The organism is Streptomyces sp. NPDC086549, from assembly GCF_044746205.1.
Classification (GTDB): Bacteria; Actinomycetota; Actinomycetes; order Streptomycetales; family Streptomycetaceae; genus Streptomyces.
Genome location: NZ_JBIVBS010000001.1, coordinates 55,332 through 168,817 on the forward strand (window position 1 = coordinate 55,332; position 113,486 = coordinate 168,817).

At 70.8% G+C, this 113,486-nt stretch carries 100 protein-coding genes and 2 pseudogenes (2 of these 102 cut by a window edge); 43 read left to right on the top strand and 59 right to left on the bottom strand.

The features are described 5' to 3' along the window. The 3 genes in view from sufD to ACIPSA_RS00290 are tightly spaced (at most 59 nt apart) and all read right to left on the bottom strand, a layout consistent with a single transcriptional unit that may run on beyond the window. On the bottom strand, positions 1-1,022 hold the 5' portion of the coding sequence (gene sufD / locus ACIPSA_RS00280; RefSeq protein WP_402626866.1) for a Fe-S cluster assembly protein SufD. 199 nt of this gene lie to the left of the window's left edge; only the first 1,022 of its 1,221 coding nucleotides appear in the window; it begins with the start codon at positions 1,020-1,022; the stop codon falls past the left edge of the window. A gap of 59 nt (positions 1,023-1,081) precedes the next feature. Beyond that, entirely contained in the window at positions 1,082-2,503 is a 1,422-nt protein-coding gene (gene sufB, locus ACIPSA_RS00285; RefSeq protein ID WP_386574061.1) for a Fe-S cluster assembly protein SufB, read from the bottom strand. Next, a complete protein-coding gene (locus ACIPSA_RS00290) occupies positions 2,500-3,234 on the bottom strand; it encodes a helix-turn-helix transcriptional regulator (protein ID WP_402626869.1) in 735 nt (244 codons plus the stop codon). Before ACIPSA_RS00290 ends, sufB begins: the two co-directional genes overlap by 4 nt. Positions 3,235-3,395: 161 nt before the next feature. On the opposite strand from ACIPSA_RS00290, the gene ACIPSA_RS00295 reads away from it, so the two are divergent. The 4 genes from ACIPSA_RS00295 (at position 3,396) to ACIPSA_RS00310 (ending at position 7,200) form a co-directional block, all read left to right on the top strand. Next, the gene (locus ACIPSA_RS00295; RefSeq protein WP_402626872.1) at positions 3,396-4,211 is read left to right on the top strand and encodes an aminoglycoside N(3)-acetyltransferase; all 816 of its coding nucleotides are present in this window, start codon (positions 3,396-3,398) and stop codon (positions 4,209-4,211) included. 31 nt (positions 4,212-4,242) lie between these two features. Beyond that, positions 4,243-5,166: an ABC transporter ATP-binding protein gene (locus ACIPSA_RS00300; protein ID WP_402626874.1), complete on the top strand. Its 924-nt coding sequence runs from the start codon at positions 4,243-4,245 to the stop codon at positions 5,164-5,166. Positions 5,167-5,400: 234 nt separating this feature from the next. Continuing rightward, the gene (locus ACIPSA_RS00305; RefSeq protein ID WP_402629379.1) at positions 5,401-6,117 is read left to right on the top strand and encodes an ABC transporter permease; all 717 of its coding nucleotides are present in this window, start codon (positions 5,401-5,403) and stop codon (positions 6,115-6,117) included. A 72-nt stretch (positions 6,118-6,189) separates the two neighbouring features. After that, positions 6,190-7,200 (top strand): heme A synthase, encoded by a 1,011-nt coding sequence (locus ACIPSA_RS00310; protein WP_402626876.1) that lies wholly within the window; start codon positions 6,190-6,192, stop codon positions 7,198-7,200. An 85-nt stretch (positions 7,201-7,285) separates the two neighbouring features. Here the strand turns inward: ACIPSA_RS00310 and ACIPSA_RS00315 are convergent, their stop codons facing one another. The 3 genes from ACIPSA_RS00315 to ACIPSA_RS00325 all read right to left on the bottom strand — a co-directional run bounded on the left by ACIPSA_RS00315 (position 7,286) and on the right by ACIPSA_RS00325 (position 9,892). After that, complete coding sequence (locus tag ACIPSA_RS00315; RefSeq protein WP_402626879.1) at positions 7,286-8,392, bottom strand: amidohydrolase family protein; 1,107 nt, start codon at positions 8,390-8,392, stop codon at positions 7,286-7,288. Between the two features lie 79 nt (positions 8,393-8,471). Then, the gene (locus ACIPSA_RS00320; RefSeq protein WP_402626882.1) at positions 8,472-8,804 is read right to left on the bottom strand and encodes a hypothetical protein; all 333 of its coding nucleotides are present in this window, start codon (positions 8,802-8,804) and stop codon (positions 8,472-8,474) included. Between the two features lie 119 nt (positions 8,805-8,923). Then, positions 8,924-9,892, bottom strand: a complete 969-nt coding sequence (locus ACIPSA_RS00325) for a heme o synthase (RefSeq protein ID WP_402626885.1) — start codon at positions 9,890-9,892, stop codon at positions 8,924-8,926. A gap of 372 nt (positions 9,893-10,264) precedes the next feature. Here ACIPSA_RS00325 and tkt point away from each other — a divergent pair, with 372 nt between their 5' ends. Genes tkt through pgl form a run of 5 tightly spaced genes read left to right on the top strand, consistent with a single transcriptional unit; the run spans position 10,265 to position 16,848 of the window. After that, complete coding sequence (gene tkt, locus ACIPSA_RS00330) at positions 10,265-12,352, top strand: transketolase (RefSeq protein WP_402626888.1); 2,088 nt, start codon at positions 10,265-10,267, stop codon at positions 12,350-12,352. Between the two features lie 33 nt (positions 12,353-12,385). After that, positions 12,386-13,504, top strand: coding sequence for a transaldolase (gene tal, locus ACIPSA_RS00335; RefSeq protein WP_402626891.1), 1,119 nt, complete (start codon positions 12,386-12,388; stop codon positions 13,502-13,504). Positions 13,505-13,508: 4 nt separating this feature from the next. Then, positions 13,509-15,032 carry a glucose-6-phosphate dehydrogenase gene (gene zwf, locus ACIPSA_RS00340; RefSeq protein WP_402626894.1) on the top strand — a complete coding sequence of 508 codons (1,524 nt, stop codon included), beginning with the start codon at positions 13,509-13,511 and terminating at the stop codon, positions 15,030-15,032. Next, on the top strand, positions 15,029-16,069 hold the full coding sequence (opcA, locus tag ACIPSA_RS00345; protein ID WP_402626896.1) for a glucose-6-phosphate dehydrogenase assembly protein OpcA: 1,041 nt from the start codon (positions 15,029-15,031) through the stop codon (positions 16,067-16,069). The genes zwf and opcA overlap by 4 nt, the downstream gene beginning before the upstream one ends. Beyond that, positions 16,066-16,848 (top strand): 6-phosphogluconolactonase, encoded by a 783-nt coding sequence (gene pgl, locus ACIPSA_RS00350; protein ID WP_402626898.1) that lies wholly within the window; start codon positions 16,066-16,068, stop codon positions 16,846-16,848. The genes opcA and pgl overlap by 4 nt, the downstream gene beginning before the upstream one ends. Positions 16,849-16,911: 63 nt before the next feature. On the opposite strand, the gene ACIPSA_RS00355 is transcribed toward pgl, so the two are convergent. The 6 genes from ACIPSA_RS00355 to ACIPSA_RS00380 all read right to left on the bottom strand — a co-directional run bounded on the left by ACIPSA_RS00355 (position 16,912) and on the right by ACIPSA_RS00380 (position 28,632). Beyond that, a complete protein-coding gene (locus tag ACIPSA_RS00355) occupies positions 16,912-21,759 on the bottom strand; it encodes a DUF3320 domain-containing protein (RefSeq protein ID WP_402626901.1) in 4,848 nt (1,615 codons plus the stop codon). Between the two features lie 164 nt (positions 21,760-21,923). Beyond that, complete coding sequence (locus ACIPSA_RS00360; protein WP_402629382.1) at positions 21,924-22,763, bottom strand: carbohydrate ABC transporter permease; 840 nt, start codon at positions 22,761-22,763, stop codon at positions 21,924-21,926. Between the two features lie 20 nt (positions 22,764-22,783). Then, on the bottom strand, positions 22,784-24,145 hold the full coding sequence (locus ACIPSA_RS00365) for an ABC transporter permease subunit (protein WP_402626904.1): 1,362 nt from the start codon (positions 24,143-24,145) through the stop codon (positions 22,784-22,786). Between the two features lie 6 nt (positions 24,146-24,151). Beyond that, positions 24,152-25,480 (bottom strand): ABC transporter substrate-binding protein, encoded by a 1,329-nt coding sequence (locus tag ACIPSA_RS00370; protein WP_402626906.1) that lies wholly within the window; start codon positions 25,478-25,480, stop codon positions 24,152-24,154. Positions 25,481-25,542: 62 nt separating this feature from the next. Further along, a complete protein-coding gene (locus ACIPSA_RS00375) occupies positions 25,543-27,186 on the bottom strand; it encodes a glycoside hydrolase family 13 protein (RefSeq protein WP_402626909.1) in 1,644 nt (547 codons plus the stop codon). 174 nt (positions 27,187-27,360) lie between these two features. Continuing rightward, positions 27,361-28,632 (bottom strand): ABC transporter substrate-binding protein, encoded by a 1,272-nt coding sequence (locus ACIPSA_RS00380; protein ID WP_402626911.1) that lies wholly within the window; start codon positions 28,630-28,632, stop codon positions 27,361-27,363. 140 nt (positions 28,633-28,772) lie between these two features. On the opposite strand from ACIPSA_RS00380, the gene ACIPSA_RS00385 reads away from it, so the two are divergent. From ACIPSA_RS00385 to ACIPSA_RS00395, 3 genes are all read left to right on the top strand, one after another. Next, the gene (locus ACIPSA_RS00385) at positions 28,773-29,288 is read left to right on the top strand and encodes a PadR family transcriptional regulator (RefSeq protein WP_402626914.1); all 516 of its coding nucleotides are present in this window, start codon (positions 28,773-28,775) and stop codon (positions 29,286-29,288) included. Then, positions 29,285-30,037, top strand: coding sequence for an ABC transporter ATP-binding protein (locus tag ACIPSA_RS00390; RefSeq protein ID WP_402626916.1), 753 nt, complete (start codon positions 29,285-29,287; stop codon positions 30,035-30,037). Before ACIPSA_RS00385 ends, ACIPSA_RS00390 begins: the two co-directional genes overlap by 4 nt. Positions 30,038-30,137: 100 nt before the next feature. Next, complete coding sequence (locus ACIPSA_RS00395; protein WP_402626918.1) at positions 30,138-32,420, top strand: FtsX-like permease family protein; 2,283 nt, start codon at positions 30,138-30,140, stop codon at positions 32,418-32,420. Between the two features lie 342 nt (positions 32,421-32,762). Here ACIPSA_RS00395 and pgi read toward each other — a convergent pair whose 3' ends face one another. From pgi to uvrC, 12 genes are all read right to left on the bottom strand, one after another. Continuing rightward, entirely contained in the window at positions 32,763-34,418 is a 1,656-nt protein-coding gene (gene pgi / locus ACIPSA_RS00400; RefSeq protein ID WP_402626921.1) for a glucose-6-phosphate isomerase, read from the bottom strand. A 75-nt stretch (positions 34,419-34,493) separates the two neighbouring features. Beyond that, positions 34,494-35,762 carry an MFS transporter gene (locus ACIPSA_RS00405; RefSeq protein ID WP_402626924.1) on the bottom strand — a complete coding sequence of 423 codons (1,269 nt, stop codon included), beginning with the start codon at positions 35,760-35,762 and terminating at the stop codon, positions 34,494-34,496. 121 nt (positions 35,763-35,883) lie between these two features. Beyond that, a complete protein-coding gene (locus ACIPSA_RS00410) occupies positions 35,884-36,171 on the bottom strand; it encodes an RNA polymerase-binding protein RbpA (RefSeq protein WP_007448238.1) in 288 nt (95 codons plus the stop codon). Positions 36,172-36,446: 275 nt separating this feature from the next. Continuing rightward, entirely contained in the window at positions 36,447-36,683 is a 237-nt protein-coding gene (gene secG / locus ACIPSA_RS00415; RefSeq protein ID WP_384460683.1) for a preprotein translocase subunit SecG, read from the bottom strand. A gap of 108 nt (positions 36,684-36,791) precedes the next feature. Continuing rightward, positions 36,792-37,568 (bottom strand): triose-phosphate isomerase, encoded by a 777-nt coding sequence (gene tpiA / locus ACIPSA_RS00420; protein WP_402626927.1) that lies wholly within the window; start codon positions 37,566-37,568, stop codon positions 36,792-36,794. A 5-nt stretch (positions 37,569-37,573) separates the two neighbouring features. Next, entirely contained in the window at positions 37,574-38,785 is a 1,212-nt protein-coding gene (locus tag ACIPSA_RS00425; protein ID WP_402626929.1) for a phosphoglycerate kinase, read from the bottom strand. Positions 38,786-38,930: 145 nt separating this feature from the next. Beyond that, positions 38,931-39,938, bottom strand: a complete 1,008-nt coding sequence (gap, locus tag ACIPSA_RS00430) for a type I glyceraldehyde-3-phosphate dehydrogenase (protein ID WP_402626931.1) — start codon at positions 39,936-39,938, stop codon at positions 38,931-38,933. A gap of 251 nt (positions 39,939-40,189) precedes the next feature. Next, positions 40,190-43,144 carry a M14 family zinc carboxypeptidase gene (locus ACIPSA_RS00435; protein WP_402626932.1) on the bottom strand — a complete coding sequence of 985 codons (2,955 nt, stop codon included), beginning with the start codon at positions 43,142-43,144 and terminating at the stop codon, positions 40,190-40,192. 151 nt (positions 43,145-43,295) lie between these two features. Continuing rightward, entirely contained in the window at positions 43,296-44,285 is a 990-nt protein-coding gene (whiA, locus tag ACIPSA_RS00440) for a DNA-binding protein WhiA (protein WP_030642347.1), read from the bottom strand. Beyond that, positions 44,276-45,343 carry a uridine diphosphate-N-acetylglucosamine-binding protein YvcK gene (gene yvcK / locus ACIPSA_RS00445; protein WP_402626934.1) on the bottom strand — a complete coding sequence of 356 codons (1,068 nt, stop codon included), beginning with the start codon at positions 45,341-45,343 and terminating at the stop codon, positions 44,276-44,278. Before yvcK ends, whiA begins: the two co-directional genes overlap by 10 nt. Continuing rightward, a complete protein-coding gene (rapZ, locus tag ACIPSA_RS00450) occupies positions 45,340-46,341 on the bottom strand; it encodes an RNase adapter RapZ (protein WP_402626936.1) in 1,002 nt (333 codons plus the stop codon). Before rapZ ends, yvcK begins: the two co-directional genes overlap by 4 nt. Then, positions 46,338-48,425, bottom strand: a complete 2,088-nt coding sequence (gene uvrC, locus ACIPSA_RS00455; protein ID WP_402626939.1) for an excinuclease ABC subunit UvrC — start codon at positions 48,423-48,425, stop codon at positions 46,338-46,340. Before uvrC ends, rapZ begins: the two co-directional genes overlap by 4 nt. A gap of 475 nt (positions 48,426-48,900) precedes the next feature. Here uvrC and ACIPSA_RS00460 point away from each other — a divergent pair, with 475 nt between their 5' ends. Further along, a complete protein-coding gene (locus tag ACIPSA_RS00460) occupies positions 48,901-49,848 on the top strand; it encodes a hypothetical protein (RefSeq protein WP_402626941.1) in 948 nt (315 codons plus the stop codon). 25 nt (positions 49,849-49,873) lie between these two features. Here the strand turns inward: ACIPSA_RS00460 and ACIPSA_RS00465 are convergent, their stop codons facing one another. Next, positions 49,874-50,302 (bottom strand): Rieske (2Fe-2S) protein, encoded by a 429-nt coding sequence (locus ACIPSA_RS00465; protein ID WP_402626943.1) that lies wholly within the window; start codon positions 50,300-50,302, stop codon positions 49,874-49,876. A gap of 181 nt (positions 50,303-50,483) precedes the next feature. Between ACIPSA_RS00465 and ACIPSA_RS00470 the strand changes: the two genes are divergently transcribed. Together ACIPSA_RS00470 and ACIPSA_RS00475 are read left to right on the top strand one after the other, a co-directional pair. After that, positions 50,484-51,554, top strand: coding sequence for a LacI family DNA-binding transcriptional regulator (locus ACIPSA_RS00470; RefSeq protein WP_402626946.1), 1,071 nt, complete (start codon positions 50,484-50,486; stop codon positions 51,552-51,554). Beyond that, entirely contained in the window at positions 51,551-52,462 is a 912-nt protein-coding gene (locus tag ACIPSA_RS00475; protein ID WP_402626948.1) for a carbohydrate kinase, read from the top strand. Before ACIPSA_RS00470 ends, ACIPSA_RS00475 begins: the two co-directional genes overlap by 4 nt. A 181-nt stretch (positions 52,463-52,643) precedes the next feature. On the opposite strand, the gene uvrA is transcribed toward ACIPSA_RS00475, so the two are convergent. Then, positions 52,644-55,682, bottom strand: a complete 3,039-nt coding sequence (gene uvrA, locus ACIPSA_RS00480; RefSeq protein ID WP_402626951.1) for an excinuclease ABC subunit UvrA — start codon at positions 55,680-55,682, stop codon at positions 52,644-52,646. 222 nt (positions 55,683-55,904) lie between these two features. Between uvrA and ACIPSA_RS00485 the strand changes: the two genes are divergently transcribed. The 5 genes from ACIPSA_RS00485 (at position 55,905) to ACIPSA_RS00505 (ending at position 60,288) form a co-directional block, all read left to right on the top strand. After that, entirely contained in the window at positions 55,905-56,594 is a 690-nt protein-coding gene (locus tag ACIPSA_RS00485; protein WP_402626954.1) for a maleylpyruvate isomerase family mycothiol-dependent enzyme, read from the top strand. A 48-nt stretch (positions 56,595-56,642) separates the two neighbouring features. Continuing rightward, positions 56,643-57,299 (top strand): MBL fold metallo-hydrolase, encoded by a 657-nt coding sequence (locus tag ACIPSA_RS00490; RefSeq protein ID WP_402626956.1) that lies wholly within the window; start codon positions 56,643-56,645, stop codon positions 57,297-57,299. 396 nt (positions 57,300-57,695) lie between these two features. After that, entirely contained in the window at positions 57,696-58,580 is an 885-nt protein-coding gene (locus ACIPSA_RS00495) for an ABC transporter substrate-binding protein (protein WP_402626959.1), read from the top strand. Then, entirely contained in the window at positions 58,577-59,518 is a 942-nt protein-coding gene (locus ACIPSA_RS00500) for an amino acid ABC transporter permease (RefSeq protein ID WP_402626962.1), read from the top strand. Before ACIPSA_RS00495 ends, ACIPSA_RS00500 begins: the two co-directional genes overlap by 4 nt. Further along, positions 59,515-60,288 carry an amino acid ABC transporter ATP-binding protein gene (locus tag ACIPSA_RS00505; RefSeq protein ID WP_402626965.1) on the top strand — a complete coding sequence of 258 codons (774 nt, stop codon included), beginning with the start codon at positions 59,515-59,517 and terminating at the stop codon, positions 60,286-60,288. Before ACIPSA_RS00500 ends, ACIPSA_RS00505 begins: the two co-directional genes overlap by 4 nt. Positions 60,289-60,318: 30 nt before the next feature. Here the strand turns inward: ACIPSA_RS00505 and aroQ are convergent, their stop codons facing one another. Beyond that, entirely contained in the window at positions 60,319-60,792 is a 474-nt protein-coding gene (gene aroQ / locus ACIPSA_RS00510) for a type II 3-dehydroquinate dehydratase (RefSeq protein WP_402626968.1), read from the bottom strand. 98 nt (positions 60,793-60,890) lie between these two features. Here aroQ and ACIPSA_RS00515 point away from each other — a divergent pair, with 98 nt between their 5' ends. Further along, positions 60,891-61,937, top strand: a complete 1,047-nt coding sequence (locus ACIPSA_RS00515; RefSeq protein WP_402626971.1) for a S66 peptidase family protein — start codon at positions 60,891-60,893, stop codon at positions 61,935-61,937. A gap of 105 nt (positions 61,938-62,042) precedes the next feature. Beyond that, complete coding sequence (locus ACIPSA_RS00520) at positions 62,043-63,314, top strand: MFS transporter (protein ID WP_402629386.1); 1,272 nt, start codon at positions 62,043-62,045, stop codon at positions 63,312-63,314. A 33-nt stretch (positions 63,315-63,347) separates the two neighbouring features. Here ACIPSA_RS00520 and ACIPSA_RS00525 read toward each other — a convergent pair whose 3' ends face one another. From ACIPSA_RS00525 to ACIPSA_RS00555, 7 genes are all read right to left on the bottom strand, one after another. Continuing rightward, positions 63,348-64,448, bottom strand: coding sequence for a calcium:proton antiporter (locus tag ACIPSA_RS00525; RefSeq protein ID WP_402626973.1), 1,101 nt, complete (start codon positions 64,446-64,448; stop codon positions 63,348-63,350). A gap of 110 nt (positions 64,449-64,558) precedes the next feature. Continuing rightward, positions 64,559-64,861 (bottom strand): hypothetical protein, encoded by a 303-nt coding sequence (locus ACIPSA_RS00530; RefSeq protein ID WP_402626976.1) that lies wholly within the window; start codon positions 64,859-64,861, stop codon positions 64,559-64,561. A gap of 130 nt (positions 64,862-64,991) precedes the next feature. After that, positions 64,992-65,993 (bottom strand): TerC family protein, encoded by a 1,002-nt coding sequence (locus ACIPSA_RS00535; protein ID WP_402626979.1) that lies wholly within the window; start codon positions 65,991-65,993, stop codon positions 64,992-64,994. 234 nt (positions 65,994-66,227) lie between these two features. Further along, the gene (locus ACIPSA_RS00540; RefSeq protein ID WP_402626982.1) at positions 66,228-68,291 is read right to left on the bottom strand and encodes a TerD family protein; all 2,064 of its coding nucleotides are present in this window, start codon (positions 68,289-68,291) and stop codon (positions 66,228-66,230) included. A gap of 59 nt (positions 68,292-68,350) precedes the next feature. After that, on the bottom strand, positions 68,351-68,929 hold the full coding sequence (locus ACIPSA_RS00545) for a TerD family protein (RefSeq protein WP_402626985.1): 579 nt from the start codon (positions 68,927-68,929) through the stop codon (positions 68,351-68,353). 156 nt (positions 68,930-69,085) lie between these two features. Beyond that, entirely contained in the window at positions 69,086-71,233 is a 2,148-nt protein-coding gene (uvrB, locus tag ACIPSA_RS00550; RefSeq protein ID WP_402626987.1) for an excinuclease ABC subunit UvrB, read from the bottom strand. Positions 71,234-71,273: 40 nt separating this feature from the next. Further along, a complete protein-coding gene (locus ACIPSA_RS00555) occupies positions 71,274-72,152 on the bottom strand; it encodes an MHYT domain-containing protein (protein WP_402626990.1) in 879 nt (292 codons plus the stop codon). A 278-nt stretch (positions 72,153-72,430) separates the two neighbouring features. Between ACIPSA_RS00555 and ACIPSA_RS00560 the strand changes: the two genes are divergently transcribed. Continuing rightward, positions 72,431-73,303: a glycerophosphodiester phosphodiesterase gene (locus ACIPSA_RS00560; RefSeq protein WP_402626993.1), complete on the top strand. Its 873-nt coding sequence runs from the start codon at positions 72,431-72,433 to the stop codon at positions 73,301-73,303. Positions 73,304-73,369: 66 nt separating this feature from the next. Then, positions 73,370-73,924 carry a methylated-DNA--[protein]-cysteine S-methyltransferase gene (locus ACIPSA_RS00565; RefSeq protein ID WP_402626996.1) on the top strand — a complete coding sequence of 185 codons (555 nt, stop codon included), beginning with the start codon at positions 73,370-73,372 and terminating at the stop codon, positions 73,922-73,924. Positions 73,925-73,941: 17 nt separating this feature from the next. Here ACIPSA_RS00565 and ACIPSA_RS00570 read toward each other — a convergent pair whose 3' ends face one another. Beyond that, positions 73,942-74,370, bottom strand: coding sequence for a VOC family protein (locus tag ACIPSA_RS00570; protein WP_402626999.1), 429 nt, complete (start codon positions 74,368-74,370; stop codon positions 73,942-73,944). Positions 74,371-74,469: 99 nt separating this feature from the next. Between ACIPSA_RS00570 and ACIPSA_RS00575 the strand changes: the two genes are divergently transcribed. Together ACIPSA_RS00575 and ACIPSA_RS00580 are read left to right on the top strand one after the other, a co-directional pair. Further along, positions 74,470-75,378, top strand: coding sequence for a pseudouridine-5'-phosphate glycosidase (locus ACIPSA_RS00575; RefSeq protein WP_402627002.1), 909 nt, complete (start codon positions 74,470-74,472; stop codon positions 75,376-75,378). After that, positions 75,375-76,289 carry a carbohydrate kinase family protein gene (locus ACIPSA_RS00580; protein ID WP_402627005.1) on the top strand — a complete coding sequence of 305 codons (915 nt, stop codon included), beginning with the start codon at positions 75,375-75,377 and terminating at the stop codon, positions 76,287-76,289. Before ACIPSA_RS00575 ends, ACIPSA_RS00580 begins: the two co-directional genes overlap by 4 nt. 48 nt (positions 76,290-76,337) lie before the next feature. Here ACIPSA_RS00580 and ACIPSA_RS00585 read toward each other — a convergent pair whose 3' ends face one another. Continuing rightward, positions 76,338-77,132, bottom strand: coding sequence for a methyltransferase (locus ACIPSA_RS00585; protein ID WP_402627007.1), 795 nt, complete (start codon positions 77,130-77,132; stop codon positions 76,338-76,340). Positions 77,133-77,346: 214 nt separating this feature from the next. Here ACIPSA_RS00585 and ACIPSA_RS00590 point away from each other — a divergent pair, with 214 nt between their 5' ends. Next, on the top strand, positions 77,347-78,474 hold the full coding sequence (locus tag ACIPSA_RS00590) for a magnesium and cobalt transport protein CorA (RefSeq protein WP_402627008.1): 1,128 nt from the start codon (positions 77,347-77,349) through the stop codon (positions 78,472-78,474). A gap of 34 nt (positions 78,475-78,508) precedes the next feature. On the opposite strand, the gene ACIPSA_RS00595 is transcribed toward ACIPSA_RS00590, so the two are convergent. The 3 genes from ACIPSA_RS00595 to ACIPSA_RS00605 form a co-directional block, all read right to left on the bottom strand. Beyond that, the gene (locus tag ACIPSA_RS00595) at positions 78,509-78,943 is read right to left on the bottom strand and encodes a CBS domain-containing protein (RefSeq protein ID WP_402627011.1); all 435 of its coding nucleotides are present in this window, start codon (positions 78,941-78,943) and stop codon (positions 78,509-78,511) included. A 97-nt stretch (positions 78,944-79,040) separates the two neighbouring features. Further along, a complete protein-coding gene (locus ACIPSA_RS00600; protein ID WP_402627014.1) occupies positions 79,041-79,454 on the bottom strand; it encodes a PPOX class F420-dependent oxidoreductase in 414 nt (137 codons plus the stop codon). A 78-nt stretch (positions 79,455-79,532) separates the two neighbouring features. Then, the gene (locus ACIPSA_RS00605) at positions 79,533-80,174 is read right to left on the bottom strand and encodes a uridine kinase (protein ID WP_402627017.1); all 642 of its coding nucleotides are present in this window, start codon (positions 80,172-80,174) and stop codon (positions 79,533-79,535) included. A gap of 112 nt (positions 80,175-80,286) precedes the next feature. Between ACIPSA_RS00605 and ACIPSA_RS00610 the strand changes: the two genes are divergently transcribed. The 3 genes from ACIPSA_RS00610 to ACIPSA_RS00620 all read left to right on the top strand — a co-directional run bounded on the left by ACIPSA_RS00610 (position 80,287) and on the right by ACIPSA_RS00620 (position 83,366). Next, positions 80,287-80,982, top strand: a complete 696-nt coding sequence (locus ACIPSA_RS00610) for a DUF2293 domain-containing protein (protein WP_402627019.1) — start codon at positions 80,287-80,289, stop codon at positions 80,980-80,982. A 217-nt stretch (positions 80,983-81,199) separates the two neighbouring features. Further along, a complete protein-coding gene (locus ACIPSA_RS00615; RefSeq protein WP_402627021.1) occupies positions 81,200-81,679 on the top strand; it encodes a DUF1772 domain-containing protein in 480 nt (159 codons plus the stop codon). A 199-nt stretch (positions 81,680-81,878) separates the two neighbouring features. Continuing rightward, positions 81,879-83,366: a glutamate synthase subunit beta gene (locus ACIPSA_RS00620; RefSeq protein WP_402627024.1), complete on the top strand. Its 1,488-nt coding sequence runs from the start codon at positions 81,879-81,881 to the stop codon at positions 83,364-83,366. 40 nt (positions 83,367-83,406) lie between these two features. Here ACIPSA_RS00620 and ACIPSA_RS00625 read toward each other — a convergent pair whose 3' ends face one another. Beyond that, positions 83,407-83,919 carry a carboxymuconolactone decarboxylase family protein gene (locus ACIPSA_RS00625; protein WP_402627026.1) on the bottom strand — a complete coding sequence of 171 codons (513 nt, stop codon included), beginning with the start codon at positions 83,917-83,919 and terminating at the stop codon, positions 83,407-83,409. Positions 83,920-83,966: 47 nt separating this feature from the next. On the opposite strand from ACIPSA_RS00625, the gene ACIPSA_RS00630 reads away from it, so the two are divergent. Continuing rightward, on the top strand, positions 83,967-85,388 hold the full coding sequence (locus ACIPSA_RS00630; RefSeq protein WP_402627028.1) for a PLP-dependent aminotransferase family protein: 1,422 nt from the start codon (positions 83,967-83,969) through the stop codon (positions 85,386-85,388). A 211-nt stretch (positions 85,389-85,599) separates the two neighbouring features. Here the strand turns inward: ACIPSA_RS00630 and ACIPSA_RS00635 are convergent, their stop codons facing one another. The 3 genes from ACIPSA_RS00635 to ACIPSA_RS00645 all read right to left on the bottom strand — a co-directional run bounded on the left by ACIPSA_RS00635 (position 85,600) and on the right by ACIPSA_RS00645 (position 87,646). Continuing rightward, positions 85,600-86,412: an SAM-dependent methyltransferase gene (locus ACIPSA_RS00635; protein WP_402627030.1), complete on the bottom strand. Its 813-nt coding sequence runs from the start codon at positions 86,410-86,412 to the stop codon at positions 85,600-85,602. 97 nt (positions 86,413-86,509) lie between these two features. Beyond that, the gene (locus tag ACIPSA_RS00640; protein WP_402627033.1) at positions 86,510-86,785 is read right to left on the bottom strand and encodes a DUF397 domain-containing protein; all 276 of its coding nucleotides are present in this window, start codon (positions 86,783-86,785) and stop codon (positions 86,510-86,512) included. Then, positions 86,786-87,646 (bottom strand): helix-turn-helix transcriptional regulator, encoded by an 861-nt coding sequence (locus tag ACIPSA_RS00645; RefSeq protein WP_402627036.1) that lies wholly within the window; start codon positions 87,644-87,646, stop codon positions 86,786-86,788. It abuts the gene before it with no gap. A gap of 201 nt (positions 87,647-87,847) precedes the next feature. Here ACIPSA_RS00645 and ACIPSA_RS00650 point away from each other — a divergent pair, with 201 nt between their 5' ends. From ACIPSA_RS00650 to ACIPSA_RS00660, 3 genes are all read left to right on the top strand, one after another. Next, positions 87,848-88,528 carry an ATP-binding protein gene (locus ACIPSA_RS00650; RefSeq protein ID WP_402627038.1) on the top strand — a complete coding sequence of 227 codons (681 nt, stop codon included), beginning with the start codon at positions 87,848-87,850 and terminating at the stop codon, positions 88,526-88,528. Positions 88,529-88,572: 44 nt separating this feature from the next. After that, a complete protein-coding gene (locus tag ACIPSA_RS00655; protein WP_402629389.1) occupies positions 88,573-88,953 on the top strand; it encodes a hypothetical protein in 381 nt (126 codons plus the stop codon). A gap of 261 nt (positions 88,954-89,214) precedes the next feature. Next, the gene (locus tag ACIPSA_RS00660) at positions 89,215-91,077 is read left to right on the top strand and encodes an ABC transporter ATP-binding protein (RefSeq protein WP_402629392.1); all 1,863 of its coding nucleotides are present in this window, start codon (positions 89,215-89,217) and stop codon (positions 91,075-91,077) included. A gap of 28 nt (positions 91,078-91,105) precedes the next feature. On the opposite strand, the gene ACIPSA_RS00665 is transcribed toward ACIPSA_RS00660, so the two are convergent. The 3 genes and pseudogenes from ACIPSA_RS00665 to ACIPSA_RS00675 all read right to left on the bottom strand — a co-directional run. Continuing rightward, a complete protein-coding gene (locus ACIPSA_RS00665; protein WP_402627041.1) occupies positions 91,106-91,282 on the bottom strand; it encodes a hypothetical protein in 177 nt (58 codons plus the stop codon). 164 nt (positions 91,283-91,446) lie between these two features. Then, positions 91,447-92,613 (bottom strand): cytochrome P450, encoded by a 1,167-nt coding sequence (locus tag ACIPSA_RS00670; protein ID WP_402627044.1) that lies wholly within the window; start codon positions 92,611-92,613, stop codon positions 91,447-91,449. A gap of 131 nt (positions 92,614-92,744) precedes the next feature. Then, positions 92,745-92,987 (bottom strand): annotated as a pseudogene (locus ACIPSA_RS00675) (amidohydrolase); the annotation flags it as partial. 141 nt (positions 92,988-93,128) lie between these two features. Here ACIPSA_RS00675 and ACIPSA_RS00680 point away from each other — a divergent pair. Then, positions 93,129-94,079 carry an endonuclease/exonuclease/phosphatase family protein gene (locus ACIPSA_RS00680; RefSeq protein ID WP_402627048.1) on the top strand — a complete coding sequence of 317 codons (951 nt, stop codon included), beginning with the start codon at positions 93,129-93,131 and terminating at the stop codon, positions 94,077-94,079. Here the strand turns inward: ACIPSA_RS00680 and ACIPSA_RS00685 are convergent. The 5 genes from ACIPSA_RS00685 to ACIPSA_RS00705 form a co-directional block, all read right to left on the bottom strand. Continuing rightward, on the bottom strand, positions 94,076-95,947 hold the full coding sequence (locus tag ACIPSA_RS00685; RefSeq protein ID WP_402627051.1) for an FUSC family protein: 1,872 nt from the start codon (positions 95,945-95,947) through the stop codon (positions 94,076-94,078). The genes ACIPSA_RS00680 and ACIPSA_RS00685 overlap by 4 nt on opposite strands. A 565-nt stretch (positions 95,948-96,512) precedes the next feature. Further along, a complete protein-coding gene (locus tag ACIPSA_RS00690) occupies positions 96,513-97,244 on the bottom strand; it encodes a hypothetical protein (protein WP_402627054.1) in 732 nt (243 codons plus the stop codon). A 41-nt stretch (positions 97,245-97,285) separates the two neighbouring features. Next, entirely contained in the window at positions 97,286-98,062 is a 777-nt protein-coding gene (locus ACIPSA_RS00695; RefSeq protein WP_402627057.1) for a nucleotidyltransferase domain-containing protein, read from the bottom strand. Positions 98,063-98,220: 158 nt separating this feature from the next. Beyond that, a complete protein-coding gene (locus ACIPSA_RS00700; protein ID WP_402627059.1) occupies positions 98,221-98,403 on the bottom strand; it encodes a DUF397 domain-containing protein in 183 nt (60 codons plus the stop codon). Beyond that, positions 98,400-99,242, bottom strand: coding sequence for a helix-turn-helix domain-containing protein (locus tag ACIPSA_RS00705; RefSeq protein ID WP_402627061.1), 843 nt, complete (start codon positions 99,240-99,242; stop codon positions 98,400-98,402). The genes ACIPSA_RS00700 and ACIPSA_RS00705 overlap by 4 nt, the downstream gene beginning before the upstream one ends. 197 nt (positions 99,243-99,439) lie before the next feature. Here ACIPSA_RS00705 and ACIPSA_RS00710 point away from each other — a divergent pair, with 197 nt between their 5' ends. Both ACIPSA_RS00710 and ACIPSA_RS00715 read left to right on the top strand, forming a co-directional pair. After that, complete coding sequence (locus tag ACIPSA_RS00710) at positions 99,440-99,859, top strand: ATP-binding protein (RefSeq protein ID WP_402629395.1); 420 nt, start codon at positions 99,440-99,442, stop codon at positions 99,857-99,859. A 61-nt stretch (positions 99,860-99,920) separates the two neighbouring features. Beyond that, complete coding sequence (locus ACIPSA_RS00715) at positions 99,921-100,877, top strand: expansin EXLX1 family cellulose-binding protein (RefSeq protein ID WP_402627064.1); 957 nt, start codon at positions 99,921-99,923, stop codon at positions 100,875-100,877. 120 nt (positions 100,878-100,997) lie between these two features. Here ACIPSA_RS00715 and ACIPSA_RS00720 read toward each other — a convergent pair whose 3' ends face one another. Further along, positions 100,998-101,522, bottom strand: a complete 525-nt coding sequence (locus ACIPSA_RS00720) for a hypothetical protein (protein ID WP_402627067.1) — start codon at positions 101,520-101,522, stop codon at positions 100,998-101,000. A 236-nt stretch (positions 101,523-101,758) separates the two neighbouring features. Between ACIPSA_RS00720 and ACIPSA_RS00725 the strand changes: the two genes are divergently transcribed. Then, complete coding sequence (locus tag ACIPSA_RS00725) at positions 101,759-102,172, top strand: RidA family protein (RefSeq protein ID WP_402627069.1); 414 nt, start codon at positions 101,759-101,761, stop codon at positions 102,170-102,172. Further along, positions 102,169-102,633, top strand: coding sequence for a GNAT family N-acetyltransferase (locus ACIPSA_RS00730; RefSeq protein WP_402627072.1), 465 nt, complete (start codon positions 102,169-102,171; stop codon positions 102,631-102,633). Before ACIPSA_RS00725 ends, ACIPSA_RS00730 begins: the two co-directional genes overlap by 4 nt. Before the next feature lie 67 nt (positions 102,634-102,700). Here ACIPSA_RS00730 and pip read toward each other — a convergent pair whose 3' ends face one another. Both pip and ACIPSA_RS00740 read right to left on the bottom strand, forming a co-directional pair. Further along, complete coding sequence (gene pip, locus ACIPSA_RS00735; protein WP_402627075.1) at positions 102,701-103,663, bottom strand: prolyl aminopeptidase; 963 nt, start codon at positions 103,661-103,663, stop codon at positions 102,701-102,703. A gap of 37 nt (positions 103,664-103,700) precedes the next feature. Further along, positions 103,701-104,423, bottom strand: a complete 723-nt coding sequence (locus ACIPSA_RS00740) for a uracil-DNA glycosylase (protein WP_402627078.1) — start codon at positions 104,421-104,423, stop codon at positions 103,701-103,703. Positions 104,424-104,707: 284 nt separating this feature from the next. Between ACIPSA_RS00740 and ACIPSA_RS00745 the strand changes: the two genes are divergently transcribed. Beyond that, positions 104,708-105,223 (top strand): RNA-binding S4 domain-containing protein, encoded by a 516-nt coding sequence (locus ACIPSA_RS00745; RefSeq protein ID WP_402629398.1) that lies wholly within the window; start codon positions 104,708-104,710, stop codon positions 105,221-105,223. Between the two features lie 134 nt (positions 105,224-105,357). On the opposite strand, the gene ACIPSA_RS00750 is transcribed toward ACIPSA_RS00745, so the two are convergent. Then, complete coding sequence (locus ACIPSA_RS00750) at positions 105,358-106,050, bottom strand: class I SAM-dependent methyltransferase (protein WP_402627081.1); 693 nt, start codon at positions 106,048-106,050, stop codon at positions 105,358-105,360. Between the two features lie 172 nt (positions 106,051-106,222). Between ACIPSA_RS00750 and ACIPSA_RS00755 the strand changes: the two are divergent. Further along, positions 106,223-106,483: pseudogene (locus ACIPSA_RS00755) on the top strand (DUF6343 family protein); the annotation flags it as partial. A gap of 93 nt (positions 106,484-106,576) precedes the next feature. Here the strand turns inward: ACIPSA_RS00755 and ACIPSA_RS00760 are convergent. The 4 genes from ACIPSA_RS00760 to rpsA all read right to left on the bottom strand — a co-directional run bounded on the left by ACIPSA_RS00760 (position 106,577) and on the right by rpsA (position 110,365). Beyond that, positions 106,577-106,957 carry a tetratricopeptide repeat protein gene (locus tag ACIPSA_RS00760; RefSeq protein ID WP_402627084.1) on the bottom strand — a complete coding sequence of 127 codons (381 nt, stop codon included), beginning with the start codon at positions 106,955-106,957 and terminating at the stop codon, positions 106,577-106,579. A gap of 50 nt (positions 106,958-107,007) precedes the next feature. Next, entirely contained in the window at positions 107,008-107,607 is a 600-nt protein-coding gene (gene coaE, locus ACIPSA_RS00765; protein ID WP_402627087.1) for a dephospho-CoA kinase, read from the bottom strand. Between the two features lie 51 nt (positions 107,608-107,658). Next, the gene (locus tag ACIPSA_RS00770) at positions 107,659-108,597 is read right to left on the bottom strand and encodes a PAC2 family protein (protein ID WP_402627090.1); all 939 of its coding nucleotides are present in this window, start codon (positions 108,595-108,597) and stop codon (positions 107,659-107,661) included. A gap of 277 nt (positions 108,598-108,874) precedes the next feature. Next, positions 108,875-110,365, bottom strand: a complete 1,491-nt coding sequence (rpsA, locus tag ACIPSA_RS00775; RefSeq protein WP_402627092.1) for a 30S ribosomal protein S1 — start codon at positions 110,363-110,365, stop codon at positions 108,875-108,877. A gap of 228 nt (positions 110,366-110,593) precedes the next feature. Here rpsA and ACIPSA_RS00780 point away from each other — a divergent pair, with 228 nt between their 5' ends. Both ACIPSA_RS00780 and hrpB read left to right on the top strand, forming a co-directional pair. Beyond that, positions 110,594-111,544, top strand: a complete 951-nt coding sequence (locus ACIPSA_RS00780) for a class I SAM-dependent methyltransferase (RefSeq protein ID WP_402627094.1) — start codon at positions 110,594-110,596, stop codon at positions 111,542-111,544. Positions 111,545-111,602: 58 nt separating this feature from the next. Continuing rightward, positions 111,603-113,486 carry the 5' portion of an ATP-dependent helicase HrpB gene (gene hrpB / locus ACIPSA_RS00785; protein ID WP_402627097.1) on the top strand. The gene runs 645 nt beyond the window's last position, so 1,884 of the gene's 2,529 nt are visible here — the first part of the coding sequence; the start codon lies at positions 111,603-111,605; its stop codon lies beyond the right edge, outside the window.

Below are 113,486 nucleotides of genomic sequence, written 5' to 3' on the forward strand. Positions count from 1 at the left end.
GCGCCGACGATCTCGCCGGTCTCGATCTCCAGGTTCGGCACCGAGTCGACGCGGGCGCCGTCGGTGAGCACCAGGTTGCGGTTCATCTCGTAGGTGTCCGTGCCCTCGGCGCTGGCCTCGATCAGCACGTCACCGATCCACACCGCGTGCGCCGCGTCGCCCTGGAGCGCGCCCTTGTAGACGACGTTGGACTTGCAGTGCGGGGTGTTGTGGGTGACCAGGAGGCGGTGCTCCTGGTGCTGCCCGGCGTCGGTGAAGTACAGCCCGAGCAGCTCGGCCTCGCCGCCGGTACCCGCGTAGGTGACGCGCGGGTGCAGACGGACCAGGTCACCGCCGAAGGTCACGACGACCGACTTGAAGGACGCGTCCCGCCCGATCAGGGCGTTGTGCTGGGCCACGTGCACGGCCTTGTCGTCCCAGTCCTGGACGGAGACGACGGTCAGCTTGGCGCCGTCGCCCAGGATGTAGTCGACGTTGGCGGCGAGCACCGCGTCACCGGAGTGGTCGATGACGACGACGGCCTCGGCGAAAGCACCCAGCTCGATGACCTGGTGGCCGTAGGCGACCCCGCCCTGGCCGTGCACGGCGATGCGGATCGGCTCGGTGAGCACCGTCTCCTTGGCGACGGTGACCACGCCCGCGTGCTCGAACGCCGAGTACGCCTGGGCGGCCACGCGGTCCACCGGGATACCCGCCTTGCCGATGCGCGCGTCGTCGCGGCCGACGGTCTCGACGGTGACGCCCTCGGGGGCCTCGACGGCGACCTTCACGCCCTCGCCGTTCGCGACGGCGCTGCCGTCGTGCAGCCCGCGCAGCCGCTCCAGCGGCGTGAACCGCCACTCCTCCTCCCGGCCGTGCGGGACCGGGAAGTCCGCCACGTCGAAGGACGGGGGCGCGCTCATGCGCGTGGCGACGGTCGACTCGGCGGCCACCGCGATCTGGCCCGCGGTGGTCGAGCCCAGCGGTGGGGGTCCCCCCGCTCGAACGGAGTTGAGAGTGGGGGAGTTCTGAGCCTCAGCCATGGCTGTCGTAATGCTCGCTTTCTTGCGTAAGTGGCTTGATGGGGACTGCGGCTCGGGGATTAACCGACCGCGCCTTCCATCTGCAGCTCGATCAGCCGGTTGAGCTCCAGCGCGTACTCCATCGGCAGTTCCTTGGCGATCGGCTCGACGAAGCCGCGCACGATCATCGCCATCGCCTCGAACTCGGTCAGACCGCGGCTCATCAGGTAGAAGAGCTGGTCCTCGGAGACCTTGGAGACGGTCGCCTCGTGGCCCATGGACACGTCGTCCTCGCGGACGTCCACGTAGGGGTACGTGTCGGAGCGGGAGATGGTGTCGACCAGCAGCGCGTCGCACAGCACGTTCGACTTCGAGCCGTGGGCGCCCTCGCCGATCTCGACCAGGCCGCGGTACGAGGTACGGCCGCCGCCGCGCGCCACCGACTTGGAGACGATGTTGGACGAGGTGTTCGGCGCCATGTGGACCATCTTGGAACCGGCGTCCTGGTGCTGGCCCTCGCCCGCGAAGGCGATGGAGAGGGTCTCGCCCTTGGCGTGCTCGCCCATCAGGTAGACGGCCGGGTACTTCATCGTCACCTTGGAGCCGATGTTGCCGTCGATCCACTCCATGGTCGCGCCCTCGTAGGCGACGGCGCGCTTGGTGACCAGGTTGTAGACGTTGTTCGACCAGTTCTGGATGGTCGTGTAGCGGCAGCGGGCGTTCTTCTTGACGATGATCTCGACCACGGCGCTGTGCAGCGAGTCCGACTTGTAGATCGGGGCCGTGCAGCCCTCGACGTAGTGCACGTAGGCACCCTCGTCGACGATGATCAGGGTCCGCTCGAACTGGCCCATGTTCTCCGTGTTGATGCGGAAGTAGGCCTGGAGCGGGATCTCCACGTGGACGCCCGGCGGGACGTAGATGAAGGAGCCACCGGACCACACGGCGGTGTTCAGGGAGGCGAACTTGTTGTCACCGACCGGGATGACGGTGCCGAAGTACTCCTTGAAGAGCTCCGGGTGCTCCTTCAGCGCGGTGTCGGTGTCGAGGAAGATGACGCCCTGCTCCTCCAGGTCCTCGCGGATCTGGTGGTAGACGACCTCCGACTCGTACTGGGCCGCGACACCGGCCACGAGGCGCTGCTTCTCCGCCTCGGGGATGCCGAGCTTGTCGTACGTGTTCTTGATGTCCTCGGGCAGGTCCTCCCAGGACTCCGCCTGCTTCTCCGTGGAGCGCACGAAGTACTTGATGTTGTCGAAGTCGATGCCCGACAGGTCCGAGCCCCAGTTCGGCATGGGCTTCTTCTCGAAGAGGCGCAGGCCCTTGAGGCGGAGCTTGGTCATCCACTCCGGCTCGGACTTCTTCGCCGAGATGTCCCGGACCACGTCCTCGTTCAGACCACGCTTCGCAGAGGCGCCGGCCTCGTCGGAGTCGGCCCAGCCGTATTCGTACTTGCCCAGACCCTCGAGTTCGGGGTGGGCAGTCTCCGTGGGGAGAGTCATGCGGGGTTCCTCCCGGCCGTGCTTGCAGATGCGTCAGGTGAAATCTTGGGGATGAACGTCGTGCAGACGCCGTCGCCGTGGGCGATGGTCGCCAGTCGCTGGACGTGCGTTCCGAGCAGCTCGGCGAAGATCTCCGTCTCCGCCTCACACAGCTGGGGGAACTGCTCCGCGACGTGGGCGACCGGGCAGTGGTGCTGGCACAGCTGCTCGCCGACCGGTGCGCTGCGCGCCGTAGCAGCGTACCCGTCGACGCTCAAGGCCTTGGCCAGCGCTTCGGCGCGCTTGTCGGGGGTGACGCTCTCGATCGCCTTGCGGTACGCGCTCGCCTGCGCGGCGATCCGCGCACGGGCGAAAGCGGCGACCGCCTCCTGGCCGCCCTCCTGCTCGGCGATCCAGCGGAGCGCGTCCGTGGCGAGCGTGTCGTACGACTGGTCGAAGGCGTCACGTCCGCAGTCGGTGAGCGCGAAGACCTTGGCGGGACGGCCTCGCGTGCGCGCGCCGTACACGCGCTGCTCGCGCGCCTCCACGACGTCGTCGGCGACCAGCGCGTCCAGGTGGCGCCGTACGGCCGCCTGGGTCAGGCCCAGTCGTCCGGCGAGCTCGGCGACGGTCGACGGGCCGTGGTCCAGGATGGACCGCGCGACACGGTTGCGCGTCGAGCGCTCACCGGTCGCGAGCTCCTCGTGAGGGGCCCCCGAGGGGGTCTCCCGAACCTCGCCGACGTTTTTCACAACGCCATTGTTGCGTAATTCCTCAGAGCCTGACAAGCCGCACCCGTCCGTACGGACGGTGCCCTGCATCACTTAGGCATACCTAATCCGACCTGCGGAAACGATCTTCGGGCGGCCAAATCGGTGGCACCGGCCGGGCTCTTCGGGAACACTCCCGAACCATGCCCATCCCCGCTCCGACCGGCCCTCTTGTCACCCGCGACACACTCTCCGCGCAGCTGCGCGCGCTGGGTGTCGGGAGCGGCGAGACCCTGCTGGTCCACTCCTCGCTCAGCGCACTCGGCTGGGTCTGCGGCGGCCCCGTCGCCGTGGTCCAGGGACTGCTCGACGCCCTCGGCCCGGACGGCACCCTGGTCGTCCCCACCCAGTCCGGCGACCTGTCCGACCCGGCCCTGTGGGGGAACCCGCCGGTACCCCGGGAATGGTGGGAGCGGATCAGGGCGAGCATGCCCGAGTACGACCCGTCGGTCACCCCTTCGCGCGGGGTGGGCGTGATCCCGGAGACCGTGCGCACCTGGCCGGGCGCCCTGCGCAGCGCCCACCCGCAGACCTCGTTCGCGGCCCTCGGCCGGCACGCGGCGGAGATCGTCGAGGGCCATGCCCCCGACTGCCGGCTCGGCGAGCGCAGCCCCCTGGCCCGCCTGGAGGAGCGGGGCGCCCGGGTGCTGATGCTCGGCGCGGGCTACGACGCGTGCACCAGCTTCCACCTGGCCGAGTACCGCATACCCGCGCCGCTCGTCGCGGTGGGCCGGCCGGCTCCCGGAGGCGGCTGGGAGGTGGTGACCGAGGTGTCGATCACCTCGGAGCGGTTCGACGAGCTCGGCCACGACTTCGAACGGGACCGGCCCGTGGTCCGCGGGACGGCGGGGGCGGCCGAGGTACGGCTGTTCCCCGTGGCGGACGCGGTCGCCTACGCGGAGAGGTGGCTGCCGCTGCACCGTCCCCGTGCGGAGGAGTTCCTGCACCCGCCCGTCTGAGTGACGGCACGCCTACCTAGACTCTGGTCCCATGCGAAGTGAGCCCGTGGTCCAGGTCCAGGCCCTGGTGAAGCGGTACGGCCCGAAGACCGCGGTGAACGGCCTAGACCTGGTGGCCCAGGCGGGAGTGACCGCCGTACTCGGTCCCAACGGGGCGGGAAAGACGACCACGGTCGAGACCTGCGAGGGGTACCGGAAGCCGGACTCCGGCACGGTGCGCGTCCTGGGCCTCGACCCCGTCGGACAGACCGAGGAGCTGCGGCCCCGTATCGGCGTGATGCTCCAGTCCGGCGGCGTCTACTCGGGCGCGCGGGCGGACGAGATGCTGCGGCACGTGGCCAGACTGCACGCGCATCCGCTGGACGTCGACGCGCTGATCGAACGGCTCGGGCTCGGCAGCTGCGGCCGGACGTCGTACCGGCGCCTGTCCGGCGGACAGCAGCAGCGGCTGGCGCTGGCCATGGCCGTGGTGGGGCGCCCGGAGCTGGTCTTCCTGGACGAGCCGACGGCCGGCCTCGACCCGCAGGCCCGCCGGGCCACCTGGGACCTGGTGCGCGACCTGCGCACCGACGGCGTCTCCGTGATCCTCACGACCCACTACATGGACGAGGCCGAGCAGCTCGCCGACGACGTCGCGATCATCGACGCGGGCCAGGTGATCGCCCAGGGCTCCCCCGAGGAGCTGTGCCGCGGCGGCGCCGAGAACACCCTGCGCTTCACCGGCCGTCCCGGCCTCGACGTCAGCTCGCTGCTCAAGGCACTCCCCGCCGACTGCACGGCCGCCGAGCTGACGCCGGGCTCGTACCGGGTGGTCGGCAAGGTCGACCCGCAGCTGCTCGCGACGGTGACCTCGTGGTGCGCCCAGCACGGGGTGATGCCGGACCGGATCTCGGTCGAGCGGCACACACTCGAAGACGTCTTTCTGGAGCTCACGGGCAAGGAGTTGCGCTCATGATTGCGGCCGGCACACATCTCGGCCGGGGGTCCGGGGGTTGCCCCCCGGGAAGACACAGCCTGGAGCTCACGGGCAAGGAGTTGCGCTCATGATTGCGGCCGGCACACATCTCGGCCGGGGGTCCGGGGGTTGCCCCCCGGGAAGACACAGCCTGGAGCTCACCGGCAAGGAGCTGCGCTCGTGACCACCGCGGGTACCTACACCCCCAAGCCCGGCGCGGCGCCCCTGCCCCGCATGATCGCGGCGCAGGCGGGGCTGGAGACGAGGATGCTGCTGCGCAACGGCGAGCAGCTGCTGCTGACGGTCGTGATCCCGACGCTGCTGCTCGCGCTCTTCGGCTCCGTGGACATCGTCGACACCGGCGCCGGCAAGGCCGTCGACTTCCTCACCCCCGGCATCCTCGCCCTCGCCGTGATGTCGACCGCCTTCACGGGCCAGGCCATCGCGACCGGCTTCGAGCGCCGCTACGGCGTGCTGAAGCGGTTGGCCTCGTCCCCGTTGCCCCGCTGGGGCCTGATGGCCGCGAAGACGGCGTCCGTGCTGGTCACGGAGGTCCTCCAGGTGATCCTGCTGACGGTGATCGCCTTCGCGCTGGGCTGGTCGCCGCACGGCAACCCCCTCGCCGTCCTGCTCCTGCTGGTCCTCGGCACGGCGGCCTTCTCCGGACTCGGCCTGCTGATGGCGGGCACGCTTAAGGCGGAGGCCACGCTCGCGGCCGCCAACCTGGTGTTCCTGCTGCTGCTCGTCGGCGGCGGGGTGATCGTCCCGCTGGACAAGTTCCCGTCCGGCGTCCAGGACGTGCTGGGTCTGCTGCCGATCTCGGCGCTGTCGGACGGACTGCGGGACGTGCTGCAGCACGGGGCCGGAATGCCCTGGGGCGACCTGGGGATCCTGGCCGTGTGGGCGGTCGTGGGACTGGCGGCGGCAGGGAAGCTCTTCCGCTGGGAGTGACCCGCGTAGGGGTGCCCCTCGTGGACGCGTACGGGTGCCCCTCGTGAAAGCATGCACAAGCGGCGGCCTACCATGGTGCACGTGCCAAAGCTGACCCGCGCCGACGCCGAAGCGGCCCTGCGCAACCCGCTCGCCTTCATCGCCGAACGCTGGACCCCGACCCCTCGGACGGTCCAGCGGGCGGCCCTCGCCGCACTCGTCATGGCGGTGATCCTCGTGGTCACCGGCGGTGCCGTACGGCTGACCGGCTCGGGCCTGGGCTGCCCGACCTGGCCCACCTGCACCGACGACTCGCTGACCACCACCAGCGCGATGGGCTTCCACGGCGCCATAGAGTTCGGCAACCGCATGCTGACGTACGTGCTGTGCGCGGCCGTCGGCTGGGCGATCATCGCCGCGCGCTCCCAGAAGCCGCGGCGGCGCAGCCTGACCCGGCTCGGGTGGGCACAGTTCTGGGTGGTCATGGGCAACGCGGTGCTCGGCGGGATCGTGGTCCTGGTCGGTCTCAACCCGTACACGGTCGCGGCCCACTTCCTGCTCACGTCCGGGCTCATCACCGTCGCCACGGTGATGTGGCAGCGCACCCGGGAGGGTGACGGGGCGCCGCGTCCGCTGGTCGGCAAGGCGGTCCAGCAGCTGGTGTGGTTCCTCGTCGCCGCGTCCGTCCTGCTCATCGCGGTCGGCACGGTGGTGACCGGCGCCGGTCCGCACGCGGGTGACTCCAGCGAGGTCGAGCGGATCCCGATCGACTGGGAGACGGTCTCCAAGCTGCACGCCGTGCTCGCGTGGATCGTGGTGACGCTGACCTTCGCGCTGTGGTTCGTCCTGAAGGCGGTGGACGCGCCCAAGGGGCCGCTGAACCGGACACGCGAGCTGTTCGTCGTACTGCTGGCCCAGGGCGTGATCGGCTATGTCCAGTACTTCACCCACCTGCCCGAGGCCCTGGTCGCCGTACACATGCTCGGCTCCGCCGTGATGTGGATCTGGGTGCTCCGGGTGCTGCTGTCGCTGCGGGAGCGTCCCGACCTGGTGGCGGACCTGCCCGGCCCCACGGCTCAGGCGCAGGTCGGCACGCGCGCGTGAGTCGGCGCGGCACCGGCCGAGGGCATGCGGCCGCGATGAGGTCCGGGGCGCTGCCGTTCTCCTGACGGGCCCCGGTCCGTACAGCTCACCCGAGCCCGTAGACCCGCCGCGCGTTCCCCTCCGCGATCAGCCGGGCCACCCGTTGTGCGTCCGTCAGCGACCACGCGCCCTCGGCGACCCAGGCGCCCAGCACCCGGCGGAGGGACTCGCGGAACAGGTGTGCGCCGACGACGTGCAGTTCGGGCAGCCCGTGGGCGCCGCTGGAGAAGAGGATCTTGCCGAAGGGGGCCAGCTCCAGGATCTCGGCGAGGACCGTCGCCGCGCGGGCGCCGGTGCGCACGAGGGCGGCGCCCGAGTCGGCGAAGACGTGCGGGAAGACGCCGGCCAGGTGGGCGGCGTGGCGGTGGTAGGGGTAGCCGTGCAGCAGGACCAGGTCCGTGCCCAGGCCCGCGGTGGCCCGTACGAAGTCCGTCAGCAGAACCGGGTCCGTACGGTCGATGCGCGCCCCCGGCTCCCCCAGCCCGGCATGCAGCTGGAGCGGGAGGCCCGAGGCGACGGCGATCCACAGCAGGTGCCGTAGCAGCACCGGGTCGGTCAGTTCGCCACCGACCCGGCGCCCGGCCAGCCAGCGGCCCGCCGCGCCCCGTACCTCCCCCGGTCCGGGCGGCTCCGGCGCCAGCGCGAGACCGTGCCGTACGCCCGCCACGGAGGTGAAGGCGACGGCGCTCGCGGCGGCCCCGTGCACGGACTCGGCGAGGTTGGCGAGGAACGACTCGACAGTCCCGGAGGTGTCGGCGACCTGCTCGGCGAGGAGTTCCAGCCGCACGATCTCGCGGGCTTCGGCGGCACCGGCGGAGGCCATCTCGGCAGGGCCCGTGAGGTCGCCGGGCAGCCCGGCGTCGACCAGATAGGTCGTGATCCCGCTGCCGCGCAGCAGACGGCGGCCCGCTTCCAGTACGCCGATTTCACGACGCCGTGCGAGATAACGGGCGGGTGGACAGTGCGGCTCCAGGCCGAGCAGCGGCGGACACCAGCGGCGCACGGCGAAACCCGTCTGGGTGTCGAAGAGCGTGGTACCGGGGGCTGGTGGCCCCTCGGTCCGGGCGAGCTGGGCCTCGAACGTGCCAAGACCCAGCTCCGTCCTCAGTACGCCGTGGCAGTACTGGTCCACCAGGGACGGCGTTTCGATCATCCGGGCTCCCCGTGTGACTGGACCTCGTCCTCTCTCAGGTCCTAACGGGTGAACCGGGTGTCAGGTGTTGCTCCGAGATTCAGCTGTTGCTCGGACCGCCGACCTGGATGCCCGCCATCCGCTTCCACTCGTACGGGCCCGTCGTCACCTTGGCGGCGAACTCGCCGTCGAACGCCTCGTGGACGGTGATCCCGGCCTTCTCCACCGCCTTCTCGGCGATCGCGTAGCTGGGCGCCACCAGGTCGCCCCAGCCGCCGTCCTCGCCGACGAGCACGATCCGGGCGCCGCGCTCGCCGATGTACGCCACCTGGCCCTCGGCCCCGCCGTGCGCCTTGGAGAAGGCGCTGATCTGCTGGGCAAGGCGCGCCGCCTTGCGCTCGGCCTTCGGGTCAACCTGCTGCGTGTCTGCCATGGTCAGGATGCTACCGACGAGTAGCTCAAACGGCGACGGGCGGGGTGCGTGGCCTTGACCACGGACCCCGCCCGTACGACGTACAGGACGTATGAACGTATAGGACGTACGAGAGGCTCTTACCGCAGGAACGGATCGACCGCCACCGCCACGAACAGCAGCGACACATAGGTGATGGACCAGTGGAACAGCCGCATCTCCTTCAGCTTCACGCCCGTCGCCTCCGCCTTCGCGCGGTTCTGCAGCGCGTGCGCCTCCCGCAGCCACCAGCCGCCCGCCGCCAGCGCGACCAGCGTGTAGAACCAGCCCGTGTAGCCGAGCGGGGTCAGCAGCAGCGAGACGCCGACCATCACCCAGCTGTAGATGACGATCTGCTTGGCGACGACCTTGTTGGAGGCGACGACCGGGAGCATCGGCACGCCCACGCGCGCGTAGTCGTCCTTCACCTTCATGGACAGCGGCCAGTAGTGCGGCGGCGTCCAGAAGAACATCACCAGGAACAGGATGACCGGCGCCCACGACATGGAGTTCGTGACGGACGACCAGCCGATCAGCACCGGCAGGCAGCCGGCGATGCCGCCCCACACGATGTTCTGCGAGGTACGCCGTTTGAGGATCATCGTGTAGACGACGACGTAGAAGAGGAGCGCTCCGAGGGCCAGCCAGGCGGACAGCCAGTTGACGGTGAACCCGAACAGCAGCGTCGAGACGACGGCCAGCGTGATGCCGAAGGCGAGGCACTCGCGCGGGCTGACCATGCCGGTGACCAGCGGGCGCTGCGACGTACGGTCCATCAGCGCGTCGATGTCGCGGTCGATGTACATGTTCAGCGCGTTGGCGCCGCCCGCGGAGAGGTAGCCGCCGATACACGTCAGCAGCACCAGGCCGAGGTCCGGCACGCCCTGCTGCGCCAGGAACATCACCGGAACGGTGGTGATCAGCAGCAGCTCGATGATCCGCGGCTTGGTCAGAGCCACGAAAGCCTTGACACGGGCCCCGAACGGCCGGTGGCTCGGGCTCTGGCTCGCACCGAGCACCCCCGCTGGACGGGATTCGACGGCCGTCACGCACACCCCTGACAGAGACATCCCAGCGAGCCCCTCCGTGTGAACTGACGGTAAAGGCTCGCGCGTACCACGCCACTGTAGACGTTGCCCAGACCCTGACATTCGCGGGGGTGGGGTCGTGTGGGGTCGTGTTGGAGGGCATGCCGTCCGAGGAGCCCTACGGCTCGATTGAGCAGTCAGATGAGCGGCTCCGTATTCATGTGCCGAATGCGATCCGGAGTGGTCGGGAGGCGAATCGCCGCAAGGCCCGGCAGTCTGGAATGACTCGAAAAAACGCACGTCTTTACGGGGGTAGGCTCAGCAAAGGCCGGTGGGCACCCAGTGCACCGGCAGCCGGTGGGCGCGTGCCCGGAAGACCGGCGACCGACATGTGGAGAGGAGCCCTGACTCAGGGTGAGCACCAAGCCGACCACCACAGACCTCGAGTGGACCGAGCTGGACCAGCGGGCCGTGGACACCGCCCGGGTCCTGGCCGCAGATGCCGTACAGAAGGTCGGCAACGGCCATCCCGGTACGGCGATGAGCCTGGCTCCGGCCGCCTACACCCTCTTCCAGAAGGTGATGCGGCACGACCCGGCCGACCCCGAGTGGGTCGGGCGCGACCGTTTCGTGCTGTCCGCCGGCCACTCGTCCCTGACCCTCTACACGCAGCTCTACCTGGCCGGTTTCGGTCTGGAGCTGGACGACCTGAAGTCCTTCCGCACCTGGGGCTCGAAGACCCCGGGCCACCCGGAGTACGGGCACACCAAGGGCGTCGAGACGACGACCGGTCCGCTCGGTCAGGGTGTCGCCAACGGGGTGGGCATGGCCATGGCCGCCCGTTACGAGCGCGGCCTGTTCGACCCGGCCGCCCCTCAGGGTGAATCCCCCTTCGACCACTTCGTGTACGTCATCGCGGGTGACGGCTGCCTCCAGGAGGGCATCTCCGCCGAGGCGTCCTCGCTCGCGGGCCACCAGAAGCTCGGCAACCTGATCATGCTGTGGGACGACAACCACATCTCGATCGAGGGCGACACCGAGACGGCCGTCTCCGAGGACACCGTCAAGCGGTACGAGGCGTACGGCTGGCACGTGCAGCGGATCGCCCCGAAGCCGGACGGCGACCTCGACCCGCACGCCATCTACAACGCGATCGAGGCCGCGAAGAAGGTGACGGACAAGCCGTCCTTCATCGCGATGCGCTCGATCATCGCCTGGCCCGCCCCGAACGCGCAGAACACCGAGGCCGCCCACGGCTCGGCGCTCGGCGACGACGAGGTCGCGGCCACCAAGCGCGTCCTCGGCTTCGACCCGGAGCAGACCTTCGAGGTCGCCGACGAGGTCATCGCCCACACCCGCGAGGCCCTCGACCGGGGTGCCCAGGCGAAGGCCGAGTGGGAGAAGTCCTTCCAGCTCTGGCGCGACAGCAACGCCGAGCGCGCCACCGAGTTCGACCGCATCAGCAAGGGCGAACTGCCCACCGGCTGGGAGGAGAAGCTCCCGGTCTTCGAGCCGGGCAAGGGCATCGCCACCCGCGCGGCCTCCGGCAAGGTGCTGCAGGCGCTGGGCGCGGTCGTCCCCGAGCTGTGGGGCGGCTCCGCCGACCTCGCCGGGTCGAACAACACCACGATCGACAAGGACAGCTCGTTCCTTCCGGCGGACAACCCGCTGACGGAGGCGAACCCGTACGGCCGCACGATCCACTTCGGCATCCGCGAGCACTCCATGGGCGCGGAGATGAACGGCATCGCGCTGCACGGGAACACCCGTATCTACGGCGGTACGTTCCTCGTCTTCTCCGACTACATGCGCAACGCGGTGCGTCTGTCGGCCCTGATGCACCTGCCGGTGACGTACGTGTGGACCCACGACTCCATCGGCCTCGGCGAGGACGGCCCGACCCACCAGCCGGTCGAGCACCTGGCCTCGCTGCGCGCGATCCCCGGTCTGAACATCGTCCGTCCGGCGGACGCCAACGAGACCGCTATCGCCTGGCGCGAGATCCTCGGCCGCTACACCAAGGAGTTCGGCAAGGGCGCCCCGCACGGCCTCGCGCTGACCCGTCAGGGTGTGCCGGTGTACGAGCCCAACGACGACGCCGCGCGCGGCGGTTACGTCCTCTTCGAGGCCGAGGGTGGTGAACCGCAGGTCATCCTGATCGCCACCGGTTCCGAGGTGCACGTCGCCGTCGAGGCGCGTGAGCAGCTCCAGGCGGACGGGGTCCCGACGCGGGTCGTGTCCATGCCGTCCGTGGAGTGGTTCGAGGAGCAGGACCAGGGGTACCGGGACTCCGTCCTTCCGCCGTCCGTGAAGGCGCGGGTCGCGGTGGAGGCGGGCATCGGCCTCACCTGGCACAAGTACGTCGGGGACGCCGGCCGCATCGTTTCCCTGGAGCACTTCGGTGCTTCGGCCGACGGCAAGGTCCTCTTCCGGGAGTTCGGCTTCACTGCCGAGAACGTGGCCGCCAAGGCCCGGGAATCCCTCGCCGCCGCCCAGCGCTGACGCTCATATACGACACGTAGGAGATGTAATTCCATGACAGACGCACTGAAGCGCCTCTCCGAGGAAGGCGTCGCGATCTGGCTGGACGACCTGTCGCGCAAGCGGATCACGTCCGGCAACCTTGCCGAGCTGATCGACCAGCAGCACGTCGTGGGCGTCACCACCAACCCGACGATCTTCCAGAAGGCAATCTCTTCGGGCGACGGTTACGAGCAGCAGGTGGCGGACCTCGCCGCCCGCAAGGTCACCGTCGACGAGGCGATCCGCATGATCACCACGGCGGACGTCCGCGACGCCGCCGACATCCTGCGCCCCGTGTTCGACGCCTCCGGCGGCCGGGACGGGCGCGTGTCGATCGAGGTCGACCCGCGTCTGGCGCACAACACGAAGGCGACGATCGCCGAGGCCAAGCAGCTGGCCTGGCTGGTCGACCGCCCCAACACGCTCATCAAGATCCCGGCCACCAAGGCGGGTCTGCCGGCGATCACCGAGGTCATCGGCCTCGGCATCAGCGTCAACGTCACGCTGATCTTCTCGCTGGAGCGCTACCGCGAGGTCATGGCCGCCTACCTGGCCGGTCTGGAGAAGGCGAAGGAGCGTGGCCTCGACATCTCGCTGATCCGTTCGGTGGCGTCCTTCTTCGTGTCCCGTGTGGACACCGAGATCGACAAGCGGCTCGACGCCCTGGGCACCCCTGAGGCCAAGGCGCTGCGCGGCAAGGCCGCCATCGCCAACGCGCGTCTCGCCTACGAGGCCTACGAGGAGGTCTTCTCCTCCGACCGCTGGAGCGCGCTGGAGAACGCGGGCGCCAACAAGCAGCGTCCGCTGTGGGCCTCGACCGGTGTGAAGGACCCGGCGTACAAGGACACCATGTACGTCGACGACCTGGTCGCACCGAACACGGTGAACACCATGCCGGAGGCCACCCTGGACGCCGTCGCCGACCACGGTGACATCCGCGGCAACACCATCGCCGGCACCTACGAGCAGGCCCGTGCGGAGATCGACGCCGTCGAGAAGCTCGGGATCTCGTACGACGACGTGGTCCAGGTACTGGAGGACGAGGGCGTCGAGAAGTTCGAGGCGTCCTGGAACGACCTGCTGAAGTCGACCGAGGCCGTACTGGAGCGCCTCGCCCCCTCGGAGGGCTGAAACCTTGTCGAGCAGCAACCCGCTGCGTGACCCCGCAGACCGACGGCTCCCGCGTATCGCGGGGCCGTCGGGCCTGGTCATCTTCGGCGTCACGGGCGATTTGTCACGTAAAAAGCTGATGCCCGCGGTGTACGACCTCGCGAACCGTGGTCTGCTTCCGCCGGGTTTTTCGCTGGTGGGCTTCGCCCGCCGCGAGTGGGCGAACGAGGACTTCGCGCAGGAGGTCCACGACGCCGTCAAGGAGCACGCCCGTACGCCGTTCCGCGAGGAGGTCTGGCAGCAGCTCATCCAGGGGATGCGCTTCGTCCAGGGCACCTTCGACGACGACGACGCTTTCGAGCGGCTGCGTGCCACGATCGACGAGCTGGACAAGGCACAGGGCACGGGCGGCAACTTCGCCTTCTACCTGTCCGTGCCGCCGCGCTCCTTCCCGGTGGTCATCCAGCAGCTGAAGAAGCACGGCCTGACCGACCAGGAGGGCGGTTCCTGGCGGCGCGCGGTCATCGAGAAGCCGTTCGGCCACGACCTGAAGTCGGCCGAGGAGCTGAACAAGGTCGTGCACGAGGTGTTCGAGCCGGACCAGGTGTTCCGGATCGACCACTACCTCGGCAAGGAGACCGTCCAGAACATCCTGGCGCTGCGCTTCGCCAACCAGATGTTCGAACCGATCTGGAACCGGTCCTTCGTGGACCACGTGCAGATCACCATGGCCGAGGACATCGGCGTCGGCGGCCGGGCCGGCTACTACGACGGCATCGGCGCCGCCCGGGACGTCATCCAGAACCACCTGCTCCAGCTCATGGCCCTCACGGCCATGGAGGAGCCCGCCTCCTTCGACGCGGACGCGCTGGCCGCGGAGAAGGAGAAGGTGCTCGGCGCGGTACGGCTGCCGAAGGACCTGGGCGCGCACACCGTACGCGGGCAGTACGCGGCGGGCTGGCAGGGCGGCGAGAAGGTCATCGGCTACCTGCAGGAAGACGGGATCGACCCCAAGTCGAAGACCGACACCTACGCGGCGATCCGGGTGGGGATCGACAACCGCCGCTGGGCGGGCGTCCCCTTCTACCTGCGCACCGGCAAGCGCCTGGGCCGCCGGGTCACCGAGATCGCGGTCGTCTTCCAGCGGGCCCCGCACTCCCCCTTCGACCACACGGCGACGGAGGAGCTGGGCCAGAACGCGGTCGTCATCCGCGTCCAGCCCGACGAGGGCATCACGGTCCGCTTCGGCTCCAAGGTGCCGGGCACCTCGATGGAGATCCGGGACGTGTCCATGGACTTCGCCTACGGCGAGTCGTTCACGGAGTCCAGCCCGGAGGCGTACGAGCGCCTGATCCTGGACGTGCTGCTCGGTGACGCCAACCTCTTCCCGCGCACGGAGGAGGTCGAGCTCTCCTGGAAGATCCTCGACCCGATCGAGGAGCACTGGGACAAGCACGGCAAGCCCGCGCAGTATCCGTCGGGCACCTGGGGTCCCGCGGAGGCCGACGAGATGCTCGCACGAGACGGACGGAGCTGGCGCCGGCCATGAAGATAGACCTCACGGACACCACGGCCAGCAAGATCAACAAGGCGCTGGTGCAGGGCCGCCGGGCCATCGGTACACCCGCCGTCGGCATGGTGCTGACCCTGGTCATCGTCACCGACGAGGAGAACGCGTACGACGCGCTGAAGGCCGCCAGCGACGCCTCGCACGAGCACCCCTCGCGCACGCTCGTGGTCATCAAGCGGGTCTCGCGCTCCCCCCGCGACCGCACGTCCTCGCGGCTGGACGCCGAGGTGCGGGTGGGCGCGGACGCGGGCTCCGGCGAGACGGTGGTGCTGCGGCTGTACGGCGAGGTCTCCGACCACGCCGACTCGGTCGTCCTGCCGCTGCTGCTGCCGGACGCCCCGGTGGTCGTCTGGTGGCCGGTGAACGCCCCGCTCGACCCGGCCCAGGACCCGCTGGGCGCCCTCGCCCAGCGCCGGGTCACCGACACCTACGCGGCCGAGCAGCCGGTGCGGGAGCTGTCCGCCCGCGCCGACGCCTACACGCCCGGCGACACGGACCTGTCCTGGACCCGCATCACGCCCTGGCGCTCGATGCTGGCCGCGGCACTGGACCAGGTCGTGTGCGAGGTGAAGGCCGTCGAGGTGGAGGGCGAGGAGTTCAACCCGAGCTGCGAGCTGCTCGCGATGTGGCTGGCGGACCGGCTGGACGTGCCCGTCAGGCGGTCGCTGTCCGCCGGCCCCGGCCTCACCGCGGTCCGCCTGGACACCAGCGGCGGTCCGATCGCCCTGGACCGCGCGGACGGCTCGCTGGCCACGCTGTCCATCGAGGGCCAGCCCGACCGCGCGGTGGCGCTCAAGCGGCGTGACACGGCCGAGCTGATCGCGGAGGAGCTGCGCCGGCTCGACCCGGACGACACGTACGCCTCGGCGCTGCGGTACGGGGTGGACCGGCTGAACGCGGTGCCGGAGCAGGTGCCCGCCGCTCCGCCCGCGAAGGAGGCCGCCGCGGCGCCGCCGGAGCAGACGGCCGCCAAGAAGGCCACGCCTTCGGCTCTTGCGAAGAAGGCGGCGAAGTGAGCACCCCGCAGCTGGTCGTGCACCGCGACAAGGAACTGATGGCGCAGGCCGCCGCGGCCCGGCTGATCACCAAGATCGTGGACGCGCAGTCCTCGCGCGGCTTCGCCTCCGTGGTGCTCACCGGCGGCCGCAACGGCAACGGCCTGCTGGCCGCCCTGGCTGCCGCCCCCGCCCGCGACGCCATCGACTGGAGCCGCCTCGACATCTGGTGGGGCGACGAGCGCTTCCTCCCCGAGGGGGACCCGGAGCGCAACGTCACCCAGGCCCGTGAGGCGCTGCTGGGCGCGGTGCCGCTGGACCCGAAGCGCGTGCACGCCATGCCCGCGTCGGACGGTCCGTACGGCGCCGACGTGGAGGCGGCGGCGGCCGGTTACGCCGAGGAACTGGCCCGGGCGGCCGGTCCCGAGAACCACGGCTCGGTGCCCACGTTCGACGTCCTGCTCCTGGGCGTCGGCCCGGACACGCACGTGGCCTCGCTCTTCCCGGAACTGCCCGCGGTACGGGAGACGGACCGCACGGTGGTCGGCGTCCACGGCGCCCCCAAGCCCCCGCCGACCCGGGTCACCCTCACCCTTCCGGCGATCCGGTCGGCCCGTGAGGTGTGGCTCCTCGCGGCCGGCGAGGACAAGGCGAACGCCGCGGCGATGGCCCTGTCGGGCGCGGGCGAGATCCAGGCCCCGGCGGCGGGTGCGTACGGCAGACAGCGCACCCTGTGGCTGCTGGACGCGGCGGCGGCCTCGCAGCTGCCCCGGTCGCTGTATCCGCCGGCTTCACCGTGACCGAGGGGTGGGGGCGGCGGGGGTGTCTTTCCTCCGCCGCCCCTGCCCTCCCGGCCCGGTCCCTCAGCGGACCGCGCCCACTCGTTCGGGTCCGCCCTCCAGCCTTCCCTGCCGGTGCAGCTCCGCGATGTCCGCTGCCAGGCAGTCACGGATGTCCTTGCCCGTGCGACGCCACCCGAAGAACTCGCACGCCTGCTTGATCAGCTCATCCTCGGACATACCCGGGCACTCCGCGGCCAGCTCGCACAACGCCACGTAGCGCTCCGGCGGAGCGATGTGTATCACCTTGCGCGGCGTCTCACCGTCCAGCGGATGCCGCGCCCGCAACCCGCTGCGTCCCTCCGTGTCGAAGAAGGCGCCGTCCGAGGAGACGAGACCCGAGCGGACCAGGGCATGCGCCACCTCCCGCACGTTGTCCCTGATGCGGTTGCCCGCCCGGCCGACACCCCAGGCCTCGCGGGCCCGCTGCACCAGCAGGTCCTCGTGGATGGGCCCCTCGGCCTCGATGACGCGTGCCAGCAGCTTGCGCAGCGCCGGCCGAGCCTCCGGCGTGTGCAGTTCGTGGCGTGGGCTGACCACGACCGAGCCGGGCCGGTACGGAGCGCTCCACTCCCGTTTCGCGTCGGTGTCGACCGGTACCCGCTCGTACTTCGAGTCTGCCGGTTCCGGAGAACGGGGAGCAGGCAGCGGCACCGTGGCCGGCGGCGCCGGGGCCGTGGCGGTGAGAGGTCCCCGGGCGACGGCCTGCTCGACCGCCTCCCGCAGCCGGAGCTCCGCCGCAGCGCGGCCTCGGTACCAGTCGGTGCCCCAGATGCGGTACAGACGCCAGCCCAGCCCGTTCAAGACCTGCTCGCGCAGCCGGTCGCGGTCACGGGCGGCCTTGGAGGAGTGGTACATGGCACCATCGCACTCGATGCCGAGGGCGTACGCGCCGGACAGCTCCGGATGGCGCACTCCGAGGTCGATGCGGTAGCCGGCGACGCCGACCTGGGGCTGGACCTGGTAGCCCCAGCTTCGAAGGACCGCCAGGACCGACTCCTCGAACGGGCTGTCCGGCTCGGCGTCGGCCTGGACGACGTCCCGGGCCAGAACCGAAGGTCCGCTCTCGGCGTATTCGAGGTAGCGCTTCAGGTACTGCACACTCTCATTGGCGCTGTCGGCCAGACTCGTACCGCGGAACGACGCGACGACCTCCATGCGGTAACGGGCCCGGGTCACGGCCACGTTGAGGCGGCGCCAGCCACCGCCCTTGTTGATGGGGCCGAAGTTCAGCCCCACCTTTCCGTGCTCGTCGGGACCGTAGCCCACGGACATGATCATCACGTCACGCTCGTCGCCCTGTACCGATTCCAGGTTCTTGACGAAGAAGCCGTCGAGACGGTCCTCGGTGAAGCAGTGGTCGAGATCGGGGCGTGCCAGCCTCGCTTGCTGCACGGCCTGGTCGATCGCCGCGGCCTGGGCCTGGGAGAGTGCGACGACTCCGAGGGTCTTGCCCGGGCGGGTGTCGAAGTGGTGGAAGACGCGCCGGGCCACGAAGTCCGCCTCGGTGCGGTTGTCCCGGCGTCCCCCTCGGTCGTAGACGCCGTCGGCCTTGAGGAAGGCGACGCCCACATCGTTGCCCTCGTCGAGGGCACCTGGAAAGGTCACCATCGAGTTGTCGTAGAACTCATGGTTGCTGAAGGTGATCAGGTTCTCGTGACGGCTGCGGTAGTGCCAGCGCAGCGGCAGTTCCCGCATGGCGCCGGCCTTGCAGGCGTGCAGCAGGGATTCGAAGGAGTCCGGGACGTCCTGCGCGTACTCGTCGGAGTCGTCCTCGACCGAGGCGTCGAAGAAGGAGGTCGGCGGCAGCTGCTTGTCGTCACCCGCGACGACGAGCGTGCGCCCCCGGTAGATGCAGTTGACCGCGTCGCTGGGACGAACCTGGGAGGCCTCGTCGAAGACGACCACGTCGAACTGGAAGTCCGCGGGCAGAAACTGGCTGACCGTCAGCGGGCTCATCATGAAGCACGGCTTGATCGCCTGCACGACCTCGCGGGTCCTGCCGAGCAGTTCACGCACGGGCATGTGACGGGTCTTCTTCTCCGCCTCCCGGACGATCACCGCGCCGGCGCCGCCCGCGAACCGCCGCGGACGTCGCTTGTTGCAGGCCTCGATGACCGCGCCGCCCGCGGCCGCGATCAGTCGGCGGTCGGCCTCCTGGAAGTCGGCCACGCGCGCGTCGAGGGCGTCGGAACGCGTGCTGCGCAGGCGTTCGTCCGTGGCGAGGATGCCGTCCGCCCAGGCACGCAGCAGGGCCTGCTCGACGACGTCGGGCAGTTGGTGCGGATCGATGCCCCGCTCGGCCGCGCTTGCGACGACGGTGTCCGCTCCGTGCCGGGCGAGCACGCCGAGCCCGTCGAGGTACTCGTGCCACTCGTCCGGGCCCTGCGGGTCGGCGAGCAGGATGTCGATCGACTGCTGGGCCTGGTCGAAGGAGCTCAGCAGGGACGGCGAGAGCTGGGTGCGGCGGGCCGTGTCGAACAGGTCGAGCAGGGCGGCCACGGAGCGGGTCCAGCGGTCGGCACGGCTGGTGGCGGCCGCGCACCACGTACCGAGCGAGCGCCGGATGTTCTCCGCGAGCAGAGCCGGGAGTCGGTCGTCTTCGGCGTCGTCGGCGAGGCGGTCGGCGAGTGGTTCGCACCGTTCGGCGTCCCTGCTCACCTCGGCGATGCGGTCGGCCGTGGACAAGACCCGGTCGAGATCCGCGAACGCTTCCTGGGTTCGCGGGGTGTACCGGCCCAGCAGGGCGGTGTGCCGGTCGGCCAGGCGGGTGACTTCGGCGGCGGCGCTGTGCCATGCCAGCGCCTGTTCCAGCCTGCCCGCCAGCGACTTGTCCCAGGCACCGGTGCGGGTCAGCTCTGCCACGCGCCGGCGGTCGGCCTTGTACTGGGAGGAGAAGCGAGCCATCACTCCCCGGTGCTGGTCGGCAAAGCGCCCGACCAGGTCAGGCAGTTCCGCGCAGGTGACGACCTGCTCACCGAAGACGTCCCCGGCGGCGGCGCGGGCAGCGGTCTCGGCGTCCAGCGCTCCGCGTAGCTCCGCGGCCGCGGCGTGCGCCCGGCCCAGGACGTCGGCGTCGAACCATCCTCGCGGAGGACGGTGCTCAGCCGTCGTCAGATCGGCGAGCTCGCACAGGCCGAACGCGGCATCGGCCCGATCCGCCTTCGGCATGCCGAACAGGTCGGCGAGCTGTGCGACCTGAGCGGTGACGTCCTCCGGCAGGACCCCGTCGGACAGGACCCCGTCGGACGGGGCCTCCTCGTCCGGGAGACCCGCCCGGAGGGAGCGCACGGTCTGCTGGACTTCCCGAACGGATCGGGGTTCGTCCTGGGTGCCGGCGAAGGGGCGGCGGCCTGTCGCCTTCAGCAGGGCATCGAGGGCGCCGGCGGCCTCGGACACCACCTGATGCGCGGAGGTGCCGACCAGGCCGCGCCAGGGGAAGGCATCGCCCTCGGCCGCCGGGCGCCAGGCACGGGCGACCGCCTGAGAGGCGGCGGCGAGTTCCTGCAGGCCACCCGCGGTCAGCGTGCGGACGACCTTGGCGTTCTCGGCAGCGAGCGGCAGGTTGGGGATGCTGGACTGTTCCAGCAGCACGAGGCGTCCGAGGACGTCGTGCAGGGTGCGCTGGAGCGGCTCCCGGGTCTGGTTCATGGCGGCGGCGTAGGCGGAGAGCTCTACGCGCAGCTGCCGGGCCCGCTCAAGCTCGTGCTCGGCGGCTCCGGTGACACGGGCCTCGGTGGTCAGCACCCGGGCGAGTTCGGTGGCGACCGCCTTCTTGCTCGTGTCACCGCTGTGCAACGCCATGACGGAGTCTCCCAGTCCCACTCCGCGAAGCCGGTTGCGTACGACGTCGAGCGCCGCGGCCTTCTCGCTGACGAACAGCACGCTGCGGCCGGCGTGCATGAGCGCGGCGATCATGTTGGTGATGGTCTGGCTCTTGCCCGTGCCGGGCGGTCCGCTCATCACGAACGAGCGGTTGTCGAGGGCGGCGGCGATGCACTGCCGCTGCGAGGCGTCGGCGTCGAGGACCAGAGGCGTCCGCTCGGGCAGCTGGACCTCGTCGATACGGTCGAGCTCCGGGGGTTCGAAGGCGATCAGGTCGTCGGGCAGGCCCGCGTCGGGGCCGAGGGCGACGGCCCGCACCAGCGGATGGCCGAGGATCCGGTCCTCGTTCTGCTGAAGGTCCTGGTACATCGCCTCACGGTGGGAGGCGAACAGGCCCAGCACCACCCGCTCGTGCACGGACCAGTTCTGCAGACCGGCCGCGACCGAGTGGGCGGCGGCGAGCACCGCGGGCAGGTCACCGACGTCGGTGGCGGTGACGGGACTCCATTCGACACCGAGCCGCTCCAGTTTCACCGCGAGTGCCGGATTGTGGATGCGGTCCTGGTCGCCGGCCAGGTGGAGGCGCCAGTGGCGTTGACTGTCCCTGCGCAGTTCGACCGGGACCAGGATCAGTGGTGCGGAGCTGCTCTCATGGGCATCGGCCTCGCGCCAGTCGAGCATGCCGACACCGAGCCACAGCACCCACAGGCCGTAGTCGTTGTACATCTGGCCGGACTTCTGGCGCAGCTGGTACAGCGAGCTGTCCAGCGTCGCCTGGGTGACCTTCTGAGTGACCAGCCCGGGACGGGTCCGCCCACCGACGGATCCGGTCCCCTCGTCATCCGCCTTCCCCAGGCCCACGCCCTCCACGACCGGCGCGAACTCCCAGCCCCTGGCCAGGTCCGAGAGGAGAGCGCCGGCGCCGGGCGAGGTTATCTCCAGAGTCGCCGTTCTGGTGTGACGGAAGTTCAGCAGCCGATTGCGCCCGCCCATGTCCAGCAGGGAGTTGCGCCAACCGTCGAGGACGGCCTTCAGCTGATGGGCCATGCGGTGGATACCTCCTGAGCGGAACGCACAAGGGTGTCCCATGTCACAGACCCCCCTGGAGGTACCTCCCTATCAGCTCGCATCTCCTGACGCACCAGAGATCAACGACACGGTATGTATTTGTTGTGAAGGATTCGAACAAATGGTGGAGGATGGATGCCCGGTCACTTGACCGACCCCGCCATCACCCCTTGCACGAAATGCCGCTGGAACGCGAAGAACACCGCCACCGGCACGATCAGTGACAGGAACGCGCCGGGTGCCAGGACATCGATGTTGCTGCCGAACTGCCGTATCTGGGACTGGAGTTCCACCGTCAGCGGCTGCGCGGAACTGTCGGCGAAGAGCAGGGCCACCAGCATGTCGTTCCAGACCCACAGGAACTGGAAGATGGCCAGGCTGGCGATCGCGGGACGCCCCACCGGCAGGACCAGGCGCGTGAAGATCCGCCATTCGCTGCCGCCGTCCATGCGCGCCGCCTCCAGCATCTCCTTCGGCATCTCGGCGAAGTAGTTGCGCAGCAGGAACACCGCGAAGGGAAGGCCGTAGGCGACGTGGAAGAGCACGACGCCGGGGATCGTGCCGAACAGGCCCAGTTGTCCGAAGAGTTTGGCGACGGGCAGCAGGCCGATCTGGACCGGCACCACCAACAGCGCCACCACCAGGAGGAACAGCGGCTCGCGGCCGGGGAAGTCCAGCCATGCGAAGGCGTATCCGGCGAGCGCCGCGATGACGACGACGAGGGTCGTCGCCGGCACCGAGATCAGCACCGTGTTCCAGAACGCCTGCGTCATGCCGGAGTTCTTCAGCAGGGCCGAGTAGTTGTCGAAGGACAGCCGGCCGGGGCTCGCCAGGGCCGTCCACCAGCCTCCCTCGGCCGTGTCCTGCGTCGACCGCAGCGAGGACACGAACAGCCCCGCCAGCGGAGTCAGCCAGACCAGGCCGATCACCACGAGGAACGCCTGGACGAGACCGTTGCCCAGGCCGCGCCTGACCGTGTTCATCGCCGTGTTCATCGCCGCGCTCATCGCTGACTCCTTCGGAAACGGCGGACGTTGATGACCATCGCGGGGATCACCAGGAGCAGGAGCAGCACGCCGAGGGCACTGCCCAGGCCCTGGTTGTTGCCGCCGCCGAAGGACACCAGCCACATCTGGGTCGCGAGGACGGTCGCGTCCTCCTGCACCGGGCCGGGCGCGATGATGTAGACGAGGTCGAAGACCTTCATCACGTTGATGACGAGGGTCACGAAGACGACCGTCAGCACGGGGGCGAGCAGCGGGACCGTGATCCTGCGGAAGATCTGCCACTCGTTCGCGCCGTCCATCCGGGCCGCCTCCAGCGCGTCCCGTGGGAGGGCCGCGAGGCCCGCGCCGATCAGGACCATCGCGAAGCCGGTCCAGATCCACAGGTACGCCCCGATGATCGCCGGTGTGACGAGTGCCGGCCCGAGCCAGGAGATGCCCTGGTAGGGCGGCGCGAAGTTGGAGGCGGGCAGCTTCACGGTGTACGAGCCCGCGTGGAGCCCGGTGAAGCGGAAGGAGCCGTCGGACGCGGTGGTCGTGCTCGCGACGGACCGTCCGTCGCGTGTCGCCTCGACCTTCATGCCGGGCAGCCCGTTCTCCTTCGGGTCGACCCTGCCCTGCTTCCCTCCTCCGCCGGGCGTGAAGTCCAGGTAGACGACGCCGCGCAGTTCGTCGGCGGCGGCCTTTCGTCCCGCGGCCGGGTAGGCGGGCGAGGCGCTCGCGGGCAGGTCCCCGGGCAGCACGCCGACCAGTCCGAGGGCCACCGAGTCACCCGGGGACAGGTCGGCGCCTGTCAGGTAGGAGCCGTCCCGGCCCCGGGTGAGTCCTTGTCCGTCGCGCGCCCGCGCCGTCGGGTAGGCCGACGTGCCCTCAAAGGCGTCGTGCACCGAGACCACGGCGGCGTTCAGGACGCCCTTGTTCGGGTCCTCGTCGTAGGCGAGGCGGAAGATGATGCCGGCGGCGAGGAAGGAGACCGCCATCGGCATGAACAGCAGCAGCTTGAACGCGGTGGCCCAGCGGACCTTCTCCACCAGGACGGCCAGGATCAGGCCGAGGCCGGTCAGCAGGGCCGGGGCGACGACGACCCAGATGGCGGTGTTGCGGATGGCCTTGAGCGTCGCCGGGTCGCGGAACATCTCGGTGTAGTTGTCGCCGCCCACGAAGCGCGTGCCGGAGGCGTCGAAGAAGCTGCGTCCGACGGAGAACAGCACGGGGTAGACGACCAGCGCTCCGAGCAGGAGCAGGGCGGGGAAGACGAAGAGCAGGGCGACGATCCGGCCCCGCCGCCGGGCGCGACGCCTGCGGGTCGCACCGGCGGCGGGCGGGCTCGCCTCTTTGTGTACGAGCGTGGTGGCGGTCATCGCAGGTCAGTCCTGGTAGGCCTTGGCCGCCGCGGACTCCAGCTCCGCCGCTGTTCCCTTGGGGTCGGACGGGTCGCGCAGGAAGTCCTGGAGCAGCTTCCACTCGCCCGCGCCCTTGGTGCCGCCGAAGGCCGCGGGCGCCTGGTCGGACATGTCGAAGCGGACCGAATCGCCCGCCGCGATCAGGGACTTGGCGGTCGCGCGGGTGACGTCGTCGCCGTAGGAGGCGAGGTCGAGCTTCTTGTTCGGGGACAGGAAGCCGCCGGCCTTCGCCCAGACGGCCGCGGCCTCCGGGGTCGTGAGGTACTCCAGGAGCTTCATGCCGGCCTTGGCGTTCTTGGCGTCCTTCAGTACGACGGCCGCGTCACCACCGCTGACCACGGGCGCCGTACCGCCGTCGACCGCCGGGAACGGGAAGAAGTCCGCGTCCTTGCCGATCACCTTGCCGAACTGGTCGTGCGCCACACCGGCGACGAAGTCGCCCTCGTAGACCATGCCGGCCTCGGGCTTGGGCCCGAAGACCTTCTCCACCGAGCCGGGGAAGTCGGTGTTGAGGGCCTCCTTCTGGCCGCCCGCGATCAGCTGCTTGTCCTTGAACAGCTTGCCGAGCGTGGTGAGCGCCTTGACCACGCTCGGGTCGGTCCACTTCAGCTTGTGGGCGGCGAGGGCGTCGTACTTCTCGGGTCCGGCCTGGGACAGGTAGACGTTCTCGAACCAGTCGGTGAGCGTCCAGCCGTCCTGCCCGGCGACGGAGAAGGCGGCGAGGCCGGAGTCGGAGACGGTGTGGCCGGCCTTCAGCATCTCGACGTAGGTCGTCGGCGGCTTCACGCCCGCCTGGGTGAGCGCGCCGGGGCTGTACCAGACCGTCGACTTGTGGGCGGCCTTGAAGTAGAGGCCGTACAGGGTGCCGTCCACGCTGCCGTACTTCTTCCACACGGGCGCGAAGTCGGCGTCGACGGTCTGTTCGGCGGTCGAGGACAGCGGCTTCAGCCAGCCCTTCTTCGCGAACTGCTGGAGCACGCCGACCTGCGGGACCATCACGACGTCGGGGGCGTTGCCGCCCTCGATCTTGCTGCCGACGACGGTGGACACGTTGTCGCCGGTGGACACGAACTGCGTCTTGGCGCCCGTCTTCGCGCTGAACGCGTCGAGCACCTTCTGGAAGTTCTTCTGCTCGCTGCCGGACCAGACTCCGGCCACGGTGACCGTCTGGCCGCTGAGCGCCTTGTCGCCGCCGCCCGCGGAGACCGGGCCGCTGCCGCCGCAGGCGGTCGCGCCGAGCGCCAGGACGAGGGCGGTGCAGCCGGTGAGCAGGGTGGTACGTCGTCGCATCATCGTTGATGTCCCTTCAGAGGGTGGGGAACTGACGAAGGTGGAGCGTGTGGGGCGAAGAGGGATCAGAGATCGGTGCCGTCGCTGATCCACCAGGCGGCCGTGGAGCCGGGGAGCACCCCGGCCGGGCAGGGACCGCTGGACAGCAGGGGTGTGCCGGAGACCGGCGCGGGCATGGGCGCCGTACCGAAGTTGACGGCGCAGACGAGGTCGTCGCCGCGGACGAAGGCGAGGACGCCGGGCGGGGTGTCCAGCCAGCGCAGGGCGCCTTCGCCCAACTGGTCCAGTGACGCGCGCAGTTGGAGGCCGTCGCGGTACAGGTGCCAGAAGGAGCGGGTGTCGGCGAGGGCGCGGTCGGTGGCGTACTCGGCGAAGTACGACGGCTGCGGCAGCCACGGCTTGGCGCCCTCGACTCCGGAGGTGAAGCCGAACGGGGAGGCCTGCCCGGACCAGGGCAGCGGCACCCGACAGCCGTCGCGGATGCGGGCGCGGCTGCCGGTGCGGCGGAAGATCGGGTCGGTGAGCACGTCGTCGGGCAGGTCGACGACCTCGGGCAGGCCCAGTTCCTCGCCCTGGTAGATGTACGCGGCTCCGGGCAGCGCCAGCATGAGCAGCGCTGCGGCGCGGGCGCGGGCGGCGCCCGCGCCGCCCGCGGTGGCGGGTTCGCCGTAGCGGGTGACGGTGCGGACCTGGTCGTGGTTGTTCAGGACCCAGGTGACCGTCGAGCCCGTGCCGGCTATGTCCTGCATGGCCTCGGAGATGACCTTGCGGAAGGCGTCGGCGTCCCAGGGGGCGCCGAGCAGGTCGAAGAAGAAGGCCTGGTGGAGCTCGTCGGGGCGGACGTACTCGGCGTGTTCGCGGGCCGTGGGGACCGAGACCTCGCCGACCAGCAGTCGCTCGTGGCCGTCGCGCGCCGTGTACTCCTCGCACACCGCGCGCCAGTGCCGCCACACCTCGTGCACCTCGGGCTGGTTCCAGGCGAGGGGGTTGACCGAGTCGCGGGTGCGGGCGTCGGCCTCGGGGTCCGGGGAGTCGGGCAGGTCGGGGTGCTTGAAGAGACCGGCGGCCACGTCGATACGGAAGCCGTCGACGCCCCGGTCCAGCCAGAAGCGCAGGACGCGGTCGAACTCGGCGGTGACCTCGGGGTCGCGCCAGTTCCAGTCGGGCTGTTCCGGCGTGAACATGTGCAGGTACCACTGGCCGGGGCGGCCGTCCGCCTCCGTCACCCGGGTCCAGGCCGGGCCGCCGAACATGGCGTGCCAGTTGTTGGGCGGTTCGGCGCCGTCCGGGCCGCGGCCGTCGGCGAAGTGGAAGCGGGCGCGGGCCGGGCTGCCGGGTGCGGCGGCGAGCGCCTCGCGGAACCACGGGTGCTCGCTGGAGCAGTGGTTGGGGACGATGTCCAGGAGCACCTTGATGCCGAGCCGCCGGGCGGCCGCCACCAGCAGGTCGAACTCGGCGAGGTCGCCGAAGAGCGGGTCGACGTCGCAGTAGTCGGCGACGTCGTAGCCGTGGTCGTGCTGGGGCGAGGGGTAGAAGGGGCTCAGCCAGATCCCGTCGACACCGAGCTTCTTGAGGTACGGCAGTCCGGCCCTGACCCCGGCCAGATCGCCGATGCCGTCGCCGGTGCTGTCCAGGAAGCTGCGGACGTACACCTGGTAGATCACTGCGTCGCGCCACCAGTGGTGGGTGCGGATGCGCTGAAGACTCACCCCGTCGGCCTGTCTGTGCGTGCTTACGGTTATGCATGCATGTTAAGTAGGCGTGTCGCGAGGGTGTCAACGAAGAGGCAGAAGCTACCGCAGAGTTAGCCTTTTATATGCACATTTATCAGGGCACCCAGAAGCAAGATGAGACCCTGGCGTTACTTAACAAGTAACTAGCGACTATCGCCGGGAGATGGCGGCCAGCTCCCGCGCCAGCCGTCGCACAGCGCTCTCGGGCGTCTCCCGCCCGGTCAGCGCGTCCTGCACGACGGCCTGCACCACCAGGCTGACCTGGTCGTAGCGCGGGCTCTTGGGGCGAGGGGCGGCCGTGCGCAGGGCCGCGCGCAGGGTCGGCAGGTACGGGAAGCGCCGTACCAGTTCGGGGTCGTCGTAGAGCGAGGCGCGGACGGGCGGCAGCGCGCCGCGCGTGAGGACCTGGCGCTGGACGCGCTCACCGGTCAGGTACGCGATGAGCCGCGCGGCCGAGTCGGGGTGCCGCGCGTGCGTGTTGACGGCCAGGTCGGAGCCGCCGAGGACACTCCTGCCGGGGCCGTCCGGCCCGGGCAGCGGTACGGCGCCGATCTTGCCGGCCACCTTGGAGCCCTTGGCCGAGGCGGCGACGTACGCGTAGGGCCAGTTGCGCAGGAAGAGCAGCCGGCCGTCCTGGAAGGCCTGCTTGGACTCCTCCTCCTTGTACGTCAGCGCCTGCCGCGGGATCCAGCCCTCGCGCACCCCGCGCGCGAGGAAGCCGATGCCCTCGCGGGCCGCGTCGGAGTTCACGGTGACCCGGGTGCCCTCGTCGCCGAGGATCGTGCCGCCCGCCGAGTACACGGCCTCGGCCGCGTTGACGGTGAGGCCCTCGTACGGCAGGAACTGGCCCGCGTAGCCGTCGAGCCCGTACTTCGGCGCGATGGTCTTCGCGTCCCGCTCCAGCTCGGCCCAGGTGCGCGGCGGCGGCACGCCCTCCTTGGCCAGGATGTCCTTGCGGTACAGGAGCAGCCCGGCGTTGGTGACGTACGGGACGGCATACAGCTGCCCGTCGTATCTGGCGGTGTCGACGACCGGATCCAGGAACGTCTTCAGCGGGAACCGGTCGGGCGGCAGCGGGCGGATCCAGCCGGCCGCCGCGAACTCGGAGGTCCAGTTGACGTCGATGTTGAGGACGTCGAAGCGGCTGCGGTCGCCGCCGCGCAGGTCGGTGGTCATCTGCGCGTGGGTCTCGTCGGCCGAGTCCGGGAGCTCGACGAGCGTGACCTTCTCGGCGGGGTGGGTGCGGTTCCAGCCGTCCAGGACCGGGGCGAGATAGCCGGTGAGATCCCCGGCGGTGGCCAGGGTGAGCGGGCCGCGTCCGCCGCCGCGTGCCCCGCCGGTGTGCGTGCCGGAGGCGACGTAACCGGACATGACCACGGCGACGACGAGGAGGCCCCTACCGGCGGCGTGGATCCACCGCATAGGTTCCTCCTTGCACACCCGGCACCGGGCACCCTCGCCCGGGTCAGATGCCATGTATACCTGTTAGGTATGGGCGATACTAGGGCTTGGGACACATCAGGCCCGGCACACAGTACGAGACCGCGAGGAGGACTGCACGAGTGCGCCTGCCCCTCCTGGCACTCCTCGCGCGCGGCCCCGCCCACGGCTACGAGCTGAAGCAGGACCTTGAGCAACTGCTGGGCTCCGCGTACCCTCAGCCGAACGTCGGCCAGATCTACGTCACCCTCGGCCGCCTGGAGAAGTCCGGACTGATCGAGGGCGAGGACGTCGAGCAGTCCAGCCGGCCCAACAAGAAGGTGTACCGCCTCACCGAGGCCGGGCGTGAGGCGCTGCACGTCTGGTTCGAGGAGCCCGAGGACGAGCCGCGGGTACGGGACGAGTTCTTCATGAAGCTCGCCCTCGCCCCGCAGACCGGTCTCGCCGACCAGATCGCCCTCATCAACAAACAGCGGCGCCAGTACCTCAACACCATGCGCAACCTGTCGAAACTGGCCGCGGCCGAGAACCGGGACAACCGCATCTCCCACCTGCTGATCGAGGGCGCCATGCTGCATCTGCAGGCCGACCTCGACTGGCTGGAGCGGTGCCAGGAGGAACTGGAGGAGCTGGAATGAGCGACAGCGGCACCGCTCCTCTGCTGCGTGCCGAGGGGCTGACCAAGACCCACCACGGCGAGGGCGCGCCCGCGCACGCGGTGCGCGGCGTCGATCTGCGCGTGACGCGGGGCGAGTTCGTGGCCGTCACCGGACCGTCGGGGGCCGGGAAGTCCACGCTGCTGCACCTGCTCGGCGGGCTGCAGCGGCCGGACGCCGGCAGCATCTGGCTGGACGGCGAGTGCACCGACTCCTACAACGAGGCGCGCTGGGCGGTGGAGCGCAGGAAGCGCATCGGGATCGTCTTCCAGTTCTTCAACCTGGTCTCCAACCTGTCGGTCGCCGACAACGTCGAACTGCCGGCCCTGCTCGCCGGTGTCCCGCCCAGGCGGGCGCGGACCGAGCGGGAGGAACTGCTGGCGGAGCTGGGCCTGGAGGGCAAGGAGCGCAGCATGCCGGGTGAGCTGTCCGGCGGTGAGCAGCAGCGGGTCGCGCTGGCCCGGGCCCTGGTCAACCATCCTCCGCTGCTGCTGGCGGACGAGCCCGCGGGCAGCCTCGACAGCAGGGGCACCCGTGAGGTCATGCGACTGCTGTCCCGCTTCCACGGGCGCGGGCAGAGCATCGTACTAGTCACCCACGACGCCCGCCTGGCCAGCGCCGCGGACCGGGTGATCAGCTTCTTCGACGGCCGGATCGCCGACGACGCCGAACTGGGCGGGACGCCGTCCCGCAGGTCGGGGATATCGGGTGTGCTGGAGCTGAGGGACTGATCCGCGGTGCACGACCACTCTGTGTACGACCACTCGGCGTACGACCACTCGGCGTACGACCATCCACTCATCCACTGCCGCGAGCCGAGGGGCTGAGCCGGTGCGGGCCACCTTGCGCTGGGCGCACTCCGATCTGCGCACGCACCGCGGCGAGGCGCTGTTCATGGTGCTCGCCACCGCCGGCATCGTCGCCTCGCTGCTGCTGGCCACGGCGCTGTTCGGGTACGCGACCAACCCCTGGCAGCGGATCTTCAACCAGGCCCGTGGCGCCCACGTGTGGATCCACGCCGTACCCACCGCCGACACGGACCGGCTCGCCCGGCTGGACGGCGTCCAGACCGTCGCCGGTCCCTATCCCACCGAGTCCGTCACCGTGTCCTCGCGCGGCACCCGCGCCTCCGTCGAGCTGCGCTCCACCCCCCGGCAGCCCGACGTGGACCGGCCGCTGCTCACCTCCGGTCACTGGCTGCGGACCTCGGACCCGGGCGGGGTGGTGCTGGAGACCAGGCTCGCCCGGGCCCTGCTGGCCGAGCCGGGGGACACGCTGACCCTGCCCGGCACGGCCCGGACCCTGACGGTCGTGGGCATCGCCGACAGCCCCGAACCCCGCTACAGCCCGGGGGAACAGCCGGGGCTCGTCTGGGCCCCGCCCGCCGCCCTGCGCGATCCGGGCGGCCAGGTCGTCGGGCTGCGCCTGACCGACCCCGACGACACGGACTACGCCGTCCAGCGGGCGGTCACGGTGCTGGGCGCCGGTGCGGTCGACGAGGTCTCCACCTGGCAGCAGGCACGTGCCGAGGCCCAGGGCGACAGCCGGCTCCTCGGCCAGGTGCTGGGACTGTTCGGGCTGGGCGCGCTGGCCGCCGCCGGGTTCGCGGTGCACGGCGCGATCGGCACCCGCATCCGGGGCCATCTGCGGGACATCTCGGTACTCAAGGCGATCGGCCTCACGCCCGGCCAGGTCGTGCGGATCTTCCTGCTCCAGCACGTCGTGTACGCCGTCGTCGGCGCCCTGGCCGCGGGGGCGTTCATCCAGGGCCTGGGCCGCCTGATCCCGGGGCGGCTCGGTGACGCGGTGGGCGTGTGGCAGGGCCTGCCGGGACACGCCGTCGCCCTGTTCGTGGTGCCCGTGGGCGCGGTGCTGTTCATCGGCCTGACCACCGGGCTGGCGGCCTGGCGGGCCGGCCGGGTGCCTCCGGTACCGGTCCCACGGCCCGCGCCCCAGTCCGGCGGGCGGCTGACGGGCGTGGCCCGGCGGGCCTTCGGGCTGCGGCTGCCGCCCGCGGTGGTGCTGGGCTGCCACAAGGTGTTCACCGGCCGCCGCCGGTCGCTGGCCACGGTGGGTCGGCTGGCGCTGCCGCTGCTGCTGATCGTGGTGGCGCTGAGCGCGTGGACCACCATCGACCGGTTCCACCGCAGCCCGGAGCGGCTGGGTCTGCCCGCGGCGCTCACCGTACGGACGGACGCCGGCCTGAGCGACGCGGACGCCCGCGCGCTGCTCACCGCGGACCCCCGGGTCGCCGCCGCCTACCCGGGGGTCGAGGTGCCCGCCCTGGTCCCCGGCCAGACCGCCACGATCGCCCTGCGGGGCCTCGGCACGCACCGGGACCCCTACCCGTACGCCCTCGCCGAGGGCCGCCCCGCGACCGGTCCGGACGAGGCGGTGGCCGGGCAGGGGCTGCTCGACCTGCTGGACGTGCGCGTCGGCGACTGGGTGCGGATGACCGTGGGCGACCGGCCGCAGATCCTGCACATCGTGGGCCGCTGCATCGAGCCGGAGAACGCCGGCCGGGTCGTGTCGACCTCCCTGGACACCCTCCGCGAGAACGATCCGCAGCTGACCCCGACCCTGTACCAGCTGCGGCTGCGCGCGGGCGCCGACCAGCACCGGGTGGCGGCCGCGCTGGCCACGGCGGGCCACGGGCATCTGGACGTGCACGCCGTGCCGAACCCGGCCGACGGGCTGTCCCCGCTGCGCGGAGTCGTCGCCGGGCTGATCGCCGTGCTCGCCCTGATCGGCGTCGTCGAACTGCTCACCGCGATCGGCGGGACCGTCCGTGAGAGCGAGCGGGACCTGCTGGCGCTCAAGGCGATCGGCATGTCCCCACGGCAGATCACCGCGATCACGGTGACGGCGACGAGCTGTACGGCCCTGGCCGCGGTCCTCCTCGCCACGTCGCTGGGGCTGCCGCTGGCGCGCCGGCTGATCGACGCCCAGGGCAGCTCCAGCGGCATCGGCGCCGGAATCGCCCAGTCCCCCTCCCCCGCCCTGCTGACCGCCCTGGGCGCGGCGGCGGTACTGGGAGCCGCCGCGCTCTCCGCCCTCCCCGCGGCCAGGGCAGCCCACCGCCGCCTGGCGGACACCCTGAGCGCGGTGGCCTGACAACACGGGTCGACCGCGAACACCGGCCTCCTCGCCGGGACGCCGCCCCGGGGCACCACCCGATCGACCCCAGGCCGACGCCCGCGGGCACCGGCACCGGGATCACCCGACCCCTTCCCCGGCCGACCGACCGCACAAGGCACGACAGCCGCACCGAAGGCCACCGCACTCTCCACCCCGCCCACGGCTGCCAGACAACGCGGGGCGGCCGCGAACGCGGGGCTGCTCCGCACCTCGCCGGAGCCGCCCCGGGCGCGTCGGCTGATCGACGCCCGGGGCAGATCCGGGGGCATCGGCGCCGGGATCGTGCAGTCCCCCCTCCCGCGGCCCGCCGACCGCAGGTCAGCCGCGGCCGCGCAGCTCCCGGTACTTGGCGACCAGGACCTTGGTGGACTCGTCCAGGCCCTCGACCTCGGCTCCCTCGGTGAGGGCTGGTTCGACGCGCTTGGCGAGGACCTTGCCGAGTTCGACGCCCCACTGGTCGAAGGAGTCGATGTTCCAGACCGCGCCCTGGACGAAGACCTTGTGTTCGTAGAGGGCGACGAGCTGACCGAGAACGGACGGAGTCAGCTCGCGGGCGAGGATCGTCGTGGTCGGCCGGTTGCCCTTGAAGGTCTTGTGCGGCACCAGCTCCTCGGGTACCCCCTCGGCCCGGACCTCGTCGGCGGTCTTGCCGAAGGCGAGGGCCTGGGTCTGGGCGAAGAAGTTGGCCATGAGCAGGTCGTGCTGGGCCTTGAGCTCACCGCCGAGCTCGGCGACCGGCTCGGCGAAGCCGATGAAGTCCGCCGGGATGAGCTTCGTGCCCTGGTGGATGAGCTGGTAGTAGGCGTGCTGCCCATTCGTGCCCGGCGTGCCCCAGACGACCGGTCCGGTCTGCCAGTCGACCTCCTGCCCGTCCCGCGCCACGTGCTTGCCGTTGGACTCCATGTCCAGCTGCTGCAAGTAGGCGGTGAACTTGGACAGGTAGTGGCTGTAGGGCAGGACGGCGTGCGACTGGGCGTCGTGGAAGTTGTCGTACCAGATGCCCAACAGGCCGAGCAGGAGCGGCACGTTGGACTCGGCCGGCGCGGTCCTGAAGTGCTCGTCGACCAGGTGGAAGCCGTCGAGCATCTCGCGGAACCGGTCCGGGCCGACGGCGACCATCAGGGAGAGGCCGATCGCGGAGTCGTAGGAGTAGCGGCCGCCGACCCAGTCCCAGAACTCGAACATGTTGGCCGTGTCGATGCCGAAGTCCGCCACCTTCTCGGCGTTCGTCGACAGGGCCACGAAGTGCTTGGCGACGGCGTCCTGACCGGCCTTCAGCTCGGTGAGCAGCCAGTTGCGGGCGGAGGTCGCGTTGGTGATCGTCTCGATGGTGGTGAAGGTCTTGGAGGCGATGATGAACAGCGTCTCCGCCGCGTCCAGGTCACGGGTGGCCTCGTGCAGGTCGGCGCCGTCCACGTTCGACACGAAGCGGACCGTGAGGTCGCGGTCGGTGAAGCTGCGCAGCACCTCGTAGGCCATCGCCGGGCCCAGGTCGGAGCCGCCGATGCCGATGTTGATCACGTTCTTGATGCGCTTGCCGGTGTGCCCGGTCCAGGCGCCGGAGCGGACACGCTCGGCGAAGTCGCTCATCTTGTCGAGCACGGCGTGCACCGCAGGGACGACGTTCTCCCCGTCGACCTCGATCACCGCGTCGCGCGGGGCGCGCAGCGCGGTGTGCAGGACCGCGCGGTTCTCGGTCGTGTTGATCTTCTCCCCGCGGAACATGGCGTCCCGGAGGCCGAAGACGTCGGTCGCGGCGGCCAGCTCGCGCAGCAGCCGCAGCGTCTCGTCGTTGACCAGGTGCTTCGAATAGTCGATGTAGAGGTCACCGACCTGGAGCGTGTACCCGGCGCCGCGCCCGGGATCGGCGGCGAACAGGTCCCGCAGATGGGTGTCGCCGAGCTGTTCCCGGTGCTTGGCCAGAGCGGTCCACTCGGGCGTCTGGTTGAGCCTGGTACGGCCGTCTGCGTTCATTTCGGACTTCAGCCTTCTTTCCTGCAACCTGTCCTGCTGCGTACCTTGCCCCGCTGCCGGTCCCAACCTAGTTGATCAGCGGGTGACGTGAGCTGTCGCGGCGCCGTCCTCCGGGGCAACAACAGGTACGTCGGGCTTGCCCGCCGGTATCAACGAGGTGACCGCCAGGGCGAACAGCCCGGCCGCGAGCAGGGCCGGGCCGTTCAGCCCGTACAGGCGGGCCACGACTCCGCCGAGGAGGGCGCCGAGCGGGGCGCCGGAGGTGGAGGCCGTGCGGAAGGCGGAGGCGATACGGCCCACCATCGGCTCCGGGCTGCGCTGCTGCATCAGCGTGACCTGGTTGACGTTCCACACCATGTTCATCGCGCCGAGCAGCAGCATGCCGGCCAGGAGCGCGGTCAGGTGCCGGACGCCGCCGATCAGCAGCAGCGACGCGGTCTGCACGGTCCCGCCGAGCAGGAGGGCGCGCACCCGTCCGGTGCGGCGGGCCAGGCGCTGGGCGAGGAAGCCGCCGACGATGCTCCCCGCGGAGTACGTCGTCATGGCCGCGGCGAATCCCGCGTTCCCCGCGTGGAGCCAGCGGGTCACGTGCAGCACCAGTGTGGCGATGAGGGCGCCCATGCCGATGTTGCACAGCAGCGTGGCCACGCAGACCGCTCGCAGGGCGCGGTCGCGCCACAGGGCGCGCAGGCCGGCCCCGATCTCGGCCCGCAGGGTGCTTCCGGCGGGGCGGGGCTCGCGCTGCGGCGGCCGTATCCGCAGGGACGCCACCAGCGCGGCGGCGGCCAGATAGGTGCCCGCGTCGGCCACGAACGGCATGAACGCGCCCGCCGCCAGCAGCAGGGGCACGAACGGGCCGGCCAGCAGACCGCCCGCGAGCTGCTGGCCGGTCATCAGCCGGGCGTTGGCTCCGCCCAGGGTCTCGCGCGGCACCAGTGCGGGCAGCAGGGCCGTGGAGGCGTTGTCGAAAAGCGTCTGGAGAGTGGTCAGCGTGAAGGCGAGCGTGAGCAGCAACGGCATCGAGGCGTGGCCGAGTCCCACGGCGAGCGCGAATCCGGCGACGAGCAGCCCCCGTGCGGTGTCCACGGCCCACATCGCCCGGCGCTGGTCCACCCGGTCGGCCACGGCCCCGCCGAGCAGCCCGAACAGCAGCCAGGGGACATAGCCGCAGACAGTCACCGAGGCGATGGCCAGGGGCTCGTCGGTGAGGCTCACGGCGAGCAGCGGCAGCGCTGACGTCCGTAACGCGTCGCCGAAGCGCGAGACCACGGCGGCCGTCCACAGCCGCCCGAATCCCCCGCGCCACGCGGGCGCGCTCCCGCCCGCCGCTGTGCCCTCCGTCATCGCTCCCCCTCACGATTCGCCGATGCACAAACCGTAAAGGGCGCCACTGACAACGCGTCGGGCTCAGCCGCGCGAGACGGCTGCGGCCAAGCGCCCACGGGCACCCGGCCGGTCACAACTCCTAGATCTCGCCGCGCAGTTTGGCGAGCGCCTCGGCGAGGATCGCCTCGCCGTCCGCGTCGCTGCGCCGCTCCCGTACGTACGCGAGGTGCGTCTTGTACGGCTCGGTGCGCGGCGGGTCCGGCGGGTTGTCCCGGTCCTGACCGGCCGGGAAGCCGCAGCGCGGGCAGTCCCAGGTCTCGGGAACCTGCGCGTCGCTGGCGAAGCTGGGCTGCGTCTCATGCCCGTTGGAGCACCAGAAGGAGATGCGCAGACGCGGCGCGGACTCGCCGCGCTCGGCCTCGCCCATCGGCCCCGCCCCGACCCGGCTTCCTCGGATCGCGTTGCCACTTGCCACGGTGTAACTCCCTGCGTGATGGTGCCGCGAAGCGAGTCGGCGTTTCGCTTCGTTGCGAGCGCCTCAGTCTACGTAAGGCCCAACGCGCGTCCAGTGCTTGGAGTTACAACCCCCATACCTAGACGCAAGCCCCATGATAGGCCGCGCCCAGGAGCGCGTACCGAACATGGGGCCTTACGTATGGAATGTGCGTGCTTGTGAGAAGCTGATCAGCTGCTCGTCGACGCTCAGCTGCTCGACTTCATCAGCAGGCCGAGGACGACGATGCACGCGAACCACAGCAGACCGACCACGATGGTGATCCGGTCGAGGTTGCGCTCGGCGACCGAGGAGCCGCCGACGGACGACTGCATGCCGCCACCGAACATGTCGGAGAGACCGCCGCCCTTGCCCTTGTGCATCAGCACCAGCAGCATCATCAGCAGGCTGAAGACGATCAGGGCGATCGAGAACCCCAAAACCACGGCTGGACCAACTTCCTCGGATTCGGATGGACTGCGGGGGCCGGCAGACATCTACCAGCCCCCGCAAGGGTACGACGAATCGCCGTTACCGCATACTCACAGGTCGCGTCACTGGTCGCGGAAGCGCACGATCTTGACGAACTCGTCCGCGTCCAGCGAGGCCCCGCCGACCAGGGCGCCGTCGATGTCCGCCTGGGCCATGATCTCGGCCACGTTTCCGGCCTTCACGGAGCCGCCGTACTGGATGCGGACCTTGTCGGCCAGCTCCTGCGTGTACAGCTCGGCGATCTTGCCACGGATGGCGGCGCAGACCTCCTGGGCGTCCTCGGCGCCGCAGACCTTGCCGGTGCCGATGGCCCAGACGGGCTCGTAGGCGATCACGACGGTCTCGGCCTGCTCGGCCGGGAGGTCCTTCAGACCGCCCTCGACCTGGGTGAGGGTGTGGGAGACGTGGTTGCCCGCCTCGCGGATCTCCAGCTCCTCGCCGACGCACATGATCGGGGTCAGGCCGTGCTTGTAGGCGGCCTTGACCTTGGCGTTCACGACCTCGTCGGTCTCGTCGTGGTACTGGCGGCGCTCGGAGTGCCCGACGGCCACGAAGGTGCACTTCAGCTTGGCCAGCATCGGGCCCGAGATCTCGCCCGTGTACGCGCCGGAGTCGTGCGCCGAGAGGTCCTGGGCACCGTACTTGATCTTGAGCTTGTCGCCGTCGACCAGGGTCTGCACGGAGCGCAGGTCGGTGAAGGGCGGCAGGACGGCGACCTCGACGGCCTCGTAGTCCTTGTCGGCCAGGGCGAAGGCGAGCTTCTGGACGTGCGCGATGGCCTCGAGGTGGTTGAGGTTCATCTTCCAGTTGCCCGCCATCAGCGGCGTGCGCGTGCTCATGTAGGTCAGTCCTCCAGTGCGGCGAGGCCGGGGAGCGTCTTGCCCTCGAGGTATTCGAGGGAGGCGCCGCCACCGGTCGAGATGTGGCCGAATGCGTTCTCGTCGAAGCCGAGCGTACGCACGGCCGCGGCGGAGTCGCCGCCACCGACGACGCTGAAGCCGTCGGATTCCACGAGGGCCTGGGCGACCGCCTTGGTGCCCTCGGCGTAGTCGGGGTGCTCGAAGACGCCCATGGGGCCGTTCCAGAAGACGGTCGCGGCGTCGGCGAGCTTCGAGGCGTACAGCGCTCGGGTCTTCGGGCCGATGTCCAGGCCCTCCTGGTCGGCGGGGATCTTGTCCGCGTCGACCACGGTGTTCTCGGTCGGAGCCTTGGCCTTCAGGTCCGGGAACTCCCGGGAGACCACGACGTCCACGGGGAGCAGCAGCTCGACGCCCTGCTTCTCCGCGCGCTCCATGTACTCCGTGACGACCGGGACCTGGTCCTCCTGAAGGAGGGAGATGCCGACCTCGTAGCCCTTGGCCTTGAGGAAGGTGTAGGCCATGCCGCCGCCGATGAGGAGGCGGTCGGCCTTGCCGAGCAACTCGTCGATGACGGCGAGCTTGTCGGAGACCTTGGCGCCGCCGAGCGCGACGACGTAGGGGCGCTTGACGTCCTCGGTGAGCTTCTTCAGGACGCCGACCTCGGTGGCGATGAGGTAGCCGGCGTAGTGCGGCAGGCGGGCCGGGAGGTCGTACACGGAGGCGTGCCCCCGGTGCACGGCGCCGAAGCCGTCGCCGACGTAGACGTCCGCGAGGGCCGCCAGCTGGTCGGCGAACTCGCCGCGCTCGCTGTCGTCCTTGGAGGTCTCGCCGGCGTTGAAGCGCAGGTTCTCGATGACCGCGACCTGGCCGGGCTGCAGGCCGTTCACGGCGTCGTGGGCGGCAGGGCCGACGGTGTCCTGGGCGAACGCGACCGGGGCGCCGAGGAGTTCACCTAGCCGCTCGGCGGCGGGCAGCAGCGAGAAGGCCAGGTCCGGGGCGCCCTTGGGGCGGCCCAGGTGCGAGGCGACGACCACCTTGGCGTCCGCGTCGGCGAGGGCCTTGACGGTGGGCAGTACGGCGCGGATGCGGCCGTCGTCGGTGATCACGCCGTCGGCGAGCGGCACGTTGAGGTCGGCGCGGACGAAGACCCGCTTGCCGGCCACGCCTTCCGCGAGAAGTTCGTCGATGGTCTTCATGAGGGGACTCCTGAGGAGGGCTCTTGATCGTACGAGGGCTGATCGACCGTACATAGGGGGTCGATCCGCACGTGCGTCAGGGCTCGGGCAGCGCGACGGTGCGCTGCCCGAGCCCTGCTGTCACATCAGGTGCCTGCTCTGCCGATCAGAGCTGGTTGCCGACGAAGACCGTCAGGTCGACGAGGCGGTTGGAGTAGCCCCACTCGTTGTCGTACCAACCGATGACCTTCACGTTCTTGCCCTCCTGGACCATGGTCAGGGAGGAGTCGAAGGTGCAGGACGCCGGGGCGTTGACGATGTCGGAGGAGACGATCGGGTCCTCGGTGTACTCGAGGATGCCCTTCAGCTCGCCCTCCGCGGCCTTCTGGAAGGCGGCGTTGATCTCTTCCTTGGTGACCTCGCGGCCGAGCTCGAGGACGAGGTCGGTGACCGAGCCGGTGGGGACTGGGACGCGCATCGCGATGCCGTCCAGCTTGCCCTTGAGCTGCGGGAGCACCAGGGCGGTGGCCTTGGCGGCACCGGTGGTGGTCGGGATGATGTTCTCGGCGGCGGCACGGGCGCGGCGCAGGTCCTTGTGCGGGAAGTCCAGGATGCGCTGGTCGTTCGTGTACGCGTGCACCGTGGTCATCAGGCCCTTGACGATGCCGAAGTTCTCGTCGAGGACCTTCGCCATCGGCGCCACACAGTTGGTGGTGCAGGAGGCGTTGGAGATGACGTGGTGGTTCGCCGGGTCGTACTTGTCCTGGTTGACGCCCATCACGATGGTGATGTCCTCGCCGGAGGCCGGAGCCGAGATGAGGACCTTCTTGGCGCCGCCGGCGATGTGCTTCGCGGCGTCGTCCTTCTTCGTGAAGATGCCGGTGGACTCGATGACGATGTCGACGCCCAGCTCACCCCACGGAATGTCGGCGGGGTTGCGCTCGGACAGCACCTTGATGGTGTGGCCGTCGACGGTGATGGTGTCGGCGGTGTGCGACACCTCCTGCTTCAGACGACCCAGGATGGTGTCGTACTTCAGCAGGTGGGCAGTGGTCGCGGTGTCACCCAGGTCGTTGACAGCCACGATCTCGATGTCTGCACCCTGCTCCAGCAGTGCGCGGAAGTAGTTGCGACCGATACGACCGAAGCCGTTGATGCCTACGCGGATCGTCACGAACCGATCTCCTCGTTGGTACGCCGGCCATGCGGTGCCGGCGAGCTGTATTTGGGATGTCCCCGACCACCCCCGACCCTACCTCCCTGAGGCACCCGAGGTGACATCCAGATGCCTCATACGCGGCAGGGCGGTCCGTACCCGCCAGTAGGGGTACGGACCGCCATTCTTCGGGGGGTTGATCGCCCCGCTATTTCATGAAATGACAGTGCCTCTTGGCGGCGTTGTCACTCGTTCGTGAGCGGGTCGGCTCACTTGTCGAGTGACGCGAGCGCCTTCTTGACCAGTGCCGTCCGGTCGGCCGCCGCGGGAACCTGCTCCAGGCCGAAGCCCAGCAGCACGGTGTCGTCCGTGGTGACCGCTCCGTACGTCTTGAACAGGGCTCCGGTGCGCGTCCAGTCCTTCAGGACCGCCGGACTGCCCGCGGGCGGTCCGGCCACGCTCCAGGCACCCAGGGACGACTCGAAGCCCTCGGTCTCCTTCGCCGTGCCGCCGACCACGAGCGAGGCGTCGTCGGCGAGGACGCCGTGACCGCCGGTGCCGGGGTCGGTGATGTAGCTGATCGAGACCTCGACGGACTTCCCTGCGTAGGCGCTCAGGTCGAAGCTCACCTGCTGCCAGCCGCTGGAGCTGCCGGTGAGGCTGTTCCAGGAGCCGGTGGTGCCGGTCGCCGTGCACGCGTTGTCCGTGAGCGTCAGGTAGTGCTTGAGCCACGGGTGCTCGCCGATCAGGAACCCGGCCCCGCAGTCCGCCGGCACGGTGGTCCTGGTGGCCCCGGCCGTCTCCGGGAGGGTCGTCCAGTCGTCGGCGCCCACGGTGTGCGCCTCGACCACCGCGTGGTCGTAGCCGGGCTCGGTGTCCCACAGCAGCCGGGTGCTCAGGGACGGCTTGTCGGCCGCGCTCACGCCGGTGAGGTCGATGGTGCGGGTGAGTCGCTTGTAGGCGTCGTCGGTGTGGACCGCGGCGGCCATGGAGGAGCCCGTGTACGGGCCGTACGGGTTGACGGTCCCGGCGAACTGGCCCGCGCCCTTGGCGGCGAACTGGGGGTACTTGTCCGCCGGCAGCTCGTCGGAGGTGACGCTGTAGGTGCCGGCCTTGTCGAGCGCGTTGCCGGGAACGTCGCCGAGGGCGCCGGTGAAGCCGTCGAGGTTGCCCGAGCCGGTGAAGCCGGTGGCTCCAGGAGTCGACGTGCGCGAGTAGGCGCCCAGGTAGTACTGGCTGAAGTCGTCCGACGGGGTGCCGTCGGCGAGGTTCACGGTGCCGCCGGCGAGTTCACCGGCCTCGATCAGCTTGCCGCCCTCGTTGAGGTAGGCCCGCAGCTGGAGCTGGGTGGCGTTGCCGGGGCCGTTCGTGCCCGAGTAGTGGGCGACGGTCCTGAAGTGCTTCAGCACGCCGAGCGCGTCGGGCGCGCCCTGCGTGGCGACGTCCCAGACGATCGCCTGACGGCCGTTCGCCCTCAGCGCGTCCACGTACTTCTGGGCCTGCGTGGCGGCCGCGCCCTCCTCGGCGACGACGAGGGTGTCCGCCTCGGGCCGCTCGGCGACGGTGTAGGTGAAGTGCGGGCTGGAGACCTTCTTGCCCTTGCCGGTCTCACCGGTGAACCACACCTCGACCTTGTCGCCCGGCTTGCCGCCTCGGACCTTGGCCCGGTACTCGTCGAAGTAGAGGTTGTCCCGGCCTCCGTAGGTCTTGCCGCCCTTCCAGGGCCTGAGCCTCTGGTCCCGCGTACGGCCGCCGTCGACACGGTACTTGAGCTCCTTGTCGCGCACGGACTTCCGTACGACGACCGAGACCTGCTGGTCGGCGCCGCGCGCGTACGACGTGGAGAACGTCGCCGGGGTGAAGTCGGCGGCGCTCAGACCGACCGAGGAGACCGGCTGGTCGGGGTGGGCTGCGGTCTCGGCGACGGAGAGCGCGAACGGGATGTTCTTCTGGAACTCCTGCTGGATCAGCTTCTCGTCGTCGGGGAAGTTGAAGACCGACTGGCAGTCGGAGGCCTTCCAGGCGTCGTTCGGGTCGAGGTTCGACGCGGTCTGGCAGGTCGACATCTCGGGGGTGAACATCGCCATGCCGTTGACGTTGGACGCGTGGCCGTCCGCCTCGCCGTTGGTGGTGTAGAGCTCCGAGGAGACCTGCGGGTGGTAGCCCGGGACCGCGGAGTTGTCGGGGGTGCCGGCGAGTGCCTTGTAGAGGACGTCGTCCGGGGTCGGGGTGGCCACCTGCCAGCCGACGCCGTAGAGGAGCAGTTCGGCGGCCGAGTGGTAGTTGATGCCGTAGGTGAAGCCGATGCGCTTCTCGAAGTTGTCCAGCGCCCGCGTCTCGGGCTCGGAGCCGGGGCTCGCGCCGCGGTAGGTCTGGCTGGTGGGGTTGGGGGACGAACCCTCGTCGTCGTAGCCCCACTTGTAGGCGAAGTTGCGGTTGAGGTCGACGCCGTCGCCGGTGGAGATGACGCCGTCGCCGTTGACGTCCCGCAGGTTCTTGCGCCACAGGCGGGTGTCGGAGTTCCGGAAGGTGTAGTCGTAGCCGTCGGGGTTGGCCGAGAGGACGAACCACAGCTCGGTCGAATCGACGATCTTCTTGATGCGCTTGTCCGTCTTGTAGTTGTCCAGGTAGTAGTGCATCAGCCGCCGGGTCATCTCCGGCGTGATCCACTCGCGCGCGTGCTGGTTGGACATGTACAGCACGGAGGGCTTCGAACCGTCCTTCGACTTCTTCGCGTTCCTGGTCAGTTTGAGCGCGAGGATGTCCTGGCCGTCGATGGTCTTGCCGATGGACTCGACCTTGGTGAGGCCGGGGTTGGCCTGGCCGGTCCTGACGATCTCTTCCTTGAGTCCGCCGCTGCCGCTGTACGGGCGGAACACGCCCTGCGCGGCGTCCGCGACGCGCTTCTCCGCCGTGGCCGACAGAGTGTGCTCGGTGAGGTCGACGCCCTGCTTCTCAAGTTTCTCGGCCTGCTTGTCGGTGAGGTAGACCTCGACGGCGGTCCTGCCGCTTCCGGTCACCTGCTCGCCCAGTTCGTGGCCGTCCTGGCCCGCCTTGAGCAGCAGGGGTATCTGCTTCTGGGTGACTTCGGCGCGGAAGACCTTGATCTCGTCGGGGTCGGACTTGCCGGAACTTCCGTTCTGCGCCTGGGCGATGGGTGCGAGGCTGGCTCCGCCGATCAGGAGCGCGCCGACAGCGAGGATCGATCTCGCTCTGTGTCTCATGAACCCCCCTAGCGGGTGTCCGCCGCAGTGGCGAACAGGTTGCCAGGCTCATGTCAGTCCTTGATCGAGTCAAGAGCGCCTCAAGGTCACACGAACGCCGGTGCCGATGTCCCAAAAGGACATCGGCACCGGCGAGTTGGCAGGCCTTCGGTCAGCCGGCCAGGTTGTCGGCCAGCTCCTCGGAGAGGTTGGCCTCGGTCCCCGGGATGCCCAGGTCGGAGGCGCGCTTGTCGGCCATCGCCAGCAGTCGGCGGATACGGCCCGCGACGGCGTCCTTGGTGAGCGGCGGGTCGGCGAGGGCGCCCAGCTCTTCCAGGGAGGCCTGCTTGTGCTCCATGCGCAGCCGGCCGGCGGCCGCGAGGTGCTCGGGAACCTCGTCGCCGAGGATCTCCAGGGCGCGCTGGACACGGGCACCGGCGGCGACGGCCGCGCGCGCGGAGCGGCGCAGATTGGCGTCGTCGAAGTTGGCGAGCCGGTTGGCCGTGGCGCGGACCTCGCGCCGCATCCGGCGCTCCTCCCAGGCCAGCACGGACTCGTGCGCGCCGAGGCGGGTCAGCAGGGCGCCGATCGCGTCACCGTCACGGACGACGACCCGGTCCACGCCACGCACCTCGCGGGCCTTGGCGGCGATCGACAGCCGACGCGCGGCGCCGACCAGGGCGAGCGCGGCCTCAGGGCCCGGGCAGGTCACCTCCAGGGAGGAGGAGCGACCGGGCTCGGTCAGTGAGCCGTGCGCCAGGAAGGCCCCGCGCCAGGCCGCCTCCGCGTCACAGGTGGCCCCGGAGACCACCTGCGGGGGCAGGCCCCGGATCGGGCGCCCACGGCCGTCCACGAGCCCCGTCTGCCGGGCCAGCTGGTCGCCGCCCGCGACGACACGCACCACGTACCGCGAGCCGCGGCGCAGTCCCCCGGGCGCCATCACGATCAGCTCGGAGCTGTGGCCGAAGATCTCCAGGATGTCCCGCTTGAGGCGGCGGGCGGCCATCGCGGTGTCCAGCTCCGCCTCGATCACGATGCGCCCGCTCACCAGGTGAAGGCCGCCGGCGAACCGCAGGATGGCCGAGACCTCCGCCTTCCTGCAGCAGGTCCGGGTGACGGGGAGCCGGGAGATCTCGTCCTTCACCGCTGCCGTCATCGCCATGGGCCGATCCTTCCATGCATCCGAAAAATACGGTCGTACGCGGCGGCCAACAGCTCCGGGTCGTGCCGGGGAGAACCGTCCGTCCGGGCCACCGTCGCCAGCTCGACCGCGGCTCCGAGCCGCTCGGCGGCTTCGATGAGCGAGTCGCGGTCGGGCACGGCGGCCTCGTCGGCCAGCACCACGTCCAGGGCGAGTTTAGGGGCGTGTCGCCCCAAAACCTCCAAATGACGCTGCGGGGAGAAACCTTCGGTTTCTCCGGGCTGCGGAGCGAGGTTCAGCGAGAGTACCCGGCGTCCCTTCGTCTCCATGAGGGCGTCCAGCAGTTCGGGGACGAGCAGGTGCGGGATGACCGAGGAGAACCAGGAGCCGGGGCCGAGCACCACCCAGTCCGCGTCCAGGACTGCCTCGACGGCCTCGGGGACGGCGGGCGGGTCGTGCGGCACCAGGTGCACGGACTGCACCTCACCGGGCGTGAGGGCGACCGTCGCCTGGCCGCGCACGGTGTCCACATCCTCCGGCCGGGCCGGGTCGTGCCCCTTGACCAGGGCCTGGAGCTCCAGCGGCACCGCGGACATGGGCAGCACGCGCCCGTGCGCGCCGAGCAGCTTGCCGACCAGGTCGAGGGCCTGGACGTGGTCGCCGAGCTGTTCCCACAGCGCGACGATCAGCAGGTTGCCGACCGCGTGGTCGTGCAGGTCGCCCTGGGAGGTGAAGCGGTGCTGGATGACCCGGGCCCAGGTCTGGCCCCAGTCGTCGTCGCCGCACAGCGCGGCCAGGGCCTTGCGCAGGTCGCCGGGCGGAAGTACGCCCAGTTCGTCGCGCAGGCGCCCGCTGGAGCCGCCGTCGTCGGCCACGGTCACGACGGCGGTGAGGTCACCGGTGATCCGGCGCAGCGCGGCAAGCGAGGCGGACAGGCCCATGCCGCCGCCGAGGGCGACCACCTTGGGCTGGGCGCCGCGGCGGCGCGGCCGTGCGCCGCGCGCCTCGGCGGGGCGGCCCGCGCGTGCCTCGGGCACCATCCGGCGCAGCCTGCCCAGCCGCGGAGTGCGTTGCGTCATTCCCGTCCCATGTCCCGGTGTACGACCACCGTCTCCACGCCCTCGGCCGCGAGCCGCGCGGCCAGCTTCTCCGACATGGCGACCGAACGGTGCTTGCCGCCGGTGCAGCCGATCGCGATGGTCACATAGCGCTTGCCCTCGCGCCGGTATCCGGCCGCGATGAGGCGCAGCAGCTCGGCGTACCTGTCGAGGAACTCCTTGGCGCCGGGCTGGTTGAAGACGTACGCGGCCACCTCCTCGTTGAGGCCGGTGTACGGGCGCAGCTCCGGGACCCAGTGCGGGTTGGGCAGGAAGCGCATGTCCGCGACCAGGTCGGCGTCGACCGGGAGGCCGTACTTGAAGCCGAAGGACATCACGGTGGCCCGCAGCTCGGGCTCCTCCTCCCCGGCGAACTGGGCGTCCATCTTGGCGCGCAGCTCGTGCACGTTGAGGCTGGAGGTGTCGATCACCAGGTCGGCGTCGCCGCGCAGCTCGCGCAGCAGCTCGCGCTCGGCGGCGATGCCGTCGACGATGCGGCCGTCGCCCTGCAGGGGGTGCGGACGGCGCACGGACTCGAAGCGCCGCACCAGGGCCTCGTCGGAGGACTCCAGGAAGACGATGCGCCGGGTGACGGCCCTGGAGTCGAGGTCGGCGAGGGATTCGCGCAGGTTGTCGAAGAAACGGCGGCCGCGCACGTCGACGACGACCGCGATCCGCGCCACATTGCCCTGGGACCGCGCGCCCAGCTCCACCATGGTGGGAATGAGCGCGGGCGGAAGGTTGTCGACGACGAACCAGCCGAGGTCCTCCAGACACTTGGCGGCCGTCGACCGGCCCGCTCCGGACATGCCGGAGATGATCACCAGCTCGGGGATGGCCGCCTCGGGGACCCCGGCCGATGTGACGTCCGTACTCACCTGTGCTCCGTTTTCCTGGACCGCTTCCTGCGGCTGACCTTGGCCCGCCTCCTGGTGGGTCTGATCTCGCTCCGCTGCGTGCTGGGCGTCGTGCTCGGTCATGTCTCCTGCCCCCGTCGTTCGTCCGGGGCGCCCGCGGTCACGGGCTCCCCCGAGGAATCCGCCGTCGCTGCGGGTTCCTCGTCATCAATGATCTCTCCAGTCGCCGTGTTCACGGCGGGTGCGGCCGGGGCCGCCTGAGCGAGGGCCGCTGCGATGGTCTCGGCCGTCTTGCGGCCTATGCCGGGCACTTCCTGGATCTGCTCGATTGTGGCCGACCGCAGCTTCTTCACCGAGCCGAAATGTTTGATCAGCGTCTGTTTGCGGGTCTCGCCGAGGCCCGGCACGTCGTCCAGCGGGCCGGCCCGGAAGCGCTTGGCGCGCTTGGTCCGCTGATAGGTGATCGCGAAGCGGTGCGCCTCGTCGCGGACGCGTTGGAGCAGGTAGAGGCCCTCGCTGGTGCGGGGCAGGACGACCGGGTCGTCGTCGTGCGGCAGCCAGACCTCCTCCAGGCGCTTGGCGAGGCCGCAGACGGCGATGTCGTCGATGCCCAGCTCGTCCAGGGCCCGCTTCGCGGCCGCGACCTGCGGCTGACCGCCGTCCACGACCACGAGCTGGGGCGGGTAGGCGAACTTCTTGGGACGGCCGTCGTCGTCCTTGAGGCCGTTGCCCCCGAGACCGTCGCCCTCGGCGCCGTCCTCCACCCATTCGCCCGTCCTCTCCTTCTCGACGAGGTAGCGCCGGAAGCGGCGGCTGATCACCTCGTGCATGGAGCGGACGTCGTCCTGGCCCTCGCCGTGCCAGATCTGCGTGTCTCCGACACGACCCTTGATCTGGAAGCGGCGGTACTCGCTCTTGCGCTGCAGCCCGTCCTCGAAGACGACCATGGAGGCCACGACGTCGTCGCCCTGGAGGTGCGAGATGTCGTAGCACTCGATGCGGAGGGGGGCGCTGTCCAGGCCGAGGGCGTCCGCGATCTCCTCCAGGGCACGCGAGCGTGTGGTGAGGTCGGAGGCGCGCTTGGTCTTGTGCAGGGCGAGTGCCTGCTGGGCGTTGCGCTCGACCGTCTCCATCAGGGCCCGCTTGTCGCCGCGCTGCGGGATGCGCAGTGAGACATTCGAACCGCGGCGCCCGGTCAGCCACTCCTGGACCGGCTCGACCGGGTCGGGCAGCGCCGGGACGAGGACCTCTTTGGGGACGGCGTCCCCGGTCTCCTCGCCGTAGAGCTGCTGGAGGGCGTGCTCGACGAGGGCGGCGGTGGTGATCTCCTCGACCTTGTCGGTCACCCAGCCCCGCTGACCGCGGACGCGCCCGCCGCGCACGTGGAAGATCTGGACGGCCGCCTCCAGCTCGTCCTCGGCGACGGCGACGAGGTCGGCGTCGGTCGCGTCGGCGAGCACGACCGCGTTCTTCTCCATCGCCTTCTTCAGAGCCTCGATGTCGTCGCGCAGGCGGGCGGCCCGCTCGTACTCCATCTCCTCGGCCGCCTCCATCATCTGCTTCTCCAGACGACGAAGGTACGTGCCCGTCCGGCCGGCCATGAAGTCACAGAACTCCTCGGCCAGTTCCCGGTGCTCCTCGGCGGAGATCCGTTCCACGCAGGGCGCCGAGCACTTGCCGATGTAGCCGAGCAGACAGGGACGCCCGGTGCGGCCGGCGTTCTTGAAGACACCAGCCGAGCACGTACGCACGGGAAACACCCGAAGCAGCAGATCGACCGTGTCCCGGATCGCCCAGGCGTGTCCGTACGGCCCGAAGTACCTGACGCCCTTCTTCTTGTGACCGCGCATCACCTGCACGCGCGGGAACTCCTCGTTCATCGTCACCGCGAGGTACGGGTAGCTCTTGTCGTCGCGGTACTTGACATTGAACCGGGGGTCGTACTCCTTGATCCAGGAGTACTCCAGCTGCAGCGCCTCGACCTCCGTCGACACGACGGTCCACTCCACGGACGTGGCCGTGGTCACCATCGTCCGGGTGCGCGGGTGGAGGTTCGCCAGGTCCTGGAAGTAGTTCGCCAGGCGCTGGCGCAGGCTTTTCGCCTTTCCGACGTAGATCACCCGGCGGTGCTCGTCACGGAACCTGTACACCCCGGGGGAGTCCGGGATCTGTCCCGGCTTGGGACGGTAGCTGGAGGGGTCGGCCATGTCTCACACCCTACTGGCGAGGGGTGACAGTCCGGCGGGGCTGTGGACAACGCCCCGGGCGGTCGCCAGGTCACCGCTTGCCGACGTGCCGCCGCGCTGTGTGAACGGCGACCGCGGCGGGGACGAGCCGGGGCCCGCCGCGATCACCCTGTTCGAGCGCAGCCGAGGGTTTGGGCGAGCGCGCTCCCGGCGCGCCGGGCAGGCGGGACTTTCGAGCAGCCCTGCGCCGGAGGAACCGGCTCGGGCCCGCCGCGACTGGGTCGCGGCTCGGCCAGGTGTGCCGCGCGGCTGGACAGGAGGTGTTGTCGGGGCTTGGTCAACACGCTTCAATGCGGGGGAACTCGGGGCAGTGAACGACGGCGTCCGGATACGGCGTACGGATGTGCAGGCGCCCCGGCGCCGACGGGGTGGCCCCGGAAACCCGCGCGAACGGTCTGACCAGCCGTAGTGAACATTCACAGAAAGGCCCCTGTGCATGCCGCACGCCACACAGCACGCGGACGTCGCCACCGCGGAACTGGACACGGCCCTGCGGGGCGGCCCCTTCCATGTCGCCCTGCGCGCAGCGATCGCCGCCCGCGGACTGCCGCTCCAGCGCGTGCAGCACCACCTCTCGCGCCACGGGGTCAAGGTGGGCGTGACGAGCCTGAGCTACTGGCAGCAGGGCGCCCGCCGCCCGCAGCGCCCCGAGTCGTTGCGGGCCGTGCGGGCGCTGGAGGAGATCCTGCAGCTGCCCGACGAGTCGCTGATCCGGCTGCTGGCCGAGGCAGACGAGCGCCCGGCCGTGCAACGCCCGGCGGCCCGCTCGTACCGGTCTCTGATCGAGGCCTCGGACGTCCTGGACCGGCTCCTGGCCGAGCTGGGCTGGTCCCTCGACGGCGGGCTGCACACCCTCGGGCACCACGAGCGCGTACGGATCGGGGCGCGCCGTGAGCTGGCGGGCCGCGAGTCGCAGCACATCGTGCGGGCCCACCGGGACGGCGTCGACCGCTTCGTGGCCGTCCACCACGGCGACCCTGGCTGCGCGCCGGAGCGTATGGCGGTGCACGCCCTGGAGAACTGCCGCACCGGACGCGTCCGCCTGGATCACGAAACCGGCATGCTCGTCGCCGAGCTGCTCTTCGGTACCCGGCTGCGGTCCGGCGACACCTTCCTCTTCCGGTACGGCATCGATGACGGCACGGCCGGGGGGTCACGCGAATACGTCCGCGGTTTCGGCTTCCCCGGCGGCCAGTACGCGCTCCAGGTGCGGTTCGACCCGAACGCGCTGCCGGTGCGCTGCCACCGGTTCGCCCAGCACTCGCCGGCCGCCCCGCGCAGCGGCCGGCACGAGCTGCCCCTGAGCGGGCTGCACCGCTCGGTGCACCTGGTCGAGCCGCGGGTCCGGCCGGGGATTGTGGGAATCGGCTGGGACTGGGACTGAACGGGTCTCCCCCTGCGCCTGCCGATCAGGCGCCGGGCCCCGCGATGATCTTCCCGTTCGCGGCCTTGACCGGCAGCTCGGCCAACGGCTCCGTGGCAGGGGCCTGGACCACCTTTCCGGTGACGGCATCGAACTCACTGCCGTGGCACGGGCAGACCAGGGTCGTCCCCTGGAGCTTGTTGATGGGGCACCCCGCGTGCGTGCAGATCGTGCTGTACGCCTTGAGTGTGTCGGCCTCGTCCCGGCTGACCACCACGTTGTGGTCCCGGTACAGCTTCGCGCTCCCCTTGGCGACGTCGCTCTCGGCCCCGAGCTCGACCGGCGCGGTCGGCGTCGCGTCGGTGGTGACGCCGCCTCCGATCGCCGAGCAGGCGGTGAGACCGAGGCCGGCCAGCGGAGTGACGGCGGCTCCTCGCAGGACGGTACGGCGGCTCGCCGAGGATCGGCCGGGCATCAGGATCTCCACTGGTCGGGGATGGTGCAGGCCGACGATACCTGGACAGATCCGCTCGCCTCATGGTGGGTACGGGTGGGGCCGGTCAGGGTCGTAAACGTTTGCGCAAGCGTTTACGTCTGCCGTTGGATGGGATACCTTCCCGGCCATGAGGCCCACCGCGGCCCGGGGAGGAAACACGATGCCCACCATGGCCGACGTCGCACGGAGCGCCGGAGTCTCCGTGGCGACCGTCTCCCACGTGCTGAACGGCACGCGTCCGGTACTGCCCCACACCCGTCAGGCGGTGCTGGACGCGATCGACCAGCTCGGCTACACGCCCAACACCCTCGCCCGCTCCCTGGTGACCTCCCGCACCCGCTCCATCGGGCTCGCGGTGTCGGCGATCAGCAATCCCTACTTCACGGAGATCCTCCAGGGCGTCGAGGCCGCCGCCCTGGAGCACGGCTACAGCCTGCTCATCGCCGACCCGCACGACGACCCCGGGCACGAACGCAAGGTCGTCCAGCTGCTCCACGAGCGACGGGTGGACGGCATGATCGTCGCCCCCTCCGCGGACCCGCGCGAGCTCGTCGCCTACCTGGGCCGCCACGCCGTGCCGACCGTGTTCCTCGACCGGGTGATCGACACCCACGCCGGCGACGCCGACAGCGCCCCGCGCTTCGACCAGGTCTGCGCCGAGAACACCGGACCGATGACCCGGCTCGTCACCCATCTCGCCGCACTGGGCCACCGCCGGATCGGCCTGGTCGCCGGCCTGCCCGGGCTCAGCACCACCGGCGAACGGATCACCGGCTACCGGCACGGCCTCGCCGCCGCCGGACTGGCCCACGACGAAGGCCTCGTGGTCCCCGGCAACTCCGAGTCGGCGCGCGCCCAGCAGGCCACCGCGGCCCTGTTGTCCCTCGGCGCCCCGCCCACGGCGCTGATCACCGCCAACAACGCGATGACCATCGGCACCCTGCGTGCCCTGCGCGAACGCGGCCTGACCGTGCCCGACGACATCGCCCTGTGCTGCTTCGACGACTTCGCCTGGGCGGACCTGTTCTCGCCCCGGCTCACCGCGATCGCCCAGCCCAGCAGGGAGATCGGCGCGCAGGCCGTGCGGGTACTGCTGGACCGACTGGCCGCACCCGACCGGCCCGCCCGGACGGTGCGGCTGCCCTGCGCCTTCGTCCACCGCACCTCGTGCGGCTGCCCCGAACGGCCCGCACGGGCCGCCGACCTGCCCAGGAAAGGAACCGACTCGTGATCGTCGTCGCCGGTGAGGCACTGATCGACCTCGTACCGCAGGGCACGGGTGCCCTCGCGGGCCTGCAGCCGGCGCTCGGCGGCGGCCCGTACAACACGGCCGTGGCCCTCGGCCGTCTCGGCTCCCCCACCGCCTTCTGCTCCCGCACCTCGCACGACGCCTTTGGCGAGGCCCTGCTCGACGGGCTGCGGCGGGCGGGCGTGGATGTCTCGGGTGTCCAGCGCGGCACGGAGCCGACCACCCTCGCGGTCGCCACCATCGACGGGAACGGCTCGGCCGCCTACTCCTTCTACGTCGAGGGCACCGCCGACCGTCTGTTCACGGCCCCCGCCGACCTCCCCGCCGCTGCACGCGCGGTGTCCTTCGGTACCTGCTCGCTCGTCCTGGAACCGGGGGCGAGCGCCTATGAGGAACTGATGCGGACCTCGGCCGCACGGGGTCTCTTCACCGCGCTCGACCCGAACATCCGGGCGGGCCTGATCCCCGACGCGGACGCATACCGGGCACGCTTCAAGAGCTGGCTGCCTTCGGTGACGCTGCTGAAGGTCTCCGAGGAGGACGCCGAGTGGCTGGGCGGCACCCCCCGCGAGTGGCTGGCCGAGGGACCTTCGGCCGTCGTGCTCACCCGGGGCGCCGACGGACTGACCGCCTTCACCCGGGACGGCGCGGAGCACTCCGTGCCGGGCGAGAAGGTCGAGGTCGTCGACACGATCGGCGCCGGCGACACGGTGAACGCGGCCCTGCTGCACGGCCTGTCCACGCAGGACGCCCTCTCCCCCGAGGCGATCGCCGGCCTGGGCGCCGACGGCTGGACACGGCTGCTGCGGTTCGCGGCGCGCGCGGCGGCGGTGACCTGCTCACGGGCGGGGGCGGAACCGCCGTTCGCCGCTGAACTGGGGGACTTCTAGCGGTACTTGCAACGCTGATGCTGTTGTCAAGGTTCAGCTGGCCGCTCGGTTCGTGGGACCTGTCGGACCGCAGGGCCAGGGTGGCTGATGGTGGAACGAGCGGTGCCCCGCGGGGAGTTCCCGCGGGGAGTTCCCGCGGGGCACCGTTTTTTGAGGACTTGTCAGGATGTGGCGACCCAGCTCACGCCTTGCGTGCCCGCGTCGTCTTCTTCGCGGGTGCCGCCTTCTTCGTGACCCCGGCGGCCTTCGTGGTCGCCGTGTTGTTGGTGGCCTTGGCAGTCCTGACCGTGGCCGTCTTCTTCGCCGTCGCGCCGGCCGCGACCGTCTTCTTCGTGGCCGTCTTGCGCGGGGCCGGCACCGAGGCCGCGTCGCTGATCCGGTCGGCGCCGAGGATCTCGCGCAGGAACTTGCCGGTGTGGCTGGCCGGAACCCCGGCGACCTCCTCCGGCGTGCCCTCGGCGACGACGAGCCCGCCGCCGGCGCCGCCCTCCGGCCCCATGTCGACGACCCAGTCAGCGGTCTTGATCACGTCGAGGTTGTGCTCGATGACGATGACCGTGTTGCCCTTGTCAACCAGGCCGGACAGGACCTTCAGCAGCTTGCTGATGTCCTCGAAGTGCAGACCGGTGGTCGGCTCGTCCAGGACGTAGACCGTGCGGCCGGTGGAGCGCTTCTGCAGCTCGCTGGCGAGCTTGACGCGCTGCGCCTCACCACCGGACAGGGTGGTCGCGGACTGCCCGAGCCTGACGTAGCCGAGGCCGACGTCCTTCAGCGTGTTGAGGTGGCGGGCGATCGCGGGGACGGCCTCGAAGAACTCCGTCGCCTCCTCGATCGGCATGTTCAGGACGTCGGCGATGGACTTGCCCTTGTAGTGGACGTCCAGGGTCTCCCGGTTGTACCGGGCGCCGTGGCAGACCTCGCACGGGACGTACACGTCCGGGAGGAAGTTCATCTCGATCTTGATCGTGCCGTCGCCCGCGCAGTTCTCGCAGCGACCGCCCTTGACGTTGAAGGAGAAACGGCCGGGCAGATAGCCGCGGACCTTCGCCTCGGTCGTCTCGGCGAAGAGCTTGCGGACGTGGTCGAAGACGCCGGTGTACGTCGCCGGGTTGGACCGCGGGGTGCGGCCGATGGGCGACTGGTCGACGTGCACGACCTTGTCGACGAGGTCGTCGCCGTCCACCCGTGTGTGCCGCCCGGGGACGTTCCTCGCGCCGTTCAGCTCGCGGGCCAGGTGCGTGTACAGGATGTCGTTGACCAGCGTCGACTTGCCGGAGCCGGACACGCCCGTGACGGCCGTGAACACGCCCAGCGGGAACGACACGTCGATGTCCTGCAGGTTGTTCTCGCGGGCGCCGTGCACGGTGAGCCGACGGGACGGGTCGTGCGGGCGCCGGATACCGGGCAGCGGGATCGACTTCTTGCCGGACAGATACTGACCGGTCTCCGACTCGGCGTTGGCCAGCAGTTCCTTCAGGGAGCCGCTGTGCACGACCTTGCCGCCGTGCTCACCCGCGCCGGGGCCGATGTCGACGACCCAGTCGGCGACCTTGATGGTGTCCTCGTCGTGCTCGACGACGATGAGCGTGTTGCCCATGTCGCGCAGCCGGACCAGGGTCTCGATCAGCCGGTGGTTGTCGCGCTGGTGCAGACCGATGGACGGCTCGTCCAGGACGTACAGGACGCCGACCAGGCCGGAGCCAATCTGCGTGGCCAGGCGGATGCGCTGGGCCTCGCCGCCGGAGAGGGTGCCCGCCGCGCGGTTCAGCGAGAGGTAGTCCAGGCCGACGTCGACCAGGAACCGCAGCCGCTCGTTGACCTCCTTCAGTACCCGCTCGGCGATCTTCTTGTCGCGGGCGTTGAGCTTCAGCTCGCCCAGGAAGTCCGCGCAGTCGCTGATGGACATGGCGGAGACCTCGGCGATCGACTTCTCCATGATCGTGACGGCGAGGACGATCGGCTTCAGACGCGTGCCCTCACAGGTGGGGCAGGGCACCTCGCGCATGTAGCCCTCGAAGCGCTCACGGCTGGCGTCGCTCTCGGCCTCGCCGTGCCGACGCTTGACGAAGGGGACGGCGCCCTCGAAGGGCGTGGTGTACACGCGCTCGCGTCCGTACCTGTTGCGGTAGCGGACCTCGATCTGCGTCTTGTGGCCGTAGAGAAGGGCCTTCTTGGCGCGCTGCGGCAGACCGGCGAAGGGGATGTCCGTGCGGAAGCCCAGCGCGTCCGCGAGGGCTCCGATCAGGCGGCCGAAGTAGTCCTTGGTGTGCCCGTGCGACCAGGGGTGGATGGCGCCCTCGTCGAGGGACTTGTCCTCGTCCGGGACGATCAGTTCCGGGTCGACCTCCATGCGCGTGCCGATGCCCGTGCACTCGGGGCAGGCGCCGAAGGGCGAGTTGAAGGAGAAGGAGCGGGGCTCCAGCTCCTCGAAGGACAGGTCGTCGTACGGGCAGTACAGGTGCTCCGAGTACATGCGCTCGCGCTCGGGGTCGTCCTCGGGGAGGTCGACGAAGTCCAGCACGACCATGCCGCCGGACAGGCCGAGGGCGGTCTCCACGGAGTCGGTGAGGCGGCGCTTGGCGGAGTCCTTCACCGTCAGGCGGTCGACGACCACCTCGATGGTGTGCTTCTCCTGCTTCTTCAGGGTGGGCGGTTCGGAGAGCTGGATGGTCTGGCCGTCCACGCGTGCGCGGCTGTAGCCCTTGGTCTGGAGGTCGGCGAACAGGTCGACGAACTCTCCCTTGCGCTCGCGCACCAAGGGCGACAGCACCTGGAAGCGGCTCCCCTCCGGCAGCTCCAGAACCCTGTCGACGATGGCCTGCGGCGACTGGCGCGAGATGGGGCGGCCGCACTCGGGACAGTGCGGCTTGCCGATGCGCGCGAAGAGCAGACGCAGGTAGTCGTAGACCTCGGTGATCGTGCCGACCGTCGAGCGCGGGTTGCGCGAGGTCGACTTCTGGTCGATGGAGACAGCCGGGGAGAGGCCCTCGATGAAGTCCACGTCCGGCTTGTCCATCTGGCCGAGGAACTGGCGGGCGTACGAGGAGAGCGACTCCACGTAGCGCCGCTGGCCCTCGGCGAAGATCGTGTCGAACGCCAGCGAGGACTTGCCCGACCCAGACAGGCCCGTGAAAACGATGAGCGAGTCGCGCGGCAGGTCGAGCGAGACATTCTTCAGATTGTGCTCGCGCGCGCCACGGACGATGAGACGGTCGGCCACGCCGGTCCGCACCTTTCTTGAGAGAAGTGACAGGGGCGGGGCCCCCGTCCTCTTCAGACTAGGGGGAGCCACTGACAACGCCGGTCGGATTCCCGGTGGCATAACAATCCCCGGCCATCCAGCATGCCCGACGCCGCACACGACCATATAGCACGCACATTCGATTTGCGGGCCCGGTCCGCCACCTTCACCCGAAGGAGTGGCGGAGCTAGGGTCGGCCCCATGATTGATCACGAGCGTGACCTGGCGTCTGTACGTGACGCGACCGAACGACTCCTCGCCGCAGCCGCCGCACTGGACAACGCGTCCGTCGCCGAGTCGTCACGGCTGCCCGGCTGGACCCGCGGCCATGTCCTCGCTCACCTCGCCCGCAACGCGGACGCGCTCGTGAACGCCCTGGAGGGGCGTCCGATGTACGACTCCGCGGAGGCCAGGGACGCCGACATCGAACGGGACGCCCCGCGCGCCCTCGACGTCCAGCTCGCCGATCTGCGCGAGAGTGGCGCCCGCTTCCAGGCGGCGGGGGCAGCGCCCGCGGACTGGTCGCGCACCCTGGAGCTGCGCAACGGGGTCACCGACTCCGCGTCCCGGGTGCCGTTCCGGCGCTGGGCCGAGGTCGAGCTGCACCATGTGGACCTCGGGATCGGGTACGAGATGGAGAATCTTCCGGCCGAGTTCACGGAGCGGGAGATCGACTTCCTCGCACAGCGCTTCGGCGGGCACCAGGACGTGCCGTCGACCGGCCTGGTAGCCGACGGCGGGCGAACCTGGACCACGGGCGGCGGCGCGTCCGGTGGCCCGATCTCGGTGGAGGGAACGGCCGCCGATCTGCTCGGCTGGCTCGCCGGCCGCCGCGACGGGTCCGGGCTGAGGGTGAAGGGCGGCGCGCTGCCGGCGCTTCCTCCGCTGTAGTACATGGACGCACCCCTCGGGCCGCTCCCCCGCTATAGGCTGATCACCATGACGTACAGCGGTGAGGTGACGGTCGGCGGACCGGCCGACGTGCACGAGCTCAAAGACCTGATGATCACCAAGATCGCGGTCGGTCCGATGGACAACAACGCCTATCTGCTGCGCTGCCGGGCCACGGACGAGCAGCTCCTGATCGACGCCGCCAACGAGGCGGAGATGCTGCTCGGCATGATCGGTGACGACGGCATCGCGTCCGTCGTCACCACGCACCAGCACGGTGACCACTGGCAGGCGCTCGCCGAGGTCGTGGCGGCCACGCGCGCGCGTACATACGCGGGGCGGGACGACGCCGCCGGCATCCCGGTGCCGACCGACGTTCTGGTGGACGACGGCGACGTGATCCGGGTGGGGCGTGTGGAGCTCACCGCGCGCCATCTGGTCGGGCACACGCCGGGGTCGATCGCGCTGGTCTACGACGACCCGCACGGTCACCCACACGTCTTCACCGGAGACTGCCTGTTCCCGGGCGGCGTGGGCAACACACGCAAGGATCCGAAGGCGTTCGCCAGTCTGATCCACGACGTCGAGACGAAGATCTTCGACGTGCTGCCGGACGAGACCTGGGTCTACCCGGGCCACGGCAACGACACCACGTTGGGCGCCGAGCGACCGCATCTTCCGGAGTGGCACGCGCGCGGGTGGTGAGCGCGAGCGTTTGAGCCCCGGCCGGGTTCGAGGACACCGCGCCGGGAGCTTCTCGGTCACGTGGGGCGCGAACGAAGGGCCCGCAGTCCTCGCGTGCGCCCGGCGTGGACTCCGTACGCGCGCCCCGTGTGAACTTTTCGCACGCGCCGGTGACCCGCGTGCGCTCCCGAGGCACGTTGGTGCGCGGTCAACTGGAGGCAGCCCCGCACAGGATGACGGCTCCTGAGCGGTATGGGCCGCCGGTCTTCCGATCCCCGCCCTCGGCCGGCGGCCCAGGCGAGCACGGCACAGAGATGCTCTGAGGGACGTTCACACAGCTGCAACACCTGTTCCCACTATGCGGACAATTACCGCCTTGACCTCGACAAACGCGGTATTCGCTGTCACTCTCCCGCCATGCACCTTGCCCCTCGCGCGCTGCATCGCGCCGTCGCCGCCGCCACCCTTGCCCTGCTCGCCACAGCTGTCGGCTGCGCTCCGCAGCCGGAGGAGAAGGCGTCCGCTACTCCGTCCGGGTCGGCCGGAACCACTTGCGCCAAGGGCGAGTTGGCCACGAAGACGTCGGGCAAGCTGACGATCGCCACCGACGAGCCGGCGTACGAGCCCTGGTTCAAGGACGACAAGCCGGCCAACGGCGAGGGCTTCGAGTCGGCGGTCGCGTACGCCGTGGCGAAGCAGCTCGGCTACGACAAGAGCGCCGTCGTGTGGCAGAGCGTTCCGTTCAACAAGGCCTTCGCTCCCGGCGAGAAGACCTTCGACTTCGACATCAACCAGGTGTCCATCAGTGCAGAGCGCAAAAAGGCCGTGGACTTCTCGTCCGGCTACTACGACGTGCGCCAGGCCGTCATCGCGCTGAAGGGCACCAAGGCCGCGAAGGCGACGAGCATCGCGGACCTGAAGGGCCTCAAGCTGGGCGCCCAGGTCGGCACCACCAGCCTCGACTACATCGACGACGTGGTGAAGCCGGAGCAGCAGGCGGCCGTGTACGCCAAGAACGACCAGGCGAAGTCCGCGCTGAAGAACGGTCAGGTCGACGCGATCGTCACCGACCTGCCGACCGCCTTCTACATCACGGCGGCCGAGGTGACGAACGCCAGCATCGTCGGGCAGTTCGAGAACCAGGGCGGCACCGCCGAGCAGTTCGGGCTCGTGCTCGACAAGGGCAGCGCGCTCACGTCGTGCGTGACCGGCGCCGTCGACGCCCTGCGCAAGGACGGCACCCTGGCGAAGATCGAGAAGCAGTGGCTCTCCGACGCCGTCGGCGCCCCGGTGCTCAAGTGACGGTCACTAAGGACGAGTCCGGCCGGGAGGGCGCGGACGACAAGGGTGACATGTCCGACGGCGGCGAGGACGGCATGCCCGGCACGGGCGACGGTTACGTCCCGTCGCGGCGGCGGCTCGACCGCGAGCGCTACAAGCGCACCCGGACCCGTCGCGCCACGGCGATCGCGGCGCTCTCGACCCTGGTCACGGCTGCCTTCCTCTATCTGATCGTCGTCGACGCGCCGGGCTGGCCGCGCACCAAGGAGACGTTCTTCAACGGGCAGTACGCGCGCGAGGCGTTCCCCAAGGTCCTGGAGGGCCTGTGGCTGAACGTCCGGCTGCTGTTCGTCTGCGGTGCCGCCGTGCTGGTCCTCGGGATGCTGATCGCCATCGCGCGCACGCTCCGCGGGCCGGTGTTCTTCCCGCTGCGAGTGCTCGCGGCCGCGTACACCGACTTCTTCCGCGGGCTGCCCCTCATCATCAATCTGATGATCGTGGTGCTGGGTGTCCCGGCGCTGCGGCTGCAGGGCGTGACCGTCGACCCGGTGCTGCTCGGCGGTACGGCTCTGACGCTGACCTACTCGGCGTACGTGGCCGAGGTGTTCCGCGCCGGCATCGAGTCGGTGCACCCCTCGCAGCGCGCCGCCGCCCGCTCGCTCGGCCTCACCAACCGGCAGGCCCTGCGCCACGTCGTCCTGCCCCAGGCGGTGCGCCGCCAGGTGCCGCCGCTGCTCAACGACCTGGTGTCGCTGCAGAAGGACACCGGGCTCGTGTCGATCGGCGGCGCGATCGACGCCGTACGGGCAGCGGACATCATCGTGGGCCGCAGCCTCAACTACACGCCGTACATCGTCGCGGGACTGGTGTTCGTGGCGCTGACCATCCCGATGACCCGCTTCACGGACTGGGTGACGGCCAGGATGGACCGGCAACGGGCCCAGGGAGGATCGATATGAGCGACGCCCCCGGCATCCCCGGCGGCTCCCCCGTGCTGCGGATGGAGTCCGTCCGCAAGACCTTCGGCGACTCGGTCGTGCTGCGGGACGTCGACCTGGAGGTCGCCCCGCACACGGTGACCGCGCTGATCGGCGCTTCCGGCTCCGGCAAGTCCACACTGCTGCGCTGCGTCAATCTCCTGGAGGAGATCGACGACGGCGCGATCTGGCTGGACGGCGAGGAGATCACCGACCCCCGTGTCGACCAGGACGCGGTGCGCCGCCGTATCGGCGTGGTCTTCCAGGCGTACAACCTCTTTCCGCACATGACCGTGCTGGAGAACATCACGCTCGCCCCGCGCCGGGTGCACGGCGTGCCGCGCGAGGAGGCGGAGGAGCGCGCCGCGGGGCTCCTGGAGCGGCTCGGGCTCGGCGGCAAGGCGGGTGCCTACCCGGACCGGCTGAGCGGCGGCCAGCAGCAGCGCGTGGCGATCGTCCGCGCCCTGGCGGTACGCCCCCGGCTGCTGCTGCTCGACGAGATCACCGCCGCCCTCGACCCCGAGCTGGTGGGTGAAGTACTCGCCGTGGTCCGCGACCTGAAGGACGACGGCATGACGATGGTGCTGGCGACGCACGAGATGGGCTTCGCGCGGGATGTCGCCGACCAGGTTTGTTTCCTGGACGGAGGGGTCGTGCTGGAGCGCGGAACCGCCGAGCAGGTCTTCGGCGACCCGCAGCAGGAGCGCACGCGGCGCTTCTTGCGGCGGATCGTGGAGGCGGGGCGGCTCTAGGCCCCGCGCCGCCATCCGACTCGACGAGCGCTAGGCGTCGGCCTGTGCGGCCCCCACCAGCGCCGCCACCCGCTCCACACCGAACACGTACCCCTGCACGCCGCACCCCGCGATCACGCCGTCGGCACGCAGGGAGACGTACGAGTGGTGCCGGAACGACTCACGCTGGTGGATGTTGGAGATGTGGACCTCGAGGACCGGCATGCCGTCGCACGTGTTCAGTGCGTCCAGAATCGCGACCGAGGTGTGCGAGTAGGCGCCGGGGTTGATGACGATCCCGCAGTGGTTGAGCCGCGCCTCGTGGATCCAGTCGACCAACTCACCCTCGTGGTTGGACTGCCGGAAGTCCACCGTGCCGCCGTGCGCGGCCGCCGCCTTGGCACACATCGCCTCGACGTCGGCGAGCGTGTCCTTGCCGTAGATCTCCGGCTGACGCTGGCCGAGCAGATTGAGGTTGGGCCCGTTGAGGATCATGATCGGGGCGTTGGCCAGGGTGCGGGGCACGGTTCCTCCGGTCCTTTCGGGGGCGGTCCGTCGGGGACCGCCGCTCGGACCCGGTTTATCACGGTGAAGAAGCTGGGCGAGAGCCGTACCCTCCCCGCATGATCACGCCCTCGTACCCTCCCAAGCCCTCGCCCGGCGACCGCATAGCCGTCATCTCGCCCTCGGCCGGTCTGCCGGAGCTCTTCCCGCGCCCCTACGAACTGGGCCTGGAGCGGCTGCGGAAGGACTTCGGTCTCGAACCGGTCGAGTACCCGACGACCCGCAGGATGGGCGCGACGCCGCAGGAGCGGGCCGACGACATCCACGCGGCCTTCGCCGACCCGGACATCAAGGCGGTGATCGCCTCGATCGGCGGTGACGACCAGCTCACGGTGCTTCCGCTGCTGGACCGGGAGTTGATCAGGGCGAACCCGAAGCCGTTCTTCGGGATGAGCGACAACACGAACCTGCTCGTCTACCTGCGCAACACCGGAATCGTCGGCTATCACGGGGCAACGGTGATGTGCGAGCTGGGCCGTCCCGGCGCCATGCACCCGCAGACCGCCGAGTCCCTCAGGGCGGCGCTGTTCACCTCCGGCGAGTACGAACTCCGGCCCGCCGAGCGCTGGAACGACGTCAATCGCGACTGGGCCGACCCGGCCACCTTCGACTCGGAGCCGGACACCCGGCCCGGCACCGGCTGGACCTGGCTGAACGCCGACCGGGTGGTCGAGGGGCGCAGCTGGGGCGGAAACCTGGAGATCCTCGGATGGCTGCTGATGGCCGACCGCGAGATCTCGCACGACCTCTCCGAGTACGACGGCGGAGTCCTGTTCCTGGAGACCTCGGAGGAGCTGCCGAGCGGCGCGGAGGTCTTCAGGACCCTGCGCAACTTCGGCGAGCGCGGCCTGCTGCGGCGGTTCTCCGCGCTGCTGATGGCCCGTCCCAAGACCTGGTCCCTCGAGCGGCCCAACCGGCCGGAGGAGGCAACGCGTTACGCGACGGAACAGCGTGAGGCCGTACAGCGCGCGCTGAAGACGTATGCGCCCGACATGCCGGCCGTCTTCGACGTGGACTTCGGCCACACGGATCCCCAGATCGTCATCCCCTACGGAGGCACGGTCCGCGTCGACGGTCCCGCCCGGCGCATCACCGTCACCTACTGAAGCACCGAGTGACCCACGCCTCACCTCCGCACGCCCCCGTAACCCGGGATCACTGTGGGTAGTTGACGCGGCATGGACGATGTACGCACCGTAAGGGCCCCCTCCATGCTGCGGCTGGCGGTCGCCTCGCTCGTCGGGACCGCGATCGAGTTCTACGACTTCTTCGTCTACGGGACGGCGGCGGCACTCGTCCTGGGGCCACTGTTCTTCCCGACGTTCTCGCCGCTGGCGGGGACGCTGGCGGCCTTCGGGACGTTCGGTGTGGGGTTCGTGGCCCGGCCGCTGGGCTCGGCGCTGTTCGGGCACATCGGGGACCGGCACGGGCGGCGGCCCGTGCTCGTCGTCTCGCTGCTGCTGACCGGCGCCTCGACGGTCGCGGTCGGGTGCGTGCCGACGTACGACTCGATCGGTGTCACCGCTCCCCTGCTGCTGCTCGTCCTGCGCTTTCTGCAGGGGCTGGGGCTCGGTGGGGAGTGGGGCGGGGCGGTGCTGCTGACCTCGGAACACGCGCCCGCCGAGCGACGAGCGCTGTGGTCGAGCTTTCCCCAGGTCGGGCCCGCCGTCGGCTTCGTGCTCGCCAACGGCGTGATGCTGGCGCTGTCGGCGACGCTGTCCGACGCGCAGTTCGCGCAGTGGGGATGGCGCGTGCCGTTCTGGGTGGCCGGGGTGCTGGCCGTGGCCGGACTGTGGCTGCGCTCGTCGCTCGCCGAAAGTCCGCAGTTTCTCGAGATCGAGGACCACGCGCGCGTGCCGCTGGCGGACGTCGTACGGCACCACTGGCGGCTGGTCCTGCTGACGGCAGGGGCGCTCGCGGTCGGCTACGCGGTGTTCTACGCGGTGACGACCTGGGCCCTGGCGTATGGGACCGAGCGGCTCGGAGTGAGCCGTACCGTCATGCTGACCTGCATCATGGCCGCCGTCGTGGTGAAGGGTGCGCTCACGCCCCTGATGGCGCTGCTCGGCGACCGCTACGGACGGCGGCCGCTGTGCCTGGCGGGGTGCACGGCCATCGTCCTGTGGATGTTCCCGATGGTCGCGCTGCTGGCGACGGCCGAACCACTGCTGATGTTCCTGGGCTTCCTGGGGGCGCTGATCGCGTTCATCGCCATGTTCGCGGTGATCGCCGCGTATCTGCCGGAGCTGTACGAGCCGCGGGTGCGCTGCACCGGAGCCGCGGTGGGCTACAACCTCGGCGGGGTCCTCGGCGGCGCGCTCACACCGATCGTGGCGACCGCGCTCGCGGAGCACGGAGGACGCGTTCCCTGGGGAGTGGGCGCGTATCTGACGGGCATCGCCCTGCTCAGTCTCGGGTGCTTCGCGCTGCTGCCGGAGACCCGTCCGGCGCCGGTGGTGGCGGTGGAGCATGTCGCCGGGTGACGGGTGGTACGGCGGATCCGTGCGCCACGCCCGTTACGGGTTGACGGCCAGTTCCAGATAGGCGGCGAACACCACCAGGTGCACGCCTCCCTGAAGCGGCGTGGCGCGCCCCGGTACGACCGTCAGGGAGCTCACCACAATCGTCAGGGCGAGCAGCAGCATGCCCGTGGCGCCGAGCCCGAGGATCAGCGGCCCGGAGAGCCAGACGGAGGCGAGGGCGACGGCGGGGATGGTCAGGCCGATGCTGGCCATCGCCGAGCCGAGCGCGAGGTTGAGGCTGGTCTGCACCCGATCGCGGCCGGCCGAACGCAGCGCGGCAATCGTCTCCGGGAGCAGCACGAGCAGTGCGATGATCACGCCGACGACGGCCTGGTTCAGACCGGCGGCCTGCACGCCCGACTCGATGGTGGGCGAGACGCCCTTGGCGAGGCCGACCACGCCGATCAGGGCGAGGCCCAGCATGCCGAGGCTGATCCAGGCGGCGCGTGCTGACGGAGCCTGGGCGTGGTCGTCCGCGGTGATCACCTCGCCCTGCCGGGTGATGGGCAGAAAGTAGTCCCGGTGCCGCACGGTCTGGGTGGCCACGAACAGGCCGTACAGGATCAGCGAGGACAGTGCGGCGAAGGTCAGCTGAACACCGGAGAACTCCGGGCCCGGCTTGCTGGTGGTGAAGGTCGGCAGGACCAGGCTCAGCGTGGCCAGGGTCGCCACGGTCGCGAGGGCGGCACCAGTGCCCTCGGGGTTGAAGACGGCGGTGCCGTGACGGAGCGAGGCGACGAGGAGGCACAGGCCGACGATGCCGTTGCAGGTGATCATCACGGCCGCGAAGACCGTGTCCCGGGCCAGCGTCGCGCTCTTGGCACCTCCGTCGGCCATGAGGGTGACGATCAGGGCGACCTCGATGACCGTGACGGCGATGGCGAGGACCAGGGAGCCGAAGGGCTCGCCGACACGGTGGGCCACCACCTCGGCGTGGTGCACGGCGGCCAGGACGGAACCGGCGAGCACCACGGTGACGAGCGCGACAACCGCGCCGGGGAGATCGCGCCCCCAGGTGAAGAGGAGCAGGACGACCGCGAACACCGGCACGAGGAACGTCCACTGTGTGGTGAGCGACCTGAGCCTAGTGATCATGCAGCGATGGTGACAGAGGCGTACAGGGTTCGCATTCTGCTCCTTTCAGGGTGCCGGAGGCCCGGCGCCGGCGCGGCGCGGGCCCCCGGTGGTTCGGCTCTCGGGCCTGCTCACCCGAAGTCGTTCATGTCCACGACGTCGCAGTCGGTGAAGGACGGCGGCCGGGTGCACAGGGCGGTCATCTGCTCGGCGAACTTGCTCGTCTCGGGGTCACTGCTGTTGCGCATGGCCTCCTCGTGCGAGTTGAACTCGATCACCGCGAGATAGCGGCCCGGCCGGCTCCTGTCCGCGAGGACCAGACGGCGCGTGGGACCGTTCTCGCGGCCAGCGAAGCGCTTTTCCATGTCCTCGGACAGGGCCCGCATCTCCTCGATGCGGTCTGTCTCGAAGTCGATGATCTGGACGAACTTCATGGCTGCCTCCACCGGGGCGGCGGGCGTCCCCGGCGGGGACGCGCTCAGCCCCCAACGAAGCATCGGGAGCGGTGCTCGGCAATCACCCCGCACCGCTCCCCGGGGACCGTTGTTCCTACGTCCGCGATGGTCAGGCGTCGACGCTGTCCTTCGGAGCGCCTTCGCCGCGCACCTGCGCCGCTTCGAGCGCCGACTGCCTCCGGGACGCCAGCAGGCTGGTGACCGTGGTGACGATCAGGACCGCGCAGATCACGCCGAGCGAGACCGGGACACTGATCTCCGGAACGTGCACCCCGGATTCATGCAGCGCGTGCAGCACCAGCTTGACGCCGATGAAGCCGAGGATGACCGACAGGCCGCACGAGAGGTGCACCAGCTTCTTCAGCAGGCCGCCGATCAGGAAGTACAGCTGCCTGAGGCCCATCAGGGCGAAGGCGTTGGCGGTGAAGACGATGTACGGGTCCTGTGTCAGGCCGAAGATCGCGGGGATCGAGTCGAGCGCGAAGAGCACGTCCGTGGTGCCGATCGCGAGCATCACGACCAGCATCGGCGTCATCACGCGCTTGCCGTTCTGCTGGATCCACAGCTTGGTGCCGTGATAGCGGTCGGCCACGCCGAACCTGCGCTCGGCGGCCTTGAGCAGCTTGTTCTCCTCGTACTCCTCGTCCTTCTCCTCGGCCCTGGCCTCCTGGATCAGCTTCCAGGCGGTCCAGATCAGAAAGGCGCCGAAGAGGTAGAAGACCCACGAGAAGCTGGTGACGATCGCGGCTCCCGCGGCGATGAACACGGCCCGCAGAACCAGGGCTATGAGCACGCCGACCAGCAGCACACGCTGCTGGTACAGCGAGGGCACCGCGAACTTCGCCATGATCAGGACGAAGACGAAGAGGTTGTCGACGCTGAGCGACTTCTCGGTGATGAAGCCCGCGAAGAACTCGCCGGCCGGCTGCCCGCCGGCGAAGACCAGCAGGCCGAGGCCGAAGAGCCCGGCCAGGGAGATCCAGACGACGGTCCAGATCCCGGCTTCCTTGGTCGATACGTCATGGGGTTTACGGCCGATGAAGAAGTCGACCGCGATCAGGGCAGCAAGGCCCGCGATGGTGAGGACCCACAGGGTCACGGAAACATCCATTGCGCCTCCGGCAGTACGTAGCAGTACGTAACGGCAAACAGTCAGCGTCGTCGCCGCCGGAGGTCTCTTCCGCCCAGAATGGGCCGACGCCCCGGGATCTGGCCTGATCCGTATTGACGGGAACGCCGCAGCAGATAGGGAGTACTCCCCTCCGTGCGGAAAACAGTACCCCAATCACCAAGGAAAGGTAAAGTCCTTGGTAAAGGAAAAACCAAATCGCCAGGTCGGATGACTTTACGTGTGCTTGGTACGGGCGGCCGAGACCTGCGCGAGCACATGATGGAGCACCTCGCTGCCGGGTGGGACGAGCGAGGGTTCGTACGTCCAGGCATGCCCGACCCACGGATCGGCAAGATGGTCGTCGGGCACCGGGGTGAGTCGCATGAGCGAACGCCAGAGCGGGTCGAGCAACGGGCCGTAGGCGGCGGCGTCCTCGCGATCCGCGACCATCAGCAGATGGACGCTGGCGGACGGTCCTTCGTCGGCGAGATAGCGCAACTGGTTCACGGCCCGGTCGTCGAAGCCGTGCGGGAAGTCGTTGACGATCAGCAGTTGCTGGGCGGTGTCGAGCCCGGGTGGCAACGAATCGGTCGCGCCGCTGCGCAGCGCCATCTGCAGCAGGTCGACGCGCTGGGTGAGTCGGCCGAGGACGTCCGCCACACCCGCGGCGCCGGTCGCGGGCAAAGCCCCCGGCACACCGCCGCGCGCCAGCGGTCCGAGTGCCGACGCCCCCGAGCCCGCCGGATCGATCACATGAACGTCGAACTCGCCCGCCGGGTGAACGGCGAGCAACCGGACCGCGAGCGCCACCGCCGCCTCCATCGCGAGGTGCCGCAGCTCGCCCGGGTCGAAGAACGAGCCGTCAGGAGCCGTCGTGGTACCGCTGTCGATCCACAGACCCCGCTCCAGCGGCAGCCGGACCAGCATCGGGATGCGCAGCGGCGCGCTCTCGGGGAGGTGGAGGTCGCCCAGGCGGAGGGCCATCGGAGGCTCCGTCGGCACGTGGTAGCCGTGCCAGACGGGGTTGTCCCAGCGGGCGTACGCCGGCGGGAGCGCGGGCTCGACCACCTCGGACTCGGCGGCGAGCTGGGCCAGATCACGGTCGAGGACCGCCCTGGCCTGCTCGACGAGCCGGGCCCGCTTGGCGCTGGCCCCCTCGCGCGCGGCGTCGCCCGAGGAGCCGAGCCGGTTGCGGAGGTCCGACAGGACCTGGTCGAGCTCCTTCTCCATGCGGGATTCGGCGAAGTCGACGGCACTGCGGTACGCGGCCATGGTGCGGGCCAGGTCTTCGAACATGCCCCAGACCTGGTTGTACAGCCGCTCCTCCATGGACCAGCCGGCCGCGTCACCGGCGAAGGGCGGAGCGGTCTCTCCGGGCGGGGCGGGGGGTTCCTGTGGCGGGGGCGGGGTCGCGTGCCGCCGGTTCGGGTGGGTGTAGTCGATCGGGCCACCTGCGGGCGTGGACGCAACCGCAGAGGCGTCCGCCGTCTCGGCCCCGCCGGGGCAGGAGGGCTGCTCCGGTCCGCCGGGCATCCCGCCCGGAGTCCCCGACTGCCCCGGCCCGCCCGGCACCTGGCTGTTGCACGGGCTCTGCGCGCCGTACGGTGACGCGGGATGTGGCGATACGGGGTCAGGGGTGCCCTGGGGTGCGGGGCCGGCCTGGTCGGGGCCAGGCGTGGAACGTGCCGTGCTGCGGGATCGGTCGGCGTCCGCCGCACGCGGTGCGGGCGCCGGTATCGAACGGGCCAGACCCCGGGCGACCGCTTCGTGGATGCTGCCCGCCAGTTCGGCGGCCTGGGGCAGGCCCTGGTCGGTGAAGAGCGAGGCGAGGCCGCCCGCGTAACCCTGGCCGACGGCACGGACCTTCCAGGCACCCTGCCTGCGGTACAGCTCCAGGGCGACGACGGCCGACTCGGCGTCCAGGCCGGTGAGGGTGAAGCGGGCGATCCCGGTGCCGTCGAGGCCGGTGACCGTGACGGAGGGAGCGGGGACGAGGCCGAAGCGGGCCGGGCCGTCCGCTCCCGCGGGGAGGGCGAGCAGCACATTGACTCGGTGCACGGCCTCGGGCATGGCGGCCAGGTCCACCGCGAGTCGGTGGTCGGCCGCCGCCTGCCTGGAGACCTCGAGCCCGGGGAGCGCGGGGGCGCCCGGGTGGGCCACCCACTCGACGCCGCGCGCCCTGCCGTTCTCGTCGCTGAGCGTGGCCCCCGCCACGACCGGCGCATCGGCCGAGACCCGGATCTCGAGCCGGACCTGGGAGAGCGGGTGGTTCTGCCCCCGCACCAGTTCGGCCGTCATCGCCTTCGTCCCCCTGTTTGGTGTTGTCGTGCGCCGCTCGCCGGGCCCGTCCGGCCGTCCTACAGGTGCGGCAGGATCGCCGGCATCAGGTCCTGGAAGGTACGGCCGTTGGCCGGGGTGCCCAGGGCGGTCATCGTCCAGCTCGAACCCGCCCGGTGCACCTTCGCCATGATCTGGGCCGTGTAGGTGCCGCCGCCGTCCAGCGTGTAGCGGGCGAGCTCCTGGCCGTTGGTCTCGTCGACCAGGCGGCAGAACGCGTTCTGCACCTCCTGGAAGGTCTGGCCGGTGAAGGAGTTCACCGTGAAGACGATCTGGTCGATGTGGACCGGGACACGCGCCAGGTCGACGAGAATGGCCTCGTCGTCGCCGCCCTGGCCCACGCCGCCGACGAGGTTGTCGCCGGTGTGGCGCACCGAGCCGTCGTCGCTAACCAGGTGGCGGAAGAAGACGACGTCGACCGGCTGCTTCTCCGCGAAGAGCACCGCCGAGGCGTCCAGGTCGATCTCGCGCGTGCGCGTGCCGAACAGGCCACGCCGGGGTGCCGCCTGCCAGCCGAGACCCATACGGACCGCGGTCAGGGTGCCCCCGTCCTTCTTCTCCAGGCTGATGGCCTGACCCTTGGTCATGTTGACGGTCACGGCTGCTTCCCCTCTCGGTTTTCCCCTGTTGCCGCGGTACCCGCGGTTGACCAGAACCCTACGCACCGGCGCCGACAGTGCCGAACCCCGGCCCGCGGTTTGTGTCGGTGTTGCAACACTCTGCGCACATGCCGGGGTTCGGTAGGACCGCGAGGGTCAGGCCAGGCCCGCCTCGCGCATCTGGCGCAGTTCCTTCTTCATCTCGGAGACCTCGTCGCGCAGCCGGGCCGCGATCTCGAACTGCAGGTCCGCGGCGGCGGCGCGCATCCGCTCCGTCATCTCCTCGATCTGCTCGGCGAGTTCGGTCGCGGGGCGGTCCGTCGGCACCGTGTCCTTGGCCTTGCCCTTCGCCGGCTTGGCGGCCTTCGCGCCCTTGGCCGCCTTCTCGCCGAGCGACGGGACGGGGGCCTTGGTCGCCTTGCCGTCCTTCGACTTGCGGTAGCCGGAGCCGAGCAGCTGCTCGGTGTCGACCTCCTCGCGGGCGATCTGCGCCACGATGTCGTTGATCTTCTTCCGGAGCGGCTGCGGGTCGATGCCGTTGGCCTTGTTGTAGGCGACCTGCTTCTCGCGGCGGCGGTTGGTCTCCTCGATGGCCCGTTCCATCGCCGGCGTGATCTTGTCGGCGTACATGTGGACCTGACCGGAGACATTGCGTGCCGCGCGGCCGATGGTCTGGATGAGCGAGGTGCCGGAGCGCAGGAAGCCCTCCTTGTCGGCGTCCAGGATCGCTACCAGGGACACCTCGGGCAGGTCGAGGCCCTCACGAAGCAGGTTGATGCCGACCAGCACGTCGAACTCGCCGGAACGAAGTTCGCGCAGCAGCTCGACGCGGCGCAGGGTGTCGACGTCGCTGTGCAGATAGCGCACCTGGATACCGAGCTCCAGGAAGTAGTCGGTGAGGTCCTCGGCCATCTTCTTGGTGAGCGTGGTGACCAAGACGCGCTCGTCCTTCTCGGTGCGCTTGCGGATCTCGTGCACCAGGTCGTCGATCTGGCCCTCGGTGGGCTTGACCACGACCTCCGGGTCGATGAGACCGGTGGGGCGGATGATCTGCTCGACGACCCCGTCCGCGCGGGACAGTTCGTACGGGCCGGGGGTCGCCGACAGGTACACGGCCTGCTCGATCCGCTCCTGGAACTCCTCCCACTTCAGGGGGCGGTTGTCCAGGGCGGAGGGCAGCCGGAAGCCGTGGTCGACGAGGGTCCGCTTGCGGGAGGCGTCGCCCTCGTACATGGCACCGATCTGCGGCACGGTGACGTGCGACTCGTCGATGACGAGGAGGAAGTCCTCCGGGAAGTAGTCGAGCAGGGTGTTGGGCGGGGAACCGGGCAAGCGGCCGTCGAAGTGCATCGAGTAGTTCTCCACGCCGGAGCAGGAGCCGATCTGGCGGAGCATCTCGATGTCGTACGTGGTCCGCATGCGCAGGCGCTGGGCCTCCAGGAGCTTGCCCTGCTTCTCCAGCTCGGCCAGGCGCTCCCCCAGCTCATTCTCGATGTCGTTGACCGCGCGCTCCATGCGCTCCGGGCCCGCGACGTAGTGAGAGGCCGGGAACACGTACAGCTGCTGGTCGTCGCTGATGATCTCGCCGGTGAGCGGGTGCAGGGTGGACAGCGCCTCGATCTCGTCGCCGAACATCTCGATGCGGACGGCGAGCTCCTCGTACACCGGGAAGATCTCGATGGTGTCGCCGCGGACGCGGAAGGTGCCGCGGGTGAACGCCACGTCGTTGCGCGTGTACTGGATGTCCACGAAGCGACGCAGCAGCTCGTCGCGGTCGATCTCGTCGCCGACCCTGAGGGGGACCATGCGGTCCACGTACTCCTGCGGAGTACCGAGGCCGTAGATGCAGGAGACCGAGGCGACCACGACGACGTCGCGGCGGGTGAGCAGCGAGTTGGTCGCGGAGTGACGCAGGCGCTCGACCTCCTCGTTGATCGAGGAGTCCTTCTCGATGTAGGTGTCCGACTGGGGGACGTACGCCTCGGGCTGGTAGTAGTCGTAGTACGAGACGAAGTACTCGACCGCATTGTTCGGGAGTAGCTCGCGGAACTCGTTGGCCAGCTGGGCGGCCAGCGTCTTGTTCGGCGCCATCACGAGCGTGGGACGCTGGAGCTTCTCGATCATCCACGCGGTGGTGGCGGACTTGCCGGTGCCGGTCGCGCCGAGGAGGACGACGTTCTTTTCGCCGCCTTCGATGCGCTTGGCCAGCTCGGCGATGGCCGTCGGCTGGTCGCCGCTGGGCTGGTAGTGGCTGACGACCTCGAAGGGCGCCACCGTGCGTTCGATCTTGGAAACGGGCCGCATGCCATCCACCGTACGACCCCGCACTGACAACGGGTCGGGATCACCAGTTCTGCGGGGTGCGGGAGCCGCGGTGCCCCTGCGGCCGGACCTGCCGGCGACCCGAGCGGGGCTGCGGGCGGCGGCCCGGGTGCGGGGTGACAGTACCGGCCGGAACGCCCGGCTTGTGCTCGGCGCGGGTCCAGTCGGGCTTGCCCATGACCATCAGCGGGTCGAACATCACGACGACCCCCGCGATGAGGAGGAAGGCGAGGGGGCCGATCAGCATCGGGCCGAGCAGGGTCGCGGGCGACTCGCCCGCGGTGGTCGCGGTGGTGCCGTGCAGGTGGACGCTGAGGGCGGCCATGCCGGTGTAGTGCATGCCGCTGACGGCGAGCCCCATGACCAGGCTCGCGCCGACACTCCACAGGAAGCCCCTCACCTGTCCCGCGGCCCACAGGGCGGTGGTGGCGGCCACGACCGCTATGACGACCGAGGCGGCGACGGTGAGCGTGTTGTACTCCAGATGCCCGTTGAGCCGCATGCCCGCCATGCCGAGGTAGTGCATCGAGGCGACGCCCAGACCTGTGATCGTGCCCCCGGTGAACAGGGCCGCCCCGGTCGCGCCGCGATAGCCGACTATGAAGATCCCGACCCCCACCATGACGACGGCGAGGCCCAGGCTCGCGTACGTCATGGGTTTGTCGTAGTGGATCGGGGTCTCCTTGACGCTGAACCCCATCATGGCGACGAAGTGCATGGTCCAAATGCCGGAGCCGATCGCGGCCGAGCCGAGGGCGAGCCAGGCAGGGCGCCAGGAGTGGGCCACCAGCATGGATCTGGTGGTGCAACGCAGGCCGAGGGCTCCACCGAGGCACGCCATCAGATAGGCCACCAGCGGGGTGACGACCCCGTAGCTGAATCCGTCGACCGTGCCTTGCATGCGCGGCTGCCCTTCACCCTTTGCGTCCCGGAATACCTGAAATGTTCCCCCCGGCCCAGGACCGCTCGAACGGTCAGGGTTGACGCAGAGAGTATGACTCCCACCGGAATGGTCGAACGATTTTCCGGCAAAGAAACACGCCCTTGCCCCAGTTGTGTGGCGCCAGTGTGCGGACTTGGGGAACTCCATTCATTCCGTGGCCATCGTGTGCCCTCCTTCCATGGACACTCTGCTGTCACTCTGGTGCTGTCCGTATTCGCTCGACGCGAGGAGTACGCATGCACGCGCGCGCCGTTGCCGCCACGACCACCGCGCTCCTGGGGACGGCCACCGTGCTGATCCCCACCCCCGACGCCCGGGCCGGCGGCGTCGGCGCACAGCCCGGGGTCATCGCCCACCGGGGTGCTTCCGCCTACACCCCCGAGAACACCCTGCCCGCCATCGACGAGGCGGCCCGGCTGGGCTTCTCCTGGGTCGAGAACGACGTCCAGCGCACCAAGGACGGCGAACTGGTCGTCATTCACGACGACAGCCTCCGGCGCACCACGAACGTCGAGCAGGTCTTCCCGGACCGGGCGCCCTGGAAGGTCAAGGACTTCACGGCGGCCGAGATCGCCCGTCTGGACGCGGGCAGCTGGTTCGGCCGCGCATACGCGGGCACGCGCGTGCCGACCCTGAAGGAGTACATGCGCCGGGTCGACCACAACCACGAGAAGCTGCTCCTGGAGATCAAGAATCCCGAGCTCTACCCGGGCATCGAGCGCGAGACCCTGAAACTTCTCAGCAACGAGGGATGGCTGGACCGGCCGCATCTGGGCCGACTGATCGTGCAGAGCTTCAGCGCGGACAGCCTGCGGATCGTGCACGACCTGAAGCCCGCTCTGACGACCGGCTTCCTCGGGACACCGTCGGTGGTGGATCTGCACAGGTACGCGCGCTTCACCGATCTGATCAATCCCTCGTACGGATCCATCTCCGCCACCTATGTCCGCACAGTGCACGCGTTCTACGGGCCGCACGGCAGGCGGCTGCGGGTGTTCACCTGGACCGTCAACGACGCGGCCACCACCCGGACAGTCGCCCGGTACGGCGTCGACGGCATCATCACGAACAAGCCCGACGTCGTATGGGCGGCGTTGAACGGGTACTGAGGCTCTGCCGGGGAGCGGGCCGGGCCATCCTCCCGTGTTGTCAGTGGCGGGTCGTACGGTGGGCGCATGGACAGCCATGGGCAGTACGAGCAGCAGGTCGTGTGGACCGTCGTGAGCACCGACATCGGTCCGCTGCTACTTGCGGCGACCCGCGACGGCCTGGTCAACGTCGTGTTCCACGCCACCGCGGCGGTGCGCGACCGGACGCTGGAGCGACTGGCGGCCCGGCTGGGCACCGAGCCCGTCGAGGCGCCCGGCTCGCCGCTGCTGGCCGAGGCGATACGCCAGATCGAGGCGTACTTCGCCGGCGAGCGGAACAGCTTCGAACTGTCCCTGGACTGGTCGCTGATCTCCGGCTTCAACCGGCAGGTGCTGCGCGAACTGGCCTCCGGTGTGCCGTACGGCACGGTCGTCGGGTACGGCGATCTGGCCGGGCGGGTCGGTCAGCCGAGCGCGGCGCAGGCGGTGGGCGCGGCGATGGGCGCCAACCCGCTGCCGGTCGTCGTGCCGTGCCACCGGGTCGTGGAGAGCGACGGCGGCATCGGCGGGTTCGGGGGCGGGCTGGAGACCAAGCGGAAGCTGCTCGCTCTGGAGGGCGTCCTGCCCGAGCCGCTGTTCTGACGGCTCGGGCGAGTCGGCTACTCGTAGTGCCGGGCCTCGAAGACGTTGCCGTCGGGGTCCCGGAAGTAGAAGCTGCGCGGGGCCTTTCCGCGGGCGCCGTACGAGTCGTGGGCGATGTGGGACACGGGGACGCCGCGCTCCTGGAGACGGCCGCGCAGCGCATCGAACTCGTCGGACGGCAGGGACAGGCAGATGTGGTTGACGGGGTGGCCCGCGCTCTCGGCGGAGCCGGGGAGCATCCGCATGCGCTCGGCGAGGGTGAGCGGTGCCAGATCGAGGATGGTCTCCTCGTTGACGCGCACGGAGGGGAACGACGTCTTTCCCTCCGCGAATTCGGCAACCCTCAGGGGCTCCAGGCCGACCGCCTTCTCGTAGAAGTCGGCCGAGGCGGCCGGGTCGCTCACCCACAGGACGACATGGTCGAGACGTGTCGAATTGTTCGTCATGCCGCCCAGACTGGTGGCGTCGCCCACAGGCCGCAAGCGTTTATCGCGCTGTGCGGCCCGCCAGAGATGAGGGAGAACCGAGCGACAGGAGGCAGGCGCGTGATGCTGGCGGTGTCCGAAGAAGTGCGGGAGGCGATCGACGCGCGTCGACCCGTGGTGGCCCTGGAGTCCACGATCATCGCGCACGGGCTGCCGCGCCCGCGCAATCTGCAGGTGGCCCTGGAGCTCGAGGAGGCGGTTCGGCGGGAGGGTGCCGTGCCCGCGACGATCGCCGTGCTGGACGGGCGTCCGCATGTCGGCCTGGACAAGGAGAAGTTGGAGCGGGTCGCGAACGAGGACGGGATCCGCAAGCTGGGCCACCGCGACCTGCCGCTCGCCGTGGCGGCGGGGGTGAGCGGCGCGACCACGGTGTCGGCGACCGCGCTGCTCGCCGCGCTGGCGGGTGTCCGGGTGTTCGCCACCGGCGGGCTGGGCGGTGTGCACCGGGAGTGGACGGTGACACAGGACGAGTCCGCCGACCTGGGTCTGCTGGCGCGTACGCGGATCACGGTGGTGTGCGCGGGGGTGAAGTCGATCCTGGATGTCCCGGCGACGCTGCAGCGCCTGGAGACGCTGGGTGTGGCCGTCGCCGGATACGGCACGGACCGCTTCCCCGGCTTCTACCTGTCGGACTCCGGGCACCCGGTCGACTGGACGCTGGAGACCCCGGAGCAGGTGGCGGGGGTCATGCGGGCGCAGGACGCGCTCGGCGTGCCGGATTCCGCGCTGATCGTCGCCAATCCCGTCCCTGCGGAGGAGCAGCTCGATCCGGGCGTCCACGCGCGCGTGCTCGCCGAGGCGCTCCGGGAGTGCGAGGAGGAGGGTGTCACCGGGCAGGCGGTCACGCCGTTCCTGCTCGACTACCTGGTGCGGCACACGGACGGGGCCTCGCTGAGCGCCAACCTGGCGGCGGTGCGCGGCAACGTGCGGCTGGCGGCACGGATCGCGACGGCGTGGGCCCGGGGATGACGGCGGACCGGAACCGGGCGCTGCTGGTTGTCGGGGACGTGGTCACCGACGTCGTCGCCCGGCACCGGGGGCCTCTCGCGGCCGGCACCGACACGGCGGCCGCGATCCGGACGGTGCCCGGTGGCGCGGGCGCCAACGTGGCCTGCTGGGCCGCCCACGCGGGCTGTCCGGACGTACGGCTGCTGGGGCGGGTGGGCGCGGACGCGGCCGCGTGGCACGAGCGGGAGCTGGTCGCGGCCGGAGTGCGGCCGCGGCTGGTGGTCGACCCGCGGGCGGCGACGGGGACGGTGATCTGTCTCGTCGACGCGGGGGCGTCGGCCGAGCGCACGTTCCTCACGGACAGCGGCGCGTCCCTCCTGCTCGAACCCGCCGACTGGTCGGACACCCTGCTCGACGGGGTCGGCCGACTGCACCTGTCCGGCTATCTGCTGTTCTCCGAGCCGAGTCGGGCCCTCGCGGTGACAGCCCTCGAAGCGGCACGCGCGCGTGGCGTCCCGGTGAGCCTGGATCCCGCGTCGGCGGGGTTCCTCCGGGGGCTGGGGGTGGACCGCTTCCTGGCGTTCGCCGCAGGGCTGGACGTGCTGCTGCCCAGCCGTGACGAGGCGTGTCTGCTGACGGGGCTGCGCGATCCGGCGGACGCGGCGGTCAAGCTGAGCCGCCACGTCCCGCTGGTGGTGGCCAAGCTGGGCGCGGACGGTGCGCTGGTGGCCCGGGCCGGCACCGTGGTCGCCCGCGTTCCCACCGCACCGGCGACGCCCCGGGACACCACGGGCGCCGGAGACGCCTTCACCGGTGCGTTCCTCGCCGGTCTCGTCGCGGGCGCGGATCCCGAAGCCGCCGCGGCGGCGGGGTGCCGGGCGGGTGCACGGGCGGTGGAACAGGTGGGCGGGAGGCCTCCGGTGCCCGGCTGACGTGGGCGTAACCGGCCCGGCGCGCCCGTATGCGGCACCCGCCCCCGCTCACCCCTTGCGCCCCCACGCCGAGATCATCGGTGCCGTGGCAAGGTCCATGCCGCCGGAGGCGACGTTGGCCAGGTGCTGGTCGATGTCCTGGTCGGTGGCCAGACCCGCGGCGACGAGCTGGTCCCGGATCTGCCGTACGGTGGCGGACTCCAGCTCGGCGCAGGCCGGCGAGGTGACGGGGAAGTACGCGTCGGCCTCCACGCGATGCAGTCCGGCCTCTCGAAGCAGGCGCGGGAGTTTGCGGCCGTAGGACAGATCGGCGCCGCGGTCGGCGAGCAGCTTGCGGAAGCCGTGCCGGATCCGGTTGGCGAGCTGCTGCTCGGGCCCGTGCTCGTCGGGACAGACGAGTGGCTGGAGGGCGGGGTCGGCGTCCTCGACCAGGAGCCGCCCACCGGGCCGCAGCGCCGAGACCATCGAACGCAACGCCCTTTCGCGGTCGGGCACATGGACGAGGACGAGCCGGGCGTGCACGAGGTCGAAGCCCTCTCCGGGCGGCTCCTCGGTGCCCACGTCGTGGACGCGCACCTCGACCGGCGGACGGGCGGCCGCGGCGAGGAGCGTGGTGTCGATGTCGGTCGCGACGACCTTGCCGGTCGGGCCGACCTTCTTGGCCAGCCAGGACACCACGGAGGTGCCGCCGGCGCCGACCTCCCAGCAGCGCCACCCGGGTCCCAGGCCGAAGCCTTCGAAGTGCCGGAAGGTGATGGGGTCGAAGAGGGTGGCGAAGGCGTCGAAGCGCCGGCCCGCCTCGGTCTGCCGGTTGTCGAGGAGATACCCGTCGGTTCGCGTCATGCCGTGATCATCCCAGTTGCCCCGCATGTCCGCGACGGTCGACGCTCCGGTACGCCGAGACGGCTCTCCGCGGCGGGGAATGCCCTGTCCACAGCCGGGAACAAAGCGGAACCGCCTGTTCCCACAGGCTTACCCGCGCCTCACGCCGACCTGGCAGACTTTCCCGCCAAGGCGCGGCAGCACGGCGCGAGGAGAGCCACGCAAGGAGAGCCAGATGTCCATGGCAGGGAATCTGCGGAAGGTCAGGGACCTGGGCAGGGTCAGCGGCCTGCGCAAGGTGGCGCGGCTGGCCCGACGACGCCCGCGGGTCGACCTGAGCCACCCCGCCAGGTCACCGCTCGGCTCGTCGGTGGTCAACTGCGTGACGTACCGGGACGGGGTCCGGGTCCCCGGGGGCGGCGATCTGGTGGACGCCGTGGAGCGGGTGCGCAAGCAGGGTGACGGTTTCGTCTGGCTGGGGCTGCACGAGCCGACGGACCGTGAGTTCGCGGGCATCGCGGAGCTGTTCGACCTGCACCCGCTGGCAGTCGAGGACGCGGTCGAGGCCCACCAGCGCCCGAAGCTGGAGCGGTACGGCGAGACGCTGTTCGCGGTACTCAAGACGGTCTGCTATGTCGAGCACGAACAGCTCACGGCGACCAGCGAGGTGGTGGACACCGGCGAGATCATGGTGTTCGTCGGCCATGACTTCGTGATCACGGTGCGGCACGGGCGGCACGGCTCGCTGGGGCCGCTGCGCGAGGAGCTGGAGTCGGATCCCCAGCAGCTCGCGAAGGGACCGGCGGCGGTCCTGCATGCGATCGCGGACCATGTGGTCGACGACTATCTGAACGTCACGGACTCGGTGCAGGCCGACATCGACCAGGTCGAGACGGACGTGTTCGCGGAGAACGGCGCACGGGCCGACCCGGGGCGGATCTACCAGCTCAAGCGTGAACTGCTGGAGCTGAAACGGGCCGTGGTGCCGCTCGCCCGCCCGGTCGAGGACCTCGCCACACGGCCGATACGGGTGGTCGACCCGGAGATACAGGCCTACTTCAGGGACGTCCTGGACCATCTGATGCGGGCCAAGGAGCAGATCGCCTCCTTCGACGAACTGCTCAACTCCATCCTGCAGGCGCACCTGGCCCAGGTGACGGTCGCGCAGAACGAGGACATGCGGAAGATCACCGCCTGGGCCGCGGTGATCGCCGTACCGACGATGGTGTGCGGGGTCTACGGCATGAACTTCGATCACATGCCGGAGCTGCACTGGCGGTTCGGCTATCCGCTGGTCATCGGCGTGATATCAGTCGCGTGCCTCGTTCTGTACCGGGGATTCCGCCGCAACGGCTGGCTCTGACGGCCCGGGGAGGGGCGTGGCGCCGGGCCCGGAGTCAGTGGAGGGACGGGCCAGTCCTGGCATAGACGCTCTCCGCGAAGGCGGCGATCTGGTCCTCGCTCAGGCTCCGGGCGAGATCGGCCTCGCTGATCATGCCGACCAGGCGCTTGTTCTCGATGACCGGAAGCCGGCGGATCTGGTGCTCCTTCATCTCCTGGAGCACCTCGCCCACATCGGCGCTCGCCTCGATCCAGCGGGGCGTGCCCTGGGCCATCTCGCCGGCGGTGACCTTGGCCGGGTCGCGCCCCATGGCGACGCAGCCGACGACTATGTCCCGGTCGGTGAGGATGCCGCAGAGGCGTTCGTTCTGGTCGCTGATGGGCAGGGCTCCGACGCCTAGCTCGCGCATCAGCTGGGCGGCGCGGTCCAGGGTCTCGTGGGCGGGGATCCACTGTGCGCCACGGTGCATGATGTCTCCGGCGGTGGTCATGGGGTACCTCCCGATGCCGGACGGGCCGGCGCGGCGCGGGACGCACCGCTGGTCCCGGCGCCTCTCATTCTCTCGCGCGCGGCCCCACGACCGCACCTCAGGCCGAGAAGGCCACGACCTTGCGCGGGACGATCCTGATGATCACGCGGACCTCGTCGTCTTTCTCCGCGGGCGGGTCGATGCCGAGGTACTTGTGCGAGAGCTCGTGCGGGAGCCGCTTGCCCTCGTCCGGGAGGATCTCGGCGGTGCCACGGATCTCGGCAGAGGCGTAGGGGTTGGCCAGGTCGAAGACCGACAGGCTGATGCGCGGGTCGCGGCGGAGGTTGCGCACTTTCTGGCGGTTGCCGACGGAGGAGAAGAGCACGGTGTCGCCCTCGCGCTTGATCCAGACCACCGAGTTCTGCGGGGCGCCGTCGGGGCCGAGGGTGGCCACGCTGGCGAAGTTCCTGCCGTCGAGGAGGGTTCGGACGGAGTCGTCCAAGGAGACGGGATCGCTCATGGAGATCGTCATGACGCCAGGATAATTAAATGCACGCGCACATAAAAGAGGTTCGGGGATCTCCGGTTCGGGGATCTGCGGCTCGCCGGATCACCCGTTCCACGCCGGGCGGCGCGGGTCGTCGGCACGCACCAGGACGTCGGCCGTCGCGGCGGGGTCGGTCTCGTCCGCGTACCGCCCGAAGGCGGGGAGCGTCCAGTGGTCGGCCTCGGGCGTGCGACGACGCAGGGCACCGGGCGAGAGGAGGACATGGACGGTCAGGTCGAAGGGGAACCAGTGCCGCAGAAGGAGGGGACCATGCATCAACAGCAGCCCACCGGGAGGGAGTTGGACGTAGGAGCTGCGGGTGGCCCGGTCGGTTGCCGGGTCCCACAGGTCGGGCAGGACGCGGCCGTCCCCGCCGGGTTCGAGCGGGCCGAAGACCTCGCGCCACAGGGCGGCGGTGTCGAACCAGCCGCTGTAGTAGGACTCGACGTCCCGGCGGCCGTACTCCAGGCGGAGCGAGGCAGGGCGCAGGAAGCCCTCGGCAGCCACGACGAGCGAGGGCCGGCCACGAACGCGCAGCTCCTCCGTGACGCGCTGCGCGAGGTCACCCGGGCGGGCCGCCGGGGCGCCGTCGAAGGCGACGCGCGGCCAGGGGCTGCCGTCGGCGGGCTTCAGGTCCAGCAGCCGCTCGGCGAGCAGTTCGCCGAGCCTGTCCCAGGTGATCGGTTCGAGTCGCACAGTCGCCATGATGCCGCGTGGTCGTGGATTCGCCGATGGGCGGGCCCCGGCCGGGTTCCTTGCGAAGGAACCCGGCCGGACCCACCGGGAGATCCAGGGCCGCGCGGGGAAGGAACCCCTTATGGCGCGCCTGACAACTCCCATGCACCGCAGCGGACTTCTCGTCTTCCAGCCGCTCCGGCACATGCAGTGCGCCACCTGCCGTCGCGGGCCGTTGAAACTGCTCGTGCTGGAGGACGGTGCGCCGCGCTGCCTCGACTGCGCCGACCTCGGGCATCTGGTGTTCGTGCCGCGCGGCGACACGGCGCTGACCCGCAGGTCGCGGGAGGAGAGTGTGCTGTCGGCGGTGGTGGTGCGGTTCAACCGGCGCAAGAGCCGGTACGAGCGGCAGGGCGTCCTCGTGGAGGAGGCCGCCCTGGCCCGGGCCGAGGAGCGATGCCTGGCCGACGCGGAGGCGCGGCGGCGGCGCCGGGCGCGGGACGCGCGGCGCCGGGCGGCGGAGGACGAGCGGTTCGCGGAGGCGTTCGCGGCCGAGGTCCGACGGCTCTTTCCCGGGTGCCCGGTGGACCGGGCCCTGGCGATCGCTGGGCACGCGTCGGTGCGGGGCAGTGGCCGGGTGGGGAGAAGCGCTGCGGGGCGGGCACTGTCCGAGGCCGCGGTGATCTCGGCGGTCGTGGCGTCCGTACGGCACCTGGACACGCCGTACGACCAACTGCTGATGAGCGGGGTGACCTGGCACGAGGCGCGGCGGCGGATCGCGGCGGCGGTGGAGACGGTGCTGCGGGCGTGGCGTGGAACCGAAGCAGACGTGGGCTGAGGCCAGAGTCCGGGTCCCGAATCCGGGTCCAGAGTCCGGGTCCAGAGTCCGGGTCCAGAGTCCGGGAGCCGCCTTGTCGACGCGCATCCGGGAACCTCTTGTGGACGCTCGCGTATGTCTCCGCGGTTCTCGGTCATGGGCACCGTTCCCGGGTGGGAATTCACTTGAGGTGACGAGGGGTGCCGGGCGGGGCCCGGCCCAGAGGTGGGAGGGGGGCATGATCGATGGGCCGTATTTCGTACTGACCCTGCTGGGTGTGCTCGGGACCGGCCTGGTCGCCGGGGTCTTCTGTGGATTCTCGACGTTCGTGATGAGGGGGCTCGCCTCGCTGCCGCCCGCGCAGGGCGTCGCCGCGATGAACGCGATCAACATGGCCGCCGTGACGCCCTCCTTCATGCTGGTGTTCGCCGGGTCGGCTGTGGTGTGCACGGTGATCGCGGTGGTGACGTTCGTGCTGTGGCCCGACGACGGGAAGGTGGAGCTGCTGCTGGGCAGCGCGCTGTATCTGTTCGGCTCGTTCGGGGTGACCGTGGCGGCGAACGTGCCCCGCAACAACACCCTCGGCGAGCTGGACCCCGACACCCGGGAGGCCGCCTCGTACTGGCCGACGTATGTACGTCAGTGGACCGTGTGGAACCACGTCCGTACGGTCGCCTCGGCCGCGGCCGCGGTGGTGTACGTGCTGGCACTCACCTGAGGGCGGTCCCGGAGGAAGCTGACCGACGCCTGGCCGGTGCCTGATCGCCGCCTGACCCGCACCTGACCCGCACCTGAGGAAGGCCCCGGAGAAAGCGCTGTCCACCACTCTGCGCGTGCGCCCGAGGGGACGTATCGTGGCCGAAAGGTGCTGCCCGATGCCGCACGGCCCGTCGTACGCGTACGCAAGGAAGACGACCATGGCCGATCCCAAGGGTTTCATGACCACGCCGCGCCAGGAGTGGCCGCGCAGACCGGTCGAGGAGCGGGTCCGGGACTGGGACGAGGTCTATGTCCCGGGGGCGCTGCTGCCCATCATCAGCAAGCAGGCCGACCGCTGCATGGACTGCGGTGTCCCGTTCTGCCACGACGCCTGCCCTCTGGGCAATCTGATCCCCGAATGGAACGACCTGGTGTCGCGGGAGGACTGGCGCGCGGCCAGTGACCGGCTGCACGCGACGAACAACTTCCCGGAGTTCACCGGACGGTTGTGTCCGGCGCCGTGCGAGGCGGGGTGCGTTCTCGCGATCAACCAGCCGGCCGTCACCATCAAGAACGTCGAGTGCGCGATCGGCGACCGGGCGTGGGAGGAGGGGTTCGTGCCGCCCCGGGCGCCGGACCGGCTGTCCGGGCGGACGGTCGCGGTGATCGGGTCGGGGCCGACCGGACTGGCCGCGGCCCAGCAGCTGACCCGGGCCGGGCACACGGTCGCCGTGTACGAGAAGGACGACCGGCTGGGCGGGCTGATGCGCTACGGCATTCCCGAGTTCAAGATGGAGAAGCGGCATCTGGAGCGGCGACTGGAGCAGATGCGCGCGGAGGGCACCAAGTTCCGTACGTCGACGACCATCGGGCGTGACATCGGGGCGGCCGAGCTGCAGTCGCGGTACGACGCCGTCGTGATCGCGACGGGAGCCACCGCGTGGCGCGAACTGCCCGTACCGGGGCGGGAACTGACCGGGATACACCAGGCGATGGAGTATCTGCCGCTGGCCAACCGGGTGTGCGAGGGGGATCTGGAGGTCTCGCCGATGTCCGCCACCGGCAGGCACGTCGTCATCGTGGGCGGCGGTGACACCGGGGCGGACTGCCTGGGGACCGCCGTACGGGAAGGCGCCGTGTCCGTGTCCCAGCTGGACATCTACGCCCAGCCGGGTGCCGAGCGGGACGAGGAAACCGATCCCTGGCCGACGTATCCGAAGGTCTACCGGCTGTCGGCCGCGCACGAGGAGGCGCGCGATCTGGAGACGGCGCCGGCGGCGGACGCCGACGCGCGGCTCTTCGCGGCGTCGACGCTCCGCTTCACCGGGGACGAGCGCGGGCAGGTGCGGTCCCTGCACCTGGTCGAGGTGGACGCGGCGCGGCGGCCCGTGCCGGGCACCGGGCGGACACTCCCCGCCGACTTCGTGCTGCTCGCCCTCGGCTTCTCCGGGCCGGACCGGGAGGACGGGCTCATCGACCAGCTGGGGGTGGCGATGGAGCCACGCGGCACGATCGCCCGGGACCGTGGTTTCGCGACCAACGCCCCCGGCGTGTTCGTCGCCGGAGACGCCGCGCGGGGGCAGTCACTGATCGTGTGGGCGATCGCGGAGGGGCGGGCGGTGGCGGCCGCCGTCGACCGCTATCTGATGGGGAGCTCGCGGCTGCCGGCGCCGATATCGCCGTACGACCGGCCGATGACCGTGTGAACGGCGGCCATGTCGCCATGGCCGGGAGACGGCCGGCGGATCAGCGGCGGCGTTCGTCCGTGCCCGCCACCTTTCCCGTCGCCAGGGCCACCCGGTTCCAGGTGTTGATCGTGAGGATCAGGGCCAGGACGTGGGCCAGTTCCTCCTCGTCGAAGTGGGCGGCGGCTTCGGCGTAGACGTCGTCGGGGACGCCCGCGTCGGCCACCAGGGTGACCGCCTCCGTCAGGGCGAGGGCGGCCTGTTCCTTCGGGGTGAAGAAGTGGCGGGCCTCGCGCCACACGGCGACCATGTGCAGCCGGTCCTCGCTCTCGCCCGCCTTGCGGGCGTCGTTGGTGTGCATGTGCAGGCAATAGGCGCAGTGGTTGAGGTACGAGCTGCGGATCTGGACGAGTTCGACGAGGGCGGGGTCGAGGCCCTCGCGGGCGGCCGCGTCGAAGCCGATGAGGGCGCGGAAGACCTTCGGGGCGGACTTGGCGAAGTCGAGGCGGGTGCGTCCGGCCTCGGCAGCGGCGATGGCGGCGGTGGCGGCAGAGGCTGTGGTGTTCGTCGTCATGTCCTTCAACCTACGGACCTGAAAGACCCTCTGTAGGGTTCATTTTCATGACGGAATCGTGGGTCAATTCCGCGGAGCGGATCGGCGCGGACCTGCATCTGGAGCTGTCCGGGCCGGGCGGGCGGCGCGCGGCGCTGATCCGGGCTCTGCGCGAGGCGGTAGCCGACGGGCGGCTGGCTCCCGGCACCCGGCTGCCGCCCTACCGCTCGCTCGCGGCCGACCTCGGCGTGGCCCGGAACACCGTCGCGGACGCCTACGCGGAGCTTGTCGCGGAGGGCTGGCTGACCGCGCGGCAGGGCTCGGGCACGCAGGTCGCCGAGCGTGCCGAGCCGCTGCGACACGCTGTACGGGTGCCCAGAAAAGCGCCGCCACGCGCGCGTGGACCCCGGCACGACCTCAGGCAGGGCACTCCGGACGCGTCGGCGTTCCCGCGGACGGCCTGGGCGGCGTCGTACCGGCGGGCGCTCCAGGCGGCGCCCACCGAGGCGTTCGGGCCGGGCGATCCGGCCGGGCGGCTCGAACTGCGCGAAGCCCTCACGGAGTATCTGGCACGCGCGCGTGGTGTGCGCACCGCGCCGGGCCGGATCGTGATCTGCTCCGGCTTCGCGCACGCGCTGAGGCTGCTGTTCGGCCAGGGCGGCGGCGGTGTGCTTGGCGGCCCGCTGGCCGTGGAGGCGTACGGGCTGGGGTTTCACCGGGGGCTGCTCGCGGCGGCCGGCGTACGGACGGTGCCGCTCCCGCTGGACGAGCGCGGCGCGCGTGTGGACCTGCTGGGGCGTGAGCGGGCCGTGCTGCTCACGCCCCAGCACCAGTTCCCGACCGGCGGCCCGCTGCACGCCGAGCGGCGGGCCGCCGTGATCGACTGGGCACGCGCGCGTGGCGCGGTGGTGCTGGAGGACGACTACGACGGGGAGTTCCGGTACGACCGCAAACCGGTGGGGGCGGTCCAGGGCCTCGACCCCGAGCGGGTGATCCACATCGGCTCGGTCAGCAAGAGCCTGTCGCCGGCGCTGCGGCTGGGGTGGATGGTCCTCCCGGAGCGGTACGTCGACGCCGTGCTGGCGGCCAAGGGCGAGCGCGAGGCGTGGGCGAGCGTCCTGGACCAGCTGGCCCTCGCGGACTTCGTGGTCTCGGGGTCGTACGACCGTCATGTGCGGCGCATGCGACAGCACTACCGGCGCCGCCGTGACCGGCTGGTCGAGGCGCTCGCCGTGCACGCGCCGCACGTCGAGGTCACGGGTGTGGCGGCAGGGCTGCACGCGGTGCTGCGGCTGCCGCCGGGCACCGAGCGGTCCGCGGTCAAGGCGGCGGCCTGGCACGGCGTGGCCCTCGACGGACTCGCCGGGTTCCGGCACCCGGCAACGGACATGACGGCCGGGGACGGCCTGGTGGTCGGCTACGCGACGCCCTCCGAGCACGCCTACGGGGCCGCGCTGGAGGCCCTGTGCGCGGTCCTTCCACCGCAGTGACCGGCCCCACCCCGGTGACGGGCCCCGCGCCCAGGCCCTTCGGCTTGCGCCCCGCCCGCCTTCGGCCTACACGCCGCCGGCCCACGGCTTGCGGCTTACGCCCCGCCGGTCCACGGCTGCGCCCCGCCGCCCTGCGGCTTACGCCCCGCCGGCCCACGACTTGCGGCTTGCGGCTTGCGGCCCACGGGCTTGCGGTTTGCGCCCCGTCGCCCTACGGCTTGCGGCCCACCGCCCCGTACCCCGGAATGACCCCGTCGTCCTGCCCGGGAACCGGCTCGCCCAGCTCCGGGTGCCACTTGTGGACGATGTCGACGCCGGGGTCCACCAGCTCCAGCCCGTCGAAGAAGCGGGTGAACTCCTCGCGGGAACGCAGCGCCAGGGTCACGCCCGCCGCCTTGAGCTTCTCGATGGCCACCGCCGACTCCTCCGGAGTGAAGTCGGCGGTGGCGTGGGTCATCACCAGGTAGCTGCCGGACGGCAGTTCGGACAGCAGCCGACCGACCACCTCGTGCGCGCCGTCCTCGTCCGGGACGAAGTGGAGGAGGGCGACGAGCGAGAGCGCGACCGGACGGCCGAAGTCCAGGACCCGCTTGGCGCCCTCGACGATGGCGGCCGGATCGCGCACGTCGGCCTGCAGATACTCGGTCGCGCCCTCCGGCGTGCCGCGCAGCAGAGCCGCCGCGTGGGCCAGCACGATCGGGTCATTGTCGCAGTAGACGACGCGGGTGTCGGGCGCGACCGACTGGGCGATCTGGTGCAGGTTGGGCTCGGTCGGTATGCCGGTGCCGATGTCCAGGAACTGCCGCACCCCGTTCCGGGCCAGCCAGCGTGTGGCCCGGTGCATGAAGGCGCGGTTGACCCGGGCCATCACCGGAACCCTGGGTTCGAGGGTCAGCATCTGCCGGCCCATCTCCTCGTCGACGGGGTAGTTGTCCTTGCCGCCGAGGTACCAGTCGTACATTCGCGCGGGATGCGGCCTGCTGGTGTCGATCTCAATGGCGGCCGTGGGGTCCTGCCCGGTCATGAGGCACTCCGTAAGCAGCGGACGAAGTTGATCATCAATTCAGTACCAAGATAAGGAAGTTGAGCAAGCAGTCAGAACAATCTGAACAAAAGGCCGGTCAGGACAGGAGGAAATCCGCCTCCCCCGCCTTGGCGCCCTCGATGAAGGCGGTCATCTCGTCCGAGGTGTAGATCAGTGCCGGTCCGTCCGGGTCGGTCGACTGACGGACGGCGATCCGGCCGTCGGCCAGCTTCATCGCCTCCAGGCAGTTGCCCCCGTTGCCGCCGCTCCACGGCTTGTGCCAGCCCTCGCTGCCCAACTCCCGTGCGGGCATGCCGTTGTAGATCCGCTCGGCGCGGTTCCGCGGCCCGAACTGGGACTTGATGCGATCCATTCACAGCTCCTTGCGGAGATCCAGGAGGATCTCCTTCGTGCGATGTGCCGTAGCGGCCTGCGCCGCCATGCGGTCCATGACCTCCAGGTGGGTCGCCACCTCGGGACGCGCGTCCAGGTAGACGGCGCCGGTCAGGTACTCGCTGTAGACCATGTCCGGCAGTTCCGACATGGCAAATCGAAAGAGCACGAAGGGCCCGTACGTGCCCGGGTGCGGCCCGTTGGCGAACGGGGCGACCTGGATCGTCACGTTGGGCAGCTTCGCGGCCTCGAGCAGTTTGTCGATCTGCGCGCGCATCACCTCCGGGCCGCCGACCTGGCGACGCAGGGCGGTCTCGTCCAGCACCGCCCAGAAACGGGGGGCGTCGGGGCGGGTGAGCAGTTCCTGGCGCTGCATGCGCAGCGCGACATGACGCTCGATGTCCTCGGGCCTGGTCTGTCCGACGGCTCCCGACTTGAGGACCCCGCGCGCGTAGTCCTCGGTCTGCAGCAGCCCGGGTACGAAGTGCGGCTCGTACGAGCGGATGAGACTCGCCGCGCCCTCCAGGCTGACGTACATCGAGAACCAGCCCGGCAGGATGTCGTGGAACCGCTGCCACCAGCCGGGTCTGTTGGCCTCCTCGGCCAACTGCACGAAGAGGTCGGCCTCTTCGTCGGGAACGCCGTAGGCCTTCAGGAGGAGCTGGAGGTACGGGATCTTGAGAGCGACCTCGGCCATCTCCATGCGGCGGACGGTGGCGGGGGCCACGCGGAGGATGCGGGCGGCCTCCTCGCGCTTGAGCCCGGCGCGTTCCCGCAGGTCCAACAGGCGGCGGCCGAGGACGACCTGTCCCACCGTCGGCGCGGACCGCGGTTCGCTCACGCTCCCACCTCCACGAACGATTCCTGACAGCCATACGGCGCCATTCGAAGATCCGTTCGAAGATCCCGCGGATCCTCAGTGATCCCAACTGGCGCCGCTCGAGGTGCTGTTGCCAGCAGTGTGCCACGGCCCTTCACCGCGTCACACAGCACTCTGCATTTTTCAGAGTGGCACTTGCCAAGTGTTCACGGCGGGGCGATAGTGGCAAGCGTGATTCCGTCCGCGCCCTTAGGAACAGACGCCGCCGCAGACCGTCCCGGTCTCGGCGCCGCCGCGGGAGTCGCCCCAGGTGGGGCCGCTGCCGCGCGCCGGTTCCAGTTCGAGTTGGCCGCACATCCGGGTTCTCCCGCCCAGGCGAGACGCCTGACACGCGCCCGGCTGACCGGCTGGTCGGTGTGCGCGGACACCTGTGACACGGCGGAACTCGTCATATCCGAGCTGGTCACCAACGCGATCGTGCACACCGCGAGCAGTCGCGTCGTGTGCGAGCTGCGCGACCACGACGACACGGTGCGCATAGCCGTGCGCGACGAGGGCTGTGCGCCCGGCGAGCCCCACCCGTCCCCGCAGCGGCCCGAGGAGGAGCACGGGAGGGGATTGCTCCTCGTCGACGCCATGTGCCGGGCCTGGGGCGCCCAGCAGCACGGACCCGGACTGCTGGTCTGGGCCGAGCTGCCGCGGCAGACCGACGCCACCCATGACCTGCCGGAGCCGCGCAACGACCTGGGCTGGGGCGCCCGCCCCAAGCCGGGGCAGTCCAACGGCTCGGACGAGCAGGAGCAGGCAGAGACGAAGCACCGCGTGGGGACCCAGCCGGAGACGGCGCACCGCGTGGTGCGCCAGGCGCGGGGCCCTCGCCGCACGAGTCCGGAACGGCCGTGAGCGGCACCCCCGGGTCCGGCCAGGTGCTCGGACTGGACACCTTGATGCGTCTGAGGCGCGAGCAGCGCACTCCTGACGCGACCGGGCCCCTGCCGCTGCCCAAGGGCATGACGGCGCCGCTGGGCTGCGACGCGGTGGCCGTGCCGGCCCGCTTCGGACCGCTGATCGTGCCCCGGCTTCCGCGTGTGGGCTGTGTGTACGCCGACGAGGCGCACTGGTGGTGGATCGTCCCGTCAGACTCCGACTACGCCCTGCCCTGGCCCTCCCCCACCCACTACGCCCCCGGCGCCCCGATCCCCGAGGCCGCCCGCCTCATCAACCGGCCGGACGGCACGGTTCCGTACACCCCGCCGATCCCGCTGTACCTGGCTCTGTGCCGGGTGACGGGCACCACCCCGGACTGGTCACGCCCGATCAGCGCGTGAGCGCCGCACCGGCGCGGCCGGTGGGGTACGGCGCCCGCCTGACTCGGGCGTCGCACCCCGTATCCGGCCCTGGCTCACGGCGTACGCCCGCGCGTTCCCGCCACCGCACCAAGCGCCCTGCCCCGAAGGACCCCGCCCCGCGATAGTGGCCCTTCGTCCACGACCAGGGGGAGGTCCACGGTGGGTAGGAGGCACGGCGGGGTCAAACCCGAGGTGTCCGATTCGGAGCAGCTGCTGTTCGGGGGGCCGCTGCGGTACGACATGGGGTGGAACCAGCACCGGGACGCCTTCCTGGAGCTGGACTTCCGGGCCATGGTCACGCGGTTGCCCGGCATGCTGGCATCGAGTTTCCAGCTGGCCCGGCAGGCCGACGAGCGGGCCGCGCGGACCGTGCTGGCCGCAGAGGCGGGCCGGGGCGTGGCCCAGGCGGTGAGCCTGCTGGCCGTGAACAGTGTGCTGGGGCGGCTGATCGGCGGGGGCCCGATCGAGGAGCGGTTGCGCGGCGCCGCGCCGGCCCTGGTGGCCATGGCCGCGGTGATGCTGGTGAGCGCCCTGCTGCGGGCGGCGTCGACGTATGCCACCGGCCGTCTGGAGCCCAAGGTGGAACGGGTGGCGACCGAGCTGTACCTGGAGCGCGCGGCGGCCGTGGAGCTGGCCGCGATCGAGGACCACGCCTTCCACAAGCTGCTGGACACCGCCCAGTACGGCGCCGGCTCCGCCCGTCGCATGATCATGTACGGCACGCGCGTCGTGAACGCGGTGATCTCGCTCGCCGCGGCGGCGGGCGTGCTGACCGTGCTGCACCCGGCCCTGCTGCCGCTGCTGGTGACCATGACCCTGCCGAGTGCCTGGGGTGCCCTGACCAACGCCCGGCGCCGCTACGAGTCCTTCCACACCTGGGTGCAGCACGCCCGTGCCGGGCATCTGATCAGCGCCCTGCTCACCGAGCCGGAGGCCGCCCCGGAGATCCGCGTGCACGGTGTCGGGCCGTTCCTGCTGCGGCACTTCCGGGCCATGTCGGAGACGGCCGAGGCGGAGCAGGCCCGGCTGGCCCGGCTCGCGGCCCGCACGGGCCTGATCGCGGGAGCCTGGACGGGCCTGGCGACGGTGGCGACGTACGCGACGCTGGGTGCGCTGCTGCTGTCCGGGGCGATGGCGCTGTCCGTGGCCGGTACGGCGGTGATCGCGATCCGCACCGGCTCCGCGAGCCTCGACACGCTCGTCCTGGAGATCAACCAGCTGCACGAGGAGGCTCTGTTCGTGGGCGATCTGCAGCGGCTGTACGTCGAGGCGGCCGAGCGGGCGATCCCGGTCGGCGGGGAGCCGCTGCCGGAGGATCCGAGGGAGATCCGGTTCGAGAACGTCAGTTTCACCTATCCGGGCGACGCTACCCGTCCCGCCCTCGAAGACGTCACGCTCACCCTCCCGCTGGGCCGGATCGTGGCGCTGGTGGGTGAGAACGGCTCGGGCAAGACGACGCTGGTCAAGCTGCTGGCGGGCCTCTACAAGCCGGACCGGGGCCGGATCATGTGGGACGGCGTCGACGCGGTGAGCGCCGACCGGCACCAGCTGGCCGAACGCATCGCGATGGTCGCCCAGGACTTCAAGCGCTGGCCGTTCACCGCGAAGGTCAATGTCGCTGTCGGCCGCTCCTCGGCGCCCCTCACCGAGGAGCGTCTGGCCTCCTCGGTCGCCGAGGCGGGCGCGGAGGAGGTGGTCGCGGACCTGCCGCGCGGCCTGGACACGCTGCTGGCACGCAACTTCAGCGGCGGGCACGAACTGTCCGGCGGCCAGTGGCAGCGGCTCGGCATCGCCCGCGCCGCGTACCGGCGCGGGCGCATCCTGATCGTGGACGAGCCGACGGCTGCCCTGGACGCGCGGGCCGAGCTGGAGGTCTTCGAGAAGATCCGCGCGCTGGCGGGCAGCGGGCAGACGGTCGTGCTGATCACCCACCGGCTGGCGTCGGTGCGCCACGCCGACCTGGTGCACGTCCTCGAACAGGGCCGCCTGGTGGAGTCCGGCACCCCCGACGAGCTCCTCGCCACCGGCGGCGTCTACGCCGAGCTGTACGGCCTCCAGGCCGAGCAGTTCACGGCGAAGCTGCCCGCCCCGAAGGTGGGTTGACCGGCACTGGTCGCTAGTACCGCAACGGTCAGTCCGCGGCCTCGCCGCCGCGGACGATCACCAGGAACGTGTCCGTCGCGAGGTCCATGACGACCTCGGCGGGCAGGCCTTCCAGACGCCGCGCGTGAGCGAACTCCTCGGCCGGCCACGAGCCTCGCGGTCCGCCGGCGGGAAAGCGTTCGAGCACTGTTCGCCCGTTCACCATCCTGTACCTCCAGAAAGCGTCGTACTTGTAGGAGTTAACGCTCCGGAGGGGAGAAACGCCTCGCCCGGTGACGTGACTGAGACCCAGTTGACACCGGCTCAACGCGGACGGTGAGGATCCGTCGACTTTCCGGCACGACGGACACTTTCTGCCCTGGTTCTCCGTCAGTACGTCACCGGAAGCGCGAGCAGACCGCGGGCGCGCAGGGAGGGACGCCACCGCGGCTCCTCGTCGGCCAGGGCGAGGTCCGGGAACCGTTCCAGCAGGGCGCCCAGCGCGATCTCGGTCTCGGCACGGGCCAGGGGCGCACCCAGGCAGTAGTGGATGCCGTGGCCGAGGGCGAGATGGCCGGAGGCGTCGCGGTCGAGGTCGAGGCGGTCGGGGTCCGGGAAGCGGGCGGGGTCGCGGTTGGCGGCTGACAGGGACACCCAGACCGTCTCGCCGGCCGGGACGGTGACGCCGCCGATGGTCACGTCCTCGGTCGGGAAGCGCCGGATGGCGAGCAGGGCGGGGCCCTCGTGGCGGGCGAACTCCTCGACGGCGGCCGGGAGCCGCGTGGGGTCCGCGCGCAGCGCGGCCAGCTGTTCGGGGTTCCGCAGCAGCCCCAGGATCGCGTTTCCGATGAGGTGGACGGTGTTCTCGTATCCGGCGAAGAGGATGAGGAAGGCGAGTGACATCAGCTCGTCCTCGCTGAGCCGGTCGCCCTCGTCGCGTACCGCGATCAGATCGGAGAGCAGGTCGTCGGCGGGCTCCTTCCGCTTGTCGGCCAGGAGTTGGGTGAGGAAACCGAGCATGGACACCATCGCCTGCCGGCCGGCTTCGGGGTGTGCCGGGTCGGGGGCCATGAGGGTGTCCGTCCAGCCCCGGAAGTCGGGGCGGTGGCCCTCCGGAATGCCGAGCAGGTCGCAGATGACGGCGATCGGCAGGGGTGCGGCGTAGGAGTCGATCAGGTCGGCGCTGCCGCGCGGGCCGAGCGCGTCGAGGAGGCGGTCGGCGGTGCGTCGGACGGGCGTGCGGAGTTCCTGGACGCGGCCCGGGGTGAAGGCGCGGCCGACGAGTCGCCGGATGCGGGTGTGGTCGGGCGGGTCCATGTTGAGGAGGTTGGCGTCGAGCGCGGGCGGCAGGGAGAATCCCTTGTACGTCCCCGCGGCGGCATGGTTCCGGTCCAGCGAGAGCCTCGGATCGGCGAGGGCCGCCCGGACGTCCTCGTACCGGGTGACCAGCCAGGCCGGGGTTCCGTCGGGCCCGGCGATGCGGTGCACCGGCGCGCTTTCGCGCAGTCGCCGGTAGACGTCGTAGGGGTGGTCGATGAGACCGTCCGCGAGATCCATGGAACCCACCCTAGGGAAGCGTCAGGTGTCGTACTCGTGAATGCGCCGCCCGTGGCTCCGGTCGACGAGCGCGGGCAGCCGCTCCGCCAACTCCCGTGCCATCTCCGGCACATCGACCGCGGACCAGCTCGGCGCAGGGCGGCCATCGGGGCGTGCGTGTGACAGTCGACCAGGCCGGGCATCTCGACCTGGCCGCTCGCGTCGGGACGCTCGCCGGCCGGCAGGTCGCGTACGGCAGTGGAACCGGTCACCGACTCGACGTCCCCGTCCCGTACGACGATCGCGGCGTCCTCCGGGAACCCGATCCGTTCTTGATCGTCGTGCACGAGGGCCGTGCGTCCGGTGATGATGAGGTCGGCGGGCGCGAGACTCATTGCGCCGACGTACGGCAGGGTCATCGGGTCGCCTGAGCCGAAGCGCGGATCCGGTCCCGGCCCTGTCGCCGAACGGGCCGGGCGAGCAGCGTGGGACTGTCGCAGCACCGCCCGCCTCCCGGCTTCTGGAAGGAGCCCGGCATGCTCCTGGGTACCTGGAACCTAGAGAACCTGTATCGCCCCGGCAGCCCGTACGGCCCCAAGGACAAGGCCGCGTACGAGACGAAGCTCGCCTCCCTCACCGCCGTGATCACCGAGCTGGACCCGGCGCTGCTCGGCGTACAGGAGGTCGGGGAGCCCGGCGCCCTGGAGGACCTGGCCGGGATGCTGGACGGCGACTGGCACCTGGCGCTCTCCGAACACCCCGACCGCCGTGGCATCCGGGTCGGCTTCCTCGGCCGTACGGAGCTGCGGGTGGTGGCCGACACGGCCGCGTTCCCGGCGAAGCTGCGCCCGGTGCAGGAGGACGACTCGGACGTGGAGGTCTCCCAGGCGGGGCGCGGCTTCCTGGCGGTGGCGACGGAGACCGAGGCGGGTCCGCTGACGGTGGCGGTGTCCCACCTCAAGTCGAAGCTGCTGTCGTATCCCGGGGGCCGGTTCGTACCGGAGGACGAGGGCGAGCGGGCGCGCTACGGGGCGTATGCCCTCTACCGGCGGGCCGCCGAGGCGGCGGCCCTGCGGGCGCTGGCCGACGAGCTGCTGGCCGGCGAGGGCCGTACGCGCGATGTGGCCGTCCTGGGCGACATGAACGACGAAGTCCTGGCCGCGACCACCCAGATCCTGCTCGGCCCGCCCGGCTCCGAGTTCGGCACGCCCGGCTTCGACCGCCCCGACAAGGGCGACGCGGTACGGCTCTGGGACGTGGCCCCGCTGATACCCGCCGACCAGCGTTACTCCCGTGTCGACGCCGGCCGCCGCGAGCTGATCGACCACGTCCTGGTCAGCCACCACCTGGCCCACCGGATAACGGCGGCGGGCACCGGGCTCCCCGGCGAAGGGGCCCCGCACCTGCCGTCGGTGGGCCCGGATCCGGCACAGCGGCGGGACACTCCGGGGTCGGACCACGCGCCCGTGTGGGTGCGGATCGGCTAGCCGCGGACCAGCCGTGCCACGGGCGCCGACGCGAGCGTGAGCCCGAGCCGCTCCCGCCCCCGCTCCAGCTCCGCCAGCGCCTCGTCGAGCCGCCGGGTGTGGTCCGGCGTGAGCCGTCCCGTGTCGTCGAGGTGCACGGCGCATGCCGTGGTCGTGTCGACGAGCCGTTCGAGGACGGCCGCGACGGCGTCAGTGCCCTCGGTGTGCCGGGCGAGGGCGGGCAGCTCGGCGGCGGCGAGCGCGATGGCCGTTCGGGCCTCGGACAGGGTGCGGTAGGCCTCCCGCCGCAGGGCCCACCGCTCCGTCCGGTCGTCGGACCCGCTCAGGACGTGGTCGAGATAGTCCTGCGCGGCGCTCCCGGCGGCCGCGAGCCGCGCCCGCACGCCGCCGCCCCGCTCCCCCGGCATCGGCAGATGCCCGACGATCAGCACGATCGCGCAGGCCAGCAGCGTCTCGCCGATCCGGCTGACGGAGGCCTGCGGCTCCCCGCCGACCATGACGAGGGCCAGGACGAGCACGGTGACGACGGCGGTCAGGGCGGCGAAGTGCCGGGTGGCGACGGGGATGAGCGCCCCGCTGACGGCCACCAGCGCGACGAGCCCCTCGGGCCGGGGCAGCACGGCGGCGAGGGCCGCGAAGACGAGGGCGCCGAGGACGGTCCCCGTCGCCCGGCACAGGACCCGGGACGCGAGCGGCCCGAGATCGGGCTTGACGAGGAAGACGGCGGTGGCGGGCAGCCAGTACCAGTGCTGGTGCTGCCCGTACCAGCGCGCGTGGTGCAGGGCCTGGGCGATGGCGGCCCCGGCCCCGAAGCACAGGGCGACGCGGAGGCCGTACTCGCGTCCGCCGGTACCGAGGGCGGCCCGCACGAGGTCCCGCGCGCCACGGCGGCGGGTGTGCGCGCGGTGCAGTACGCCCTCGGCCCGGTCGAAGGCCTCGGCGGCACGCAGCAGGGCTTCGTCGAGGGCGCGGAGGGCGGGCGCGGTCCGGCCGGGCGCGGGCAGTGGCCCGGTGCCGCTGTTGCCCCGAACGGCGGCGGCGAGCCGCCGTGGCCCCTCCGCCGCCCGCTCGCCGACGCCCTCCCCCGCCCAGGCGAGGGCGGTCGCGGCCTCGGCGAGGGGCAGCGCGGCGGCGTACTGGGCGTGCAGCCGACGCTCGGCCGCGGAGCTCGCGTACCGGCGCAGCCGGGGCCCGGCGAGGGCGTCCTGCGCGTGGTCGAGGGCGGCGGTGAGCACGGCCCGCCGCTCGGTGGCACGGTCCGTGCCCACCGCGTCGAGCAGCTCGGCGACGGCGTCGTACACCCCCGCGACGGCGTCCCGCTCCCCGTCGAACCGGTAGTCGCCGGCGAGGGCGCCCGGCGTGGGCAGGGCCAGCCGCAGGACGAGCAGCCACCCGGCCCCGGCGAGAAAGGCGAGGGCCCGCTGCCACCCCGGCTCGGGCAGCGGCATCCCGGCCCCGATGGCGGAGGCGACGAGCAGCTGCGTACCGGCACCGGAGGCGACCGGCCCGACGGCGCTGATGCCCCCGGCGAGGAGCCCGAGCGCGGTGAGCAGAAGGGTCAGCGGCACGGCGGTGAGGTGCTGCCCCGCGTACGTCCCGACGAGCAGACCCGCGGCCCCCGCCAGCGCGGGCGCCCCGAGCCGCACGACCGAGGCCCGCCGGCTGCCGGGCCGGTCGTTGATCCCGGCGAGCATGGCCGCGATGGCGGCGACGACACCGAGGGAGGTGCGGTCGGCGAGGACGGCGGCGAGGAGCAGCGGCCCGGCGGCGAGCGCGCCCCGGGTGACAGCGCTCCAGGGGACCGGGCCGCGCTGGGCACGGAGGGCGTGGGCGAGCCAGGGGGGCGGTGCGGGGAGGGCGCGGGACACGGGGCTCCTGTCCGGACGAGGGCGGGGTGTGCCTTCGGGCGACGGTGGCCGGGCTCGGTGGTGGTTCCACCGTAGATCGTGTTCCCAGGCGGAAAGGCACGTTCGCGTTTCCGTGGTGTGACGGTTGACCGGAGAGCCGTGTTCTTTATGAACGCAATTTCCTGGTGAACGTAAGCGGACCCGGGGGCGTAGCCTGCCCCCGGGCCCTGAAGGGCCGCCCATGTTCACACGCCGGCACGCTTGAGAACCCGGGTCAGTCGTTATCGCGCCGCGTCCTGCCTTTGGACCACCGCGCATCGAGCTGCGCGGGCAGGACTTGAACCTGCATTTCGACGTGCTGGGGCCCGGGCCCGTTCGATCCGGCGATCGGCGGCGAATGCTGAGTCTGGAGCGAGAGTCTGAGATTGAACGCGGTCTGCCTCTGCCGTTTGGGCTACCGCGGCACGGGATGAATGCCGCGGGGAGGACTCGAACCTCCACTGGAACCGCTCCGTCACGACAAGCTTCAGCTTCAGCTTGCGCTCCTCGCGCACCCCGGTCTCAAGGGACCGGGGAGTCTTGAAGGCTACCCGAACAGGTAGCCGAACACGGCGTCACCCACCCGCTGGTCGACGACGTCGGTGCCGTTCGCCTCCTCCCGGGCGAACTTCACGGCCTGCTGCAACTTCTCGACACGGTCGAGGAGTTCGTTGACGCGCCGGGCGGGAAGGGCACCGGAGAACTTCACGGTGGTCCAGTACCCGACGGGAATGTCCTCGTAGTACACCTCGACCTGTGCCGGATGCTTCTCGGTGGCCTCGGCCTTGACGTGGTTCCTGGGCACCTTCTTGGTCCGCAGCGTCCGCACGGGCTCCGTCTTCCACGCATCGGTGGACGGATCCTGCGCCCAGGACTCGGAGGCGTCGAGGATGGGCAGCTTCCGCACGAAGGTGTTGAGATCGACGAGCTGCTTCTCCAGGAAGAGCAGGTAGGACACGGGCACTTCGGCGACGAGCACCCGCCCGTCCACCTTCACGTCCGCCCTTGCCGCGCAGTTGGCCCAGTCCTTCGTGGCGGTCACGTCGAAGAGCCGTGTCAGCGTCGCCGCGGTCTCGCGCAGCACGTCCTCGGCCTTGACCTGCACCCGCGTGGACTCGGGCGGCAACTGCTCACCCTCCTCGTCCTTCGGCTGGTACGTCCGCGAGATACCGGCCAGCAACGCGGGCTTCTGCAGCCCGTGGTGGGCTGTGGTCAGGTCCTGGTGAGCCTTGGACTTGATGCCCTTCTCGACTGCGATGATCTGGTTGAGTTTCGCCACGTCGGTGACGGTAGCAGCGGCAACTCCTCGATTTCGAAGGATTATTCGGCGACTACGGCCGCGGCGACCGCCGTCCCGAAGCGGGCCTCGGCCCGCTCGATCGCCGCGACGAGCCCGCCGCGCCCCAGGCCCGAGACGATCCCGTCGGCTTCCCGCAGCCCGGCCCGTTCCAGCAGCCGCTTCTCGTTCGTCACCCACTCGCCGCGCGCCGCCAGCACCGCGTGAGCGGTCTGTGCGGCGGCCGTGGCCAGGGCGCCGGCGACCTCGGTGAGTCGGCCGTGCGGGGCGTGGTTGGCCTTCGCGTAGGCGAGGGTGGCGCGAGCGGTGCCGTACCAACGGTCCGGGGCGGTACGGCGCAGCGCCTCCGGATAGGCCGCCGGGCGCGGCAGCTCCCCGCGCAGCACCTGGTTGACCGCCAGCTCGGCGACGACCAGGTAGCTCGGGATCCCGGCGAGGTGGAACAGCAGCGGCTCCACCCGGAACCGCCCCTCCTCCGCCTCCGCCAGCTCGTGCTCGACCACATCCAGATCCCGGTAGTGCACGTCGACGCGTCGCCCGTCGATGGTCAGCCAGACCCCGCCGTTGAAGACACCGCCGCCCCAGCCGCCGACCTCGGAAACCTCGCCCTCCCAGCCGAGGGCACGCAGGTCGGCGGGGGCGAAGGGGCCCCGGTAGTAGACGGCCAGATCCCAGTCGCTGTCGGGCCGGTGGGTGCCCTGAGCACGCGAGCCGCCGAGGGCCACGGCACGGACGGTGGGGAGTGCGGCTAGGCGGTCGGCGGTGGTGTCGAGGAAGGTCCGGTCGGGAAGGGCGGGCATGGGGTGGCTCCGGGGCATGCGAGTAACAAAGGTCGCCGGGAGCGTACGCAGGCGCTGTCGCGCCCGCGAGACATTTCGAGAGCACCGCCATGCCGGAACGCGAGCGCCTGGCGCTCTTCTGGAGCGCCCGAGAACTCAAGCACCGGGGCTCTGCCGTGTCACAGCTCCATGCGCTCGATGAACCCGGTCCAAGTGGCGGGCTTCACGGTCAGCACAGGCCGGCTCGTGTCCTTGGAGTCACGGACGTGCACCGCCCCCGAGGTCACGGCGACCTCGACGCACTCACCGCCTTCGCCGCTGCTATAGCTGCTCTTGACCCAGGTCAGCGCTTCGACGTTCATGTCTCCCCTAGCAACTTCTCCATGAAGACCAGCGATTCACGCGGATTGAGAGCATCAGCCCGCAGGATCCCGTACTGCTCCTCGAACGCCCGGGCCGACTTCCGCTCCGTGTAGAGGCGGCTGTCCTTGTGCGCCTCCACATACGCGATCCTCCGCCCATCCCTCGTCTCGATCAAGGTGAACGGACCGGCCAGTCCAGCATGCTCCTCCCGCTCGGTCGGCATGACCTGGATCTCGACGTTGCGCCGCTGGCCGAGCAGGTGCATCTGCTCCAACTGGCCCCGCATCACCGACCAGCCGCCCAGCGGGCGCCGTAGGACCGACTCCTCAATGACGAAGCTGATGGTGGGCATCGGCGCCCTGGAGAAGATGTCCTGGCGAGCCAGCCGTGCCGCAACGCGCTGCTCGACCGTCTCTTCGTCCAGCAACGGGCGCCGCATGGTGAACACGGCTCGCGCGTACTCCGCTGTTTGCAAGAGCCCCGACACAGCATGGGTGGCGTACACGTGGAGCTCAACCGCCTCGCCCTCCAGCTTGGCCGCATCCCGAAAGAACGCCGGATACTGAGCCCGAGCCACCTCCTCCTTCCCGGCACTCAACACCCCACCGGCGTCCAGCACTTCATCCACCCTGTCGATGAACTTCGGCGGCGGGATCCGCCTCCCCTGCTCGAAGGAGGCGATCGTCGAAGCCGAGTACCCGGCCAGCGCCCCGAGCTCCGACCGATCCAGCCCCGCCCGCTCCCGGAACAGCTTCAGTTGCCGCCCGAAGACGTGCAGCATGCCCGTGCCGGACTCGGGATCCTGCTCGTACTCCGGTCCTTGGACCCCGTCACTCATGCCGCAACTCCTCCCACCAGGAACCGTCACGCCCCGCACCGCGTACAGCCGCGCCCCCGACGTGTACAGCCCGCACCCGTCAGCGCGTCGCTCCTGGTCAAGATTACTCACCGTGCACAACGGTTGACCGCATGAAGTCAGTAACTCCCCCGCACGAGACGGCCCGGCAACACCAGCACCCCACCCACGAGTTCACGATGCGGTTCACGTCCACCCCACGCGGCGCACGCCTCGCCCGCCGCCTCGTTTCGCACCGCCTGAACGACTGGGGTCACCCCTGCACCAGCGCCGCCAACGAGGCGCTCACCCTCATCGCGGCCGAACTCACGGCGAATGCCGTCCGGCACGGTCACGTCCCCGGCCGGGACTTCGACCTCCGACTGACCCTGACCGACGGCACCTTCCGCATCGAGGTGACAGACACCCGTGCCGAGAAACAGCCCTCGCCCGCTTCCCCGTCCCCCGACGGAATCCGGCCGCGGCCTCCTCCTCGTGGCCGCCCTCGCGGACGACTGGGGCGTAACGCCCCGCATGTCCGCGCCGGGCAAGACAGTATGGGCGGAGCTCCTCCCATCGCACCGCCACTGAAACCCCGGCAACCTTTCCGGCCCCTGTGACCACTGGTGAGTCGGAAGCGTGCGTTCTCCAGAACCGCGTACGGACTCGAAGGACTCATCCGTGGCATCCTCTCCCCACCGCCGCCCCGCTCCCAGGCGGCGCACATCCCTCGTCTCCGCCGTCGCCGTGGCAGCCGCGGGACTCCTCATATCCCTGGTGATGGCGTTCCGCCCCGACGGCGATTCCCACACCGTGCGCGCCGCGGCCACGCCCACCGCGGGCACCCGGTCGACGAGCGTCCCGGCCACGGCGCCGACACCGAAGCCGAAGCCGAAGCCGTCCACGGTGTCCCCGACCCCGACGCGCACCGAGGCCACCCGGAAGCCCACCGCTTCGGCGCGGCCATCGGCCACTGCCACGCCCCGAGCCACGTCGCGGCGGCCGGCTTCCGGCGCGGCAGCGCTGGCGGGACGGATCAAGCCCGGGGTCACCTACAGCGGAGTCACCACCCACTACGACGCGGGGGACGGCAACGGCGCCTGTCTGTACGGCCCGAGCCGCGACCTGATGATCGCGGCGATGAACCACACCGACTACGAGACGTCCAAGGCGTGCGGGGCATACATACAGGTGCGCGCGGCAGGCGGCGCCTCCGTCACGGTGCGGGTCACCAACGAGTGCCCCGAGTGCGCACCCGGACAACTGGACCTCAGCGAGCAGGCCTTCGCCAAACTGGCCGCCCTCTCGGCCGGCCGGATCCCGGTCACCTGGAGGCTGCTGAGCCCCGCCACGTCCGACAAGGTCTCGATCCGTTACAAGACCGGCTCCAGCCGCAACTGGTGCGGCATCCAGGCGCTCGGCCACCGCAACCCGCTGGCCAGGCTGGAGGTCGGCACCGGCAGCGGCTGGCGTCCGCTGACCCGTACCGACTACAACTACTTCCTCTCCGAGGACGGCACCGGCTGCGGCGGCTCCCTCAGGCTCACCGACATCTACGGGGAACAGCTGACCGTCAGCGGCATCGCCGTACGCCCGGACGCCCTGCAGCCGACCCACGTGCAATTCGCCGGGCACTGACACGAAGTCACCCGGCCACGGCCGAGTATCTGTACGACCGCCGCCGCGCCGCCGGCATCGGCGCCTTGCCCACGTCGACCCGAAGCCCGGCAGCGGCCGCTTGTCCTGACGGTTCCGATGTCAGGCGTAGGTCCAGCGCCACCCGCCCGAGCTGTAGCTGCACCTGATGCTCGTACCGCCGGCGGTCGTCGTGACAGCGCCATGGTCGCTGTTCCGGCAGTACTGGCCGGCCTGGTAGCAGTTGCCCGCGTTGGAGGTGATGGAGCAGGTGCCGGTGCCGGTGCCGGTGCCGGTGTCGCTGCTTCCGCTGCCGCTGCTACCGGCTCCGGAGACGCTCCGCGCGGCCTTCGTGACCGTGACGGTCGGGCCGGGCTTCTTCACCGTCCTCGTCTTGGTGACCGTGGGCGTGGGCGCGGCCTTTTTCGGTATCGCGGTCACGGTCGCCGTGGCCGTGACCGTGATCGTCGGCCGGGGCTTGGCGGCGGCGGCCTTCGCCGCGTTCACCTCGTCCTGCGCGCTCTGCTGGCCGCCCATGGCTCCCAGACCGAACACCACCAGGCTGGCCGCCCACACACGCTTGCGCTTGTACCACGGCCGGGTGTTCACGGAGCGCGACGCAGACGGCGTCGAGTACGGGTTGTTCATGTCGTCCCTACTGAGGTTCTTGCAACGGGAGGACGGTAGTTGCATGTGCGTGCCATACAAAAGAGTTGTGAAGATTCAGAGATCATTCCGTGATCATCCATGGCGGCCGTTTTGCCGGGATTTCGACGCCGGGGCGTGACCGGTGAACCGGCAGACAGCGTCCGAAATTGGGATGCGGGCGCGGTCGGGGGCCCGGATGATCGGGAAGTTGCCCCTAGTTGACCTCAGGAGCCCGCATGATCCAGCGTGTCACCGCCCCCGGTCTCTTCCCGCCGCCCACCTACTCCCACGCCTCCGTCGTCGAGGCGGGCACGAAGCTCGCGTTCCTGGCGGGGGCCGTGCCGCTCGACGAGAAGGGCGAAGTGGTCGGGCCGGGGGATCCTGCGCGGCAGGCCGAGCAGGTGATCGCGAATCTGCGTGAGCAACTGCGCGCGGTTGGGAGCGACTTGGCGCATGTGGTGGTCACGGATGTGTACGTGGTGAGCAGTGAGCCCTCGGTGCTCTCCGAGGTGTGGGAGGTGGTCGAGGCGTCGGGGCTGAGCACCGGGCCGCATTCGTCGACCCTGCTCGGGGTGGCCTGCCTCGGGTACACGGGGCAGCTGGTGGAGATCACGGCCACAGCCGTCGTCCCCGAGGGGGCTCGCCCGTGAGCGACGGACCGACGGTCGTTCTGCGCCGTGCGGCCGATGCCGACGCCCCGGCCGCGGCGGACGTCTGGCTGCGGTCCTTCGCCGCCGCGCTGCCGACGGTCGTTCGGCCGCGCACCGACGACGAGGTACGCGAGTACTTCGAGCGCGTGGTCGTGCCGCTGCGGGAGACCTGGGTGGCCGAAGCGGCCGACGGGGGCGGGATCGTGGGGGTGATGGTGCTCGACGGCCACCTTCTGTCCCAGCTCTACCTCGCCCCGGACTGGCGGGGACGCGGCATCGGTGACCGGTTCGTCGCGCTGGCCAAGGAGCGCACCCCTGAGGGCCTCACCCTGTGGACCTTCCAGGTCAACAAGCCCGCCCACCGCTTCTACGAACGGCACGGCTTCGTCGCCGTCGAGTTCACGGACGGCGGTGACAACGAGGAGCGGGAGCCGGATGTGCGGTACGTGTGGCGGCCGTGAGCGGTGATCAGGTCGACGGCGGCAGACCGCACGCACGCACGCACGAACAGGACGACGCGGAACCGCTTCAACGGCGGGCGTACTTGTCCGTCGCCGCCACCAGCGCCTCCACCACGCCCGGCGCGCCCGCGTCGTGCCCGGCCTCGTCGACGAGCACCAACTCGCTGCCGGGCCAGGCGTGGTGGAGCCGCCAGACGATGCCGAGGAGGTTGCCGAAGTCGAGGCTGCCCTGGACCAGGGTGCCGGGGATGTCCTTGAGCAGAGGCGCGTCGCGCAGGACCACGCCCTCGTCGTCGCCCTCGCCGAGGAAGTGGCCGTTGCCCCAGTAGTGGGTGACCGTGCGGGCGAAGCCCATGCGGAACACCGGGTCCTCGTACCGTGCCACCGAGCGGGGCGGCGCCGGGACGATCGCCGTCTCCCAGTCGGTCCAGGCACGCGCGGCCCGCTCCCGCACCTCCGGGTCGGGCGACTCGATGAGCCGGTGGTACGCCGAGGCGAGGTTGCCGTCACGCTCGCCCTCGTGCAGCGCGGCGAGGAACCGCTCGAACGCCTCCGGAAAGACCTTCCCTAGCCCCCTGGTCAGCAGGGCCACCTCGGCGTCGGAGCCGGTCGCGATTCCGGTGAGCACCAGCTCGGACACGGCGCCGGGATGCGTCTGCGCGTACCGCAGTCCCAGCACCGAGCCCCACGACACACCCCACACCAGCCAGCGCCCGATCCCGAGATGCCGGCGCAGCAGCTCCAGGTCGGCGATGAGATGGGCTGTCGTGTTGACGCTCATGTCCGTGTCGTAGGCGCTCGCGTGGGGCGTGGAGCGGCCGCAGCCGCGCTGGTCGAGGAGGACGATCCGGTACGCGGCCGGGTCGAAGTAGCGACGGGCGAAGGGTGACGCCCCCGATCCGGGCCCGCCGTGCAGCACCAGAGCGGGCTTGCCGTGCGGGTTTCCGCAGGTCTCCCAGTAGATGTGGTTGCCGTCCCCGACGTCGAGCATGCCGTGGTCGTACGGTTCGGTCTCCGAGTAGAGGGCCATCGGTGGACGGTAGCGGTCCTACGTCGCCGGGCTCACCTCATTTTCCGAGCCCCGCGGCCTGCGCCGCCGTGCACAGCACTTCCCGCAGCATCTCGGGAGTGAGCCGGCCGGTGAAGGTGTTGCGCTGGCTGACGTGGAAGCAGCCGAAGAGGTCGAGGCCGTCCTGCCCGTCCGGTCCGTCCGGTCCGTCGAGCCGCACGCGGGTGCCGTGGGCGAAGGCGGGCCGGGGGCGGGGCACAGTCCAGCCCGCCTCGGCGAACGCGGGCAGCGCGGCCTGCCAGCCGAAGGCGCCGAGTACGACGGCGGCCCTCAGCGTCGGCCGCAGCAGCCCCAGCTCCTGGACCAGCCAGGGGCGGCAGGTGTCTCGCTCCTCGGGGGTGGGCTTGTTGGCGGGCGGGGCGCAGTGCACGGGCGAGGTGACGCGTACGCCGTACAGCTCCAGGCCGTCGTCGGCGCTGACCGAGGTGGGCTGCGAGGCCAGTCCGACGTCGTACAGCGCCTGGTACAGCACGTCCCCGGAGCGGTCGCCGGTGAACATGCGGCCGGTGCGGTTGCCGCCGTGGGCCGCGGGGGCGAGACCTACGACCAGCAGCCGGGCGTCGGGCGGGCCGAAGCCGGGCACCGGGCGGCCCCAGTAGGTCCAGCCGGCGAAGGCGGCGCGCTTGGTACGAGCCACCTCCTCGCGCCAGGCGACCAGCCGCGGACAGGCCCGGCACCCGGCGAGGCGGCGGTCGAGGGCGGGGAGACCGCTGGTTCCCATGGCACCACCGTATGCCTGGGACGGTCGGGGCCGTCCGGGCGTCGGCACGGGTGGGCGCGGAGGCGCGCCTCCCGTCGCCCGCGGAAACACGTCCGGTTCACCCCGCTCGGGGAGCTAAGGTCGGGTACATGGCTTCCGAGGATGCGGGCGAGAACAGGAACCGCGAGACCGGCAGGGGCGGCAGGACGGCCGGCACGCGTGTCACGGGCGGGGAGTCCGGGGCGCGCCGGGACCGGGCGGCCGACGGGCACGGCTCCACCGAGAAGGCGAGCGCCGGGACCCCCGTGTCCCCTGGAGCCCCTGGAGCCTCCGACAGCGCTGGATCCGCCGACACCCAAGCCGTGGACCCGACCATCGCCGCCGCAGTGGCCGCCGCCGAGGCCGCCGGGCCGGCCAACGGCGAGACCGTCCGCATCGACAGCTGGATCTGGGCCGTGCGCCTGATCAAGACCCGCTCCCTGGGAGCCGCCGCCTGCCGTGGCGGACACGTCCAAGTGAACGGCGAGCGCGTCAAGCCCGCTTATTCCGTGCGCGTCGGCGACGAGGTACGCCTGCGGCACGAGGGCCGGGAGCGGGTCGTCGTCGTCAAACGCCTGATCCGCAAACGGGTCGGCGCCCCTGTGGCCGCCCAGTGCTACGTCGACAACTCCCCGCCTCCCCCGCCCCGCGAGGTCATGGCCCCCGCAGGCCTGCGCGACCGGGGCACCGGCCGCCCCACCAAGCGGGACCGCCGCGAGCTGGAACGGCTGCGGGGGCCGGGCGGCACCGGCGATCTCGGGGGACGCCCAGGGGGACGGTGACCCGGCGCTCACGATCAACGGGAGTCTCCTGGGTGAAGCGGTCCCTGTTGCTGCCACAGAGGCAGACCGGCCCCTGCCCAGAACTCATCGCCGCCCGCCGGATTTCCGCGCGTCTCCCGGCTGTCCGGCGCCCTCTACGCCGCCCGGACCGCCCTCACCCACACCCGGTCCGGTGTCAGATACTCGTCCACCTCCAGTCCCGCTTCGGCCAGCGCCCCCTCGAACTCCTCCTTCGTCAGCGGCCGGGCCAGGAACGTCTGCGTCCAGACCGCGTCCGGGAACACATACTCCGCGCGCACCGAGTTGACCCCGTCCCCGACCGGTTCCGCCGACACCATGCGTAGGGTGAAGCCGCTGGGGTCGACCCGCTCCCGCGGCAGGTTGGTGTGGTAGTCCTCGCCCTCCCGCTGGATCAGGACACAGCCGCCCTCCGCCATGTGCCGGGCGCAGGTGCGCAGCATCCCCCGGCGCACCTCGACGTCCCCGGCGTGCACCAGGAACGACGCGAGCAGCACCACGTCGAATCTCTCGCCCAGGTCGAGGTCCTCGATCGCGCCGCGTATAGTGCGCGCCCCGTGGACGCGCTCCAGCATCTCGGCGGACTCGTCCACCGCCGTGACCGTGAACCCGCGCTCCAGCAGGGGGTGGGTCATCCGTCCCACTCCGCTGCCCAGCTCCAGGATGTGCGCACCGGCCGGTACGGCACCGGCGATGATGTCCGGCTCGTCCCCCGCCGGCAGCCGTGAGTAGAGCTCCACCGCGCAGCCGTCCGGCGTGATCGCACCGGGTCCTGTTCCCTCGTACCCCTCACGCATTTCAACCGTCATGCCCGAACAACGGCCCGTCTCCGCGCACCCGTTCCCGCACGGCAGCAGTTCACTCGTTCGAGTTCTCCCTCATTGCGGCGGGAACTCTTTGCGACCACAGCGGGGACCACCCGTCCCCCCTTTGGTGAATGTGCCCGCGAAGAGTACGTTGCAAGGAGGAGTGGTGATCCCGATGCGTACGGGCAGTGAGCCGGTGACAGCGCGCAGTGCACTGCGGGCGCGGTTGTGGCTGAGCGTGTGGGGGCTGGTCTGGGCGGTCTTCGGCACGGCGGCCTTCGCGCTCGTCGGACGCGCCGGCTGGGCGGCCGCCTGCGGTGTGCTGTGGCTGGTGGCCACCGTCGACATGACGATGATCCTCAGGCACATCCGGCAGGGCCCGCACTACCAGCCGGGCCGTGACGTCCCGCCGTACGAACCGTCGGACGGCCGTCCGCCGTACCGGCCGCCGGAGAGCCGTCCGCCGTTCCACCGGCCTCCGCAGCACCGGCACCCGTGACGGACGCCGCGCCCGTACCCCGCCCGCGCGTCAGGAATCGAACCGCGCGGCCTTCAGGTACTCCGGGTTCGGGTCCAGCGCGGCCGCCAGCCGGAAGTGGCGCTTGGCCTGGTCCGCGCGCCCCATCCGCTCATAGGTGCGCGCGAGCGCGAAGTGCGCGAACGCGTTGTCCGGCTCGCGCTCCAGGACGATGGTGAACTCCAGCTCGGCGGGCCGCAGTTGCGCGGCCGCGAAGAAGGCACGCGCGCGCAGCAGGCGCGCGGCCGTGTTCTCGGGATGGGCCGCGATGACTCCGTCCAGCAGCTTCACCGCGCCCCGCGGGTCCCGTGCGTTGAGCAGTTGCTCCGCGGCACGGAAGTCGATGACATGCGTCTCCGGAGTACGTCCGGTCGAACCGCTGCTGTCGGGCACGGCAAAGTCCTTCCCTTACTGGAGGCGTTCAACGCCCGGACACCGGACCGCTATTCCCGCGCCCTGCGGACCAGGTCGCTCCACACCTCGTCCACGCGCCGCTCCAGCTCCTCCAGCGGCACGTCGTTGTCGATCACGACGTCCGCGATCTCCAGGCGCTTCTCGCGCGTCGCCTGTGCCGCCATGCGTGCGCGCGCGTCCTCCTCGGTCATGCCCCGCAGCCGTACGAGCCGGTCGAGCTGGGTCTCGGGGGGCGCGTCGACGACGATCACGAGGTCGTACAGCGGTGCGAGGCCGTTCTCCGCGAGGAGCGGGACGTCGTGGATCACGACGGCGTCGTCGGCCGCCGCGCTCTCCAGTTCGCGGGAGCGGGCGCCCACCAGCGGGTGCACGATCGAGTTCAGGACGGCCAGCTTCTCCGGGTCGGCGAAGACGATGGAGCCGAGCCTGGGCCGGTCCAGGCTGCCGTCGGCGGCGAGCACCTCGTCGCCGAAGGCCTCGACGACCGCCGCGAGACCGGGGGTTCCGGGCGCGACGACGTCGCGTGCGATGCGGTCCGCGTCGATCAGCACGGCACCGCGCTCGACGAGCAGCCGCGACACCTCGCTCTTTCCGGCGCCGATACCGCCGGTGAGGCCCACTTTCAGCATGAGCGGAAGCTTAGGCCCTGCCACCGACAGGGCACCCACCGGCCGCACCGCCTAGCTGTCGCCCTCACGCTCCGCCAGGAACTTCTCGAACTCCAGTCCGATCTCATCCGCCGACGGGATGTCCACCGGTTCGGCGAGCATGTTGCCGCGGCTCTCGGCGCCCGACGCGGCGTCGTACTGGTGCTCGAGCCCCTGGACGAGGGAGGTGAGCTCCTCGTCGCCCTCCTGGATCTGCCGGTCGATCTCCGTCTGCGTACGGTGCGCGTCCGTGCGCAGGGCGTGCGCGATGCCGGGCAGAACCAGACCGGTCCCGGCCGTGATGGCCTCCAGGACGGTCAGCGCCGCGTCCGGATACGGGGAGCGGGCGATGTAGTGCGGGACGTGCGCGGCGACGCCCAGGACGTCGTGCCCGGACTCCATGAGGCGGTACTCGACGAGCGCCTCGGCGCTGCCGGGCACCTGCGCCTCGTCGAAGGGGCTGCGGTGGCCCGGAACGAGGTCGGTGCGGTTGCCGTGCGGGGTGAGGCCCACCGGGCGGGTGTGCGGCACGCCCATGGGTATGCCGTGGAAGTTCACGGAGAGACGGACGCCGAGGCGCTCCACGATCTGTCGTACGGCCGCGGCGAAGCGCTCCCACTCCACGTCCGGCTCGGGGCCGGAGAGCAGCAGGAAGGGCGCCCCCGTGGCGTCCTGGACGAGCCGCACCTCGATGCTGGGCTCCTCGTAGTCGGTCCAGCTGTCCCGCTTGAAGGTGAGCAGCGGCCGACGGGCCCGGTAGTCCACGAGCCGGTCGTGATCGAAGCGGGCCACGACCTGGTGGGGCAGCGAGTCGAGGAGCCGGTCGACGATCTGGTCGCCGGTCTCACCCGCGTCAATGTATCCGTCGAAGTGGTAGAGCATGACAAGGCCGGCCGACTCCTGGGCGAGCGCCATGTCGACGACGGCCAGCCCCTTCGGCTCCCATGCGTACAAACCCTGCGGATCAAGCACTGTGACCGCTCCTCCTCGTGTTCGTAGGCGACAACGCGGCCCGGGACGTGGGCATTCCCACCCTCGCCCCTGATCAGCCGCCGCTCACCGGCTTTTCATGCGCCGGTCCAGCACGGCACAAGAAAGCGAACGCGCGTATGAAAGGTCGTCAGCGCCCCGCGGGCCGAGAGACGTTGGCGGGGCAGCCGGAGGCAGACGCACTGAGGGCCCGCACCCAGGGGTGCGGGCCCTCAGTTCAAGAGCTACTGCTCAGTGATCAAGAGCTATTGCTCAGTGATCAGCTCTGGCCACCGGCGAGCTTCTCACGCAGCGCGGCCAGCGCCTCGTCCGAGGCCAGCGCGCCGGAGGTGTCGGCGCCCTCGGAGGAGTACGAACCGCCGGTCGCGGCCGGAGCGGCGGCCTCGCCACCCTCGGCGGCAGCGGCAGCGTCGGCCTCGCGGGACTTGATGACCTGCTGCTGGTGCTGCTCGAAGCGGGTCTGCGCCTCGGCGTACTGGCGCTCCCACTCCTCGCGCTGCTTCTCGTAGCCCGGCAGCCAGTCGTTGGTCTCCGGGTCGAAGCCCTCGGGGTAGATGTAGTTGCCCTGGTCGTCGTAGGACGCGGCCATGCCGTACAGGGTCGGGTCGAACTCGACCGAGGCCGGGTCGGCACCGAAGGACTCGTTGGCCTGCTTCAGCGAGAGGCTGATGCGACGACGCTCGAGGTCGATGTCGATGACCTTGACGAAGATCTCGTCGTTGACCTGGACGACCTGCTCCGGGATCTCCACGTGGCGCTCGGCCAGCTCGGAGATGTGGACCAGACCCTCGATGCCCTCGTCGACGCGGACGAACGCACCGAACGGAACCAGCTTCGTGACCTTACCGGGCACGACCTGGCCGATCTGGTGGGTGCGGGCGAACTGCTGCCACGGGTCTTCCTGGGTCGCCTTCAGCGACAGGGAGACGCGCTCGCGGTCCATGTCGACGTCGAGGACCTCGACCGTGACCTCCTGGCCGACCTCGACAACCTCGGACGGGTGGTCGATGTGCTTCCAGGACAGCTCGGAGACGTGGACCAGACCGTCGACGCCACCCAGGTCCACGAAGGCACCGAAGTTGACGATCGAGGAGACCACACCGGAACGGACCTGACCCTTCTGGAGGGTCGTGAGGAACGTCTGGCGGACCTCGGACTGGGTCTGCTCCAGCCAGGCACGGCGGGACAGGACCACGTTGTTGCGGTTCTTGTCCAGCTCGATGATCTTGGCCTCGAGCTCCTTGCCCACGTAGGGCTGGAGGTCGCGGACACGGCGCATCTCGACCAGGGAGGCCGGGAGGAAGCCGCGGAGGCCGATGTCGAGGATGAGACCACCCTTGACGACCTCGATGACGGTACCGGTGACGATGCCGTCCTCTTCCTTGATCTTCTCGATGGTGCCCCAGGCACGCTCGTACTGGGCGCGCTTCTTCGAGAGGATCAGGCGGCCTTCCTTGTCCTCCTTCTGGAGGACGAGGGCCTCGATCTCGTCGCCGACGGCGACGACGTCGTTCGGGTCGACATCGTGCTTGATCGAGAGCTCGCGGCTCGGGATGACACCTTCGGTCTTGTAACCGATGTCGAGCAGGACCTCGTCCCGGTCGACCTTCACGATGACGCCGTCGACGATGTCGCCGTCGTTGAAGTACTTGATCGTCTCGTCGATCGCGGCGAGGAAAGCTTCCTCGTTACCGATGTCGTTGACCGCAACCTGCGGGGTGGTGGCGGTGGTCTCGGTGCTGCTCGTCATGTGGGAAAGGGCTCCGGTACGGACATTGAAGTCGTAGGCACTGCTTACGCCGGGAGCCCGTTTCGCTCTGAAGAAGCCGGACAGCCAAGGAAGCGCCCCACCAGAAACTGGTGATGGCGCCTCGAGAACCGAGGGGACATACAACAGATGCGAGCGCAGCCTGCTACGTCTGAGGTGCGCAGGCCCGCAGCGCAACTTGTAGCATACGGGGGCAGCCGGGCAGGGTCAATGCGCGAACGCGCACACCCGGGGCGGATCGCCGCATTCCCGGCACAAGAAACGTCCCAGGAGGCCACGCAGGCCCGAGGGACCTCTTCCGCGACACGCCCCAGGGGGGTTGCACGGAAGAGTACGACGAGGGAGCCCATCATCCAAGAGCCAGAACCGCTAGAACCGGATGCCACCCGGCGTGACGCCGGGGTCGCGGAGAGCTCCCGGGCCAACCGGGGCTGGTGGGACCGGAACGCGGACGAGTACCAGGTCGAGCACGGCACGTTCCTCGGCGACGACCGCTTCGTGTGGGGCCCCGAGGGCCTCGACGAGGTGGAGGCCGAGCTGCTCGGCGCGCCCGAGGAGCTGAAGGGCAAGGACGTCCTGGAGATCGGCGCGGGCGCGGCCCAGTGCGCGCGCTGGCTGGCCGCCCAGGGGGCCCGTCCGGTGGCCCTGGACCTGTCCCACCGCCAGCTCCAGCACGCACTGCGCATTGGCGGATCGTTTCCTCTGGTGTGTGCCGACGCCGGCGCGCTCCCCTTCGCCGACGCGTCCTTCGACCTGGCGTGCTCGGCCTACGGGGCGCTGCCGTTCGTGGCGGACCCGCGGCTGGTGCTGCGGGAGGTGCGCCGCGTGCTGCGTCCCGGCGGCCGGTTCGTCTTCTCCGTGACGCACCCGATCCGCTGGGCCTTCCCGGACGAGCCGGGCCCCGAGGGCCTGTCGGTGGCGGCCTCCTACTTCGACCGCACGCCGTACGTCGAGCAGGACGAGGACGGCCGTGCGGTGTACGTCGAGCACCACAGGACGATCGGCGACCGCGTCCGGGACATCGTGGCGTCGGGCTTCCGTCTGGTGGACCTGGTGGAGCCGGAGTGGCCGGCCTGGAACACGTCGGAGTGGGGCGGCTGGTCCCCGCTGCGCGGGAACCTCATCCCGGGCACGGCGATCTTCGTGTGCGAACGGGACTGAGGCCGGACCGCTCACTCGCGCGTGAGGACGGTTCCGGGGGCCGTACGACACTAGGGGCGTGATCCGTTACGACGCCCTGGACGCCCTGCCCGTACGCGGTGCCCTGCCCGCCCTGGACGACGCCCTGGAGGGACACGGCACCGCCGTCCTCGTGGCACCGCCCGGCACCGGCAAGACGACGCTGGTGCCGCTCGCGCTGGCCGGGCTGCTGGGCGAGGGACCGGCGCGACGGGTGGTCGTGGCCGAGCCGCGGCGGATCGCGGCGCGGGCGGCGGCCCGACGGATGGCGTGGCTGCTGGGCGAGAAGGTCGGGGAGAGCGTCGGCTACACCGTGCGCGGGGAGCGGGTCGTGGGCCGCCGCGCGCGCGTGGAGGTCGTCACGACCGGCGTGCTGCTCCAGCGCCTCCAGCGGGACCAGGAGCTGGCGGGTGTCGACGTGGTCGTGCTCGACGAGTGCCACGAGCGTCATCTGGACGCGGACACGGTGGCGGCGTTCCTGTGGGACGCGCGCGAGGCCCTGCGGCCGGAGCTGCGGCTGGTGGCGGCGTCGGCGACGACCGACGCGGAGGGGTGGGCGCGGCTGCTGGGCGGGGCGCCGGTGGTCGAGGCGGCGGGCGTGTCGCATCCCGTGGAGGTGGTGTGGGCTCCGCCGGTGCGTCCGGTACGGCCGCCGCACGGGATGCGGGTCGACCCGGCGCTGCTGGCCCACGTGGCGTCGGTGGTGCGGCGGGCGCTGGCCGAGCGGCCCGGGGACGTGCTGTGTTTTCTGCCGGGCGTGGGTGAGATCGCGCGGGTGGCCGGACAACTGGGTGATCTGGGTGACGTCGAGGTGCTCCAGGTGCACGGGCGGGCGCCGGCGGCGGTGCAGGACGCGGTACTGGTGCCCGGTGACCGTCGCCGGGTGGTCCTTGCCACGTCGGTGGCGGAGTCCTCGCTGACGGTGCCCGGGGTGCGGGCGGTGGTGGACTCCGGGCTGGCGCGGGAGCCGCGCGTCGACCACGCGCGCGGGCTGAGCGCGCTGACGACGGTACGGGCGTCGCAGGCGGCGGGGCGGCAGCGGGCGGGGCGGGCCGGGCGTGAGGCGCCGGGTGCGGTGTACCGGTGCTGGGCGGAGGCCGAGGACGTCCGTCTGCCGCGTTTTCCGTCGCCGGAGATCAAGGTGGCCGACCTGACGGCGTTCGCGCTTCAGGCGGCCTGCTGGGGCGATCCGGACGCCTCCGGGCTGGCACTGCTGGATCCGCCGCCGGCCGGGGCGATGGCGGCGGCGCGCACCGCGCTGACGGCCGTGGGGGCGGTGGACTCCGCCGGGCGGGCCACGGAACGGGGAGTTCGGCTCGCGCGGCTGGGGCTGCACCCCCGGCTGGGAAGGGCGTTGCTGGACACCTCCGGCGGGGGCGCCGAGGTCGTCGCGCTGCTGAGTGAGGAGGCGCCCAGGGAATACGGGGACGACCTGGCGTCGGCCCTGCGTGTCGCGCGGCGGGGTGGTGACGCCTACGCCAAGCGGTGGGCTGCCGAGGTTCGGCGGCTGCGGGCCGTCGTCTCGGAGGAGGCTTCCGACCCGCCCACCCGTCACCCTCAGTTGCCGGTGGACGCCCGGGCCGGCGCAGGAGCGGGCGATGACCGGATCGCTGGGCTCGTCGCCGCGCTCGCCTTCCCCGAGCGGATCGCCAGGCTCGACGGCGGGTCGTATCTCATGCTCTCCGGGACGCGGGCCGAGCTCGCCGACGGGTCACCGCTGCGCGGGGTGCCCTGGATCGCCGTCGCCGCGGCCGACCGGCCGCTCGGCAAGGGGCACGCGCGCGTGCGGCTCGGGGCCGTGGTCGACGAGGAGCTCGCGCGGTTCGCCGCGCGGGCCCTGTACGAAGAGCGGGACGAGGTGCACTGGAAGGACGGGGACGTGGTCGCGCGCCGGGTGGAGCGGCTCGGGGCCGTCGAGCTGGCG

Coding starts and splice junctions, on each gene's coding strand:
- sufB (WP_386574061.1), bottom strand. CDS start 2,503: ATGACTCTCCCCACGGAGACTGCCCACCCCGAACTCGAGGGTCTGGGC.
- ACIPSA_RS00295 (WP_402626872.1), top strand. CDS start 3,396: ATGCCCATCCCCGCTCCGACCGGCCCTCTTGTCACCCGCGACACACTC.
- ACIPSA_RS00300 (WP_402626874.1), top strand. CDS start 4,243: ATGCGAAGTGAGCCCGTGGTCCAGGTCCAGGCCCTGGTGAAGCGGTAC.
- ACIPSA_RS00305 (WP_402629379.1), top strand. CDS start 5,401: ATGATCGCGGCGCAGGCGGGGCTGGAGACGAGGATGCTGCTGCGCAAC.
- ACIPSA_RS00310 (WP_402626876.1), top strand. CDS start 6,190: ATGGTGCACGTGCCAAAGCTGACCCGCGCCGACGCCGAAGCGGCCCTG.
- ACIPSA_RS00315 (WP_402626879.1), bottom strand. CDS start 8,392: ATGATCGAAACGCCGTCCCTGGTGGACCAGTACTGCCACGGCGTACTG.
- ACIPSA_RS00320 (WP_402626882.1), bottom strand. CDS start 8,804: ATGGCAGACACGCAGCAGGTTGACCCGAAGGCCGAGCGCAAGGCGGCG.
- ACIPSA_RS00325 (WP_402626885.1), bottom strand. CDS start 9,892: ATGTCTCTGTCAGGGGTGTGCGTGACGGCCGTCGAATCCCGTCCAGCG.
- tal (WP_402626891.1), top strand. CDS start 12,386: ATGACAGACGCACTGAAGCGCCTCTCCGAGGAAGGCGTCGCGATCTGG.
- opcA (WP_402626896.1), top strand. CDS start 15,029: ATGAAGATAGACCTCACGGACACCACGGCCAGCAAGATCAACAAGGCG.
- ACIPSA_RS00355 (WP_402626901.1), bottom strand. CDS start 21,759: ATGGCCCATCAGCTGAAGGCCGTCCTCGACGGTTGGCGCAACTCCCTG.
- ACIPSA_RS00360 (WP_402629382.1), bottom strand. CDS start 22,763: ATGAACACGGTCAGGCGCGGCCTGGGCAACGGTCTCGTCCAGGCGTTC.
- ACIPSA_RS00365 (WP_402626904.1), bottom strand. CDS start 24,145: ATGACCGCCACCACGCTCGTACACAAAGAGGCGAGCCCGCCCGCCGCC.
- ACIPSA_RS00370 (WP_402626906.1), bottom strand. CDS start 25,480: ATGATGCGACGACGTACCACCCTGCTCACCGGCTGCACCGCCCTCGTC.
- ACIPSA_RS00380 (WP_402626911.1), bottom strand. CDS start 28,632: ATGCGGTGGATCCACGCCGCCGGTAGGGGCCTCCTCGTCGTCGCCGTG.
- ACIPSA_RS00390 (WP_402626916.1), top strand. CDS start 29,285: ATGAGCGACAGCGGCACCGCTCCTCTGCTGCGTGCCGAGGGGCTGACC.
- pgi (WP_402626921.1), bottom strand. CDS start 34,418: ATGAACGCAGACGGCCGTACCAGGCTCAACCAGACGCCCGAGTGGACC.
- ACIPSA_RS00405 (WP_402626924.1), bottom strand. CDS start 35,762: ATGACGGAGGGCACAGCGGCGGGCGGGAGCGCGCCCGCGTGGCGCGGG.
- ACIPSA_RS00410 (WP_007448238.1), bottom strand. CDS start 36,171: ATGGGCGAGGCCGAGCGCGGCGAGTCCGCGCCGCGTCTGCGCATCTCC.
- tpiA (WP_402626927.1), bottom strand. CDS start 37,568: ATGAGCACGCGCACGCCGCTGATGGCGGGCAACTGGAAGATGAACCTC.
- ACIPSA_RS00425 (WP_402626929.1), bottom strand. CDS start 38,785: ATGAAGACCATCGACGAACTTCTCGCGGAAGGCGTGGCCGGCAAGCGG.
- ACIPSA_RS00435 (WP_402626932.1), bottom strand. CDS start 43,144: ATGAGACACAGAGCGAGATCGATCCTCGCTGTCGGCGCGCTCCTGATC.
- whiA (WP_030642347.1), bottom strand. CDS start 44,285: ATGGCGATGACGGCAGCGGTGAAGGACGAGATCTCCCGGCTCCCCGTC.
- yvcK (WP_402626934.1), bottom strand. CDS start 45,343: ATGACGCAACGCACTCCGCGGCTGGGCAGGCTGCGCCGGATGGTGCCC.
- rapZ (WP_402626936.1), bottom strand. CDS start 46,341: ATGACCGAGCACGACGCCCAGCACGCAGCGGAGCGAGATCAGACCCAC.
- uvrC (WP_402626939.1), bottom strand. CDS start 48,425: ATGGCCGACCCCTCCAGCTACCGTCCCAAGCCGGGACAGATCCCGGAC.
- ACIPSA_RS00460 (WP_402626941.1), top strand. CDS start 48,901: ATGCCGCACGCCACACAGCACGCGGACGTCGCCACCGCGGAACTGGAC.
- ACIPSA_RS00465 (WP_402626943.1), bottom strand. CDS start 50,302: ATGCCCGGCCGATCCTCGGCGAGCCGCCGTACCGTCCTGCGAGGAGCC.
- ACIPSA_RS00470 (WP_402626946.1), top strand. CDS start 50,484: ATGCCCACCATGGCCGACGTCGCACGGAGCGCCGGAGTCTCCGTGGCG.
- ACIPSA_RS00485 (WP_402626954.1), top strand. CDS start 55,905: ATGATTGATCACGAGCGTGACCTGGCGTCTGTACGTGACGCGACCGAA.
- ACIPSA_RS00490 (WP_402626956.1), top strand. CDS start 56,643: ATGACGTACAGCGGTGAGGTGACGGTCGGCGGACCGGCCGACGTGCAC.
- ACIPSA_RS00495 (WP_402626959.1), top strand. CDS start 57,696: ATGCACCTTGCCCCTCGCGCGCTGCATCGCGCCGTCGCCGCCGCCACC.
- ACIPSA_RS00505 (WP_402626965.1), top strand. CDS start 59,515: ATGAGCGACGCCCCCGGCATCCCCGGCGGCTCCCCCGTGCTGCGGATG.
- ACIPSA_RS00515 (WP_402626971.1), top strand. CDS start 60,891: ATGATCACGCCCTCGTACCCTCCCAAGCCCTCGCCCGGCGACCGCATA.
- ACIPSA_RS00520 (WP_402629386.1), top strand. CDS start 62,043: ATGCTGCGGCTGGCGGTCGCCTCGCTCGTCGGGACCGCGATCGAGTTC.
- ACIPSA_RS00525 (WP_402626973.1), bottom strand. CDS start 64,448: ATGATCACTAGGCTCAGGTCGCTCACCACACAGTGGACGTTCCTCGTG.
- ACIPSA_RS00530 (WP_402626976.1), bottom strand. CDS start 64,861: ATGAAGTTCGTCCAGATCATCGACTTCGAGACAGACCGCATCGAGGAG.
- ACIPSA_RS00535 (WP_402626979.1), bottom strand. CDS start 65,993: ATGGATGTTTCCGTGACCCTGTGGGTCCTCACCATCGCGGGCCTTGCT.
- ACIPSA_RS00540 (WP_402626982.1), bottom strand. CDS start 68,291: ATGACGGCCGAACTGGTGCGGGGGCAGAACCACCCGCTCTCCCAGGTC.
- uvrB (WP_402626987.1), bottom strand. CDS start 71,233: ATGCGGCCCGTTTCCAAGATCGAACGCACGGTGGCGCCCTTCGAGGTC.
- ACIPSA_RS00555 (WP_402626990.1), bottom strand. CDS start 72,152: ATGCAAGGCACGGTCGACGGATTCAGCTACGGGGTCGTCACCCCGCTG.
- ACIPSA_RS00560 (WP_402626993.1), top strand. CDS start 72,431: ATGCACGCGCGCGCCGTTGCCGCCACGACCACCGCGCTCCTGGGGACG.
- ACIPSA_RS00565 (WP_402626996.1), top strand. CDS start 73,370: ATGGACAGCCATGGGCAGTACGAGCAGCAGGTCGTGTGGACCGTCGTG.
- ACIPSA_RS00570 (WP_402626999.1), bottom strand. CDS start 74,370: ATGACGAACAATTCGACACGTCTCGACCATGTCGTCCTGTGGGTGAGC.
- ACIPSA_RS00580 (WP_402627005.1), top strand. CDS start 75,375: ATGACGGCGGACCGGAACCGGGCGCTGCTGGTTGTCGGGGACGTGGTC.
- ACIPSA_RS00585 (WP_402627007.1), bottom strand. CDS start 77,132: ATGACGCGAACCGACGGGTATCTCCTCGACAACCGGCAGACCGAGGCG.
- ACIPSA_RS00590 (WP_402627008.1), top strand. CDS start 77,347: ATGTCCATGGCAGGGAATCTGCGGAAGGTCAGGGACCTGGGCAGGGTC.
- ACIPSA_RS00595 (WP_402627011.1), bottom strand. CDS start 78,943: ATGACCACCGCCGGAGACATCATGCACCGTGGCGCACAGTGGATCCCC.
- ACIPSA_RS00600 (WP_402627014.1), bottom strand. CDS start 79,454: ATGACGATCTCCATGAGCGATCCCGTCTCCTTGGACGACTCCGTCCGA.
- ACIPSA_RS00605 (WP_402627017.1), bottom strand. CDS start 80,174: ATGGCGACTGTGCGACTCGAACCGATCACCTGGGACAGGCTCGGCGAA.
- ACIPSA_RS00610 (WP_402627019.1), top strand. CDS start 80,287: ATGGCGCGCCTGACAACTCCCATGCACCGCAGCGGACTTCTCGTCTTC.
- ACIPSA_RS00615 (WP_402627021.1), top strand. CDS start 81,200: ATGATCGATGGGCCGTATTTCGTACTGACCCTGCTGGGTGTGCTCGGG.
- ACIPSA_RS00620 (WP_402627024.1), top strand. CDS start 81,879: ATGGCCGATCCCAAGGGTTTCATGACCACGCCGCGCCAGGAGTGGCCG.
- ACIPSA_RS00625 (WP_402627026.1), bottom strand. CDS start 83,919: ATGACGACGAACACCACAGCCTCTGCCGCCACCGCCGCCATCGCCGCT.
- ACIPSA_RS00630 (WP_402627028.1), top strand. CDS start 83,967: ATGACGGAATCGTGGGTCAATTCCGCGGAGCGGATCGGCGCGGACCTG.
- ACIPSA_RS00635 (WP_402627030.1), bottom strand. CDS start 86,412: ATGACCGGGCAGGACCCCACGGCCGCCATTGAGATCGACACCAGCAGG.
- ACIPSA_RS00640 (WP_402627033.1), bottom strand. CDS start 86,785: ATGGATCGCATCAAGTCCCAGTTCGGGCCGCGGAACCGCGCCGAGCGG.
- ACIPSA_RS00655 (WP_402629389.1), top strand. CDS start 88,573: ATGCGTCTGAGGCGCGAGCAGCGCACTCCTGACGCGACCGGGCCCCTG.
- ACIPSA_RS00660 (WP_402629392.1), top strand. CDS start 89,215: ATGGGGTGGAACCAGCACCGGGACGCCTTCCTGGAGCTGGACTTCCGG.
- ACIPSA_RS00665 (WP_402627041.1), bottom strand. CDS start 91,282: ATGGTGAACGGGCGAACAGTGCTCGAACGCTTTCCCGCCGGCGGACCG.
- ACIPSA_RS00670 (WP_402627044.1), bottom strand. CDS start 92,613: ATGGATCTCGCGGACGGTCTCATCGACCACCCCTACGACGTCTACCGG.
- ACIPSA_RS00680 (WP_402627048.1), top strand. CDS start 93,129: ATGCTCCTGGGTACCTGGAACCTAGAGAACCTGTATCGCCCCGGCAGC.
- ACIPSA_RS00695 (WP_402627057.1), bottom strand. CDS start 98,062: ATGCCCGCCCTTCCCGACCGGACCTTCCTCGACACCACCGCCGACCGC.
- ACIPSA_RS00700 (WP_402627059.1), bottom strand. CDS start 98,403: ATGAACGTCGAAGCGCTGACCTGGGTCAAGAGCAGCTATAGCAGCGGC.
- ACIPSA_RS00705 (WP_402627061.1), bottom strand. CDS start 99,242: ATGAGTGACGGGGTCCAAGGACCGGAGTACGAGCAGGATCCCGAGTCC.
- ACIPSA_RS00710 (WP_402629395.1), top strand. CDS start 99,440: ATGCGGTTCACGTCCACCCCACGCGGCGCACGCCTCGCCCGCCGCCTC.
- ACIPSA_RS00720 (WP_402627067.1), bottom strand. CDS start 101,522: ATGAACAACCCGTACTCGACGCCGTCTGCGTCGCGCTCCGTGAACACC.
- ACIPSA_RS00725 (WP_402627069.1), top strand. CDS start 101,759: ATGATCCAGCGTGTCACCGCCCCCGGTCTCTTCCCGCCGCCCACCTAC.
- pip (WP_402627075.1), bottom strand. CDS start 103,663: ATGGCCCTCTACTCGGAGACCGAACCGTACGACCACGGCATGCTCGAC.
- ACIPSA_RS00740 (WP_402627078.1), bottom strand. CDS start 104,423: ATGGGAACCAGCGGTCTCCCCGCCCTCGACCGCCGCCTCGCCGGGTGC.
- ACIPSA_RS00750 (WP_402627081.1), bottom strand. CDS start 106,050: ATGACGGTTGAAATGCGTGAGGGGTACGAGGGAACAGGACCCGGTGCG.
- coaE (WP_402627087.1), bottom strand. CDS start 107,607: ATGCTGAAAGTGGGCCTCACCGGCGGTATCGGCGCCGGAAAGAGCGAG.
- rpsA (WP_402627092.1), bottom strand. CDS start 110,365: ATGACGAGCAGCACCGAGACCACCGCCACCACCCCGCAGGTTGCGGTC.
- ACIPSA_RS00780 (WP_402627094.1), top strand. CDS start 110,594: ATGCGCGAACGCGCACACCCGGGGCGGATCGCCGCATTCCCGGCACAA.